115 protein-coding genes and 2 pseudogenes (2 of these 117 only partly in view) are annotated in these 111,311 nt (G+C 71.2%); 70 read left to right on the forward strand and 47 right to left on the reverse strand.

The window, feature by feature from the left end:
* Together BS75_RS02340 and BS75_RS02345 are read right to left on the reverse strand one after the other, a co-directional pair.
* On the reverse strand, positions 1-588 hold the 5' portion of the coding sequence (locus tag BS75_RS02340; protein WP_042438798.1) for a helix-turn-helix transcriptional regulator. Its footprint begins 69 nt before the window's first position; the window shows 588 of its 657 coding nt (coding positions 1-588); the start codon lies at positions 586-588; its stop codon lies beyond the left edge, outside the window.
* Positions 589-713: 125 nt separating this feature from the next.
* Positions 714-3,602: an AAA family ATPase gene (locus BS75_RS02345; protein ID WP_081982056.1), complete on the reverse strand. Its 2,889-nt coding sequence runs from the start codon at positions 3,600-3,602 to the stop codon at positions 714-716.
* A gap of 742 nt (positions 3,603-4,344) precedes the next feature.
* Here BS75_RS02345 and ddaH point away from each other — a divergent pair.
* Positions 4,345-5,169, forward strand: a complete 825-nt coding sequence (gene ddaH / locus BS75_RS02350) for a dimethylargininase (RefSeq protein ID WP_034086996.1) — start codon at positions 4,345-4,347, stop codon at positions 5,167-5,169.
* A 72-nt stretch (positions 5,170-5,241) separates the two neighbouring features.
* Here ddaH and BS75_RS02355 read toward each other — a convergent pair whose 3' ends face one another.
* Positions 5,242-7,527: an MMPL family transporter gene (locus BS75_RS02355; protein ID WP_063771520.1), complete on the reverse strand. Its 2,286-nt coding sequence runs from the start codon at positions 7,525-7,527 to the stop codon at positions 5,242-5,244.
* A gap of 152 nt (positions 7,528-7,679) precedes the next feature.
* Between BS75_RS02355 and BS75_RS02360 the strand changes: the two genes are divergently transcribed.
* The 5 genes from BS75_RS02360 to BS75_RS02380 all read left to right on the forward strand — a co-directional run bounded on the left by BS75_RS02360 (position 7,680) and on the right by BS75_RS02380 (position 11,273).
* Positions 7,680-8,330, forward strand: a complete 651-nt coding sequence (locus tag BS75_RS02360; RefSeq protein ID WP_052069113.1) for a TetR/AcrR family transcriptional regulator — start codon at positions 7,680-7,682, stop codon at positions 8,328-8,330.
* A 127-nt stretch (positions 8,331-8,457) separates the two neighbouring features.
* Positions 8,458-8,865 carry a YciI family protein gene (locus BS75_RS02365; RefSeq protein WP_034086997.1) on the forward strand — a complete coding sequence of 136 codons (408 nt, stop codon included), beginning with the start codon at positions 8,458-8,460 and terminating at the stop codon, positions 8,863-8,865.
* Between the two features lie 8 nt (positions 8,866-8,873).
* On the forward strand, positions 8,874-10,025 hold the full coding sequence (locus BS75_RS02370; protein WP_034086998.1) for an RNA polymerase sigma factor: 1,152 nt from the start codon (positions 8,874-8,876) through the stop codon (positions 10,023-10,025).
* Between the two features lie 49 nt (positions 10,026-10,074).
* A complete protein-coding gene (locus BS75_RS02375) occupies positions 10,075-10,782 on the forward strand; it encodes an SDR family oxidoreductase (RefSeq protein ID WP_034086999.1) in 708 nt (235 codons plus the stop codon).
* A 26-nt stretch (positions 10,783-10,808) separates the two neighbouring features.
* Positions 10,809-11,273 (forward strand): MarR family winged helix-turn-helix transcriptional regulator, encoded by a 465-nt coding sequence (locus BS75_RS02380; RefSeq protein WP_052069114.1) that lies wholly within the window; start codon positions 10,809-10,811, stop codon positions 11,271-11,273.
* 206 nt (positions 11,274-11,479) lie between these two features.
* Here BS75_RS02380 and BS75_RS02385 read toward each other — a convergent pair whose 3' ends face one another.
* On the reverse strand, positions 11,480-12,067 hold the full coding sequence (locus BS75_RS02385; RefSeq protein WP_034087000.1) for an SMI1/KNR4 family protein: 588 nt from the start codon (positions 12,065-12,067) through the stop codon (positions 11,480-11,482).
* A 197-nt stretch (positions 12,068-12,264) separates the two neighbouring features.
* On the opposite strand from BS75_RS02385, the pseudogene BS75_RS45885 reads away from it, so the two are divergent.
* Positions 12,265-12,964, forward strand: a pseudogene (locus tag BS75_RS45885) (alpha/beta fold hydrolase); the annotation flags it as partial.
* A gap of 139 nt (positions 12,965-13,103) precedes the next feature.
* Here BS75_RS45885 and BS75_RS02395 read toward each other — a convergent pair.
* Both BS75_RS02395 and BS75_RS02400 read right to left on the reverse strand, forming a co-directional pair.
* A complete protein-coding gene (locus BS75_RS02395; RefSeq protein WP_034087001.1) occupies positions 13,104-13,589 on the reverse strand; it encodes a hypothetical protein in 486 nt (161 codons plus the stop codon).
* A 3-nt stretch (positions 13,590-13,592) separates the two neighbouring features.
* Entirely contained in the window at positions 13,593-15,050 is a 1,458-nt protein-coding gene (locus BS75_RS02400; protein WP_034087002.1) for a helix-turn-helix domain-containing protein, read from the reverse strand.
* A gap of 382 nt (positions 15,051-15,432) precedes the next feature.
* Between BS75_RS02400 and BS75_RS02410 the strand changes: the two genes are divergently transcribed.
* Together BS75_RS02410 and BS75_RS02415 are read left to right on the forward strand one after the other, a co-directional pair.
* The gene (locus BS75_RS02410; protein ID WP_034087004.1) at positions 15,433-15,864 is read left to right on the forward strand and encodes a hypothetical protein; all 432 of its coding nucleotides are present in this window, start codon (positions 15,433-15,435) and stop codon (positions 15,862-15,864) included.
* On the forward strand, positions 15,861-16,070 hold the full coding sequence (locus BS75_RS02415; protein WP_034087005.1) for a hypothetical protein: 210 nt from the start codon (positions 15,861-15,863) through the stop codon (positions 16,068-16,070). Before BS75_RS02410 ends, BS75_RS02415 begins: the two co-directional genes overlap by 4 nt.
* 227 nt (positions 16,071-16,297) lie before the next feature.
* Here BS75_RS02415 and BS75_RS02420 read toward each other — a convergent pair whose 3' ends face one another.
* Both BS75_RS02420 and BS75_RS02425 read right to left on the reverse strand, forming a co-directional pair.
* Entirely contained in the window at positions 16,298-16,624 is a 327-nt protein-coding gene (locus BS75_RS02420) for a hypothetical protein (RefSeq protein ID WP_052069116.1), read from the reverse strand.
* Positions 16,625-16,845: 221 nt separating this feature from the next.
* The gene (locus BS75_RS02425) at positions 16,846-17,367 is read right to left on the reverse strand and encodes a MarR family winged helix-turn-helix transcriptional regulator (protein WP_042438796.1); all 522 of its coding nucleotides are present in this window, start codon (positions 17,365-17,367) and stop codon (positions 16,846-16,848) included.
* Positions 17,368-17,420: 53 nt separating this feature from the next.
* On the opposite strand from BS75_RS02425, the gene BS75_RS02430 reads away from it, so the two are divergent.
* Entirely contained in the window at positions 17,421-18,305 is an 885-nt protein-coding gene (locus tag BS75_RS02430) for an SDR family oxidoreductase (RefSeq protein ID WP_231607656.1), read from the forward strand.
* Here the strand turns inward: BS75_RS02430 and BS75_RS02435 are convergent.
* The gene (locus BS75_RS02435; protein WP_197091885.1) at positions 18,302-19,960 is read right to left on the reverse strand and encodes an IS1634 family transposase; all 1,659 of its coding nucleotides are present in this window, start codon (positions 19,958-19,960) and stop codon (positions 18,302-18,304) included. The two genes, BS75_RS02430 and BS75_RS02435, sit on opposite strands and share 4 nt — an antisense overlap.
* 190 nt (positions 19,961-20,150) lie before the next feature.
* Positions 20,151-21,779 carry an MFS transporter gene (locus tag BS75_RS02440; RefSeq protein WP_034087008.1) on the reverse strand — a complete coding sequence of 543 codons (1,629 nt, stop codon included), beginning with the start codon at positions 21,777-21,779 and terminating at the stop codon, positions 20,151-20,153.
* Between the two features lie 158 nt (positions 21,780-21,937).
* On the opposite strand from BS75_RS02440, the gene BS75_RS02445 reads away from it, so the two are divergent.
* Complete coding sequence (locus BS75_RS02445; RefSeq protein WP_042440658.1) at positions 21,938-22,378, forward strand: MarR family winged helix-turn-helix transcriptional regulator; 441 nt, start codon at positions 21,938-21,940, stop codon at positions 22,376-22,378.
* A gap of 55 nt (positions 22,379-22,433) precedes the next feature.
* Here the strand turns inward: BS75_RS02445 and BS75_RS02450 are convergent, their stop codons facing one another.
* Positions 22,434-23,078 carry a class I SAM-dependent DNA methyltransferase gene (locus BS75_RS02450; protein ID WP_034087010.1) on the reverse strand — a complete coding sequence of 215 codons (645 nt, stop codon included), beginning with the start codon at positions 23,076-23,078 and terminating at the stop codon, positions 22,434-22,436.
* A 208-nt stretch (positions 23,079-23,286) separates the two neighbouring features.
* Here BS75_RS02450 and BS75_RS02455 point away from each other — a divergent pair, with 208 nt between their 5' ends.
* A complete protein-coding gene (locus BS75_RS02455) occupies positions 23,287-24,099 on the forward strand; it encodes a hypothetical protein (RefSeq protein WP_034087011.1) in 813 nt (270 codons plus the stop codon).
* 54 nt (positions 24,100-24,153) lie between these two features.
* Here the strand turns inward: BS75_RS02455 and BS75_RS02460 are convergent, their stop codons facing one another.
* The 7 genes from BS75_RS02460 to BS75_RS02490 form a co-directional block, all read right to left on the reverse strand.
* Positions 24,154-25,095: a carbohydrate kinase family protein gene (locus BS75_RS02460; protein ID WP_034087012.1), complete on the reverse strand. Its 942-nt coding sequence runs from the start codon at positions 25,093-25,095 to the stop codon at positions 24,154-24,156.
* An 86-nt stretch (positions 25,096-25,181) separates the two neighbouring features.
* Positions 25,182-26,069, reverse strand: a complete 888-nt coding sequence (locus BS75_RS02465) for an SEL1-like repeat protein (protein ID WP_034087013.1) — start codon at positions 26,067-26,069, stop codon at positions 25,182-25,184.
* Positions 26,070-26,193: 124 nt separating this feature from the next.
* The gene (locus BS75_RS02470) at positions 26,194-26,835 is read right to left on the reverse strand and encodes a GNAT family N-acetyltransferase (RefSeq protein ID WP_034087014.1); all 642 of its coding nucleotides are present in this window, start codon (positions 26,833-26,835) and stop codon (positions 26,194-26,196) included.
* A gap of 74 nt (positions 26,836-26,909) precedes the next feature.
* On the reverse strand, positions 26,910-27,752 hold the full coding sequence (locus BS75_RS02475) for an SAM-dependent methyltransferase (protein ID WP_081982058.1): 843 nt from the start codon (positions 27,750-27,752) through the stop codon (positions 26,910-26,912).
* 120 nt (positions 27,753-27,872) lie between these two features.
* Positions 27,873-29,732: an elongation factor G gene (locus tag BS75_RS02480; RefSeq protein WP_034087015.1), complete on the reverse strand. Its 1,860-nt coding sequence runs from the start codon at positions 29,730-29,732 to the stop codon at positions 27,873-27,875.
* A gap of 200 nt (positions 29,733-29,932) precedes the next feature.
* On the reverse strand, positions 29,933-31,090 hold the full coding sequence (locus tag BS75_RS47690; protein ID WP_034087016.1) for a hypothetical protein: 1,158 nt from the start codon (positions 31,088-31,090) through the stop codon (positions 29,933-29,935).
* Between the two features lie 136 nt (positions 31,091-31,226).
* Positions 31,227-32,573: a hypothetical protein gene (locus BS75_RS02490; RefSeq protein WP_052069117.1), complete on the reverse strand. Its 1,347-nt coding sequence runs from the start codon at positions 32,571-32,573 to the stop codon at positions 31,227-31,229.
* Between the two features lie 369 nt (positions 32,574-32,942).
* Between BS75_RS02490 and BS75_RS02495 the strand changes: the two genes are divergently transcribed.
* The 7 genes from BS75_RS02495 to BS75_RS02525 are packed head-to-tail and all read left to right on the forward strand — an operon-like array spanning position 32,943 to position 40,447.
* Positions 32,943-33,953, forward strand: a complete 1,011-nt coding sequence (locus tag BS75_RS02495) for an acyltransferase domain-containing protein (protein WP_034087017.1) — start codon at positions 32,943-32,945, stop codon at positions 33,951-33,953.
* 18 nt (positions 33,954-33,971) lie between these two features.
* Positions 33,972-35,885, forward strand: coding sequence for an acyl-CoA dehydrogenase family protein (locus tag BS75_RS02500; RefSeq protein WP_042440653.1), 1,914 nt, complete (start codon positions 33,972-33,974; stop codon positions 35,883-35,885).
* Positions 35,882-37,000 (forward strand): 3-oxoacyl-ACP synthase III family protein, encoded by a 1,119-nt coding sequence (locus BS75_RS02505; RefSeq protein ID WP_042440655.1) that lies wholly within the window; start codon positions 35,882-35,884, stop codon positions 36,998-37,000. Before BS75_RS02500 ends, BS75_RS02505 begins: the two co-directional genes overlap by 4 nt.
* Positions 36,997-37,839: an SDR family NAD(P)-dependent oxidoreductase gene (locus BS75_RS02510; RefSeq protein ID WP_034087019.1), complete on the forward strand. Its 843-nt coding sequence runs from the start codon at positions 36,997-36,999 to the stop codon at positions 37,837-37,839. The genes BS75_RS02505 and BS75_RS02510 overlap by 4 nt, the downstream gene beginning before the upstream one ends.
* A gap of 12 nt (positions 37,840-37,851) precedes the next feature.
* A complete protein-coding gene (locus BS75_RS02515; protein WP_034087020.1) occupies positions 37,852-38,982 on the forward strand; it encodes a beta-ketoacyl-ACP synthase III in 1,131 nt (376 codons plus the stop codon).
* Positions 38,949-39,209 (forward strand): acyl carrier protein, encoded by a 261-nt coding sequence (locus tag BS75_RS02520; RefSeq protein ID WP_034087021.1) that lies wholly within the window; start codon positions 38,949-38,951, stop codon positions 39,207-39,209. The genes BS75_RS02515 and BS75_RS02520 overlap by 34 nt, the downstream gene beginning before the upstream one ends.
* Complete coding sequence (locus tag BS75_RS02525; RefSeq protein WP_034087022.1) at positions 39,209-40,447, forward strand: beta-ketoacyl-[acyl-carrier-protein] synthase family protein; 1,239 nt, start codon at positions 39,209-39,211, stop codon at positions 40,445-40,447. Before BS75_RS02520 ends, BS75_RS02525 begins: the two co-directional genes overlap by 1 nt.
* Before the next feature lies 1 nt (position 40,448).
* On the opposite strand, the gene BS75_RS02530 is transcribed toward BS75_RS02525, so the two are convergent.
* The gene (locus tag BS75_RS02530) at positions 40,449-40,883 is read right to left on the reverse strand and encodes a RidA family protein (RefSeq protein ID WP_034087023.1); all 435 of its coding nucleotides are present in this window, start codon (positions 40,881-40,883) and stop codon (positions 40,449-40,451) included.
* A 172-nt stretch (positions 40,884-41,055) separates the two neighbouring features.
* On the opposite strand from BS75_RS02530, the gene BS75_RS02535 reads away from it, so the two are divergent.
* The 5 genes from BS75_RS02535 to BS75_RS02555 are packed head-to-tail and all read left to right on the forward strand — an operon-like array spanning position 41,056 to position 47,410.
* Positions 41,056-41,541, forward strand: coding sequence for a cupin domain-containing protein (locus BS75_RS02535; protein ID WP_034087024.1), 486 nt, complete (start codon positions 41,056-41,058; stop codon positions 41,539-41,541).
* The gene (locus BS75_RS02540; protein ID WP_042440656.1) at positions 41,541-42,500 is read left to right on the forward strand and encodes an acyl-CoA thioesterase; all 960 of its coding nucleotides are present in this window, start codon (positions 41,541-41,543) and stop codon (positions 42,498-42,500) included. Before BS75_RS02535 ends, BS75_RS02540 begins: the two co-directional genes overlap by 1 nt.
* A complete protein-coding gene (locus BS75_RS02545) occupies positions 42,497-44,152 on the forward strand; it encodes an AMP-binding protein (protein ID WP_034087025.1) in 1,656 nt (551 codons plus the stop codon). The genes BS75_RS02540 and BS75_RS02545 overlap by 4 nt, the downstream gene beginning before the upstream one ends.
* Positions 44,149-46,524 (forward strand): bifunctional salicylyl-CoA 5-hydroxylase/oxidoreductase, encoded by a 2,376-nt coding sequence (locus BS75_RS02550; RefSeq protein WP_034087026.1) that lies wholly within the window; start codon positions 44,149-44,151, stop codon positions 46,522-46,524. Before BS75_RS02545 ends, BS75_RS02550 begins: the two co-directional genes overlap by 4 nt.
* A gap of 25 nt (positions 46,525-46,549) precedes the next feature.
* On the forward strand, positions 46,550-47,410 hold the full coding sequence (locus BS75_RS02555; protein ID WP_231607657.1) for a PaaX family transcriptional regulator: 861 nt from the start codon (positions 46,550-46,552) through the stop codon (positions 47,408-47,410).
* Positions 47,411-47,475: 65 nt separating this feature from the next.
* On the opposite strand, the gene BS75_RS02560 is transcribed toward BS75_RS02555, so the two are convergent.
* Positions 47,476-48,324: a LysR family transcriptional regulator gene (locus BS75_RS02560; RefSeq protein WP_034087027.1), complete on the reverse strand. Its 849-nt coding sequence runs from the start codon at positions 48,322-48,324 to the stop codon at positions 47,476-47,478.
* A gap of 103 nt (positions 48,325-48,427) precedes the next feature.
* On the opposite strand from BS75_RS02560, the gene BS75_RS02565 reads away from it, so the two are divergent.
* Together BS75_RS02565 and BS75_RS43875 are read left to right on the forward strand one after the other, a co-directional pair.
* Positions 48,428-49,153: an SDR family oxidoreductase gene (locus BS75_RS02565; RefSeq protein WP_034087028.1), complete on the forward strand. Its 726-nt coding sequence runs from the start codon at positions 48,428-48,430 to the stop codon at positions 49,151-49,153.
* A gap of 114 nt (positions 49,154-49,267) precedes the next feature.
* On the forward strand, positions 49,268-49,816 hold the full coding sequence (locus BS75_RS43875; RefSeq protein ID WP_052069118.1) for a methyltransferase family protein: 549 nt from the start codon (positions 49,268-49,270) through the stop codon (positions 49,814-49,816).
* A gap of 56 nt (positions 49,817-49,872) precedes the next feature.
* On the opposite strand, the gene BS75_RS02575 is transcribed toward BS75_RS43875, so the two are convergent.
* Positions 49,873-50,208, reverse strand: a complete 336-nt coding sequence (locus tag BS75_RS02575) for a winged helix-turn-helix domain-containing protein (protein WP_034087029.1) — start codon at positions 50,206-50,208, stop codon at positions 49,873-49,875.
* 147 nt (positions 50,209-50,355) lie between these two features.
* Positions 50,356-51,117: an SDR family NAD(P)-dependent oxidoreductase gene (locus BS75_RS02580; RefSeq protein WP_034087030.1), complete on the reverse strand. Its 762-nt coding sequence runs from the start codon at positions 51,115-51,117 to the stop codon at positions 50,356-50,358.
* 563 nt (positions 51,118-51,680) lie between these two features.
* Here BS75_RS02580 and BS75_RS49055 point away from each other — a divergent pair.
* From BS75_RS49055 to BS75_RS02590, 3 genes are all read left to right on the forward strand, one after another.
* Positions 51,681-51,851 (forward strand): DUF4175 domain-containing protein, encoded by a 171-nt coding sequence (locus BS75_RS49055; RefSeq protein WP_160312329.1) that lies wholly within the window; start codon positions 51,681-51,683, stop codon positions 51,849-51,851.
* Between the two features lie 202 nt (positions 51,852-52,053).
* Positions 52,054-52,323: a GlsB/YeaQ/YmgE family stress response membrane protein gene (locus tag BS75_RS02585; protein WP_034087031.1), complete on the forward strand. Its 270-nt coding sequence runs from the start codon at positions 52,054-52,056 to the stop codon at positions 52,321-52,323.
* A gap of 251 nt (positions 52,324-52,574) precedes the next feature.
* On the forward strand, positions 52,575-53,342 hold the full coding sequence (locus BS75_RS02590; RefSeq protein WP_034087032.1) for an alpha/beta fold hydrolase: 768 nt from the start codon (positions 52,575-52,577) through the stop codon (positions 53,340-53,342).
* A 41-nt stretch (positions 53,343-53,383) separates the two neighbouring features.
* On the opposite strand, the gene BS75_RS02595 is transcribed toward BS75_RS02590, so the two are convergent.
* A complete protein-coding gene (locus BS75_RS02595) occupies positions 53,384-54,538 on the reverse strand; it encodes an EstA family serine hydrolase (RefSeq protein ID WP_034087033.1) in 1,155 nt (384 codons plus the stop codon).
* 159 nt (positions 54,539-54,697) lie between these two features.
* Here BS75_RS02595 and BS75_RS02600 point away from each other — a divergent pair, with 159 nt between their 5' ends.
* Positions 54,698-55,279, forward strand: coding sequence for a TetR/AcrR family transcriptional regulator (locus BS75_RS02600; protein ID WP_034087034.1), 582 nt, complete (start codon positions 54,698-54,700; stop codon positions 55,277-55,279).
* Positions 55,280-55,355: 76 nt separating this feature from the next.
* Here the strand turns inward: BS75_RS02600 and BS75_RS02605 are convergent, their stop codons facing one another.
* From BS75_RS02605 to BS75_RS47695, 4 genes are all read right to left on the reverse strand, one after another.
* Complete coding sequence (locus BS75_RS02605; RefSeq protein ID WP_034087035.1) at positions 55,356-55,610, reverse strand: hypothetical protein; 255 nt, start codon at positions 55,608-55,610, stop codon at positions 55,356-55,358.
* 112 nt (positions 55,611-55,722) lie between these two features.
* Entirely contained in the window at positions 55,723-55,998 is a 276-nt protein-coding gene (locus BS75_RS02610) for a hypothetical protein (protein WP_034087036.1), read from the reverse strand.
* 120 nt (positions 55,999-56,118) lie between these two features.
* Positions 56,119-56,247 carry a hypothetical protein gene (locus BS75_RS51275; RefSeq protein WP_267970546.1) on the reverse strand — a complete coding sequence of 43 codons (129 nt, stop codon included), beginning with the start codon at positions 56,245-56,247 and terminating at the stop codon, positions 56,119-56,121.
* Between the two features lie 13 nt (positions 56,248-56,260).
* A complete protein-coding gene (locus BS75_RS47695; RefSeq protein ID WP_152646305.1) occupies positions 56,261-56,866 on the reverse strand; it encodes a hypothetical protein in 606 nt (201 codons plus the stop codon).
* Between the two features lie 435 nt (positions 56,867-57,301).
* Between BS75_RS47695 and BS75_RS02620 the strand changes: the two genes are divergently transcribed.
* The 6 genes from BS75_RS02620 (at position 57,302) to BS75_RS02645 (ending at position 62,466) form a co-directional block, all read left to right on the forward strand.
* A complete protein-coding gene (locus BS75_RS02620; RefSeq protein ID WP_197091886.1) occupies positions 57,302-57,718 on the forward strand; it encodes a hypothetical protein in 417 nt (138 codons plus the stop codon).
* Between the two features lie 96 nt (positions 57,719-57,814).
* Positions 57,815-59,296, forward strand: a complete 1,482-nt coding sequence (locus tag BS75_RS02625) for a DDE-type integrase/transposase/recombinase (protein WP_231607658.1) — start codon at positions 57,815-57,817, stop codon at positions 59,294-59,296.
* Complete coding sequence (locus tag BS75_RS49060; RefSeq protein ID WP_034087040.1) at positions 59,286-59,492, forward strand: hypothetical protein; 207 nt, start codon at positions 59,286-59,288, stop codon at positions 59,490-59,492. The genes BS75_RS02625 and BS75_RS49060 overlap by 11 nt, the downstream gene beginning before the upstream one ends.
* Positions 59,489-60,301 carry an ExeA family protein gene (locus BS75_RS02635; RefSeq protein ID WP_034087041.1) on the forward strand — a complete coding sequence of 271 codons (813 nt, stop codon included), beginning with the start codon at positions 59,489-59,491 and terminating at the stop codon, positions 60,299-60,301. The genes BS75_RS49060 and BS75_RS02635 overlap by 4 nt, the downstream gene beginning before the upstream one ends.
* Before the next feature lie 238 nt (positions 60,302-60,539).
* A complete protein-coding gene (locus BS75_RS02640) occupies positions 60,540-61,874 on the forward strand; it encodes a hypothetical protein (protein ID WP_034087042.1) in 1,335 nt (444 codons plus the stop codon).
* Between the two features lie 52 nt (positions 61,875-61,926).
* Positions 61,927-62,466: an NUDIX hydrolase gene (locus BS75_RS02645; RefSeq protein ID WP_174515097.1), complete on the forward strand. Its 540-nt coding sequence runs from the start codon at positions 61,927-61,929 to the stop codon at positions 62,464-62,466.
* A 184-nt stretch (positions 62,467-62,650) separates the two neighbouring features.
* On the opposite strand, the gene BS75_RS45895 is transcribed toward BS75_RS02645, so the two are convergent.
* Positions 62,651-62,851, reverse strand: a complete 201-nt coding sequence (locus BS75_RS45895; protein ID WP_152646284.1) for a transposase — start codon at positions 62,849-62,851, stop codon at positions 62,651-62,653.
* A gap of 17 nt (positions 62,852-62,868) precedes the next feature.
* Here BS75_RS45895 and BS75_RS02650 point away from each other — a divergent pair, with 17 nt between their 5' ends.
* The gene (locus BS75_RS02650) at positions 62,869-63,246 is read left to right on the forward strand and encodes a nuclear transport factor 2 family protein (protein ID WP_034087044.1); all 378 of its coding nucleotides are present in this window, start codon (positions 62,869-62,871) and stop codon (positions 63,244-63,246) included.
* Between the two features lie 412 nt (positions 63,247-63,658).
* Here BS75_RS02650 and BS75_RS02655 read toward each other — a convergent pair whose 3' ends face one another.
* Positions 63,659-63,820, reverse strand: coding sequence for a DUF5670 family protein (locus BS75_RS02655; protein ID WP_034092266.1), 162 nt, complete (start codon positions 63,818-63,820; stop codon positions 63,659-63,661).
* Positions 63,821-64,544: 724 nt separating this feature from the next.
* Between BS75_RS02655 and BS75_RS02665 the strand changes: the two genes are divergently transcribed.
* Positions 64,545-65,267 carry a GNAT family N-acetyltransferase gene (locus BS75_RS02665; protein WP_034087046.1) on the forward strand — a complete coding sequence of 241 codons (723 nt, stop codon included), beginning with the start codon at positions 64,545-64,547 and terminating at the stop codon, positions 65,265-65,267.
* Positions 65,268-65,299: 32 nt separating this feature from the next.
* Here the strand turns inward: BS75_RS02665 and BS75_RS02670 are convergent, their stop codons facing one another.
* The 3 genes from BS75_RS02670 to BS75_RS02685 form a co-directional block, all read right to left on the reverse strand.
* Complete coding sequence (locus BS75_RS02670; RefSeq protein ID WP_042440608.1) at positions 65,300-65,908, reverse strand: dienelactone hydrolase family protein; 609 nt, start codon at positions 65,906-65,908, stop codon at positions 65,300-65,302.
* Between the two features lie 485 nt (positions 65,909-66,393).
* Positions 66,394-66,723, reverse strand: a complete 330-nt coding sequence (locus tag BS75_RS02680; RefSeq protein ID WP_034087048.1) for a hypothetical protein — start codon at positions 66,721-66,723, stop codon at positions 66,394-66,396.
* Positions 66,724-66,903: 180 nt separating this feature from the next.
* The gene (locus BS75_RS02685; protein WP_034087049.1) at positions 66,904-67,110 is read right to left on the reverse strand and encodes an isochorismatase family protein; all 207 of its coding nucleotides are present in this window, start codon (positions 67,108-67,110) and stop codon (positions 66,904-66,906) included.
* Between the two features lie 644 nt (positions 67,111-67,754).
* Between BS75_RS02685 and BS75_RS02690 the strand changes: the two genes are divergently transcribed.
* The 6 genes from BS75_RS02690 to BS75_RS02715 all read left to right on the forward strand — a co-directional run bounded on the left by BS75_RS02690 (position 67,755) and on the right by BS75_RS02715 (position 74,089).
* On the forward strand, positions 67,755-69,959 hold the full coding sequence (locus BS75_RS02690) for a hypothetical protein (RefSeq protein ID WP_156164198.1): 2,205 nt from the start codon (positions 67,755-67,757) through the stop codon (positions 69,957-69,959).
* Between the two features lie 379 nt (positions 69,960-70,338).
* Entirely contained in the window at positions 70,339-70,893 is a 555-nt protein-coding gene (locus BS75_RS02695) for a transposase (protein WP_231607659.1), read from the forward strand.
* A gap of 252 nt (positions 70,894-71,145) precedes the next feature.
* Complete coding sequence (locus BS75_RS02700) at positions 71,146-71,364, forward strand: hypothetical protein (protein WP_034087051.1); 219 nt, start codon at positions 71,146-71,148, stop codon at positions 71,362-71,364.
* Positions 71,365-71,536: 172 nt separating this feature from the next.
* Positions 71,537-72,097: a hypothetical protein gene (locus BS75_RS02705; protein WP_034087052.1), complete on the forward strand. Its 561-nt coding sequence runs from the start codon at positions 71,537-71,539 to the stop codon at positions 72,095-72,097.
* A 107-nt stretch (positions 72,098-72,204) separates the two neighbouring features.
* Positions 72,205-72,447 carry a hypothetical protein gene (locus BS75_RS02710; RefSeq protein ID WP_034087053.1) on the forward strand — a complete coding sequence of 81 codons (243 nt, stop codon included), beginning with the start codon at positions 72,205-72,207 and terminating at the stop codon, positions 72,445-72,447.
* A gap of 103 nt (positions 72,448-72,550) precedes the next feature.
* Positions 72,551-74,089 carry a hypothetical protein gene (locus tag BS75_RS02715; protein ID WP_034087054.1) on the forward strand — a complete coding sequence of 513 codons (1,539 nt, stop codon included), beginning with the start codon at positions 72,551-72,553 and terminating at the stop codon, positions 74,087-74,089.
* Between the two features lie 606 nt (positions 74,090-74,695).
* On the opposite strand, the gene BS75_RS02720 is transcribed toward BS75_RS02715, so the two are convergent.
* The 6 genes from BS75_RS02720 to BS75_RS02745 form a co-directional block, all read right to left on the reverse strand.
* Positions 74,696-74,920 (reverse strand): hypothetical protein, encoded by a 225-nt coding sequence (locus BS75_RS02720; protein WP_034087055.1) that lies wholly within the window; start codon positions 74,918-74,920, stop codon positions 74,696-74,698.
* 575 nt (positions 74,921-75,495) lie between these two features.
* Positions 75,496-76,485 carry an ice-binding family protein gene (locus tag BS75_RS02725; RefSeq protein WP_052069119.1) on the reverse strand — a complete coding sequence of 330 codons (990 nt, stop codon included), beginning with the start codon at positions 76,483-76,485 and terminating at the stop codon, positions 75,496-75,498.
* Positions 76,486-76,796: 311 nt separating this feature from the next.
* Entirely contained in the window at positions 76,797-77,255 is a 459-nt protein-coding gene (locus BS75_RS49835; RefSeq protein WP_331281396.1) for a transposase family protein, read from the reverse strand.
* Positions 77,256-77,334: 79 nt separating this feature from the next.
* Positions 77,335-78,099, reverse strand: a complete 765-nt coding sequence (locus tag BS75_RS02735; RefSeq protein WP_034087057.1) for an alpha/beta hydrolase family protein — start codon at positions 78,097-78,099, stop codon at positions 77,335-77,337.
* Between the two features lie 331 nt (positions 78,100-78,430).
* Complete coding sequence (locus BS75_RS02740) at positions 78,431-79,132, reverse strand: VC0807 family protein (RefSeq protein ID WP_052069120.1); 702 nt, start codon at positions 79,130-79,132, stop codon at positions 78,431-78,433.
* Positions 79,129-79,683: a TetR/AcrR family transcriptional regulator gene (locus BS75_RS02745; RefSeq protein WP_052069121.1), complete on the reverse strand. Its 555-nt coding sequence runs from the start codon at positions 79,681-79,683 to the stop codon at positions 79,129-79,131. Before BS75_RS02745 ends, BS75_RS02740 begins: the two co-directional genes overlap by 4 nt.
* Before the next feature lie 267 nt (positions 79,684-79,950).
* Between BS75_RS02745 and BS75_RS02750 the strand changes: the two genes are divergently transcribed.
* From BS75_RS02750 to BS75_RS47700, 4 genes are all read left to right on the forward strand, one after another.
* A complete protein-coding gene (locus BS75_RS02750) occupies positions 79,951-80,283 on the forward strand; it encodes an MBL fold metallo-hydrolase (RefSeq protein WP_081983188.1) in 333 nt (110 codons plus the stop codon).
* A gap of 297 nt (positions 80,284-80,580) precedes the next feature.
* Positions 80,581-80,847, forward strand: a complete 267-nt coding sequence (locus BS75_RS02755) for a hypothetical protein (protein WP_034087059.1) — start codon at positions 80,581-80,583, stop codon at positions 80,845-80,847.
* A 122-nt stretch (positions 80,848-80,969) separates the two neighbouring features.
* Positions 80,970-81,185, forward strand: a complete 216-nt coding sequence (locus tag BS75_RS02760; protein WP_160312322.1) for a serine protease inhibitor — start codon at positions 80,970-80,972, stop codon at positions 81,183-81,185.
* Between the two features lie 214 nt (positions 81,186-81,399).
* Positions 81,400-81,624: a hypothetical protein gene (locus BS75_RS47700; protein WP_152646276.1), complete on the forward strand. Its 225-nt coding sequence runs from the start codon at positions 81,400-81,402 to the stop codon at positions 81,622-81,624.
* An 8-nt stretch (positions 81,625-81,632) separates the two neighbouring features.
* Here the strand turns inward: BS75_RS47700 and BS75_RS02765 are convergent, their stop codons facing one another.
* Positions 81,633-82,208 carry a hypothetical protein gene (locus BS75_RS02765; protein WP_034087061.1) on the reverse strand — a complete coding sequence of 192 codons (576 nt, stop codon included), beginning with the start codon at positions 82,206-82,208 and terminating at the stop codon, positions 81,633-81,635.
* 277 nt (positions 82,209-82,485) lie between these two features.
* Between BS75_RS02765 and BS75_RS51280 the strand changes: the two genes are divergently transcribed.
* The 6 genes from BS75_RS51280 (at position 82,486) to BS75_RS02795 (ending at position 87,463) form a co-directional block, all read left to right on the forward strand.
* Positions 82,486-83,109 carry a hypothetical protein gene (locus tag BS75_RS51280; RefSeq protein ID WP_052069123.1) on the forward strand — a complete coding sequence of 208 codons (624 nt, stop codon included), beginning with the start codon at positions 82,486-82,488 and terminating at the stop codon, positions 83,107-83,109.
* A gap of 212 nt (positions 83,110-83,321) precedes the next feature.
* Entirely contained in the window at positions 83,322-84,905 is a 1,584-nt protein-coding gene (locus tag BS75_RS43880) for an RDD family protein (protein WP_052069124.1), read from the forward strand.
* Between the two features lie 398 nt (positions 84,906-85,303).
* Positions 85,304-85,561 (forward strand): hypothetical protein, encoded by a 258-nt coding sequence (locus BS75_RS02780; protein ID WP_034087062.1) that lies wholly within the window; start codon positions 85,304-85,306, stop codon positions 85,559-85,561.
* A 254-nt stretch (positions 85,562-85,815) separates the two neighbouring features.
* Positions 85,816-86,016: a hypothetical protein gene (locus tag BS75_RS02785; RefSeq protein WP_034087063.1), complete on the forward strand. Its 201-nt coding sequence runs from the start codon at positions 85,816-85,818 to the stop codon at positions 86,014-86,016.
* Between the two features lie 157 nt (positions 86,017-86,173).
* Positions 86,174-86,398, forward strand: coding sequence for a hypothetical protein (locus tag BS75_RS47710; RefSeq protein ID WP_152646277.1), 225 nt, complete (start codon positions 86,174-86,176; stop codon positions 86,396-86,398).
* A gap of 267 nt (positions 86,399-86,665) precedes the next feature.
* Positions 86,666-87,463 (forward strand): sel1 repeat family protein, encoded by a 798-nt coding sequence (locus BS75_RS02795; protein ID WP_152646278.1) that lies wholly within the window; start codon positions 86,666-86,668, stop codon positions 87,461-87,463.
* A gap of 278 nt (positions 87,464-87,741) precedes the next feature.
* Here the strand turns inward: BS75_RS02795 and BS75_RS02800 are convergent, their stop codons facing one another.
* Complete coding sequence (locus tag BS75_RS02800) at positions 87,742-88,104, reverse strand: hypothetical protein (protein ID WP_034087066.1); 363 nt, start codon at positions 88,102-88,104, stop codon at positions 87,742-87,744.
* Positions 88,105-88,254: 150 nt separating this feature from the next.
* Here BS75_RS02800 and BS75_RS02805 point away from each other — a divergent pair, with 150 nt between their 5' ends.
* The 3 genes from BS75_RS02805 (at position 88,255) to BS75_RS47715 (ending at position 89,975) form a co-directional block, all read left to right on the forward strand.
* Positions 88,255-88,926 (forward strand): hypothetical protein, encoded by a 672-nt coding sequence (locus tag BS75_RS02805; protein ID WP_034087067.1) that lies wholly within the window; start codon positions 88,255-88,257, stop codon positions 88,924-88,926.
* Between the two features lie 426 nt (positions 88,927-89,352).
* Entirely contained in the window at positions 89,353-89,670 is a 318-nt protein-coding gene (locus BS75_RS02810; RefSeq protein ID WP_152646280.1) for a DUF6221 family protein, read from the forward strand.
* Positions 89,671-89,822: 152 nt separating this feature from the next.
* Positions 89,823-89,975 (forward strand): hypothetical protein, encoded by a 153-nt coding sequence (locus BS75_RS47715; RefSeq protein WP_156164199.1) that lies wholly within the window; start codon positions 89,823-89,825, stop codon positions 89,973-89,975.
* An 891-nt stretch (positions 89,976-90,866) separates the two neighbouring features.
* Here BS75_RS47715 and BS75_RS02820 read toward each other — a convergent pair.
* On the reverse strand, positions 90,867-93,149 hold the full coding sequence (locus BS75_RS02820) for a WD40 repeat domain-containing protein (RefSeq protein WP_052069125.1): 2,283 nt from the start codon (positions 93,147-93,149) through the stop codon (positions 90,867-90,869).
* A gap of 521 nt (positions 93,150-93,670) precedes the next feature.
* Positions 93,671-93,964 (reverse strand): DUF1330 domain-containing protein, encoded by a 294-nt coding sequence (locus BS75_RS02825; RefSeq protein WP_034087070.1) that lies wholly within the window; start codon positions 93,962-93,964, stop codon positions 93,671-93,673.
* A gap of 240 nt (positions 93,965-94,204) precedes the next feature.
* Between BS75_RS02825 and BS75_RS02830 the strand changes: the two genes are divergently transcribed.
* The 4 genes from BS75_RS02830 (at position 94,205) to BS75_RS51285 (ending at position 96,598) form a co-directional block, all read left to right on the forward strand.
* Entirely contained in the window at positions 94,205-94,663 is a 459-nt protein-coding gene (locus BS75_RS02830) for a MarR family winged helix-turn-helix transcriptional regulator (RefSeq protein WP_081982062.1), read from the forward strand.
* Positions 94,660-94,908 (forward strand): hypothetical protein, encoded by a 249-nt coding sequence (locus tag BS75_RS02835; RefSeq protein ID WP_052069126.1) that lies wholly within the window; start codon positions 94,660-94,662, stop codon positions 94,906-94,908. The genes BS75_RS02830 and BS75_RS02835 overlap by 4 nt, the downstream gene beginning before the upstream one ends.
* Positions 94,905-96,338, forward strand: a complete 1,434-nt coding sequence (locus BS75_RS02840; protein ID WP_034092277.1) for an MFS transporter — start codon at positions 94,905-94,907, stop codon at positions 96,336-96,338. Before BS75_RS02835 ends, BS75_RS02840 begins: the two co-directional genes overlap by 4 nt.
* Before the next feature lie 125 nt (positions 96,339-96,463).
* Positions 96,464-96,598 (forward strand): hypothetical protein, encoded by a 135-nt coding sequence (locus tag BS75_RS51285; RefSeq protein WP_269330708.1) that lies wholly within the window; start codon positions 96,464-96,466, stop codon positions 96,596-96,598.
* A gap of 57 nt (positions 96,599-96,655) precedes the next feature.
* On the opposite strand, the gene BS75_RS02845 is transcribed toward BS75_RS51285, so the two are convergent.
* Complete coding sequence (locus BS75_RS02845; RefSeq protein WP_152646281.1) at positions 96,656-96,991, reverse strand: hypothetical protein; 336 nt, start codon at positions 96,989-96,991, stop codon at positions 96,656-96,658.
* 138 nt (positions 96,992-97,129) lie between these two features.
* Entirely contained in the window at positions 97,130-97,471 is a 342-nt protein-coding gene (locus BS75_RS02855; protein WP_034087073.1) for a VOC family protein, read from the reverse strand.
* A gap of 895 nt (positions 97,472-98,366) precedes the next feature.
* Here BS75_RS02855 and BS75_RS02860 point away from each other — a divergent pair.
* Both BS75_RS02860 and BS75_RS02865 read left to right on the forward strand, forming a co-directional pair.
* Positions 98,367-98,666 carry a hypothetical protein gene (locus BS75_RS02860; protein WP_034087074.1) on the forward strand — a complete coding sequence of 100 codons (300 nt, stop codon included), beginning with the start codon at positions 98,367-98,369 and terminating at the stop codon, positions 98,664-98,666.
* Between the two features lie 386 nt (positions 98,667-99,052).
* Positions 99,053-99,595, forward strand: a pseudogene (locus BS75_RS02865) (alpha/beta hydrolase); the annotation flags it as partial.
* 536 nt (positions 99,596-100,131) lie between these two features.
* On the opposite strand, the gene BS75_RS02870 reads toward BS75_RS02865, so the two are convergent.
* A complete protein-coding gene (locus tag BS75_RS02870) occupies positions 100,132-100,938 on the reverse strand; it encodes a polysaccharide lyase family 7 protein (protein ID WP_034087075.1) in 807 nt (268 codons plus the stop codon).
* An 826-nt stretch (positions 100,939-101,764) separates the two neighbouring features.
* Here BS75_RS02870 and BS75_RS02875 point away from each other — a divergent pair.
* Positions 101,765-102,136, forward strand: coding sequence for a hypothetical protein (locus BS75_RS02875; protein WP_152646283.1), 372 nt, complete (start codon positions 101,765-101,767; stop codon positions 102,134-102,136).
* 414 nt (positions 102,137-102,550) lie between these two features.
* Here the strand turns inward: BS75_RS02875 and BS75_RS02880 are convergent, their stop codons facing one another.
* Positions 102,551-103,951: an IS1380 family transposase gene (locus BS75_RS02880; protein WP_034086771.1), complete on the reverse strand. Its 1,401-nt coding sequence runs from the start codon at positions 103,949-103,951 to the stop codon at positions 102,551-102,553.
* Positions 103,952-104,094: 143 nt separating this feature from the next.
* Here BS75_RS02880 and BS75_RS02885 point away from each other — a divergent pair, with 143 nt between their 5' ends.
* From BS75_RS02885 to BS75_RS51290, 5 genes are all read left to right on the forward strand, one after another.
* On the forward strand, positions 104,095-104,457 hold the full coding sequence (locus BS75_RS02885) for a hypothetical protein (RefSeq protein ID WP_082014055.1): 363 nt from the start codon (positions 104,095-104,097) through the stop codon (positions 104,455-104,457).
* Between the two features lie 427 nt (positions 104,458-104,884).
* Entirely contained in the window at positions 104,885-105,328 is a 444-nt protein-coding gene (locus tag BS75_RS02890; RefSeq protein WP_042439873.1) for a hypothetical protein, read from the forward strand.
* A gap of 204 nt (positions 105,329-105,532) precedes the next feature.
* Positions 105,533-106,474 (forward strand): LysR family transcriptional regulator, encoded by a 942-nt coding sequence (locus BS75_RS02895; RefSeq protein ID WP_034087076.1) that lies wholly within the window; start codon positions 105,533-105,535, stop codon positions 106,472-106,474.
* A 186-nt stretch (positions 106,475-106,660) separates the two neighbouring features.
* On the forward strand, positions 106,661-109,243 hold the full coding sequence (locus BS75_RS02900) for a collagenase (RefSeq protein WP_042439872.1): 2,583 nt from the start codon (positions 106,661-106,663) through the stop codon (positions 109,241-109,243).
* A 111-nt stretch (positions 109,244-109,354) separates the two neighbouring features.
* Entirely contained in the window at positions 109,355-109,480 is a 126-nt protein-coding gene (locus tag BS75_RS51290) for a hypothetical protein (protein ID WP_267970535.1), read from the forward strand.
* A 250-nt stretch (positions 109,481-109,730) separates the two neighbouring features.
* Here BS75_RS51290 and BS75_RS02905 read toward each other — a convergent pair whose 3' ends face one another.
* Positions 109,731-110,867, reverse strand: a complete 1,137-nt coding sequence (locus BS75_RS02905) for an acyl-CoA dehydrogenase family protein (protein ID WP_034087077.1) — start codon at positions 110,865-110,867, stop codon at positions 109,731-109,733.
* A 79-nt stretch (positions 110,868-110,946) separates the two neighbouring features.
* Between BS75_RS02905 and BS75_RS02910 the strand changes: the two genes are divergently transcribed.
* On the forward strand, positions 110,947-111,311 hold the 5' portion of the coding sequence (locus BS75_RS02910) for a TetR/AcrR family transcriptional regulator (RefSeq protein WP_197091887.1). It continues 238 nt past the right edge of the window; only the first 365 of its 603 coding nucleotides appear in the window; the start codon lies at positions 110,947-110,949; its stop codon lies off the right edge, out of view.

The raw sequence follows: 111,311 nt of genomic DNA on the forward strand, positions 1-111,311 counted from the left end.
GAGTCCGTGCATCACGTTCTTGACGGTGCGTTCGGAGTACGACAGTTTGCCGGCGATCTCGCCGGTGTCCAGTCCCTCGGCCACCAGCCGCAGCACGTCGACCTCGCGCGGCGCGAGCCCGGCGGAGGGGATGCCCCCGGGATGCGCGGCCGAGCTCCGCTGCAGGGTGCCCACCTGGGTGATCAGCCGCCCCAGCAGGTCGCCGGGCAGGTCGCCGTCGCCGCGCGAGGCGGCGAGCACGGCCTGGACCAGCCGGTGCCCGGTGGCCTCGTGCCGCCAGACGATGGCCCCGACCCCGCACTCGATCACGTCGAGCAGGTCGGCCTCGCGGATCGACCGGACGACCAGGACGGCGCGCGCGCCGTCGGTCCGCACCAGCCGGCGCAGCCGGGACATGGTCGGCTGGTCCAGTGCGTCGGCCAGCAGGACGGCGACCCGTCCGGGCCGCTCGCTGGCCTGTTCGACCAGCTCTATCGCGGGTTCCTGGCGCAGTTGGCTGGTGACCCCGGCGAGGGAGATCGGATCCGGCGCGTGCACCGCGACCGGGATCCGGCTCAGCGCGCCCGCCGGTTCGAAGGACGTGTGCAAGCGCTTCTCCTCCGTGCGTGCCCCGGCCGCCGCACGCGGCTCGGGAGAGGTCGCCGGACAGCCGGCTGCGGAAGCAGGACCTCCGCTCCATCGTGCTGTGCCCGGTGCGGCATCCGCAATCGTGGTCACCCACGAGATGCACCACGAGCCGCAGCGCGGGCGGAACCACGAGATCCGCTCCGGTCCAGCGCTGCGGGGAGGCCGGTGCGGCGGCGGATGCCCAGCTTCCGGTAGGCGTTGGTCAGGTGGGTCTCCACCGTGCGCAGGGCGAGTTGCAGCAGTTCGGCGATCTCGGCGTTGGTCCGTCCCTCGGCCGCGAGGGCGGCGATCCGGTACTCGCTGTCGGTGAGTTCGGCCGGGCCGGCGTGCCCGGCGCCGGTGCGCCGGGTTCCGCCCTCGCGCAGCGCCCGTTCGGCGCCGGCCAGCAGCCGGGCGGCGCCCGCCTGTTCGGCGACGGCGGCGGCCTCCTGCAGCAGCGGTCGCGCCTGGCCCCACTGCCCGGCGGCGGTCAGCTGCCGCCCGCGCGCGAGCAGCGCCCTCACCAGCTCGGTGCCGGCCGGGGCGCCCCGCAGCGTGTCGACCGCCTGCGCCGAGAGTTCCAGGCCGCGTTGACCACCGGTCACCGCGCCCAGCGTCCGCAGGGCACGGCCCAGCACCCGGGGGGTGTCCCAGACCGCGGCGAGCCGGTGCTCCTCCTCGGCGAGGGCGATCGCCGGCTGCGGCCGACCGAGCGCGAGGTAGCACTCGGCGGCGGCCGAGCGCCACGGCGTGACCACCGGGGACACCACGTCCCGGGCCGTCTGCAGCCGTCCGCACTCCAGCAGGTCGTCGAGGGCGCCCAGGTGGTCGGCCGAGGCCGCGCGCAGCACGCCGCGTGCGTAGAGGAACCGGTTCAACTCCCAGCTGTCGTGCGCGTCCGCGGTGCCGATCCGGCCGGCGAGGCGGCGGGCCTCGGGCAGCCGGTCGGTCTCGACCAGCGCCAGCAGTGCGTTGGCCTGGAGGTTGGTCGGACCGGAGCCGGCGCCGCGGTCGGCGGGCAGCTCCCACACCCCGGGCTCCGCCAGCAGCTCCGGGAAGCGGTCGCGGGCGAGGGCGGTGTCCGCGCGGGTGTTGAGCAGGGCCAGGTGCATCGGGTGCAGCCGCAGCAGGCTCTGCTCGGCCAGACCGCGCCGGACCAGCCGGTCGGCCTCGTCCAGCTCGTCCGCCCACTGGGCGACGGTGGCCGCCGTGCCCAGCAGGTAGGGCTTGACCAGCGGGTCCTCGGGCACGGTCAGCAGCGTCCGGATCCGCTCCATGGCCCGCCCGGCCGACACCAGTCCGGCGGTCGCCTCGAACCGGACCACCAGGGCCTGTTCGGCCGGACCGAGCGCCACCGGTGAGCGTTCCTGCTCGTCGCGCAGACCGGAGTAGACCTGCTGCCGGATCTCCCGGTCGTGGTCGGAGAGCAGCGCGGACGCGGTCTGCACCGCGCGGCTCAGTCCCGGGTCGTCCCGCACGCTGCCGCCGAGGCCGCGCAGTACCGCGAGCGCGGCCTGCGCCTCGCCCTGGGAGGCCAGCGCGGTGCTCATCGAGATGGCGGTCCGCACCCGGTCCTCCGGCTGCTCGTGCAGCCGGAGCGCCTCGGCGAGCCGGGAGATCCCGGCGGACTGCACGGTGGCGAACTCCAGCGAGCCGAGGTCGCCGAGGGTCGCGGCCCGGCGGCTGCGCGACATCGGTTCGTCCAGTGCGCGGCGCAGGTAGTCCACCGCGTCGGCGGTCCGGCCCGCGCCCACCGCAGTGGGCGCGGCGTCCAGCAGCACCTCCGCGGCCCACTCCGCGCCGACCGGCGGCGCCTGCAGCAGGTGTCCGGCCACCGCCTCGGCCCGGTCGCCGCGGCGGTACCGCAGCCGGGCCGCCGCCCGGTGGGTGGCCTGCCGGGCCGAGCGGGGCCAGCCGTCCAGCACCGCCCCGTGCAGCAGGCCGTGGGCGAAGCGCGGCTGTCCGCGCACCGGGTCCCGGCGCAGGATGCCCAGCCGCTCCATCGCGGTGACCCAGCCGGACACCCTGGCGGGGTCGGCCCCGGCCACCGCGGCGAGCAGTTCCCCGGCGTCGTGGCCGTCCTCCAGCTCGGCCAGCGTCCGGGCTACGGCCGCGGTCCTGGGCCCGGCACTGTCGAGCCACCAGGAGACCGCGGCCGCGTAGGCGCCCGGGTAGAGGTCGGCGTGGCTGTCCGGCAGCGCCGCCGCGGCCGCACCGGCCCGGGCCGGCGTCCGCAGGTCGTCCAGCAGGGCCCGGAGCAGCAGCGGGTTGCCCGCTCCGGCCCGCACGCAGCCGTCCACCCAGGCGTCGCCGACCCGGTCACCGCCCCAGGCGCGGACCAGTTCCTCGACGGTGGTCCGGCTCAGCGGGGCGAGGGTACGGGTCCGCACCAGCGAGGGCGACAGGGCGTGGGCGAGACCGGGCGCGGACGGCGCGATGTCGTACTGGCTGCGCTCGGTCGCCACCAGCAGCACCGGCAACTCGTCCAGCCTGCGCGCGATCCCGGTGAACCAGCGCCGTGAGGAGGGGTCGGCGAGGTGGACGTCGTCGACGGCCAGCAGCAGCGGCGAGTCGCCGGTGTACGAGCAGAGCAGCTGCCAGAGCCGACCAATGAACCGCCGCTGCCGGGCCGGGTCCGGCGGCTCGTCGGGTCCGGCGTCCGGGGCCGGGTCGGCCCCCAGCTCGGAGCAGGGGTCGAGGAGTTGGAGCACGGCGGCGTAGGCCGCGCCGGTGTTCTCGGCGGAGCAGCGGACCTTCAGCACCCGCATGCCCTGCCCGGTGCCCTCCTCGGCTGCCGCCTCCAGCAGGGAGGTGCGCCCGGTGCCGGTGGCACCCTTGAACAGCACCAGTCGGCCGGCCCCGCGCCGGGCGTGCCCGGCCTCGCGGGCCAACAGCGCCAGGGCGTCCTCGCGTTCCCGGAGCGGCCCGCAGCCCCGCTCGGACTCGTGCACCGGTCCCGGCGGCAGGCATCCCGCCGACTCCTCGACGTGGGTCATCCCGGCCGTACTCACCTTGTCCCGCTCGCCCCGTATCAAAGGTTCGTCCCACTATCTGACTAGCTAGTAGATAATGACATGCCGTGTCCCCGTCATGAACACCGGCCCCTTCCGGACGGGCGGAATGTGGCCCATCTCTCCCTTTTGACGACTAATCAGCCGTATCCGGTTCTGCTGCCGTCCTACCCATGACCAACCGCAGATATCCCCAGGTCAGCACCGGTGTGGCCATCGGAGATCCGTAGGCGAACCTCGGCGGCGGAGCGAAATGGCCCGGAATGCGGTTCGCCCGGTGTCCCGCCTCCCCCGCGCCCGCGCCCGGACTCGCACCGGCGGCGGATCCAGAACGGTGATCGGGCGCTGATCCCGCACGGAACCGGCGCACGGACCATCGGCTCACCGGGGAACGCGTGGTCGGCGGAGACGGCGGCCGAGGGAATGTCATCTCCGGGGGCTTCTACCGGAGATACTCCCGGCCGGAGATGATGGGTCGGTCCCGCGCGAGTGCTTCCACCGTCAACCACGGCGCGATCCCGATCGGCGCCCCTGCTGGGCGACTTCCCGGGCGAGGCGCTGGGCAGCAGGGATACGATCCGGATCATGTCCGGCGCCCCGCTCTGCGCCGGTCCCGTCCTGCCGGCCAGCCCGATCCGCCCACTGCGCGACCTCCCGCAGCACGAGTTCCCGCAGCGGGCTTGACAGCTCCCCTGCCGTGTCCCCTCGTTCAGTCGAATGGAGTGCCATGAACCGGTCGACGCAGGTCCGGGTCCCCCGCCCGCGCCACTACCTGATGTGCCGCCCCACCTACTTCGAGGTGAGCTACACGATCAACCCCTGGATGGACCCGACCAAGCCGGTGGACACCCGCCTCGCTGTCCTCCAGTGGGAGCGGCTGCGGTCGCTGCACCAGCAGTTGGGGCACCGGGTGGAGCTGATAGACCCGCTGCCCGGTCTGCCCGACATGGTGTACGCGGCCAACGGCGCCACCGTGGTGGACGGCCGGGTGCTCGGCGTCCGCTTCCGCAACGCCGAGCGGGCCGCCGAGGGCCCGGCCTACCTGGAGTGGTTCCGGGCCCGCGGCTACCTGGGCCACGACCCGGTCCATGTGAACGAGGGCGAGGGCGACTTCCTGCTCACCGACACCTGCCTGCTGGCCGGCCAGGGGTTCCGCAGCACCCCCGAGGGCCACGCCGAGGCCCAGGAGTTCCTCGGCCGCCCGGTGGTCGGCCTGGAACTGGTCGACCCGCGCTTCTACCACCTCGACACCGCACTCACGGTGCTCGACGGGGACGAGATCATGTACTACCCGGAGGCCTTCTCCCCGGCCGCCCGGGCCCTGCTGGCGGAGCTCTTCCCGGACGCGATCCGGGTGAGCGAGGCGGACGCCCAGGTCTTCGGCCTCAACGCGGTCAGCGACGGCCTGCACGTGGTGCTGCCCGAGGCCGCGACCGGGGTGATGGAGAAGCTGCGCCGACGCGGCTTCCAGCCGATCGGCGTCGACCTGTCCGAGCTGCTCAAGGGCGGTGGCAGCGCCAAGTGCTGCACCCTGGAGATCCGCGGCCGCTGAGGGTCGCCGGACGGCCGGTCGTTGCCGCGCCGGCGGCGTTCCGGGCCCGGAACGCCGCCGCGCGCCGACGCCTCAGGTCAGGGATCCCTCCGCGTCCCGCAGCTCCGCCCGCTGCTGCTCCGTCGGTTCCTGCTCCGTCGGTTCCTGCTCTGCCCGCTCCTGCTCCACCCGGCCGGCCGCGGCGCGGTGGTGCTGGAGCCGCTCGCCCTCGATGTCGAGGTCGGGCAGCACCCGGGCCAGCGGGCGGGGCAGCCACCAGGCCGCGTGGCGGGTGAGCGCGAGCACCGCCGGGACGAAGGTCATCCGGATCACGAAGGCGTCCAGCAGGACTCCGACGGCCAGCGCGAAGGCGATCTGCTTGAGCATCTGGCTGTCGGTGCCGAGGAAGGCCGCGAAGACCGAGATCATGATCAGGGCGGCGGCGGTCACCACCCGAGCACTGTGCCGGGCGCCGCTGTGCACGGCCGCGAGCGGCTGCTTGGTGCGGGCGTAGGCCTCGCGCATCCGGGAGACCAGGAACACCTCGTAGTCCATGGCCAGTCCGAACAGCACCGCCAGCAGGATGATCGGCAGGAAGCTGCTGACCGGCCCGGCCCGGTCCACCCCGATCAGGTTGCTGAAGTGGCCGAACTGGAAGACCCCGACCATGGCGCCGAGGGTCGCCGCGATGGAGAGCAGGAAGCCGGCCGCCGCCTTGAGCGGCACCACGATCGAGCGGAAGACCAGCAGGAGCAGCAGCAGCGACAGCCCGACCACGACCGCGGCGAAGGGGATCAGCGCCGCGTTGAGCTTGGCCGAGACGTCCACGTCGACGGCGGTGCTGCCGGTGACGCCGATGGTCGCGCCGGTCTGCTGTCGGATGGTCCCCTCCTCCGCGCGGACGGCGTCGACCAGGTTCCGGGTGGCCTGGTCGCTGGGCGCACTGGCGGGGACGACCTGGATCAGCGCGGAGTCGGTGGCGGGGTTCAGGCTCGGTCGGCCGACGGCCGAGACGTCCGGCAGCGTCCGGAGGGTGGCCGCGATCCGGTCGGCGGCGGCGGTCGGGTCGGCGGCGTGGCTGGTGTCGGCGAGGATCAGCAGCGGACCGTTGAAGCCGGGGCCGAACTCCTTGCTGACCTGGTCGTAGGCCAGTCGCTGGGAGGAGCCGGCCGGGGCGGTGCCGTTGTCGGGCAGCGCCAGCCGCAGGCTGTGCACCGGCCAGGCGAGCGCGCCCAGCGCGACCAGGCAGGCCAGCACGGTCAGCAGCGGACGCCGGGTGACCAGGCGGAACCACCGCTCACCCGTGTTGGCGGGCTCGGCGCCGGCGCGTGAGGCGACCAGTTCGCGGCGCCTCGCCCGGGTGCCGGGCGGGGGTGTCAGCCGGTGGCCGGCGAAGCCGAGCAGCGCGGGCAGCAGGGTGGTGGCGACCGCGACGGCGACCAGCACGGCCGCGGCGGCGCTCAGCCCCATCACGGTCAGGTAGGGGATGCCGATCACGGACAGCCCGGCCATGGCGATGACGACGGTGAGTCCGGCGAAGACCACCGCGCTGCCGGCGGTTCCCACGGCCAGCGCGGCGGACTCCTGCGGTTCGGTGCCGAGCGCGAGTTGGGAGCGGTGGCGGCTGACGATGAACAGCGCGTAGTCGATTCCGACCGCCAGCCCGATCATCAGGGCCAGGCTCTGCGCGGTCGAGGAGATGGAGACCACGCCGGTCAGCGCCAGCACGCCGGCTATCGCGGTGACCACCCCGGCGATGGCGCTGACCAGCGGCAGCCCGGCGCTCAGCAGCGAGCCGAAGGTGATCACCAGGATGACCAGCGCGATGCCGACCCCGATCAGGTCGGAGCTCCCGGACTTCGAGGAGGCGGAGCTGAAGGCCGCGCCGCCGACCTGGACGTCCAGACCCGACTGACCGGCACTGCCGACGGCGCTCTTCAGCGCGTCCAGCGAGCCCGACTGCAGTTGGCTCGCGGTGACCTCGTACTGGACCTGGGCGACGGCGGTGCTGCCGTCCGGCGAGACCGTGTGCGCGACCTCCGGGGAGACCACCTTGGCGACCTGAGGCGCGGAGCCGGCCGCGGCCAGGGCGGTGCGGATCGCCTGCTGGTCGGCGGGGTCGGTCAGCTTCTGCCCGGCCGGCGCGGTGAACACGATCTGGGCGCTGGTGCCGGAGGAGGTCGGGAAGTCGCTGTGCATCCGGTCCAGCGCCTGCTGGGACTCGGAGCCGGGGATGGTGAAGGTGTTGTCCAGCTTGCCGGTGCCGCCGAAGGCGACCATGCAGGCCACGGTGGCGGAGATGAGCACGAGCCAGAGCGCCAGGACACGTCGTCGGTGGCGGAAGGCGAGGCTTCCGAGTCGGTACAGCAGGGTGGGCATGGTGGCTCCGTGGGCTGGGATTCGCGGTCCGGGGTCCGCATGGCGCCGCCCTGGAAACTGGCAGCTCTGCCACATTAACAAAGATGGCAGGACTGCCAAATACCGGGTCCGGCCGGCCCGGCCGGGGACGATCGGTCTGGGATGATTGCGGCGTGGAGACCGCACACGCCCGGGAGCCGGGACGCCGAGAGCAGAACAAGCAGCGCACCCACCGTGCGCTGATCGAGGCGGCGGCGCGGCTGTTCCGGGAACGGGACTTCGAGTCGGTGACGGTGCGGGACATCGCCGAGGCCGCCGGCGTCGGGGAGCGGACCTTCTTCCGCTACTTCCCCTCCAAGGAGAGCCTGATCCTGCAGCAGGTTCGGGACCTGATCCCGCTGCTGGCCGAGGCGATCGGGGCCCGACCGGCCGAGGAACCGCCGCTGACCGCGCTGCGCAACAGCGTCCTCGACCTGGCCGGGCGCGAGGGCGCCGCCCCCGGCATCCTGCTGGTCGGCCCGCAGCCGCTGCAGCGCGACGCGGCCCGGCGGGGCGACCGCTTCCTGCTCGTCGACATGGAGGAGGCGGTGGAGTCCGCCTTCCTGGCCCGGCTGCTGCCGCCGGGCGCCGATCCCGCGAGCGCGGACCCCGGCACGGAACTGCGCGCGGCGGTGCTCTCCCGCGCCGGGGTCGCGGTCCTGCGCGCGGTCCGGCTCACCCATCTGCGCCGACCCGAGCTCCAGCAGCCCACGACCGACCTGAAGGGCCTGGTCCGGGCCGCCTTCGACGCACTGGGGCCCGAGGGCGGCGCGCCCGGGGGGTGACCCGGCGGGGCGATTCGCCCAGCCGGGTCGAGATTCCCCCGCCGCCGATGTCGAGATCCCGTGGCCGGCTCCGTCCCTGCCGTGACTGCGGCCACAATGGGTCGCACCAGCACCGAGGAGAACCGCCATGGCCAAGTACCTGCTGCTCAAGCACTACCGGGGCGCCCCGAGCCCGGTCAACGACGTGCCCATGGACCGGTGGACCCCGGAGGAGGTCTCGGCCCACATGCAGTACATGCACGACTTCGCGGCCCGGCTGGTGACGACCGGCGAGCTCGTCGACAGCCAGGCGCTCTCCCCGGGCGGGACCTTCGTCCGGTACGACGGCGAGGGCCGCCCGCCGGTCACCGACGGCCCGTTCGCCGAGACCAAGGACCTGATCGCCGGCTGGATGGTGATCGACGTCGACAGCTACCCGCGCGCCCTCGAACTGGCCGGGGAGCTCTCCGCCGCCCCCGGGGCGGGCGGACGGCCGATCCACGAGTGGCTGGAGCTGCGCCCGTTCATGGGCGTCTCGCCCACCGTCACGGAGTGACCTCCGAGTTGGACGAGGCGCTGCTCCGGGGCCTCGCTCCGGGCGTCCTCGGGATCCTCGTCCGCCGCGGAGCCGACTTCGCAGCGGCCGAGGACGCCGTCCAGGACGCGCTGGTCGAGGCGGTCCGCGTCTGGCCGACGGACGGCCGGCCGCGCGACCCGAAGGGCTGGCTGGTCACCGTGGCCTGGCGCCGGTTCCTCGACGCGACCCGCGCGGACACCGCCCGCCGCCGACGCGAGGACCGCGTCGACGAGGAGCCGGCGCCCGGCCCGGCCCCCGGTCTTGACGACACCCTCCAGCTCTACTTCCTCTGCGCCCACCCCTCGCTGACGCCGTCGTCGGCGGTCGCGCTGACCCTGCGCGCCGTCGGCGGGCTGACCACCCGGCAGATCGCCCGGGCCTACCTGGTGCCCGAGGCGACCATGGCGCAGCGCATCAGCCGGGCCAAGCGCACCGTCTCGGGAGCCCGGCTCGACCGGCCCGGCGATGTCGCCACCGTGCTGCGCGTCCTCTACCTGGTCTTCAACGAGGGCTACTCCGGCGACGTCGACCTCGCCGCCGAGGCGATCCGGCTCACCCGGCAGCTGGCGGCGGCGATCGACCACCCCGAGGTGGCCGGGCTGCTCGCACTGATGCTGCTGCACCACGCCCGGCGCGCCGCCCGGACCACGCCCGACGGCAGCCTGGTGCCGCTCGCCGAGCAGGACCGCGGCCGGTGGGACACCCGCGCCATCGCCGAGGGCGTCGAGATCCTGCAGGCGGCCCTCGCCCGGGACCGGCTCGGCTCGTTCCAGGCCCAGGCCGCCATCGCGGCGCTGCACGCCGACGCGCCCACCGCCGAGGAGACCGACTGGGTACAGATCGTCGAGTGGTACGACGAGCTCGTCCGGCTGACCGACAGCCCGATCGTCCGGCTCAACCGCGCGGTGGCCGTCGGCGAGGCCGACGGACCGCGAGCCGGGCTGGCCGCGCTGGCGGCACTGGACGCCGCCCTGCCCCGCCACACCGCGGTGGCCGCGTACCTGCACGAGCGCGAGGGCGACCGGGCGACCGCGGCCCGGCTCTACGCCGAGGCGGCCCGGCAGGCCCCCACCCTGGCCGAGCGCGAGCACCTGACCCGTCAGGCGGCCCGCCTCAACCAAGGCCTCGACGCCCGGTGACACCGCTGACCGCTTGACGCAGATACTTGTACCCCACACAATCATTGTTATGACTACAACTAATCAGGCGGGCAAGCAGGTCCTGCTCATCGGCGCCTCCCGCGGCCTCGGGCTGGCACTGGCGGAGGAGTGGCTGCGGAACGGCTGGCACGTGGTCGCCACCGTGCGCGGGACAGCCCGGACGCGGCTCCACGATCTCGCCGACGCCCACGGCGCGAGCCTCGAAATCGAAACCGTCGACATCACGGAACCCGAGCAGGTCGAGGCGCTCCACCGGCGGCTGGCCTCGCGCAGCTTCGATCTCCTCTTCGTCAACGCCGGCGTCACCAACGAGCCCGAGGGAACCGTCGCCGAGACCTCGACCGAGGAGTTCGTCCGGGTCATGGTCACCAACGCGCTCAGCCCGCTGCGGGTCGTCGAGACGCTGGCCGACCTGGTCACCCCGACCGGCACGATCGGCGTGATGTCCTCGGGCCAGGGCAGCGTGGCCAACAACGAGACCGGCGGCCACGAGGTCTACCGGGGCAGCAAGGCGGCACTGAACACCTTCATGCGCAGCTACGCGGCCCGCCGCAGCGAGGACACCCGGACGCTGGTCCTCCTCGCCCCCGGCTGGGTGCGCACCGACCTCGGCGGCCCCGACGCCCGACTGACCATCGAGGAGAGCATCCCGAACGCCGTCAGGACGATCGACTCGCTCCAGGGCAAGCCCGGACTCCACTACGTCGACTACCTCGGCCGAACCGTCGCCTGGTAGGTCCCCCACCCCGGAGCACAGCACCGATGTCCAGCAACTCGAACCAGGACCAGGGTCCCCCCGACCCCGCCCAGCGCGCCTGGGCCCTGATGTACAGCTTCGTCGGCACCCACAACCGCCACGGCGATCTCGCCGAAGCCCTCGGCTTCCGTCTCGGCGCAGGACGCGGCAAGGCCCTGTTCCAGCTCCGCGACCATCCACTGACTCTCCGTCAACTGGCGGATGCGATAGGCGCCGACGCGCCCTACACCACCACCATCGTGGACAAGCTCGAAGCCCATGGCCTGGTGGAACGCCTGCCGCACCCCGACGACCGCCGCCGTAAACTGGTCACCCTCACCCCCGCCGGGCACCAGGCCATCGCCACCGCCGACGCCATCCTCCTCCGCCCGCCGAGCGCACTCGACTCACTACCACCCCAGGAGCTGGACCACCTCACCCGCCTCCTCACCCACCTCCTCGCCGCAGACCAGCACGGCGATCCCCCATGAGCTCCTGATCTCCGCCGCCGTCGCGGTTCGCACGCGCCAGGAGCCGTCAGCTCCGGGTGGGTCCGGCTGCGATTCGGCGAGTCTGTCGATGCCGAATCCCTGGACCTGGCACTGCGTCAGCTGGCCACCTGGGACAACGCCCTCGCCGACCTTCCCGGTGACGGGGGGTCACCTTTGTCGGCGTCCCTCTTGCAGTCGCGGGGGCGTTAGATCACTGGTACCAGGCGGTGTCGCTGCGGATGAGATCGAAGCGGTGGTGATGTCAGTTCCAAGGCGCGGTTGTCCTTGCCGGCGTTCATATGGTCGAGCCAGCGTTCGTACCAGGCGAGGAAGTCCGGGGCCGAGGAGACGTTCGGTCCCCAGTGGCCTTCGGCGTTGCCGATGAGGACACGCCCCGTGAGGGGGCCGGTGACCGCGATGAGGCACATGTCGGTGCAGCCCATGGTGATGATGTGCAGGAAGAGATCGCCTTCCGCTGCTCCTCTCCGTGCCCGGACGAATCCGCGTGGGCTTCCGGGGTAACCTCTGGATTCCATCGTGTAGAGAGAGCCGTCCTCAAGCGGGATCAGGCCGTAGAACGGGGCCGCACCCGAGCCCGCGACGTGGAGGAGGAACTGCCGCAGGGCGTCGGGAAGGTCAATGCTCTGTTCGGCCTCGAACGCGCTGATCTTCTTCTCTGTCAGAGGCGGACCGGGCCGGAGGCGGTGGTGCTCCTCGCCGAAGGAGTGGCTTCGGTGCGGGTTGAAGGGGCTTTGGGCCAGCTTGCGCCGCAGGCGGGCGATACGTGGGTCCACGGAACTTCTCTTCTCGTTGCCGTGGAATCTACCGGGTCGAGCCGGGTCAGGGGCGAGGAGGGCCCGTTTGCGCAGCAGCGGGCGTCCGGCGCGGCGAACATCTGGCGTTCGAGCATCTGGAGGCGGTCGATGTGGCCTTCGACGACGCCGGAGCTGCAGTCCAGGGTCAGCCCGGCGAGGACCGCACTGTGGTCCTGGGGCAAACCGTCCTGAACGTCCACGGCGGACAGGGCGCGGGCACACCGCAGCGGCCGGCCAGGGCCTTTGACCCCGAGCGCTACCGACTCGTCCGCTTCGACCAGCGCAACTGCGGCCGCAGTACCCCGCACGCGAGTGACCCGGCGGCGGACATGAGCCGCAACACCGCGCAGCACCTGATCGACGACATGGAGCAGCTGCGCGAGCACCTCCCCAGCCCGAGGCCTGGGACCGGTTCCGCGACGGCGTCCCGGAGGACGAACGGGACAGCGACCTGCTCGCCGCCTACGCGCGGCTGATGGAGAACCCCGACCGCGCGGTCCGGGCGAAGGCCGCCGCCGACTGGCTGGCCTGGGAGGACGCGGTGATCTCCAACGAGCCCAACGGCGTGCCCGGCATGTACAGCGCCCGGGAGGTCGACGCGCAGATCGCGTTCGTCCGGATCTGCGCCCACTACTTCAGCCACGGCGCCTGGCTGGAGGATGACCAACTGCTTCGCGACGCCCACCGCTTGGCCGGCATCCCGGCGGTACTCGGCCACGGGCGACACGACCTGGGCAGCCCGGTACAGACGGCATGGGAGCTGGCGAAGGCGTGGCCGGACGCGCAGCTCCACATCATCGAGGACAGCGGCACGCCGGGAGCGAGGCCCTGCGGCAGACGATGCTCGACGCCGTCGAGCACTTCAAGCACCGCTGACCGTCAGAACGCACGCAACACCCAGGACACGTACGCCCGTTCCAGGCGCGGGCCCAACGAATGCGACCGTGGGAGGAGGGGCAGACGCATGACACCTCCCTGGCCGGTGTTCTCGGTCCGCCGGACAGGAGGGCGGCCTTCAGCCTCGCGAGCAGCCGTCCGGCCACACGCGCCGCACGGTCACGCCGGCCGCCCGCGCATGCTCGATCATGTCGCCCGTACCACCCTTGCCCGTCGGGGGCTGCCCGTCCCAGACCGCCACCAGCACCTCCGCGCGCTCCAGCAGCAACTCGTTCGCCGCTTCGTACGCCTCGCGTCCGGCGGTCCGGAAGGGCATCACGATCACTTCCGCCGCCTCAGCCACCAGGCGGTCGAACAGTGCGGCGTCCTTCGGCTTCACCTTCGCTTCCCGGTAGTCCGCTGACGGGACGACCACGACAAGGTCGCCGCCGACCTCGAAGGCGGCCTCCGCAAACAGCGAGTCGGCACCCCGGGCGATGCACGACAGCGCAGTCAACGGCCCCTGCGCAGCAGCCTCGCTGAGGACGCGTCGCAACTCGTCCCGAACCAGCGGAACGGACTCCTCGGACAGATCCATATGCCCGGTCACAGCAAGGACGGTCACGAATCACCCCTCTGATCGCTCGGCCAGCAGCGTACGGATGCTATCGCGGGCCTGCCGAACCCTCCCAGATGCCGACCGGCCAACGGTATAGGGGTAGAGCTCGGCAAGCTGCGTGCGGACACGGCCCGACTGCGTGGCGGCAGCAGCTTCCACAGCCCGCTCGGTCTGCTCGCAGGCGGCCGTCAGGTCCCCGGCGAGGAACCGTGTCTCGGCAAGCCCGATGTGATCCAGGGCATGGGAGCGGGCTGCGTGGGGCGGCCTGCGGGCAATCGCCGCCCGAATGTGCTCGGCCGCCTCATCCGCGTGGGCGCGGGGGTCCTGTCGTGCGAGCTCCAGGAGCCGGCCGCCGGTCACCCCGGACAGCTCGGAGTCGTCGAAGTACAAGATCCAGTAGGGTTCTTCGTCGGGTTCCCGGGCGGCAGCGAGATCGGCTTGGGCCTGCTGAGTGGCGCGGCGGAATGCCGCGGTGCGGCCGGTAGCTGCGAGCGCCCACGCTTCGCGGGTGTGGAGCATCGCCCGAACCCTGGGACCCGCGAGGTCCCGTGTGCCTTCCTGAGCAAGGCGCACGAGTTCCAAAGCATCAGCAGGTCGGCCCTGGTAGAGCATCTGCCTTGCCATACCCGCGAGCACGTTCGCGCCGAAAACAGGATCGTCGCCGGCATGCGCGGCGCGAAGTGCGAGCCGGTAGTAGTCCTGGGCCCTTCGCTGGAGACCGCCGTCCCATGCCATGGTGGCGGCGGTTCCAGCGAGTTGCGCCATGACCCGGTAGAGGCGCCGTTCGATTGGGCCGAACTGGTGTTCTTCGAGGGCGCTCGCGACCTCGTTGAGCTGGCCGAGTACGGCCTTGGACCTGAGGCCGCCGCCGTACCGGTGGTCCCAGTGCCGGAACGCCACCGCTGTCTCTTCGAGCTGCTGAACGTCCTGTACGCCGAGGCGTCCGGGTCGTCGGGCGTCGGCGCCCCGGGTGGCCGGCTGGAGCCATCCTTCGAGGGGGTCCAGGAGGGCCGCGCCAGACAGGGCGGCGGCCGTGATCAGCAGTGCTGCGGCACGGCGGTCCATGATGAGGTCGCTTCGGGTCAGGCGGACCGCGAGGTGAACCGTATGGTCGGGCGACCATGCTGCGTCGGTGTCGGGGGGCGTGGGGATGCCCGGCAGGGGATCGCTCTGCAGTGACGGGCCTGCCGATTCCCAAGAGCGTGGTGCGAGTCCGAGGTAGCCGCCTGGGATACGGAGGCCGTCAGCGATACGCGCAAGGACGTCGTAGCTGAGGACTTGATGCCTGCCGCTGACGATCATTGACACCTTGCCGGGGCTGAGCTGGCAGGCCGCAGCGATGCGGTTCTGGCTGATGCCATGGCGTTTGAGCAGGCCGAAGGCGGTAGCGAAGTCGTGCTCGGCCAACGCCGCCCGCATGTCCGTGCGGGACAGGACGTCCGTCGGGATGAGGGACTGCTGGTTCATTGGCTTCGCTTTCAGCTGGATCACCCAGAGCAACCAGAGTATTACCGTCGCGGTAACCCCCGCCGGTACTCGTGCGACATCGCACCGCTGACGACGCTGTTCGTACCGCAACCTTGCGGCCAGTCGTCGATCGAGAGGCACGAGTCATGCTGATGGAGCGCCAGCCGGAGCGGGCCCTCATCGACGCCGTCCCCATCCTCGCCGGAAACGACGGGCCTCGCATACAAGCCGACTACGACCAGCTCCACGCCCTTTCCTGCATCCGCTGCGGACGAGTCGACTGTGAGCTGCTGCCAGCCGGTCACGTCCGCACGGAGGTACGGCCAGGCGAGCACCTGGTCTGGCCCGTCGTCACCTGCCCCGAGCACCAAGGCGGTACGCCATGACCGCGCTGACGGTCGCCCCCGAGGTCAACTGGCTGCTCAACCCGCAGTCCTACCGGGCGCCCGACTCGAACGTGCTCCTCCTCGCCGCCGGCTACGACTGGGACGCCGTCCGGACGCCGGAGCAGCTCGGTCTCGCGACCGCCGGACGTCTCCTCGCCGACGCCCACGACCGCCCGCTCCTCGGACCCGTCCTGCACTCGCGCCGCTCCGAATGCCTGTACTGGATCGTCCGGACCGGCTCGACCGCGCACTACCGCAGCAACTGCCAACTCCTCGGCAAAGGCAATTGGATTGCCGTGCCTGGGATCCACGCCCTCCATCCCGACACCGTCCGCTGGCTCCACCTGCCCGAGGCCGGCGTACTCACCCCGGCCGCATGGCTCGCCGCCGCACTCCATGACACCCGACTCCCGGGAGGGACGAGATGAACCGCGAGCACGCCGAGGACACCGCCGCCATGGACGCTGCGCCCTGGACGCACGGGGACTGCGGCAGCTGCCGGAAGGCCCGCGCGGTGACGCCGACCGTGGGCGGTGACCCGATGTGCCGCGAATGCCTCGCCTACGCGCTGCTCCTCGACCGGGGCTGCCGAGAGCCGCTGAAGACCCTCACCGCCGTCGGTGCGCCACGGTGACCGGGTACAGCGCGGGCAACGGGTTCGCCGCACCGCGTTGATCCGCGTCACCGCCGGGGTGGCCGGACCGTGCGGCACCGGGTGCGTGCGGGCGCTCGAAAACCGGTGCTGCTCCAGGATCCGGCCGTTCAGCGCCGCAACCGCATCGCCCTCGACTGGGACTCCGCCGGAGAGGCCGTGCAACCGGCCCCCGATGAGCAGCACGGCAGCCACGGGGCGCAGGCCGGTCAACCCCCGTCTTCGGCGAACGGAGGCGAGGGCAGCCGCCATTCGGAGTCGGCCCTGCCGACGATCCTGCGGAGTTCACGCGCACCTTGAGCTGACAGCGCCTGCATCACCGTGCCGAGGAGGGAACGGGCTTCCAGGGGGTTACCGCAGCAGTCCCAGTGGTCGCTGCCCCAGTCGTGGTCGCGCCACAACTGACGCTCCGGGCGGTGGACATAGTCCTTCCACAGCCGGATCGCGTCAGCGACGTCCCCCGGACGCAGGTAGTTCCGGGTGCGCTCAAGGCGGGTGATCTCGGACAGCGTCCGCAGAGAGACACCGTCGATCACCGGCCGCGCAGTTCGTGCCCGGGGGCCAGCACTGGCAGCCCGGATGTGTCCCGGCCGGCTACGCGGCATGGACCTTTCTGTTCGTCGTCATGCGGTCATGCTGCCATGTTCGCGCATGCGCATCGACCGAATTCACTCGTCCGGAACGGGCAGTCCGCCGGACTTGGACGCGGCCTGGTCGAGGCCGCGCACGCTCCGGACGGATCCGATTCCGCCGCCGGCTACCTGTCGCGTGACTTCGCCCGCGCCGGCGCGGCGTCCCTGCGCACCTCGTTGACGGCGTCCACATACTTCAGCAGTAGCTGGGCGAAGGCGAGTCGGTCGTCCACGTTCCAGTCGCGGGTGATGTAGACGTACGCATCCCGCTGCTGGCGGCGGAAGTTGGCCAGCATGGCCTCACCCTCGGGGGTGAGCCGCAGAACCGTCCGGCGGCCGTCGGTCTGGGACGCCTGCCGGGTGAGGTAGCCGGCCTGGATGCAGTCCGAGACCATCCGGCTGGCCACCGAGGGGTCCACCGACAGGTTCTCGGTAATGGCCCCGATGTTGACCTCCCGGGGCGGCTCCTCCGCAGCCCCCGCCTCCACCACGGTCAGTACCGGGGTCCTGGAGAGGTCCTTGGCGGAGACCGGCTTCTCCACGTCGAGCAGCACACTGCGCCGCAGTCGGGTGAACGCCGGACCGACGGAACCCAGGAGCGCCTCCGCCTCCTCGTCCGTGAACTGCCTCTTCGGCTTCGCCGTCATGCCCGCAGCATAGACGATTGACAATAGACAGACACATGTGGAAGAACAAACATATGCATGCAAGCACACATATAAATGAGAGCGAGAACGCCATGACCTTCCTGGTGACCGGAGTACGCGGCCAGGTCGGCCGAGGCGTCGTCAACCGCCTGCACGCCGCAGGGCACTCGGTCCGCGCCGCCAGCAGCAACCCGGTCGAGGCCACCGCCGTACTCCCGGCCGGCGTGCGGCCGGTGCCCTTCGACCTCACCCGGCCGGAGGCGCACGCCGAGGCTCTCCAGGACGTCACCGCGCTGTTCCTCTACTCCTCCGAGACCGGGATCGACGAGCTGATCCGCGCCGCCGAGGAGGCAGGCGTCCAGCACGTGGTGCTGCTCTCCTCGTCCTCCGTCCTGCTGCCGGACGCGGAGCAGGACGGCATGGCCGGCCCCCACGTGCGGGTCGAGCGCGCACTGGCCCAGTCGAAGCTGACCACCACGGTGCTCCGCCCCGGCGCCTTCAGCAGCAACTCCCTGTCCTGGAGCTTCGCCATCCGGGGCGGGATGCCGATGCAACTCCCCTACCCGGATGCGCACCTCACCGTCGTCCACCCCGAGGACCTGGCCGAGATCGCCACCGCCGCCCTCACCACCGAGGCCCTGACCGGCCGGACCCTCACCCTCAGCGGCCCCGAGTCGCTGACCTTCCGTCGGCAGATCGACTGCATCGGCGCCCTGCTCGGCCGCACCATCCCGGTCCTCCAGCTCACCCGCGCCGAGGCCGAGCAGACGCTGGGCCGCCATATGCCCGCCCCCATCCTCTCCTCCCTGCTCAAGCAGTGGGCCGCCGCCGACGGCGTCCCGGCCCCGATCGCCGACACCACCGAGACCCTCCTCGGCACCCCGGCCCGCACCTTCGCCCAGTGGGCCGAGGAGAACCTCCAGGCCTTCGCCGGCTAGCTGTGTCCTTCGCACATAGGGAAACGTGTGTCGAGCCAGCGGGGGTGGGTTGGGTCGACTTCGAGTATGTCTAGGAGTCGGGCCTGGATGCCTTCGCTGACTAGGACGACTGGTGGGCTGGTGGCGGTGCCGCTGCGCATACGCAGGTCGGACAGTGCGGTCAGGATCAGTTCGCCGGTCGGCCGCAGGGCCTGGTTGCTGCCGGGCTGGAGGCCGTGCATGGTGCGCTGGTCGCCCAGGGCCTGGCGGACCTGGCGCTCGATCAGGGAGAAGACCAGCAGGGCCAGGCAGATCACGGTGATCAGGGCGGCGATGCGGCGGTTGTTCTGCAGGAACATCGGCGCGATCGCGAAGGGGCCCTTGACGTGGCTGTAGCGGCGTTCGACGGTGCCCTGGCCCTTGTAGTGCAGGAGCACCTGGGCTGCGGTGGCCTGGTCGGCGGGCAGGTTGGTCAGCAGCGTGTACCAGCCGTCGACGGCCGCTTCGGCGTCGACGGCGTCCTGGTCGAATGACCAGGTCAGGGTGGGTTTCCCGTCCGGGCTGGTGCTGACATCAGTGTGCAGGTAGGCGGTGACGCGGCGCTTCTTGGCGATCACCGCGACCGTGTCGGCGACCTTCCTGGCGTCGGGGTAGTGGCGGGTGCCCAGGTTGCGCTGGATCTTCTCCAGGTCCTCGCGGGCCCGGGCCAGCTTCTTGGTGCGGGCCTTGAGCTGTCCGGTCGCGTTGGAGCTGGAGTGGACCAGGATCCGGCGCATCGTCAGCGCGGGGTCCTTCCTGCGCCGGCCCTTCCAGGTGAACCGGTCCTCCATGACTCGGTAGAGGGCGCGCTGGTCAGCTGGCTTGTCGGCGTCGCGTTCGGCGGTGTACTCCACGGGTTCGGCCGACTGCAGGTCCAGAGCGGCGTAGACGGCGCTGTCGACGCTGGCGGCGGCAGCCGGAGCCAGGAAGTGGACGCCTTCGGCCGTCATCGCGGACACGTTGTCGTAGGTCAGCAGTTTGCTGTCGCCTACCAGCAGCAGGTCCGGGCGCTTCGCGATCTGCCGCAGGGCGGTCATCGCGTCCACGACCTGGGAGACCTCGGCGGCTCCGCCGCTGAAGGCGCGGTGGGTGACGGGGATGCCGCCGTCGCCGGTGACCGCCAGTCCGGCCTGGATCTGCTTCAGGTCGGTGCGCCGGTCCTTGGGGTGCCCGAACTTGACCACTGGGTAGTCACTGTCGGGGTTCTCGTAGGCGCCGTAGAGGGAGACGCTGGTCATGTCCCAGTGGCAGCGTGAGGCGTCGATGCCGAACTCGGTGATCGCCTTGGCCCCGATGGAGCCGACGAGTTCGTCCAGGTGCGGGGCGACGGCGTCCAGCGCGCGGGCGATGCGGTCGTCGTTGAGGAAGTCGGCGTGGATGCCGAAGACGTCCTCCACGGCCCATTGCTCGGCCCAGCGGGCCACCTTGAACAGGGGCGTCGGCGAGGACAGCCGGTTGGCGATCAACGCCTCGACGACCTGTCCGTGGGTGAGGTGGGCGACATCGCGCACCGGGCACAGTCCGTCGATGATGCCGGCGATGTCCAGCCGGCGCAGGAAATGCGCACAGGCCGGCAGCGCCCCCAGCCGCTTCTCCACCACTGCGGTGATCAGAAGCTCGGCTCGGGGACGCTGCACACGGGAACGGTCGCGACCGACGAAGACAGGCACGCCACCATCAACGCGCACATCCCGGCGACGACACCGCCGAGGACTAGGAATCGCCACAAAGAGTCATGTGCGAAGGACAGGGCTAGCGGGTCGCGTTCGGGGCGACGACGAGCGCACGTTCGGGCGGCTGACGACACCATGGTCAGGTTCGAACTGGTCAGGGGTGCGCGAGCTCCCTCTCGGTGCGGGGCGGACGGTTGTCGCCGGCGGACTCGACCGGGGTGGCGGGAATGAGGAAGGAGGCCAGGAGGCCCAGGGCGACGAAGGCCGCCGCGATGAAGCCGCCGAGGACCACGCCGTCGGTCATCGCGGAGCGTGCCGCCTCGGCCACGGCCACGGTCTGCGGATGGGCGGCCAGAGGGCCGATGGCGGCGCCGGCGCTGTCCGTGACGGCGCTCGTGAATCTGCCGGACTGCGCCGCGGACAGGCCGGCGTCGGTCAGTCGGCCGTGCAGCCTGGTGCTGAGCGTGGTGAAGAACGCCGTCGTCAGGACGGCGATGCCCAGTGCGGAGCCCAACTGCCGCAGAGCGCTCTGGATACCGGAGGCCTGGCCGGAGCTGGCTTCGGGGATGTCGTTCAGGACGACGTTGGTGACCTGGGCGGTGGCGAAGCCGACGCCAATTCCGTACAGGAAAAGCACGAGCGAGACGGACCACCAGGAGCTGCCGGGCGAGGCGACCAGGCCGATCCCGGCCAGTCCGACGACCTCCAGGGCCAGGCCGAGGCGCAGCATGTTCAGTGGGGAGACCTTGGCGGCCATGCCGAAGCTGGCGCCGCTGGCCACGAAGCTCCCGATGGCCACGGGCACGAGGGCCAGCCCGGCCTGGAGGGCGCTGTAGCCGAGGGTGAACTGCAGCCACAGCGGAAGCACCGCGACGATGCCGAACTCCCCGAGGCCGATGATCAGGGTGGCGATATTGCCGCCCCGGAACGAGGGGATGGAGAACAGGCCCACGTCCATCAGGATCCGGGAGGTGTCGCCGCTGCGGTGGAGGGCCAGCTGCCGACGTACGAACGCGGCCATGGCGAGGGCCGACAGCAGCAGCGCCACCAGGACCGGCGAGGGCCCGCCGGCCCAGGTGAAGCCGGGCAGCTTCAGCGGCCGGACGGTCGCGATCCAGCCGTACTCACGGCCCTCGACCAGTCCGAAGGCGAGCAGGCCGAGGCTGAGGACGGAGAGCAGCCCGCCGGGCAGGTCCACCCGCCCGCGGGTGCGGGGCGACGGCGCGATGTGGAGCAGCACGCCGGCCACGACCAGGGCCGACAGGGGCACGTTGATGCCGAAGGCCCAGCGCCAGGAAACGTGTTCGGCGAGCCAGCCGCCGAGCACGGGTCCGAGCGCCGCAGCCGCGCCGATGGTCGAACCCCAGACGGCGAACGCCTGGCCCCTGGCCTTGCCGGTGAAGGTGGCCTTCAGTAGGGACAGCGAGGTCGGCAGGAGCATGGCGGCACTGGCGCCCTGCAGGAAGCGGGCCAGGACGAGCAGGCCGCTGTCGGGTGCCAGCCCGGCGAGGATGCTGGTCGCCCCGAAGAGGACGGCCCCGGCGGTGAAGATCCGGCGGGCGCCGAAGATGTCCGCGATCCGGCCGGTGAGCAGCAGCAACGCCGCGAAGACGATGGCATAGGACTCCTGGACCCATTGCGCCTGGGCCGAAGTGGCGTGCAGGTCCTCGACGATCGAGGGGACGATCACATTGACGATCGTGGTGTCCACCACGATCAGCGCCACCCCCAGTGCGATGGCGATCAGGCCAAGCCAACGGCGACGGGGTGATGGATCACGCATCTCAATACCTCCATGGTGAAGTAGTTCCATGATGAAGGTAAATTGATAGCGGTAGGTTGTCAAAGGCGAGCCCGAAGCGGCTCACGGGATCAGCACGGGAGACGGCCTTGGCGGAGCAGGCGCACATCGCAGACGTCGCGGCGCAGCGCGAGCGGCTGATGGAGGGCTTCACCGCCTTCGGCGGACGCTACACCGAGTTCAGTCGCCGCTTCGCCGCCTGGCTGGGCCTGTACTCCACGGACGCGGCTGCGCTGCTGGAGATCACCGCCGCCGAGGAGCGCGGCACACCGCTGTCGCCTGCCCGCCTCAGCAAGCGCATCCAGCTTTCCTCCGGTGCCACCACCGCGCTGCTCAACCGTCTCGAAGCCGCCGGACACATCGTGCGCACCCGGGAGCACGAGGACCGACGCGTCGTCACCCTGCGCAGCAGCACTGATATCCAGGCGCGCGCCGACACCTTCTTCCGCTCGCTCGCCGGACGCCTGGACGCGCTGATGGCCGAGTACCCGCCAGAGCTCCTCCAGCAGGTCGAGACCCTGGTGACCCGGATGTGCTCGGCCATGGACGACCAGCTCGCCGAACCGGACCCGGACGCCTAGACATTCGTCCGCGCCTCGTGCCAGTCCGGCGCAGAGGCAACTGCCGGTGCCGGGACTACGCGGGACGGCGGGCGAAGAGGACCGCCCCCGGGGTGCTTCCCTCCGGGTCGAGCAGCATCTCGGTCTCCACCGTGAACCCGGCCTCGCGCAGCCGGCCGCTCACCTGGGCGGGCCGGCGCCGGTGGACGTGGACCTTCATCGGGTGGCCCCCGTACCCCTGTGTCTTCAGGGTGGACCCGTCGCCCACATGAAAGCCGATCAGCAGCGGTGCGCCGGGGCGCAGCACCCGCCGGAGGCCGGAGAGAACCGTCGGGACCTCGTCGTCCGGGATATGGATCAACGACCAGAAGGCCAGCGCCCCGGCGATCGACTCGTCGGCGAGATCGAGCGCCGTCATCGAGCCGACCTCGAACCGGAGCCCGGGGTGGTCGCCGCGCGCCACCTCGACCATCCCGGGCGAGAGGTCGATGCCGAAGGCGTCGACGCCCAGGTCGGCGAGATGGGCGGTGACATGGCCCGGCCCGCAGCCCACGTCCGCCACCGGCCCGCCGCCGGCGTCCCGGACCGCGTCGGCGAACAGGGCCAGGGCCGCCCGGAGGTACGGCGTGCCGACCAGCGCTTCGCGCATCGTGTCGGCATAGCTGGCTGCGACCGTGTCGTAGGAGGTGCGGGTGTCTGCCAACCAGCCGTCCGGGTCCATGGTCCGACAGAGTAGTCCGGCACGGGAGTTCGGCTGCGCGGAGCACCCGTGAAAGGATCTTCAGAGCGCCGACAGCTCCTGGTCACCGGCTGTCATCCGGCCGTCCTTCCGGAGCCGACACGGTGGCCGACGCACAGGCGAGCGGCGCCGACCGCCGCCGACGGCACCCACCACCCGGCGCTGCTGCCGGACCGACACCGAGGACCCCGTGAACAGACGACGTACACCTTCCCGCCGCACCCGCGTGTGGCTGGCCGCCGCGCTGAGCGTCACCGTGGCCGGCGGGGCCGCGCTGCTGGCCGACGCCCAGGCCGCAGCGCCCGGCCCGGTGGGCCCCGGACCCGTCGTCACCTCGCCCGCCACGACGGGCCCCGGACCCGTCGTCACCTCACCCGCCGCCGGCGGGCAGTTGCTGTGGTCCGCCGCGCCGGGCGGCTCCACGGCGGCGTTCACCTCCATCCAGTGCACGTCCAACACCTTCACCAGCACGGCCGACACGGACATGGGCGAGGTCTGGCAGGTGGTCCAGCCGGCCGGGCTGGAGCGCTGCGAGGGACAGGGCCCCACGGTCACGCTGAACAGCAGCTACTACCTCGGCTGGTCGTCGAAGTTCGACATCACCGACGGGATGAGCCGCTACCTCTTCCAGCTCAAGTGCGACCCGAGCACCGGGACGGCCAACCACCCGGTCGTCCTGGAGGACGTCAACGGCAACGTCCAGCTGGAGGAGTGGACGCACCAGCACACCTCGGTCGTGCTCTGGAGCACCCCGGCGGTCAACGACAAGTGGAGCAGCTACGCCCTCGGCATCACCGAGGGCGTGACCGACGGCACCATCCGGTTCTGGTACGACGGCGTGGAGCAGAAGCTCTCCAACGGCTCCGACACCTACACCGGGACCACCTACGACGGCACCGTGGACTACCTGAAGTGGGGCCTCTACCACCCCTCCTCGGGCAGCGCCACCCAGTGGCTCAGCGACATCAGGATGGGCACCACGCTGGCCTCCGTCACTCAGTGACGCGCCGTCGGCGGGGCCGGGGCGGTCCCGGCGGGGCCTGGCTCCCGCCGGGGCTCACCGGAACGCTGCCGGCAGCCCGGCCCCGCTGCGCCGAATGCGGTCCACGGCTGCGGCGAGCCCTCCGCTCGTGATCAGCTCCTCGTGCGTTCCCTGGCTCCCGCAGGCGAACGCGCCGGCGACCGAGCCCGCGAGGACGCACTCCGCGAGCGGATCCCCGTTGAACCGGCCGAAGAGGAAGGCGGTGACGAAGGCGTCTCCCGCGCCGTTGCTGTCCACGACCGGACGCTCGGGTTCGACGGCGGGGAAGTGCCGGACGGTGCCGGGGTCCTGCCGGGTGGCGACATGGCACCCGGCGGCGCCGTCGGTGGCCACCGCGACCCGGGCCCGGCCCAGTTCGATGATCCGGCGCAGCGTCTCCGGCGCCCCGTCGCCGACCGTGGCCGCGCTCATGAAGACGAAGTCGGCGCCGAAGGCGTACGGGTGGGCGCCGGGATCGATGCCGTCCCAGGCGTGCAGGTCGGTGGAGACCGTCACCCCGGCCGCGGCCAGGTCCTCGAAGACGTCCTGGTTGAAGTGGCTTCGGGAGACGTGGACATGGCGCGCTCCGGCCACGTGCGGACGGTAGAACTCGGCCGGCAGCCGCAGCTCGTCCGGATGCCGGCCGTCGTAGAAGGAGAAGCGCCGCCCCTGCTGGTCCACGAGGTTGACGCTGCGGGGCGTACCGGCGGGGGCGGGCAGGGTGTGGAAGTCCAGGCCGACCTCCGCGTACCGGGCCCGGATCAGCCGGCCCGCCGGGTCGTCACCCAGGTAGTCGATGAACCGGGTGGACAGGCCCAGCGCATGGAAGCCGAGGGCGACGCCGTTGCCGCTGTGCGCGACGTAGTCGCGGATCGGCGGCACGGGCGCGTAGTCGCCCGGAGGGACCTGGAGCTCCTCGACCTGGACGATGGTGTCCACGCCGGAACCGCCGATGACGAGGACCTCGTAGCTCGACAAGACTGCTTCTCCCGACTCCGATGACGTTCCGTCAGAACCCAGGCCCCGTGTCGCTACCGCCTCCGACGTCGTTCCGGAGCGACCGGTCAGAGCCCCGTGGCATTCTGCAGGAGTCCCAGGTTCCGCTCGGCGTCGGGGTCGCCGAGCTCGATGGCCCGCAGGTACCAGGTACGGGCTGTCGACGGACGTCCTTCCTGCTTCATGATCACACCGAGGTTGTTCATCGCTCCCCGCTCGCCCGCACGAGCCGCGCGCCTGAGCCACCGCTTGGTCTGCCGGGGCGACCGCTGGAGCAGGCTGAGGTTGAACATGGCACCGGCGTGGCCGTGCCGCGCGGCCTTCTTGAACCACTGCACCGCGCCGGCCTCGTCCCCGCGCTCCAGCAGCAGACCGGCCAGCGCGAACTCCCCCTCGGCGCTGCCGCTCCGAGCGGCCCGGCGGGCCCACACCTCGGCCTGGTCGCGATCGCCCAGCTCGTCGTGGCACTCCCTGAGCCGGCACATCGCATCCACGTCACCGTCGGCGGCCGACTGCTCGTAGCGGCGGACCGCTTCCCTCACGGCCTCGTCCGCCTCCTCGGCCCGCCGAGCGGCCCGCAGCGTCAGCGCCAACTCGGTCAGCGCCTCGGGGTCGCCCTCCTGCGCGAGCCGTTGCCATCCGGTGACGGCCTGCTGCAGCAGGGCGACTGCCTCCTCGCGCCCCCAACGGTCGTAGAGCCACGACAGGTTGTACTGGGCCCCGGGATACCCGGCGTCCACGGCCTGCCGGAGCATGGCCTCCCCCTCGCTCGGCCGACCGCATTCGATCAGGCTGTACCCGACCGAGCTCTGCGCCTTCGGGTACCCGCTCGCCGCGGCGGCCCGGAGCAGCGGGACGCCCTCGGCGTGCCTGCCCAGGTGGTACAGCCTGAGCCCCTCCTCGAACACGGCCTCCGGGTCGCCGCTGTCGGCCTGCGCCTTCGCCTCGCGTCGCACGCGCGTCTCCTCCCCGCACGATTGCCTTGGGAAGACGATAGTCGGCGGCGCCCCAGGTTGATCCCGTTCCGGAAATCGGCGCCGCCCAGCGGATCGCCGCGACCGTCGAGGGTCGGGTGCGCCGCTACAGCCCGAACAGCGGCAGGCAGGGCGGAAGGCCGGTGATCGAGACGGGTACCTGCTGGTGCGTCCGCCACCGGTCGCGGGACAGCCGCAACCGGCGCACCGTCACCTGCCGACCGCGGACCGTCCGGCGGTCGACGCCGTCCGACTCGTACCCGTGTTTCTGCGAGACGGCGAGCGACGAGGCGTTGTCCTCGAAGGCGCCGGAGGTCGCCTCGGCCGCGTCGAGCCCGGCGAAGGCCAGCTGCAGCACCGCGGCGCGCATCTCCGTGCCGATCCCCCGCCCCTGGTGTCGCGCACCGAGCCAGGAACCGGTGCTGACCTGCCGCAGGACCGCGAAGTCCTTGGCGGCCACCGTCTGCAGGCCGACCACCCGGCCGTCCTCGAACACGGTGAGGTTCAGCGCCCAGTTGTCGGCGGACCAGCTCCCGAGGCGCAGCCAGTGGTGCTGGATCACCGAGCGCGCCCGCTCGGCCGGGGGCAGGTCCGTCCACGGCACGATGAACGGCATCCGGTCCGGCTCGTGGATGCCCTCGGCGGCCAGCTCGGCCAGGTCGGCCAACTCGTCGTCGGAGGACAGCCGGAGCTCCAGGCGGGGAGTGTTCAGACGCAGCCCCAGCAGGGGCCAGTGATCGGTCAGCATGCGCCATTCTCACGCACTCCCGCGATCACGGTCATCCGGTTTTCCCGCCGCCGACGCAGGGTCGGGGTCCCGGTTCACCGCTTCCGGGCGACTCCGGACCAGTAGTAGGCGGCGGCCGGATCCGCGGGCGGTTCGCCGTCGGGGCGCCAGCCCATGACCGGCACGACACCCGGCTCGACGAGTTCCCAGTCGCCGAAGAAGCGCGCCACCTCCTCCCGGGTGCGGGGCACCAGGGTCATCTGCCCCTTGGCCGCGGCCTCGACCACGGACGCCATCGCGACGGGGTCGAAGTCCGCTCCGGGATGGGTGACGGCCACGTAGCTGCCGGGCGCCAGGGCGTCCATCAGCACCCGCGCCCGGCCCCACGGGTCGTCGGCATCGGCGATCAGCATGAGGATGGCCACCAGCGTCAGGCCCACCGGCTGTTCGAGGTCCAGCGTGCTCGACAGGAGCGGATCGGCGAGGATCTTCTCCGGCTCCATCAGGTCGGCGTGGATGTAGGCGGTGCGGCCGGTGCCGGTACTGTCCATCAGCGCCCGGGCATGGGCCAGGACGATCGGGTCGTTGTCGACGTACACCACCCGGCTCTCCGCAGCCGTCGCCTGGGCGACCTCGTGGATGTTCCCCTCGGTGGGGATGCCGGTACCGATGTCGAGGAACTGCCGGATGCCCGCCTCGCCGGCCAGGTAGCGCACCGCCCGGCCGAGGAACCTCCGGTTCTCCCGCGCCATGACCTTGATCCCGGGTATCGCCTGCTCGAACGCCTCACCCAGGGCCCGGTCCGGCGGGAAGTTGGTCTTCCCGCCGAGCCAGAAGTCGTACATCCGGGCCGAGTGCGGGATGTCGATCCGCAGGTCCACCGGCTCGACCGGCGGCTCCTCCGTCCTCTGCTTCATCCAGTCGGCAGCATTCGACATCACTTGCGCTCCTTGTCCACCCGTCCGCCCCAATGGTTCGTCAGGGAGCGATCCTAGTAGGCAGCCCGGCCCGGCCGGGGCGGCGATCCGGGAATGCGCCGCCCCTGTTCCGGTGTCGGCTCAGCACGGACGGTAGGAGTCGAACTCGCTGAGGAAGAGGCCCTCGCCATGGGTCAGGCCGCGTAGTTCCTGTTCGCACGCGGCGATGCTGTCGGCCGGGATGGTGCCGGTGAGCCGCCAGATCGACGGGCCGGCCTGCGGCTCGTCGGGCACCGCGCGCAGGGCGACCAGCCGCGGCAGGACCCGGGGGCCGCTGTCCGCCGGGACCTCCAGCTCGAAGCGGTCGACCGGCTCGCAGACCTCGGTGCCGGCCTCGCGGAGCGCCCGGTCCAGGGCCAGCGCCGCGACGCTGCGGAAGTGACCGGCCGTCGACAGCGGCGGGAAGAACGCCGTGCGGGTGACCGTCACCCGGCAGTCGGTGACCTCCCAGCCCTGTGGTCCGGCCAGTAGCCGGCTGCGCACCGACTCCTCGATCGCCGTGTGGAACGACAGCGGCAGGGCCCCCAGCTCCACCTCCAGGCCGTAGCCGACGCCCGAGCCCGGCGCGGTCGGCTCGATCCGCAGGCCGACGGTGGCCCAGTCGAAGACCCGCTCCTCCGGCCGACGCTCCTGGACGCCGGAACCCGGCCGCCGCACCCGCTCGATGCAGAGGGTCCGCGAGCTGCTGAACCCCACCTCGATCCCGAACTCCTCGGCCAGGGTCGTCTGGACGACCTCCTTCTGCACCTCGCCGTAGAGCCGGACCGAGATCGCGTGCGTCGCCGGGTCCCGCCGGACGCCGATGTACGGGTCGGCGGCCGCCAGCTGCTCCAGGGCGGTGTACAGCGCGCCGGTGCGGGCCGGGTCCCGCGGCGTCACCACGGATTCGAGGCTCGGCGGCGCGAAGTGCCCGTCCTGGGCCAGCCCGTCCGGGCTGCCGAGCCGGTCACCGATGCGGACGTCCCTGAGCCCGGTGATCCGGGCGATCCGGCCGGCCGCGCCGCCCTCGACCGCCCGCACCCGACCGGCCAGCTCCCGCACCGCACCGGCTTCGGTGGGGCGGAAGTACACCACTTGTTGATACGGCGTCAGGGTCCCGCCGTCGAGCCGCGCGTAGGCGATCCGCTCGCCCGCCCGGCCGCGCTCGATCTTGAAGACCGTCCCGTTCAGCGGACCGTCCGTGGGCAGGCTGCGTGCGGGCAGCAGTTCCCTGATGCCCTCGGTCAGCGCCGCGACCCCGGTACCGGTGGCCGCCGAGCCGAAGAAGACCGGGTACGCCCGCGCCGCAGCCACCTGACGGGCCAGTTCGGCCCGGTGGTCGGCGTCGTCCAGCTTCACGGTGTCGTCGAGGTACCGGGCGAGAAAGCCGTCGTCGGCGTCGGCCAGGAACTCGCCGAGCTCTTCCGGCGGACGCCCGACGGCCCGAGCGCCGGCCGTGCCGATGGCGTCCACCGAGGCCACGGCCACGGCGCGGGCCGTCAGCTTCTCCCGGATCTCGGCCATCAGCGCGTCCTCGCGGGCGCCGACCCGGTCGATCTTGTTGGCGAAGATCAGCGTGGGCAGGCGCAGCTTGGCGATGGTGCGCATCAGCACCCGGGTCTGCGCCTGCACGCCCTCCACCGCCGACACGACCAGGACGACGCCGTCGAGCGCGCGCAGCGCCCGCTCCACCTCGGCGATGAAGTCGGCGTGGCCGGGGGTGTCGACGAGGGTGATCCGCGGTCCTTCCGCGCCCGGGGCGGGCGCGCTGAGGGCCACCACCGCGGACTGGATGGTGATGCCGCGACGGCGTTCCTGGTCGAGGGAGTCGGTGCGGGTGTCGCCGCCGTCGACGCTGCCGAGGCGCTCGATGACGCCCGCGTCGAAGAGCAGACGCTCCGTCAGGCTGGTCTTACCGGCGTCGACGTGCGCCAGGATGCCGATGTTCAGGGTGGTGGGCACAGTGCGGAGTCCTCGGGGATGCGGGTGACAGGTCGGGTCCGAAAGGAACGTCGATCTGTCGGCGCATCGGGGTCTCCACACTTCGGTCTGAGCAGGGCCTTCGAGACGATACGCCGGGCCGGGACCCGGCGAAACCGATTATTTCCCGGGCCGCCGCGCGCCGCCCCCGGCCACCCCCGACCATCTCCCGGCGGCGGCCGTCAGGCGGGCTCCATCGCTGCGCGCGGGTCGCGGGCCGCCAGGCCGGACTCGGTTCGCACCCGGTGCCGCACCACGCTCAGCGGGCCGAGCCCGCCCAGCACCCCGATCAGGTCCGCGACCGTGACCTCGACCGCGCTGTCGGCATCGGCGTCGGTGCCGCCGTCGGCCAGGGTGATCGTGCCGGCCTCCGCCAGGTCCAGCGGCCGGAGGTCGGCCAGCGTCGAGAGCTGACGCCGCTCGGCCCGGCCCAGCGCGAGCGGGTCGAGGTCCAGTGGATCCCCCAGCAGCAGGACCAGGTCGCTCGCCTCCGCCGCCAGCCGGAGGCTGTTCCTCCGGTCCGACGCCGCGTAGCACCACTCGTCCGGGTGCTGGCCGCGCAGCAGTGGGAAGCGGCCCCTCAGTTCCCGCAGCAGCGGCGCGACTTCCTCGATCGGCGCACACGGACGGACCACGAAGGAGAGCCGTTCCGCCTCGGGCCGCAACTCCTCGCCCGCGTCCTCCAGCGTGCGCACCGGCACGCAGCGCCCGGCGTCGACCCCGCCCGGGGTCCGGAGCGCCGCATCCCGCCCACGCCTGGTGCCCAGCATCAGGACCGTGTCACCGCGCCCCTGGTACGCCCTGACGGCGCCCCAGGTGCTGCTCTCCCTGGGACAGGCCGGCTCCACGCACCCGGCGGCCGGGGACCGACCGTCCACGGCCGGTTCGCGTCGGGTAGCGGGCACCGGCCGGGCCGCCGCGCCCTGGGGCCGGTCGGTGGGGGCGGGCCGGCTCGGGAACGGCAGGATGACCCGCCGGGTGCGCAGCACCGCCGACCAGGTCCTGACCGCCGCCGTGGCCACCTCGGCGTCGTCCCGGCCGGCCGCGACGGCCAGGCCCACCGCCTGTCCCGCCGGGTCGAGGTAGCTGGTCGCGGCGACCACGGTCGGGGCGTGCCCGGTCGCGGCGTGCCCGGCCGCAGTGTTCCCGGTCGCGGAGAGGCGGTCGAAGCTGCCGGAGCGCGCCGGCACGCCCCGCCCCCGAAGCCACGCGACCAGCAGTGGCGCAGCCGGACAGTCGACCGGGCCCCGGACCGGGTGGGTGTAGCGCTCGGCGACCACGATCTCGCCGTTCAGCGGGCTGGAACTGCTGAGCTCCTCCGTGAGCCGCGACCTGTTCATCGGCCGCCCTTCTCCTTGATCGACCAGTTGCTACGACCCTGGCACACGCCGACATCGAGGCAGTTCATCGACATGAACGAATTCGAACACCCCTGCTTCTGTCTCCTGCCCCCGCCGCCGGGAACGGCTGCAGCGGTCAGCCCGTCCGGCGCCGGTCGACCCGCTGCAGCAGCCGGTCGGCGAGGGGTCGGCCCCGGTGCCTCCGCACCACTCGGACGAGCTCCTCGGTCTCGCGCTCCACCCGGCGCGAGAGCACCCGGCCGGAGCTGTCGAGGAACTCCTCCCAGGTCGCCATCGCCGCCTCGGCGTGACCCAGCCGGTACTGGAGGCGGGCCAGCCTGGCCTGGACCAGCGCCCGGGACCGCGGCTCGGTCGGTGGCCGGCGCCGGAGGGAGCCGCGCAGCGCGGCGACGGCCGTGGGCCAGTCCTCGGCGTGGACGGCGGTCACGCCGCGCTGGTGGTCCAGCGAGGCCAGGTGGTAGGCGCCCACGGCGGAGCACTCGTCCGGCGCGGCGGCGAGCGCCTGCTCGGCACGGTGCAGCGCGTCCGCAGCGGCCGAGTGGTTCCCGCCGGCCGCCTCGGCGACGGCCAACTGGCCCAACAGCGAGGCCCGGAGGGTCGGCGCGGCCTGGCCGGACGAGCGCTCGACCGCGGCCCGGGCCAGGTCGCGCGCCCGGCCGGGCCGGTGCAGCGCATGGGCCTGGACGCTCAGTCCGCGCAGCGCCAGGCTCTGGCCCACCGGGTCGTCCGCGGCCTCGGCCAGTTCGAGGCTGGTCAGGTAGTACCGCTGGGCCAGCCCCTGGAGGTCGTCGTCGAAGTGCATGAAGCCGCACAGATAGGTGAGTTGTGCCGCGGTGAGCAGCACCCGGCGGCGCAGCCACGGGGGCCCGGGGGCCCGGAGCATCGGGGCCGTGGTCTCGGCGAGGTAGACCGCCAGCGCCGTTCGGGCCTGGCCGCCGCCGTGCACATGGTCGGCCGCGGAGAAGACCTGCACCATGGCCCCGCTCGCCTCCACCCTCGGGGGCGAGAGTCGCTCCCCGGCCCTCAGCGGGGTCGGCTCCGTGCCGGACCCGGCCCCGGGGGCCCGGCGACGGTCGCCCAGGACCGCCGTCCAGACCGAGAGGTCGCAGGGCAGGGCGAGCTCCGGGTCCCCGCCGTACCGGGCGAGGGACACCAGCCTTCCCTCCGGCCCCTCCTGACGGTCCGTCGGCGAGAGGAGCGGTGAGACGGTCCGGTCGTCGAGGCCGGCCTCGGCCAGCGAGACCGTTCGGCCGAGCCCCCGGGAGAGCGCCTCCACCAGCAGCGCCGGGGCCGGGGGGCGCGGCTGGGTCCCGGCCAGCCACTGGGAGACGGACCAGCGCTGGTAGTTGAGCGAGAGACCGCACTCGGTGCCGACCTGGTTGACCGCGCGCGCCAACCGGTCGCCGGTCCAGCCGGTCTCCGCGAGAAGTCGACGCAGGAAGTGGTTCGGATGTCTGTCCACTGCGACAATTCCCCACCTGAACAGTCGATATGTAGCTCACACGCTACCTGCGGAAATTCCGCGCCGGTGTAAATTCCACCGACAATCACCCGTCCGGGTAACAGGCGGCGGGGCGGCGCGGGCGGCAACGCCTCGAGCAGCCGTTCGACGGCGAAGCAGGTGTGACCCCGGGGCCGCGAGCGGTGTTTCAACACCCGTGGAATTTCAACAACCTCCCTCCCCGGAAGGGCTTTTCCCGGCGGTGTCGGTGAGCGCCTACTGGAGGGGCCCCGGAGAACCGGCGAGTCCCACCCCGGCACGGCTCCGCTCCGGGCGCCGCGCGCCGCGTCCCGGCGTCCCACCCCTGGAACGGCCAGCGAAGGAATCGGTATGCGCGCATTCAGTCCGGCGATCGACGGCGCCAGGCCCGTCCCTGCCGCCGGAGTCATCCACCTGTTCCCGGGGCAGGGCGACTTTCCGGTCAGCCCGCTGGCCCGGGCCACCCGACCGGGCGGGGCGCTGCGCGAGGCGGCCTTCCAGGTGTTCGAGCAGGTCGACCAGGTCGCGGTGGAGCGCGGCTGCCCGCCGCTGGCGCCCTGGCTGCTCTCCTCCCGGGCCCCCGGTGGGCGCGATCTGGCCAGAGCCCGGCTCGGCACCGTCCAACTCGCCCTCTTCGGCGCCTGCCTGACCGTCCACCAAGGGCTCTGCGCGGCCATGGGCGAGCCGGACGCGGTGGTCGGGGTCAGCTTCGGGGAGATCGCCGCGCTGACCGCCGCCGGGGTCTTCAGCGTCGCCGACGGGGCCAGGATCGCGCACGACCTCGCCCGGGTCCTGGCCGAATGTCCCGGCGGCCTGACGGTACTGGGGTGTTCGGAGCAGACCGCGCTGACGCTGGTCGAGCACGCCGGCGCCCGGGAGCTGGCCGTGGCATGCGTGAACGACGACCACGAGACCGTGCTGAGCGGGCCGTCGGCGGAGCTGACCGCACTGGAGGAGGAGGCCGGGCACAAGGGGGTGACCGCCACCCGACTGAAGCTGCCCTTCTCCTCGCACCACCCGGCACTCCAGCAGCAGGCCCGGATCTTCGCCGCCGCCGTGCGCGGCTACCCGGCTGCCACCGCCGACCGGACGGTCTACTCGGCGGTGGCCGGGCGGGCCTACACGGCCTCCGACGACCTGGCCGCCCGGCTGGCCGACTGCCTCGTCCGCCCGGCGCTGCTGCCGCAGGTGCTGCCGCAGGCGGCGGGCCGCCGTCCGGTGGCCCTCTACGAGGCGGGCACCGGCAGCGCGCTGTCGCGCAGCGCCCAGCGGGTGCTGGCCGACCGCCCGGTGACCGTCCACGCCCCGCTGGCCGATGCCGCATTCGAGTGGCGGTCGGTGCAGCGGCCCGAACCGACCTGACCAGCCCCGGAGGCTGCCATGCCAGAGCAAGAAGCCACGATCCTCACTCCCGGCGCGCGGCAGGAGCTCGCCCGCCTCGTCCACGGTCCCTGCACCCCGGCCTACCTCGACACCCTGCGCCGACTCCTGGCGCAGGGCCCGGACCCCGGCGCCGACACCTCCGAGCACCGCAGCGGCAACCGCAGTGGCCGCAGCATCCGGACGCTGCTCCGGCTGGTCCGGGGACTGCCCCCGGCCCGCCAACTGTTCCAGGACCCCGCCCAGCTGGCCGCGCTGCACGCCTGGGCCGTGGTCGCGGACCCGGGACTGTGCATGGCCGCCCTGGTCCACTTCCAGCTCTGCCTCGCCTCCATGGTGGAACTCGCCCCCGACCAAAGTGAGTTGAAGGACAGCTTCGAGGCGTTCGAGAGCGGCACGACCGCCGGCAGCTACATGGTCACCGAGGTCGGCCGGTCCAACAGCCATCTGGCCACCCGAACCCGGGCCGAATTCGACGCCACCACCCGTGAGTTCGTCCTGGACACGCCGGACCCCGAGGCGGCGAAGCTCGGCGGGATCCAGATACCCGGGCTGTCCCGCACCGCCGTCGTGCTGGCCCGGCTCTTCGTCGGCTCCGCCGACTGCGGGGTGTTCGCGTTCGTGGTCGACATCAGCGACGCGGACGGACTGCTGCCGGGCGTCGAGATGTCCAGCCTGGTCGAGGTCAGCAGCATCCCGCTGGACTACGCGCAGGTCCGCTTCCACCAGCTGCGGCTGCCCTACCGGCGCTGGCTGCGCGACAGCGCGGACATCAGCGACCAGGGGGTGTTCCACGACCCGCTCGGGTCGACCGACCGCCGGCTCCAGCGCACCCTGTGCACCGGCCAAGCGCTGTGGGGGGTGCTGCCGTCCGTCGCCGCGGCCGCCGGCCGTCAGGCCGCGGTGCTGGCCCTCAACTACTCGCGGCAGCGCCGTACTCAGGGACGGTTGGCGCCCGGGAGGCCGCTGCTGGAGTACCGGGCCCAGCAGCACGCGCTGCTGGGCGCACTGGCCGACGCCTTCGCGCTGACCTGCGCGGCGGAGCAGGCCCGCAGCCTGTGGGCCGAGGCGTCGGCGGCGGGCGCGGTTCCCGCACAACAGCAACAGCAACAGCAACAGCAACAGCAACAGCAGGGCGACGGTGCCATGACCTTCTCCCCGTGGGCCGCCGTCAGCAGCCCACTGGCCGCCTACAAGGCGCTGGCGGTCTCCGAGGCCGCGCGCATCACCGGCGAGTGCCGGCTCCGCTGCGGCTTCTCCGGGCACCTGGACATGAACCGGCTCACCGCCTACCACGGCTTCTTCCACGCCTTCAGCACGGCCGGCGGCGACAACCAGCTCATCCTGTACGACCTGGGCCGCACCCTGGCACTGGAGAGCGGCCCAGCCGCCGGGCTGCCGCCCTGGCCGGAGCAGACGGACCCGGCCTGGTGGCCGACCGTCATCCGCGCCCACGAGCAGTCCCTCGCCCGGCTGTTGCACCGCGAGCAGGCCGAGCGCACCCGCCCGGAGCGCTCGGACTTCGAGGTCTGGAACCCGCTGCTGGAACGCGCCGCCGAGCTGGGCCGGGCCCACGCCGAACGGCTCGTGGCCGACGACGTCACCCGCGCCCTGGCCCGGGTGCGGGACCCACGGCTGCGGGGCGTGCTCGCCCTGCTGGCCGCCCTCCACGGCACGGCGGCGGCCGACCGCTGGACCGGCTCGCTGCTCTCCGCCGGGACCCTGCAGCCCGCCGAGGTCCGTTGCCTGTCCCAGCGGACGGACCGGCTCTGCGACCGGCTGCTGCCCTGGCTGCCGCTGCTGGAGGACGCCTTCGGCTACCCCGCCGAGGTCTCCGGCGCCCCGCTCGCGGCCGCCGACTACAACCGGGCCTGGGCCTCCACCCTGACCTGGCAGCAGGGGGGCGCGGCATGAGCGCGCTCCCTCCGCCGCAGGGCGGAAGGCCGGAGCCCGCAGCGCGGCGGATCGGGGTCCTGGGCATGGGAACCCACCTGCCGCACCGGACCCGTTCCAACGACGAGGTCGCCCGCGCCGTCGGCGTCAGCGCCCAGTGGATCAGCGAGCGGACCGGCGTCCGCACCCGCCACCTCGCCGCCCCCGAGCAGGCCGCCTCCGACCTGGCCGCCGGTGCGGTGCGCGCGGCGGCCTCGGCGGCGGGCATCGACTGCGGGTCGATCGACCTGCTGATCTGCGCCACCTCCACCCCCGACGAGTTGGGTCCCGCCACCGCCTGCCGGGTCCAGGACCTGGTCGGCGCCGACCGCGCGGTGGCCCTGGACGTGAGCGCGGCCTGCTCCGGCTGGCTGTTCGCGACCAAGGTCGCCCACGACTGGCTGCGGGCGGACGGCAGCGCCCGCTGTGCGGCCGTGGTCGGGGTGGAGGCCTACTCCAAGTTCGTGGACCCGGCCGACCGGGGCACCGCCGTCCTGTTCGCCGACGGCGCCGCCGCCGCCATCCTCGGGCCGGTGGCCGCACCGCACGGCTTCGGCGACTTCGCGCTCGGCTCGGACGGCACCCTGGCCGGCCTGGTCCTGATCCCGGCCGGCGGCAGCCGGATCCCGGCCAGCGCGGACACCCTGGCCGGCCGCGGCCATCGCATCCACATGGACGGACGGGCCGTCAGCCACTTCATCACCGACGTCTTCCCCCGGCTGGTCCACGAGGCGCTGGCCCGCAACGGGCTGAAGGTGAGCGACATCGACGCCCTGATCGCGCACCAGCCCAACCCGGTGCTGCTGCGCCGCCTGGGCCGCGAACTCGGCTTCAGCGACGACCGGGTGACCGTCATCGGCGACGCGGTGGGCAATATCGGGGCCGCGAGTGCGCCCTTCGCGCTGGCCACCGCCGCAGCCGAGCGGCGGCTGCCGACCGGCGGCCTCGCCCTGATCGTCGTCTTCGGCGCGGGCATGACCTGGGGCACCGCCCTCCTGGGGTGGAGCGGCGCCCCGGCCCGGCTCACCGTCTCCGCCCCGGCCGCAGCCGGTCCCTCCCCGTCCTCCCCCGACCTCCTCGAAGGGTTGCCCGCATGAACTCCCTGGACTCCTTCCGACTCGACGGTGCCCGCGCGCTGGTCACCGGTGCCTCACGGGGCATCGGCAAGGCGGTCGCCCAGACCCTGGCCGACGCCGGCGCGGACGTCGCGGTGGCGGCCCGCACCGCTCCCGCCCTCGCGGACACCGTCCGCGCGCTGGAGGACCGCGGCCGCAAGGCCGTCGCCCTCACCGGCGACTTCGCGGAGGCCGGGGCCGCCGCCGAGGTCGTCGAGCAGGCCGCGGCGGCCCTGGGCGGCCTGGACATCGTGGTCCACAACGCCGGCGTCATACCCCAACTCCAGGACGGCACCCCGCTGCTGGTCCCGCTGCAGCAGCTCCCCCAGCCCGACTGGGACAGCGTCCTGGCCGTCAACCTCAACGCCACCGCCGCCGTCTGCCGGGCCGCCCATCCGCACCTGGCCAGGTCCGACCGGGCCAGCCTGGTGCTGATGTCCTCGGTGGCCGGTCTGATCGGCACCCCGCTGCTGGAGGCCTACGCCGCCTCCAAGGCCGCCCAGATCTCGCTGGCCCGCAGCCTCGGCGTCGGCTGGGCCCGCCAGGGCATCCGCGTCAACGCCCTGTGCCCGGGCTGGACCCGGACCGACATGACCAGCTTCGCCACCGAGAACGAACCGCTGTCGGACTGGCTGATCAGCCATGTTCCGGCGGGCCGCTGGGCCGACGCCCGGGACGTGGCGCTGGCCGCGCTCTTCCTGGCCTCCCCCGCGTCGTCCTACGTCACCGGCCAGGCGCTGGCGATCGACGGCGGCCTGAGCGTGGCCGACGGCGGGCTGGCCGGCATCCCCAAGCCCCCCTCTCCCCTCGCCGCCGGCTGAGCCCGGGCCCTGATGCGCTTCGACCAGGCCACCGCCGTCGTCACCGGCATCGGCGGCTGCCTTCCCGACCGTGTCCTCAGCAATCAGGACGTGATCGCCGCCGGGGCCCTGGGGACCAGCGACGACTGGATCCGCACCCGTACCGGCATCGCCCGCCGCCGCCATGTCGACCCGTGCACCAGCACCGGCGACCTGGCCGTGGCGGCCGGCCGGGCGGCGCTCGAATCCGCCCGCGCCTCCGGCGACGCCGCCGAGTACCGCGATCCCGACCTGCTGGTACTGGCCACCAGCACCCCCGACCACCCGTGTCCGGCCACCGCCCCCGACGTCGCCCACCGGATGGGCCTGGGAACCGTACCCGCCTTCGACCTCGCCGCCGTCTGCTCGGGCTTCCTCTACGCCCTCACCACCGCCACCGCCCTGCTCCGCAGCGGAGCCTGCCGCGCCCCGCTGGTCATCGCCGCCGAAACCTACTCCACCATCCTCGACCCGCAGGACCGGGAGACCGCGCCGATCTTCGGCGACGGCGCCGCCGCGGTCCTGCTCCGGCTCGGCCCGCCGGACCACCCGGGGGCGGTCCTGGCCGCCGACCTGGGCGCCGACGGCAGCGGCCACCAGCTGATCACCATCCCCGCCGGCGGATCCCGGCTCCCGGCCCACCGGCCGGGGGCCGACCCCACCGACACCTACTTCCGGATGCAGGGCCGCGAGGTCTACGCCCACGCGGTCCGCCGGATGACCCAGAGCGCCCGCCGAGCCCTGGAGCAGGCCCGGTGGACGCCCACCGCCGTGGACGCCTTCATCGGCCACCAGGCCAACCAGCGCATCCTCGACTCCGTCGCCGAGCGCCTCGGCCTTCCCGCCACCCGCTGCTTCGGCAACATCCACGAACTCGGCAACACCGCCGCCGCCTCGATCCCGCTGGTGATGGCCGACGCCGCCGTCCAGAGCGCGCTGGCCCCCGGCGCGCGCACCCTGCTCACCGCCTTCGGCGGCGGCCTCACCTGGGCCTCGGTCGCCCTGACCTGGCCGGCCGCACCCGTCCGGTGGCGACCGCCGCAACCCCCTCCGCCCCACCAGAGCGCAACCCGACCCCCAGGGAGCCCCGCATGGACCAGGACCCCGTCTTCCAGCAGCTCGTGACCATCCTCACCGAGAAGTTCGAGGTCCCCGCCGAACGGGTCAGGCCCCGGGCCACCCTGGGCGAACTGGACCTCGACTCGCTGGCGGTGGTCGAGTTGTACGTCACCCTCCAGGAGCACTGGGACATCCCGCTGGACGACAGCGCGGCCACCGGCGAGCTGACCCTCGACCAGGTCACCGGCGCGGTGTCCGAGCTGCTGCGCAGCCGCGACCACGGGGCGGCGTAGTGGCCGAGCCGATCGCGGTCACCGGCCTCGGGCTGGTGACCCCGGCCGGGATCGGCGCCGAGGCCACCTGGCAGGGCGTCAGCGCCGGCCGCTCCCCCGCCCGGAACGACCCCGAGCTCGACGGCCTGCCGGTCGCCCTCGCCTGCCGGGTGCCGGACTTCGACGCCCGTACCCACACCTCCGTGGAGCGGCCCTGGCGCTACGACCGCGCCACCCAGTTCCTGCTCACCGCCGCCCACGAGGCGGTCCGCGACGCCCGTCTCGACCCCGCCGACTGGGACGGCCCCCGGGTCGCGCTGGTCGTCGGCACCGCCGCCGGCGGCATCGGGGTGCTGGAGGCCCAGCACCGCCGGCTGCTGGCGAACGGAGCCGGTGCGCTCTCCCCGCTGACCCTGACCGCCTTCCTGCCGAACATGGCCGCCGGGCACCTGGCCATCGACCTCGGTGTGCGGGGCCCTGCCCTGCAGACCTCCACCGCCTGCGCGTCCGGGGCCACCGCCATCGGCACGGCCGCCCTGCTGCTGGACGCCGGACTGTGCGACCTCGCCCTGGCCGGTGGCGCCGACGCCATGGCCACCCCGCTCTGCGCCGCCGCCTTCGCCAAGATGGGCGCCCTCTCCCGGCGCAGCCACGACCCCGGGCACGCCTCGCGCCCCTTCGACCGGGACCGGGACGGGTTCGTGCTGGGCGAGGGCGCCGCGGTGCTGGTCCTCGAACGCGCCGCCCACGCCCGGGCGCGCGGCGTCCGGCCGCTGGCCCTCCTCGCGGGCCACGCCGGCAGCACCGACGCCCACCACGCCACCGCCCCCGACCCCGACGGCACGGCGCTGCGCCGGGCCGTCGACGCCGCGCTGGCCGCCGCCGGCGCGAGCCGGGCGGACGTCGACCACGTCAACGCCCACGGCACCGGCACCCCGCTCAACGACCGGCTCGAAGCCGGGGTGATCCGGAGCCTGTTCGCCCGGAACTCCCCCTCGGTCACCTCGGCCAAGGGGGTCCTGGGCCACACCATGGGCGCCGCCGGGGCCGTCGAGGCCGCCCTGACCGTGCTCACCCTCGTCCGGCAGAGCGCGCCGCCCACCGCCAACTTCCAGCGGTACGACGAGGGCACCGACGGCATCGACCTGGTCACCGGAGCCCCGCGCAGCCAGCGGGTCCGGCTGGCGCTGAGCCTCTCGCTCGGCTTCGGCGGACACAACGCCGTCCTGGCCCTGACCCGGGCGGACGGCGGGGCCTGACTCAGCCCCGCGCCGGGCGGACCAGGCGCTCGTCGGGGATGACGGCCACGCCGAGGATCTCGATCAGGGCCTCGGGCTGCCACAGGGCCGTGGTGCCGATCCCGGCCATCGCGGGGTAGACCGGCCCGGCCAGCTCGCGCCAGACCTCGCCGATCTCCTTGCCGTGCGCCTGGTAGCCGGGGATGTCGGTCAGGTGGATGGTGATGCTCACCAGGTCCTGCGGGATCCCGCCGGCCTCCGCGAGGGTGGCCAGGACATTGCCGAACGCCTGCCGGAACTGCTCGACGATGCCGCCCGGGACGATCCTCATCTCCCGGTCGAGGGCCGTCTGGCCGCCCAGGTGGAGGGTGTTGCCGCTCAGCGTGCCGTGGGAGTAGCCCCGGGGTTCGGGCAGGGATCCGGGGTTGATCGGGGTCGGGGTCAGGTCGGTCGCCATGGGAGCTCCTGCGGGACTGGATGCCGGGGATTGCCACGCTAACATCCATTGACAGATCTCTGACGATCGAATCAATAATGAAATATGAGCGCCGTCGGCCGGCGTGCGGACCCACCGTCGGCCGCCCCTCCGTCCAGCAGCAACCGGCAGCAGACCGCAGCAAGGAGCCGTCATGGAGCCCGACTTCAGCAGGTACGTCCTGGAGGGCGACAACTCGATGTACGCCGGGCCGAGCGGCCTGGTGGTGCCGGTGGTCACCCGCGCCGGTGACGAGCCCGGCAACACCGGCCAGTCCGACGGCGCGGTCCGGATCTCCGGGGTGGGTCCGCAGCACACCCCGGCCCGGCGGATCTGGTTCGGCAAGGTCAGCAACGACGCGGGCTACCGCTCGGTGCCGCACCACCACGGCGAGGCCGAGACCGGCGGCTACGTGCTCTCCGGCCGGGCCCGGATCTACTTCGGCGAGCGGTTCGCCGACTACCTCGACCTGCGCGAGGGCGACTGGGTCTTCGTCCCGCCGTTCATGCCCCACGTCGAGTGCAACCTCGACCGCAACCACCCGTTGACCTGGATGACCACGCGAACCCCGGAGAACATCGTGGTCAACCTCCCCCAGGTCGCCGACGCCGACCTCCGGGACTGGACGGAGCGGATCTGATGCCCGAGCCCACCTCTGCGGTCTTCACCGCCGCCGTCACGCTGACCCCCGCGCCGGCCGAGCACTTCGACCTCGCCTTCACCGCGGTCACCCAGCCCTGCCCCTGGCCCAAGGCGTACGGGGGCGACCTGGTCGCCCAGGCCGCGGCGGCCGCCATGCGGTCGGTCGACGACGGCAAGGCCCTCCACTCCATGCACTCCTACTTCATGCGCCCGGCCGACATCGGCGCCGAGGTGCGCTACGAGGTGGAGCGGCTGCGGGACGGCCGCGGCTACGCGACCCGGCAGGTGCGCGCCTTCCAGAACGGCAAGCCGGTCTACGTCTGCCTGGCCAACTTCGCCGCCGGCGAGCCGGGCGCGAGCCACACGGCCGCGCTCCCCGACTGGCTGGGCCCGGCCGAGCTGCCGGGCCCCGAGCAGTTGCCCGGCTCCGCCGCCTACCTCGCCGGCCGCAGCGGCGGGACGATGACGGACGCCTCCCGGGACTACTGGTCCGGCGGACGCGGCTTCGACATGCGCCATGTGCCGGGTCCGGTCTACCTGACCGTCGAGGGCAAGCCGGTGGCCCACCAGGCGGTCTGGGTCCGGCCGTTCGACGCGCTCCGGCCGGTCGAGGGGCTCGGCGACGCCCAGCGCGACCTGGCCGCGCTGGCCTACGTCTGCGACTACACCATCCTGGAGCCGCTGCTCCGCGTGCTCGGCCTGCCGTGGGCGCAGGAGGGCCTGGTCACCGCCAGTCTCGACCACGCGATGTGGTTCCACCGGACGCCGGGGCCGGGCGTGGCCGACGGCTGGCTGCTCTACGCCCAGGAGGCCGTCGCCGCCGACTCCGGTCGCGGCGTGGCGACCGGACGCTTCTTCACCCCCGACCACACCCACCTGGCCACGGTCGTCCAGGAGGGCATGATCCGCGCCGCCGAGGCCGCCGACAGCGCCGACGCCACCGGGGCGAGACAGTGACGGCGCTGTCGCCCACCGGGCACACCGACACCTTCGCCCGCGACCACCTGCCGCCCGCCGAGCAGTGGCCGGTGCTGGAGTTCACCACCGAGCAGCTGCGGTACCCGGAGCGGCTCAACGCCGCCACCGAGCTGATCGACGTGGCCACGGAGCGCTACGGCCCGGACCGGCCCGCGCTGCGGACCCCCGACGGCGAGGTCTGGAGCTACGGCGAGCTACGGTTGCGGGCCGACCAGGTCGCCCAGGTGCTCACCGAGGACCTGGGGCTGGTGCCCGGCAACCGGGTGCTGCTGCGCTCCCCGAACAACCCCTGGTCGGTGGCGGCCTGGCTGGGCGTGGTCAAGGCCGGCGGCGTGGTGGTGACCACCATGGCGGCGCTGCGGGCCCGCGAGCTGGCGCCGATCGTGGCCAAGACCCGGCCGGTCGTCGCCCTGGTCGACCACCGCTTCCTGGACGACGTCATCGCCCTCACCGGCTCCGTCGCACCGGGGTTGACGGTCGTGGCCCACGGCGGCGACTCGGCCGAAGACCTCAGCCGCCGGGCCGCGGCCAAGTCGGGGCGGTTCACCGCGGCCGACACCGCCGCGGACGACGTCGCGCTGTTCGGGCCGACCTCGGGCAGCACCGGCGTCCCGAAGATCACCACCCACTTCCACCGGGACCTGCTGGCGATCGACGACACCTTCGGGCGGAACCTGCTCGGGCTGCGCCCGGACGACCTGGTCGCCTGCACCGCGCCGGCCGCCTTCACCTTCGGCCTCGGCATGCTGGTGGTCTTCCCGCTCCGGGCGGGGGCCTGCGCCTTCCTCACCGAGGCGGCCACCCCGGCCCAGCTGGCCGACCTGGTGGCCGAGCACGGCGTGACCGTGCTGGCGACCGCCCCGACGGCGTACCGGCAGATCCTCAAGTCCGGTGCGGTGCGGCAGTTGGCCGGGCTGCGGGTGGCGGTCAGCGCCGGCGAGCACATCCCGCACGAGGTGTGGCAGGAGCTGCGCGACCGGCTCGGTCTCCGGGTCATCGACGGGATCGGCGCCACCGAGCTGCTGCACATCTTCATCTCGGCCGCCGGCGACGACATCCGTCCCGGGGCGACCGGCCGGCCGGTGCCGGGCTACCGCGCCGCCGTCCTGGACCTGGACGGGCGGGAGGTCGGGCCCGGGGTCGAGGGCTGGCTCGGGGTGATCGGCCCGGTCGGCTGCCGCTACCTCGACGACGACCGGCAGGCGAACTACGTCAGGAACGGCTGGAACGTCACCAGTGACATCTTCGTCCGGGACGAGGACGGCTACTTCTGGTACCGCTCGCGCAGCGACAGCATGATCGTGTCCTCCGGCTACAACATCGCCGGCGCGGAGGTCGAGGCCGCGATCGACACCCATCCGGACGTCCTCGAATCGGCGGTCGTGGCCGCACCCGACGCCGAACGCGGCTCGGTGGTCTGCGCGTTCGTGGTGCTGCGCGAGGGCGTGGCCGGGGACGCGGCGAAGGCCAAGGAGATCCAGGACCACGTGAAACAGCACATCGCGCCGTACAAGTACCCGCGCGAGGTGCGCTTCACCGGCCCGCTTCCGCGCAATGTCAGCGGCAAGCTGCAGCACTTCAAGCTCCGCCGGCTGGTGGAACCGCAGACACAGGTGGAGGAGCAGGCATGAGGATCGCGATCGCCGGGGGCGGACCCGGCGGCCTGTACTTCGCGGCGCTGATGGCGCAGCTCGATCCGGCGCACGAGGTCACCGTCTGGGAGCGCAACGCGCCGGACGACACCTTCGGCTTCGGCGTCGTCTTCTCCGACGAGACCCTGGGCGGCATCGACAACGCCGACGAGGTCGTCCACGCCCGGATGGAGAGCGGCTTCGCCCGCTGGACCGACATCGACATCGGGTTCGGCGGCCACGCCTTCAGCGTCGGCGGCCAGGGCTTCGCGGCGATGAGCCGCAAGGAGCTGCTGCGGATCCTCCAGGAGCGGGCCGCGGAGCTGGGCGTCACCGTCCACTACCGGTCCGCGGCGCCCGACCTCGACGGGCTGCGGGCGTCGTACGACCTGGTGGTGGCCGCCGACGGGCTCAACTCGGCGATCCGGACCAAGGGCGCCGAGGTCTTCCGGCCCTCGCTGGACCGGCGCCGGAACAAGTACATCTGGCTGGGCACGGACCTGGTCTTCGAGGCGTTCCAGTTCTTCGTCAGGCAGACGGAGTGGGGCACCATGCAGATCCACGGCTACCCCTTCTCCGACACCGGCTCGACCTTCATCGTGGAGATGCACGAGGACGTCTGGCGCCGGGCCGGTTTCGACCGCCCCGGCGCGGAGGACCTGCCGCCGGGCGCGTCCGACGAGTACGCCGTGGCCCGGATCGAGGAGATCTTCGCCGAGGAGCTGCGGGGCCACCGGGTCCTGACCAACAACTCGAAGTGGATCAACTTCACCACGGTCCGCAACGAGCGCTGGTACGACGGCAATGTGGTGCTGCTGGGCGACGCCGCCCACACCGCCCACTTCTCCATCGGCTCGGGCACCAAGCTGGCCATGGAGGACGCCCTCGCGCTCGCCGCCTGCCTGCACGAACAGCCGGACGTGGCCGCGGCGTTGGAGTCCTACCAGGCCGAGCGCAAGCCGGTGGTGGAGTCGACCCAGCGGGCGGCGCAGGCGTCGCTGGAGTGGTTCGAGAACATCGGCATGTACGCCGGCCAGGACCCGGCGCAGTTCGCCTTCAACCTGCTCACCCGCTCGCGCCGGATCACCTTCGAGAGCCTCGGGCAGCGCGATCCCGGGTTCGCCGCGCTGATGCAGGCCGAGTTCGCGCGGCAGCAGGGCTCGACGGAGGACGCTCCGGCGATGTTCCAGCCGGTCCGGATCGGCGGTCTTGAGCTGCGGAACCGGATCATCGTCTCCCCGATGGACATGTACTCCTCGGTGGACGGCGTCCCCGGCGACTTCCACCTGGTCCACCTGGGCTCCAAGGCGCTGGGCGGGGCCGGTCTGGTGATGAGCGAGATGGTCTGCGTCTCGCCCGAGGGCCGGATCACCCCGGGCTGCCCCGGGCTGTGGACCGAGGAGCAGGGCGAGGCCTGGCGCCGGGTCACCGACTTCGTGCACCGGCACAGTTCCGCCCGGATCGGGCTGCAGCTCGGCCACTCCGGCCGCAAGGGCTCGACCAGGGTCATGTGGGAGGGCATGGACCAGCCGCTCGACGAGGGCAACTGGGAGGTGATCGGCCCCTCGGCGATCCCCTACGGCAGCGGCTGCCACGTCCCCAGGGAAGCGACCCGCGCGGACCTGGACCGGGTGGTCGCGGACTTCGCCGCCGCCGCCGGGCGGGCGGTGCGCGCCGGGTTCGACCTGGTCGAGGTGCACGCCGCCCACGGCTACCTGCTCTCGTCCTTCCTCTCCCCGGTCGCCAACCGGCGCACCGACGAGTACGGGGGGCCGCTGGACAACCGGCTGCGGTTCCCGCTGGAGGTCTTCGACGCGGTGCGGCGCACCGTTCCGGCGGAGATCCCGGTGACCGTCCGGATCTCGGCGACCGACTGGGTGCCGAACGGCAACACCGGGGAGGACGCGGTGGAGATCGCCCGGGCGTTCGTCGAGCACGGCGCCGCCGCGATCGACGTCTCCTCGGGCCAGGTCGCCCAGGACGAGCAGCCGGCCTTCGGCCGCTCGTACCAGACCCCGTTCGCCGACCGGATCCGTCACCTGGTGGCCGGGCCTGCCGGGGTGCCGGTGATCGCGGTCGGCGCCATCTCCTCCTACGACGATGTGAACTCGATCCTGCTCGCCGGGCGGGCGGACCTCTGCGCCCTGGGCCGCACCCACCTCTACAACCCGCAGTGGACGCTCCAGGCCGCCGCCGAGCAGGAGTACCGCGGCTCCGGCGCGCAGTGGCCGGCGCCCTGGGAGGCCGGTCGCCGCAGGCCGCCGTCCGCCCGCACCGACAAGGTCCCGCCGCGGCTGTCGCTGCTGCGCGCGGGCGCCGCCGACGACGTGCACCTGCGGTGGACGCCGGGCAGGGGCCCGGCGTCCGGATGACCACCGGTTCGGCATACTGGCACCGATGAACGACATGATGGTCGAACGGCCCGCGGCGACCGCGCCCCGTTCCCGGACCGTGCTGGTGACCTTCCTCGGTTCGGTCGTCCGCACCATGGGCGACTGGATGCCGATCGCGGGCACGGTCGCCCTGCTCACCCAGTCCGGCCTGGACACCTCCAGCGTCCGGACGGCGGTGTTCCGGCTGAAGAAGCGCGGCTGGCTGGAGTCGGAGACCCGCGCGGGCCGGCGCGGCTACGCCCTGACGCCGACCGCGCTGGACGCGCTCGCGGTCGGCGACGAGGTCATCTGGCACGCGCGGCAGCCGGCCGACCTCGCCGACGGCTGGTGCGTGGTGAACTTCTCGGTGCCGGAGTCCGCCCGGGCCGTGCGCCATCAGCTGACCGGTCACCTGGCCTCGCTCGGCTTCGGCAACATCGGCTCGGCGGTCTGGATCGCCCCGGCCCGGATGCTCCCGGCGGCCCAGCGCGCCATCGCCGAACTGGACCTCACCCCGCAGTGCGCCGTCTTCGTCGGCGACTATGCGGCGGGCCAGGAGCTCACCGCCATGGTCCGCAACGGCTGGGACCTGGACGAGATCGACCGGCGCTACCGGGAGTTCATCGAGGACCACCGGCACCGGGCGGACCGCTTGACCGGCTCCGCCGGAATGGGCGGCGAGGAGGCCTTCGACGCCTACCTCTCGGTGGTCAACCGCTGGCGCAAGCTGCCGTTCCGCGATCCGGGACTGCCGAGCGAGGTGCTGCCCGCGGACTGGAGCGGCCCCGCCGCCGTCCAGCTGTTCGAACGGATGGTCGCCGTCCTGGAGGGCCCGGCGCTGGCCCATGCCGCACCCTACTGGCCGGCCCGGCCCGACCCGGTCTGACCCCCGCGACCGGTCCGGCCCCCGCGCCCCCGCCTCCTCACTCCCGCCTCCTCACAGCCGCCCCCTCACAGCCGGGTGGCGGTCCGGACCAGGCCGGCGACGGCTGCCGAGCGGCTGTGCGAGGGCCACGCGATCACCGTGGTGACCGGCGGCGCGTCCAGCACCGGCACCGCGACCAGGTCACCGTGCAACTGGGCCCGGCTGGACTCCGGCAGGACCGCCGAGGCGCGGCCGAGCGCGATCAGCTGCAGCAGCTGCGTGTGGTCCCGGACCTGCAGACCGGGACCGTCCGGATAGGCGCCGTCGCGTCCCGGCCAGCGCGGCATCGGCAGGCCCGGCAGCGCGGTGACCTCGGCCATCCGCACCTGGGCCCGGCCGGTGAGGGGGTGCCCGGCCGGCAGCACCACCACCTGACCCTCGGTGCAGAGCACCTCGGTGTCGAATCCGGCCGTCGCGTCGAAGGGCCGGTGCAGCAGGGCCACGTCCGCCCGCCCGTCGCGCAACAGCCGTACCTGCTCACCGATCCCGCACAGCAGCACCTCGACGACGCCCGCACCGGGTTCGGCGGCATAGGCGTCCAGCAACTTGGTCAGCAGTTCGCTGGACGCGCCCGCCTTGGTGGCGAGCACCACGTCGGCCTGCCCGGCCTCGGCCAGGACGGCCCGGCGCGTACGGCGCTCGGCGGCCTCGACCGCCTCCAGCGCCGCCCGGCCCTCCCGCAGCAGCACCGCTCCGGCGCCGGTCAGGGCGACGCCACGGCTGCCGCGTTCCAGCAGTGTCGCGCCGAGGCGCCGTTCGAGCTGGCGGATCGCCCGCGACAGCGGCGGCTGCGCGATGCCGAGCCGCTGCGCCGCCCGGCCGAAGTGCAGTTCCTCGGCGACGGCGATGAAATACCTCAACTCCCGGGTCTCCACGCGTCCACGCTACCCGTCCCCAGCGGGAGCGATACCCGTCCGGTATCGCTGTCCACCCCATCGGTCCTGGACGCCGCGCCGTCGGCAGGAGCAGGCTCGACCCATGACCGAAAAGACAATCGCGCTGGTGACCGGCGCGAACAAGGGCATCGGATACGAGATCGCGGTCGGCCTGGCCGCCCTCGGCTGGCAGGTGGGAGTGGGCGCCCGGGACGAGCAGCGCCGCGAGGCCGCCGTGGCCAAGCTGCGCGCGGCCGGGGCCGACGTGTTCGGCGTTCCGCTGGACGTGACCGACGACGCGAGCGTGGCCGCCGCCGCCGCGCTGATCGAGGAGCGGGCCGGGCGCCTCGACGTCCTCGTCAACAACGCCGGGATCACCGGCGGCGCACCGCAGACCCCCACCACGGTCGACCCCGCGACGGTGCTGGCCGCCGTGGAGACCAACGTGATCGGGGTCATCCGGGTCACCAACGCGATGCTGCCGCTGCTGCGCCGCTCGGCGTCACCGCGGATCGTGAACATGTCCAGCAGCGTCGGCTCACTCACCCTGCAGACCACGCCCGGCGCCGAGATCGGTCCGATCTCCGCCGCCTACTCACCGTCGAAGTCCTTCCTCAACGCCGTCACCGTCCAGTACGCCAAGGAGCTGCAGGACACCGGCATCCTCATCAACGCGGCCTGCCCCGGATACACCGCGACCGACCTCAACGCCTTCCACGGGGTCCGCACCCCGGAACAGGGCGCGGCGATCGCCGTCCGGCTGGCGACCCTGCCCGACGACGGCCCGACCGGCGGCTTCTTCGACGACGCGGGCGAGGTGCCCTGGTGAGCAGCTCACCGACCGGTGCTCCCGCCCCGCCGGTGGTCCAGGTTGGCAGGGACGAGGTCGTGCTCCGTAGGCCCTCGGGGGCGACCGGTCGTCGAGTAGGGAGGAATCCCGGCGATGGACGTGACGGCGCTTGTCATCCTCTTCGGTTGGGTGGCCTTCTCGATCGGCTGGCTGATCGCGGCCTTCGGCGCGAAGCCGGGAAGGATGCGCTGGGGCCGGTTCGCCGGGCTGCGGGTGGTGCTCGTCCTCGTCCTCGTGGTGCTCGTCCGGACCAGGGCGTTCAAGGGCCACGCGGTGACCGACGACCCCTGGCGGCAGGGCGTCGGACTGGCCGTGTTCGTGCTGGGGCTGGCGCTCGCCGTGTGGGCCAGGGCGTACCTCGGCCGGAACTGGGGCATGCCGATGACCAGGAAGGCCGACCCGGAGCTGGTGACCACCGGCCCCTACCGGAGCATCCGCCACCCCATCTACTCCGGGATCATCCTCGCGATGGCCGGCACCGCCGTCGCGGTGAGCCTGACCTACCTGGTGGTTCTCGTGGTGTTCGCCGGGTACTTCGTCTACAGCGCCGTCACCGAGGAGCGCGACATGGCCGCGCGCTTCCCGGACACGTATCCGGCCTACAAGCGCTCGACGAAGATGCTCATCCCCTTCGTCCTCTGAGCCGGACCCCGAGCGGCTCCGGCTCACGAGTGACTGCGGATCCCGACCGGGTGCCCTCACGCGGCGACCGCCAGCCGGTAGCCGCGCCTGGGCACCGTGCGAACCAGCCCCGCGTAGCCGCCCAGCGCACCGCGCAGCCGGGCGACGGCCGCCTCCACCGCATGCTCGTCCGCACCCGTGCCGACCCAGACCCGGCCCAGCAGCTCGGCGCGGCTGAGCACCCGGCCGGGGCGCTCGGCCAGCGCCCGCAGCAGCGCGGCCTGGGTGGGCGACAGCCGGATGCACTCCCCGGCGACCAGTACCGCGCTGCCCTGGAGCACCAACCGGTGCCCCTCGAAGTCGAGTTCGCGGTTGCCCTGGGGCAGCCTCTCGGGGTCGGGTGCCGTCGCCATGCCGTGAAGGCTCCGGCAGCGAGGTTTCCGGGCTGTTGCGTGCAGGTCACGCCTCGGTTAGCGCGGCATACACGCCGGCTGCAGCCGAAGGGCATCCCGCCGCCGCCGGAGCCGGGGCGGCCCGGCCGCCCCGCTCCGCCGCCGCCCCTACCGGGCGGTCATCCGCAGCGCGCCGTCCATCCGGACCGTCTCGCCGTTGAGGTAGTCGTGCTCGGTGATCATGGTGACCAGCCGGGCGAACTCCTCGGGCCGGGCCAGCCGCTGCGGGAACGTCACGCTCGCGCCGAGCGCGTCCCGGACCTCGTCGCTGAAGCCGGCCATCATCGGGGTGTCCACGATGCCGGGGGCGATGGTGACCACCCGGATGCCGTACTGGGCGAGGTCGCGGGCGGCCGTGATGGTCATCCCGGCGACACCGGCCTTGGACGCGGCGTAGGCGATCTGGCCGATCTGCGCCTCGAACGCGGCGATCGACGCGGTGTTGACGACGAGCCCGCGCTGGCCGTTCTCGTCCGGCTCGTGCCGGGCGATGGACTCGGCCGCCAGCCGCAGCACATTGAAGGTGCCGAGCAGGTTGACCTTCAGCACCTGGTGGAAGAGGTCGAGGTCGTGCGGACCCTTGCGGCCCAGGATCCGGGCCGACGGGGCGATCCCGGCGCAGTTCACCGCCAGCCGCAGCACAGCGCCGTCCGCGTCGATCCGCTCCAGTGCCGCGCGGACCGGCGCCTCCTCGGTGACGTCGGCGGGCAGCAGGGTGACCCCGTCCGGCTGGGGCCCCGCCTCGGAGACGGCCCGCTCCAGGTCCAGGCCGTAGACCAGCGCACCGCGCTCGGCGAGGGCGGCTGCCGTGGCCGCGCCCAGGCCCGAGGCGGCACCGGTGACCAGTGCGGCGGATCCGGCTATGTCCATGGAACTCTCCTCAACGGATGAACGACGGTTGCAGTCGACAGGGCTGTCAGCGGGCGGGCCGGCGGCGGCTCGGCACTCTCGCCGAGCCTGGTGCGTTGGCCTGCGGACCCCGGAAGCCGGCTCACGAATCTTCCGACCTTCCGGACATCCAGCAGCTCGGGACAACTATGCCGCATGCCGATCGAAGGCGACCGAGCGACCCGATACGCCTACACGTAGATCATCCGGGACAGCTCGGGGACAATACAAGAACCCGGCTCGCCGTGCAGGGTGCCTGCCAGTGTGCGCAGCCGGCCCAGCGAGAACGGCGCGGCGCACCACGTCAGCGCCAACCCGGAACGGCCGCCGCTCCCCCGGCACCGACCGCCGGCCTGGCACATTCTCACTTATTCGCACTTGCATTCGACCATGGACACCATCGCCCCTCCCCCGGATCACCCCCCGGCGCGCACCCGAAGCCACGATCCCGCGTGGGCCGACAACGCAGGTGGCGCGGCGTCCCAAGATGCAGGTCACCTGTGGGTGAGGCAGGGTCATAGAACGACCCGTCCGAGGAGGCTGCCGTGGTCTGGTTCCTACTGCTCATCCTGATCGCCGTGGTCTTCGGCTTCCTCGGCGCGCTGATCAAGGGCTTGCTCTGGCTGCTCGTCATCGGCTGCGTCGTGTTCGTGGTGGCGCTGCTGTTCGCCGGCTGGCGCCTGCGCTCGGCCTCGGCCAACCGGGCCCGCCGCTAGGGCTACCGCTCCTCGGCCTCCGCCGGACCGCCGTGACGGGGCGGAGCCGCATCTTCGCGCAGAACCACGACGCCGAGCTTTTTCGTGCACGGCCGATGTCCAAGGATCTGGGGCACAGGTCACACCCATGTCTTCCGTCGCCGGGGGTAGTCGCCCATTGAGCCCGGGCTACTGCGGGCCGCCCCAACGACAGGAGTACCCCATGGGCATCATCGCCTGGATCCTCATCGGCCTCATCGCCGGCGCCATCGCGAAGGCCATCATGCCCGGCAGAGACCCCGGCGGCGTCATCATCACAATGATCATCGGCATCTGCGGCGCGCTCCTCGGCGGCTGGCTCGGCAAGGTCGTCCTCCACGTCCACTCCATCAACGGCTTCTTCCACGCCTCCACGTGGATCGCCGCCATCGTCGGCTCCGTCATCCTCCTCGCCCTGTACCGGCTGATCTCCCCCGGCCGGACACGCGGCTAGAAGCCCGCGCAGGCCCCGCCACCGGAACCGGCGGGGCCTTCGCGACGGGCGGGGCTGCTCGGGCAAAGGGGATTGGACGGGACGATGCCCGGGCTTGTACCTTGCACTTGATCGCGACGCTGCCCGAGGAGGTGAGACCCATGAACGCTGTATCGATGTGGGTGCTCCCCCTTGCCGTCACGGTCGGGCGACTGACGTAGGTGTCGCCGGGAGCGCCTCCACAACAAGGCCCTCCTGAAAGGCAACACCTCATGCATTCTCTGCAGTTCACCTCCGAGTCGTCGTCGAACGGCATGGTCGGGCGCGACTTCATTGTGGGCGGGGTCCCCGGTGTCCTCTGGTCGCCGGCCTCCGGCGCGGCCGACCGCGCACCCCTGGTCCTGCTGGGCCACGGCGGCGGCGCCCACAAGAAGCATCCGGCGATGACGGGCCGGGCCCAGCGCCTGGTGACCGGCTGCGGCTACCGCGTCGCCGTCATCGACGCCCCCGGCCACGGCGACCGGCCGCGTAGCGCGCAGGACGAGCGGGACATCGCCGAGCTGCGCCAGGCGCAGGCGGAGGGCGAGCCGCAAGGGCCGATCATCGTCGGTTACAACGCCCGCCTGGCGGAGCTCGCCGTGCCCGAGTGGCAGGCGACCCTGGACGCCCTCCAGGAACTTCCGGAGATCGGCGCCGAGGGGCCCGTGGGCTACGTCGGCATCGGTCTGGGCACCGCGATCGGCGTACCGCTGGTGGCGGCCGAGCCCAGGATCACGGCCGCGGTCTTCGGCCCGCACTGGCCCGATGCCCTGGCCGCGCATGCCAGGCAGATCACCGTCCCGATCGAGTTCGACATCCAGTGGGACGACGAGCACATCCCGCGCGAGGCCGGTCTCGCGCTGTTCGACGCCTTCGCCTCGAAGGAGAAGACGTTGCACGCCAACGCGGGCAAGCACCTTGAACTGCCCAGGTTCGAGGTCGACAGCGCGGTCCGGTTCCTGGTCCGGCACCTTGGCCTGACGGTCACCTCACCGGCTTGAGAATGAGCGGCGGCGTCCGGTCTGTGCACCGGGCGCCGTCGTCAGCGTGCGGCGACGGCACCGTACAGGGCGCTGATCAGCCGGTCGTTCTCCGGGCCTGCGGCGGCGGGGAAGGGGGTGCGCCGGCGGGTGTAGCCGTAGGCGATGCCGTTGCGCGGGTCGGCGAAGGCCTGCTGGCCGCCCGCGCCGCTGTGACCGAACGAGCCCTGGCCGAGCTGCGGGTAGTACTCGGAGGTGGCGTGGAATCCAACGGTGAACGCCTTCTGCTGGCCGAGTACCGCATCGTGCCCGATGGACTGGATCTGCCCGACCGCCGCGAGCGTCTCCGGCTTGAGCAGCGGGACCGAGCCGTCGACCGACCCGATCGCGACCGCGTACATCCGGGCCAGACCGCGCGCCGAGGCCACCCCGCCGAAGGAGGCCGTCCCCGAGGTACGGACCACCTGGAAGTTCGGCAGCTCCCACACCCCCGGGTTCTGCGGGTGATGCCGGTTGAAGGCGATGCCGGACAGGCTGTTCGCGGCGCCCGCGGACGCCGCCAGCAGGGCCAGCCGCTCGGGAGTCGCCACCATCGGCCGGGCGCCGAGGAATCGCGATTCCTGGTCCTGCGGCAGTCCGAGGTGGAAGTCGACCCCGTACGCGTCGCGCACGCGCTCGGCGAACAACTCCTGGACGCTGCGCCCGGTGGCACGGCGCACCACCTCACCGCTGAGCGCGCCCATGACCAGCGCGTGGTAGCCGAATGCGGTACCGGGCCGCCAGTAGGGGCGCTGGGCACCGAGCCGCTCGGCGACGATCCGGTCGTCGGCGAGCTCCTCGATCGTGAACCCCGTGTCCGCGCCGACCAGGCCGGCCCGGTGCGCCAGCAACTCGCGCAGCCTCAGCTCTCCCTTGCCCTCCACCGCGAACTGCGGCCAGTAGTGGCCGACCCTCTGCTCCAGGTCCAGCACGCCCTCCTGGACGAGTGACGCTACGACCAGGTGTACCGCGCCCTTGGACGCGGAGTACGCGCCGAACAGCGAATCCGCGGTGGTCTCCGGGCCCGTCCACAGGTCGACGACCCGCTCCCCGTGCTGGTAGGCCACGAGCTGCGCGGCGTGGTCGGCGCCCTCCCCGGTCGCGACCGCGGCGAACTCCTCACGGACCGACTCGAAGCCGTCGGCCACCGCACCCCGCACCCCGATTTCCTCCGTCATCGCTTCCTCCCAGCTCCGTCACGACATGGGTCCCGGCCGACGCCCAGGAGCGCAGCCGACTTAGCTACCAATGGTTACTTATTTCGTCGCGCCGGTCCAGCCCTGCTGGAAACCCGTATCCCGGGCACCCGTCGGCAGTGGTCTCGTATAGTCCTGACCATGGCCGACGCCCCGACAGCCCGAGCCCGCCGGGGACGCCCCGCACAGATCAACCGCGAGCTGATCGTCGACGCCGCCATCTCGACCGGGAACCTCGACACCCTGACCATGCGGGAGCTGGCCGCCCGCCTGGGGGTCACCCACGCCGCGCTCTACCGCTGGGTCAAGAATCGCGACCAACTGTTCGACCTCATCAACGAGGTCATGGTCGAACGCGTCCTTCCCGCCGAGGGGCCACTGGACCATGACTGGCGGCCGTGGCTCGCGCACCTCGCCTGGGGCATCCACGACCGCTTCCTGGCGCTACCCGGTTACGCCACCCGTATCTCGCGACCGCACCGGCACACCACCCAGACCTTCGGCCGGCTCCGCAGCAGCGTCATCGCCGCCTTCACGGAGGCCGGAGTCTCCCCCCACCTGGCCGAACAGAGCTGGTACATCTTCATCACGTCCATCGTCAGCTGGCTCGCCGTCCAGGAGCACCCCCTCGACCTCGGCGACAGCACCCCCCGCTTCGAGCTGTTCCTCGGTACGCTTCTCCGCGGCCTGCCCGCCCAAGAACCGGGCGCCGAACGCCGCTAGGCCCCCCGCACGCCCTGGGCGGCGACGACGGCGCGAAGCGCCGCCGCCGACCAACTGCGGCCAACAGCAGCCCCGATCAGAACTCCTCGGCGTGGACGAAGGCGTCGAACTGCGCCGGTGCTCCCACGTCCTCACTGCCGGCGTGCTTGCCGTGCCCGGGTTCGCACTGGCCGACGTCGTGCAGCGCCTCGGGTGGCACGCCGACGGCGGTCGCCTCGGCGATGGCGGCGTCGAGTACCCGCCGGGTTCGAGCGTGCTCGGCGGTGGCTTCCCGGACATGGCGCAGGGCCGTGGCCTGGTCGTGCATGTGGGCGTCGCTGTGGAGGTTCATGCGGTGCGCCTGCCCGGGGTGTGCGCGCAGTATTCATCCCTCACCCGAACGTGCGTGATCGCCGTCGGGCCGCTCGGGCCGGACGGGCCGGACGGCTGCGGAATGCGCCTGGTCAGGCGTCGTCGCCGGGCTTCGGCAGCCCGTGGCGCCGGTGGTAGGCGACCGCGTCCACGTCCGGCAGCAGCCACGCGGCTTGACGCAGGAACAGCCAGTACGGGGCCGGCACGGGAGTGTCGAGGCCGAGTTCGACGAGCATGTCGAGCGCGAGGTCGTGCTGTCCGATGCCGATCGCGCCGGTCACGAACGGCACAGTCGCACCTCCGACGGCGGCGTCACCGGGGAGGAGCTCGACGGCGGAGGTCAGGAGTTCGGCGGGGGTCTCGGTCACGGCTCAGTCCTCGGTCGACGGGGAGTGCTCGGGGGTGCCGGTCGTATCCTACGAGTGACGGTCGACCCGCTCGATGCCGCGTAGGGAGCGTGCCGGTACCCGTGGCCGGCGTGCGGCCCGTCATCTGATCCACCCCGGCGCGAAGTCGAGGTCGCGCCCGGCGGCAATGATCTCGGGCGCCTGGTCGTAGATTGCATCCAGCCGTGCGACTCCCGGCGGGGTGAGCTGCCCATAGCCGGCAGCGGTCATCAATCGTACGTACTCAACCCAGGTATCCACGCTGACCGTTTCGGGCCGGTGCTCCGCGAACGGCACTAAGGCCTGCTGGCCGAGCACTGTCGAGTCGCCAAGGTGCATCATCGGGTCCCTCCAGTCGGTCGGGTGTCATGGAGTGCGGCGGCGAGCCAGACAGCCGGGTCAGGACGCCGGCTGCGGGCAGGTGCAGCCAGCGGACGAGGTCGGGATGCAGGGCGTGCACGCCGGGTGCGACGATCCAGTGGGTTCGGCCGAGTCTCTGACAGCCGTCGGGGTAGTCGGCGGTGGAGCCGGGACGAATCAGCCAGTGCAGATGTCCCGAGCGACGTGAGTAGAGGACCGGGCCGAGAAACTCCCGGTCGTGGGTGTCGGCGAGGAGCCGTTCGGCTGTTGCCAGCCCGAGGCCTTCCGGCGTGCGGACCGCGTCCCACCCGTAGCCGGACGCGAGGAGCGTCGTCGAGGAGCCGAGCGGCTGCCATGCATGCTGGTTCAGGATCCATTCCGAGTCGGGGGTGTCAGCCCGAACCGTCATGGCGTAGTCGATGCAAGCCTGTTCGTCGAGCTGCGCATAGGTGGGTGTGTGCTGCTCCGGTAGCGGCGTCTCGGTCTTCATTGAGCCTCCGGAAGTCTCTCGATAGATCAAGAGTCGGCGCCCATGGTTGTTGAGCGACGTTCGTTGTGGTGATGGGTGAGCGGGTTCGCGTCAGGGTCGTGGTGATGTGGGAGAGGGCAGCCCGGGGGGGTTGCCCTTCGTCGTGTGCGGCGACAGCGTGCTCATGGTTGAACATGGGCGCGGCCCTCCCGGTGATCTCTTGGCCGAGTAGTCCGGGAGGGCCGCATCGCGCTCGGAGGCGCTGTGGTCACGGTAGAGGTATCGCCGGTTCGGGTCGAGATGCGGTTGTCGGCGGGCCGGATCGCGTGTCCGGGGTGCGGTGCGGGGCTGCGTCCGTGGGGTTGGTCCGGGCGGCGGTCGGTGCGGGATCTGCGGGGGCTGCGGCTGGAGTTGAGGCCGCGTCGGTCGCGCTGCCCGCAGTGCGGGGCTACGCATGTGTTGCTGCCGGTCACGGTGCTGCTTCGGCGTGCTGACGCGGCGGTGGTGATCGGGGCGGCGCTGGTGGCGCGGGCGGCTGGGAGCGGGCATCGGGTGATCGCGGCCGGGCTGGGGCTTCCCGATCAGACGGTGCGGGGCTGGTTGCGCCGGTTCGCCGGCCGGGCCGGGGTGGTGCGTGAGGTGTTCACAGTGCTGTTGGTGCAGGTCGCGCCTTCGGATCCGGTGCTGCCCGATCCGAGGGGCGCGCTGTTCGCGGACGGGGTCGCGGCGGTGCTTGCTGCGGCGGGCGCGGTCACCGCCAGGTGGCCGGAGATGGTCGCCTTGTCGCCGTGGCAGGTGGCGTCGGCGTTGTCGGGCGGGCGGCTGCTGGCACCGGGCTGGCCAAGATCGTCGATCAACGCGAGTCGCCCCTGATGCGGGGCCGGTGGGGCGGGCGAGGGTGGTGGGCCGGGACTGGCGGCCGCCTTCGGTCGCCGGCCCGGCTTGGTGCTCAAGGGGAGGTCGGTGCCGGTGGCATCGCAGTACGAGGAAGAGATGCGCAAGCGCGCGGAGCGGGCCCGCCTGGTGGGTCTGTTCCGTTACGGGGTGGTCCAGGACGCGCTGGACCCGGCGCTGTCGGCCAAGCAGCGCGGAGTGCTGGTGCGCGAGATCGCCGCGTTGACCCATGTCGGCCTGGACGGGGAGCCGGTGCAGGTGGCGCGGGGCACCTTGGACCGGTGGATCCGCTCCTGGCGGGTGGGCGGCTTCGAGGCGCTGGTCCCGAACGCGATGCGGGTCGCGGCCAGGACGCCGGCCGAGGTGCTGGAGTTGGCGGCGGGCTTGAAGCGGGAGAACCCCGGGCGCACGGCGGTGCAGGTCGCGCGGGTGCTGCGGGCGCACTCGGGGTGGGCGCCCTCGGAGCGCACCTTGCAGCGGCACTTCGTGCGCCTGGGCCTGGACCAGCTCGGCCAGGACCGGCCGAAGGAGGTCTTCGGCCGGTTCGAGGCCTCGCGCCCGAACGAGCTGTGGGTCGGTGACGCATTGCACGGACCGCTGGTCGCCGGGCGCAAGACGATCCTGTTCGCGTTCCTGGACGACCACTCCCGGGCGGTGATGGCGGCCCGGTTCGGCTTCGTTGAGGACACCGTGCGCCTGGCGGTCGCGCTTCGTCCCGCGTTGGCGTCCCGGGGTGTCCCCGAAGGGGTCTATCTGGACAACGGGTCGCCGTTCGTGGACTCCTGGCTGATGCGGGCCTGCGCTGTCCTGGGGGTCAAGCTGGTCCACTCGCGACCCGGTCGACCGGAGGGCCGGGGCAAGATCGAACGCTATTTCCGCACGGTTCGGGGCCAGTTCCTGATCGAGACCGCAGACCTGGCCGACCGGCCCGCCGACCAGGCCGCAGCGGCATTGGCGGAGATGAACCGGAAGTTCACGGCCTGGGTGGAGACCGAGTACCACCCGCGCAAGCACTCCGAGACCGGTCAAGGACCACTCGCCCGCTGGCAGGAGGGCTGGGAGAAGGGCCAGGGCCCGCGGCTGCCGCATCCGGACCTGCTGCGGGAGGCGTTCTTGTGGTCCGAGTGGCGCAACGTGTCCAAGACTGCGACCGTGCGCCTGCAGTCCAACTCCTACCAGGTCGAACCCGCTCTGGCGGGACGCAAGGTCGAGCTGGTCTTCGACCCCTTCGACCTGGAGAACATCGAGGTCCGCCACGGGAGCCGCAGCTTCGGCGCCGCGACGCCCTTCGAGATCCGCCGCCACTCCCACCCCAAGGCCCGCCCCGAACTCCCACCCGAACAGCCCGCCGCCGCGACCGGGGTCAACTACCTCGCCCTGCTGGACGCCGCCCACCAGGAACAACTCGCCGGACGCATCAACTACAAGGCCCTCCTCCACGAAGACAGCGACAGCGACAGCGACAGCGACAGCGACAGCGACAGCGACAGCGACAGCGACAGCGACAGCGACAGCGACAGCGACAGCGACAGCGAAGGGGATCACCGTGCCGGTTGACCTGCAAGCACTGGACCGGGCCTGGGAGCTGTCGACTCGGGCGCTGGACCTGGCCGACCGTGTCTGCCAGCGCGCGAAGCTCCGTGACACCGAGTTGGCCGACCAGGCCGTGTTCACCGCCGCGCGTCTGGCCTTCGCCCTGTTCGACCGGGCCGACGCCCTGCAGCGGGCCGCGAACGCGCAGGTGACGCGGTGATCGAGCGCCTGCAGCAGTACTTCGGCTTCACCAAGATGCCGTTCGGCAAGAGCCTGGCCCCTGGGGCTCTGCACCGTCACGGCGCGCATGCTGAGGCGGTGGCCCGGATCAGCTGGGCGGTCGCGGAGCGCGCGATCGGGGTGGTCACCGGGGAGGTCGGCGCGGGCAAGACCGTCGCTGTCCGCGCCGCCCTGGCAGCTCTGGACCCGGTCCGCCATCAGGTCATCTACCTGGGCAACCCCGCCGTGGGCTCGCGCGGGATCCACCGCGCGATCGTCTCCGCGCTGGGCGGCAGCCCGCACCCGCATACTGCCGCGCTGATCCCGCAGGCCGCCGACGCGCTGGCCACCGAACGCGCCGAGCGCGGCCGCGTCCCCGTCCTGGTGCTCGACGAGGCCCACCTGCTGAGCCACGACCAGTTGGAGTCGGTGCGGATGCTCACCAACCAGGACATGGACTCCGCGTCGCCGTTCGCCTGCCTGCTGATCGGCCAGCCCACCCTGCGCAGGAGAATCAAGATGGGCACCATGGCCGCGCTGGACCAGCGGATCGCGCTGCGGTTCGCGATGCCCCCGATGACCGGCGAGGAGACCGGCAGCTACCTCAAACACCACCTCGCCCTGGCCGGCCGGTCCGACCCGCTGTTCTCCGATGACGCCGTCCAACTGATCCACACCACCGGGCGCGGACTGCCCCGCGCGGTCAACAATCTTGCCGTCCAGGCCCTGCTCGACGTCTTCGTCCAGAACAAGACCATCGTCGACGAGGCGTCAGCACGCGCCGCTGTCGCCGAAGTCACGACAGAGTGAGCATCACCGCGGCGACATGAACACAAGGGCCGGTCCGACTCCGTCGGACCGGCCCTTCCCGTCGCTGCCCAGCACCAAAACCAATGACGCCGTCATCACCACAACGAACGTCGCTCAACACCCATGGTCGACAGCGGCAGGGTGCGCAGGGGGCAGGGTGCGGTATTCGATTCACACCCCGTGTGAATCGAGATCCGTTAGCGTCAACTCACGGAACGTCACCTGACGGGAATCAGCCATGGAGCCGAACAGCCTGCTGGACGCGCTACTCGACGAAGCAGGCATGTCCCACGCCGGGCTTGCCGCCCGTGTCAACACCGCCGGATGGGCACGCGGAAGGACACTGAGCTACGACCACACCGCCGTCGGTCGCTGGCTCAAGGGCCAACGCCCCCGCCAGATCGTCCCCGACCTGATCTGCGACATCCTGAGCGAACGTCTGCAACGGCTCCTCAGCCACGATGACATCGGCATGGGCAAGCCCGGCGCAACCCCGCCCCCCACCGCCCTGGCCGGATTCGTCGAGCGTGCCACCGCCCTGTGGCGCTCGGACCAGCAGCAGCGTGCCGATGTCCAAGCCGCCCCGGCCCTGGTCGGTACGGCTGCCGTGATGCCCGTGTGGGAATGGGAGAACCCGCCCGACGACCTCGATGTATCCCGCACCGGAACCCCACGCGTCGGGCTGAGCGACGTCGAGATGCTGCGCGCCGCACGTACCCGCTACGAGAGCATGTACCGGGCATCCGGTGGTGTCGCCACTCGGGGACGCATCGTCGGGTTCCTCACCAGCCACACCGCCCCGCTCCTGCGCGGTTCCTACACCGACCATGTCGGCCGCGACCTGTGCCGAGCTTCCGGGGGCCTGGTCGCAGTCTCCGGGATCTGCGCCTACGACTCCGACGCCCAAGGGTTGGCCCAGCGCTACTTCCACCATGCTCTGCGCCTCGCCAAGGCCTCAGGTGACCGGGCGTTCGGCGGCTACGTGATTGCGCTGCTCGTCAACCAGTCCGTCTTCCTGAAGGACTACCGGCAGGCCGTCGCGTTCGCCGAAGCAGGTCTGCGTACCGCAGGCGGTCACATCAGTCCTGGCCTGGCCACCGACCTCAACGCCATGCAGGCGAAAGCGTTCGCCCGTCTCGGCGACATCCGTGCCGCCCACCGGGCCATGAGTCGCGCCGAGGCCGCAGCGGCAATGATCCGCCCCGACGAGGAACCGCCGGAGACGGGCTACGTTCAGCCCGGGCTCGTCGAAGCCCAGCTCGCCGAGGCGTTGATCAGCCTCCAGGACTGGAGTCCGGCCCACACCTTCGCGGAGGAGGCGGTTCGCAGTCAGGCCCATGCCCGGGGTCGCGTCCACCGCCTCGCCACCCTGACGACAGTGGACCTCGGTCGCGGCGAGCCCGAGTTGGCCGCCGCGAACGCCCTGACCGCCCTGGATATCGCCTCGGGGATGGAGTCGCAGCGGCTGCGGGACCGGTTCGTGGCCCTGCGCGCCAAGCTCGCCGGCCACGGCTCCTCGGCCACACGGGAGGCTGTGGAGCAGATCGACGCGTCACTGTCCGTACCGCTGTAGCGCTGCGATAGCGTCGGCAGGTATTGACGGACGGAAGAGCAGGGGCGCGGGCGTGTCGGATTCGGTGTGGAAGAACCTCGGCGAGCACACGGTGTACGAGAACCCGTGGCTGCGTATCAACCTCGCCGACGTCGAACTCCCCAACGGCCGCCACCTCGACCACTACCTGATGCGGCTGCGGCCCGTCGCCCTCGCCACCTGCGTCAACGAGGACGACGAGGTGCTGCTGCTGTGGCGGCACCGCTTCATCACTGACACCTGGGGCTGGGAACTCGCCGCCGGAGTCGTCGAAGCCGGGGAATCGCTGGAGGCGGCCGCCGCACGGGAGATGCTGGAGGAGACGGGCTGGCGTCCGGGCCCGTTGAAGCATCTGCTGACGGTGGAGCCGTCGAACGGGCTCACGGATGCGCTGCACCATGTGTACTGGTCGGAGAGCGCGGAGTATGTGGGGCATCCGGAGGACGACTTCGAATCCGAGCGGCGCGAATGGGTGCCGCTGGCTCGGGTGCCCGAGATGGTCGCGAAGGGCGACGTACGCTCCGCGAACGCCGTTGCCGCGCTTCTGCTGCTGCACCACATGCGGGTGGCATAGAGCCGCGCCCTGCCCGTGTCTCGTGGCACACCGAGGAGACGGGCAGAGGAGTCACTGCGGCTGGCGGCAGGCGATGCGGCCGTTGACGCGGGTGGAGTGCCGACCGAGGCCGACTTCACGCTCGCTGGTCGGATTGACGCCATCGCCTCAGCTTGACACTGTCGGTGATCTTGGTTGGTCAAGGTCAGGTGCCGAGGGTGCGCCAGGACTTGGATCGGGGAATCGACTGCTGGTCCAGGAAGGTCTGGAAGGCGGTGGGCGGTCTCGATGATGAGGGTTTCTCGGTCTCTGGTTGGCTGCTGAGTCGTTCGATGTTCACGGCGATGGCTGTGAGGACGTGTTGCAGGTGGGCTTTCGGCTGTCCTCGGTAGCGGCAGCGGCGCAGACTGCTATTACTGGTGTATGCAGGAAGACACCGCGCGGTCCGCGATCGACACGTTCATCTCCGCGTTCAACGCCTCGGACGACAGCGATGTGACTGCGCTGCTCTCCCAGGCCCTGACCTCGGACGTGGTCTTCTGGGGACCGTTGGGCCGCACTGAGGGGATCGAGGCGGTCGAGCGGTTCGTGCTGGACATCCGCCGCCACCCCGCGGGGACCGGCACGATGACGCGCTGTTCGGCGGTGGACATGCCGGACGAGTGGGCCCGGTACCAGTGGGCCTTCACGACGCCGGATGGAGGCCCCCGCCTGGCGGGAACGGACGTCGTCCATCTGCGGCGGAGCCTCATCGACCAGGTCATCGTCTTCGCGGGGGAGATCGAGCCGTCCGCCGCCTGAGCCGTTCTCCTCTGGCGCCGTCCTTCTCCTGAACCGGCACATCCAACCGCCACGACGACCAACCCGGCGAACCTATGCGGTCACAGCACTAGTCGTTCCAGGTCAGCACGTTGCTACGGACTAGCTTCGCTGTCAAAGGACACGCGCGGAGCACGGACCGTTCTTGGCCGTGGCGGGTTCCGGGCCGGACACAACCGGGTACCGGAGGCAGGGGTCGGCGGGGCGCCCGGAGGATACGTGCGGGTCACACGCTGGCTGCCCGGCGCCGACCCCTCCCCTCTCCCCTACCCCGGAATACCGCCGAGGCGCACGCGGCATACGACACAGGCTGTGCGGCCGGGACGACACACGCCTGGGGGCGCACCGGTCGGTGCGCCCCCAGGCGTGTGCTTCGGCTACGGCGTGTGCCGGGTCACCATCGGTACCAGCGACCGCCTCCGCCGCTGCTACGGGCGAAGAACCCGATGACCCACAGGACCAGCACAACCACCGCGACCCACCACAGAATATGAATCGCGAACCCCGCGCCGCCCAGGATCAGAGCGAGCAGAAGAACAAGCAGAACAGCACCCATTGTCATCATCCTCCTTCACCAGGCTGCTGCCCCCAGCCCTCCGGACTATGCATCGCAATCGCCCCGACGCAGGCCACAGGCCCCCGCACGCCCAGGCCGAGGACCGGGACAGCCCGCTGACGGCAGCTGTGGGTGACGACTTCAAACCCGGTGATCGTCAAGGCCGCTCCCCCGCAGGACATCCCCGCTGTCCTCCACCGGCGGCACTCCGGCAGGCCCCTCACCGGATCGGTGACCATCCCACAGAAACCCACAGGCACTGCGGCCGGCGCGCCAGGGATACTGCCCGTGCGCATCAGCCCCGCCGTCGCGGCCACCGTCCTCCTCTGGCCCTCGCCAGCTGCCCGGACAACCGTCACCGGCCCCTCCAGCGACGCCGCCAGCAAGGCCCCCCCAGCCCCAGGGCGGCGGTCAGCGCTCCGCTGGCACAAGGCCCGGGCCCGCAGGCGCACTACAGCGTCCGGGCCGGGTGCTGCCGCGCGCGGCGGCGCGGGCTGGTCGGGGCGGCGGGCCAGGAACAGCAGATCCTGGACCGACGGTAGTCCCAGTGCCCATGAGCCGTCATCAGGAAACGAGCGTGCACCCGGTGTGACGGCCGTCGGTTCCTCGGTACCTCGTTCCCACGTTCGAAGACCCGCTTTGCAGGGGTTTGTGTTCCTTGGTAGTGATCTCATTGGTTTAATTCCGCAGGCCCGCGGGGTGTCCGGACTGGCAGGATCGGGTCATGTCGGTAGATCCCTTGCTGGTCAGAGCCCGTGGGCTGTGGGAGCGCCTGGCCTCGGTGCCAGTCTCGTTCGCCCCGAACGGGGGTGTGCGCGTGGTCGTCTCGGCCGAGTCGGGACTGTGTCCGGCCGGATGGGTTGGCGTTGTGACGCTGGGAGGATCGGCGATCGTGACCGCGCCCAGCGAGGACACGGCCGCGATGGTTCACGATGCCTTGACTGGATTGCCGGTGGAGGCTGTAGCCGATGCCGATGCGGTCCGCGAGGTGCTGTCGGTGGCCCGGGTACTCGGGCCGGCTGCGTTGGCGTATGTGTCCGCGGACGGGTTCCGCCCGGTAGACCCCGGTCTGCTGACGGTGGAACGACTGCCGGGAGAGCACCAGGACCTGCGTGGCCTGGAGAAGCTCGCGGGCGAGGAGGACACCGGGGAAGCCGGCTTGGAGGAGATTACCTCGCCCGCGTTCGTAGTTCGCCAGGGCGGCCACGTGGTCGCCGCTGCCGGATACCGGGTCTGGCCGGGCCGGACCGCCCATATCAGTGTGCTGACCGCCCCCGCGTGGCGAGGGCGGGGACTGGCCCGGACGGCGGGCTCGGCGACGGCGGCGCACGCGCTCGCAGCCGATCTGCTGCCCCAGTGGCGGGCCCGGGTGCCTGCCTCCCGACGGGTCGCACTCGCGCTGGGTTTCCGGGAGCTGGGCGCCCAGCTCAGCATCGAACTCGCGTAGGCCTTGTGCTCGCAGGGCGGCCGGGCACGCCGTCATCCGACCCGTTGCGGCCGGCTCTCGGGGGCGAGCTGTGGATCGTGTCGGCGGAGGAAATCCACGACCCGTGCCCAGGTCAGCTCGGCTGCGGCTGCGTTGTGGTCCGGTGAGGCGGGGTCCGTGTAGAAGTGGCCGGCGCTGGGGTAGCGGAAGACCTCCAGGACGGATGCGGATCCCTTGGCTGTCATCTCCATGGCGGCGACGCGTTCCGGAGGAGCGAAGGGGTCCGGGTCGGCGGCGTGCAGCTGGATGCCGAGACCAGGGCGGGAGTTGACCGGCACCTCGGCCGTGGCGTGCAGGAGCAGGATCCCGGCGGCACCGGTCCGTTCGGGCCACAGACCGCTGACCACGCCAGTGCCCATGGAGACACCGACCAGCACCGTGTCCTCCGGCATGCCTTCCAGTGCCAGCCGAGCGCGCTGCATCACGGTGTCCCAGCCCACCTGTTCCACCAGCCCGAACCCTTCATCAAGGGTGGTCGCCACCAGACCACCGAAGAGGTCAGGGGCGACGACTTCGTGCCCGGCCCGGCGAAGCCTCTCGGCGGCAAGGAGCTCGACGGGGCGGAGGCCGAGCACAGAGTGGAAGAGTGCGATGTGTGCCATGACGCTCATCGTGCCCGAGGGTACTACCGGTCGTCGTCTGTGCCTGGACAAGGCAGTTGGAACCACGAGCCTGCTGTGACCTGCCGGTTTGTGTCCCGTCTCAAATGATCTGGTCCAGGGCCAGGGCTGTGACCTGCAACGACCGGGTCATTTGAGACGCCCGGCCACCGGAGATCTCGGATCGTGCGGTTGCCCGAGCCGAACCCCAGTACCGACTGGAGCGCGCTGCCCGGAGTGCACCTGCGCTGCCCCGACGACGAGAGCCTGATCGAGTGGGGCGACCCCGAACAGGAGTGCTTGTGCGGACGGCTCAGCCGGGACAGCGAGGGCCAGCTGCTGCCGCTGACGCCGTGCGATTTCATCGCCGTCCAGGAAACGCCCCCCGAAGACCGCCCTCCGGGCCAGGTCCCACAGGACGAGCTCGTCCGCGGCGGACAGGCAGTACTCCCACGTCGACGTCGGCGACGCGCCGGCTGCAGCGGCGGTCACACGTCGGCCCGGCCCAGGAGCTGCCACAACTCGCTCACGGCCCGGGCCAGCGCGGCCCGGTCCTCGGCGTCCGGCGGACCCGAGTCGGCGACCGGGGGATTGAAGCCGCCGGCGTCGTTCAGGGTGCCGGCGAACAGCGTGACGACCGGTGCCGCGAAGCTGGCCGTGATGCCCAGCCAGCGGCGGTCGGCGTCGTGGACCAGGTGCTTCTGCTCGCTCGGCGCGCCGCCCAGGACGCGGACCTGGCCGCCCCTTGCGAGGTCCTCGATGATGCGGTCAGCGATCTGGTCCGGTCCCCATGTCCGTGCCCTCCCTGGTGTGATCATCCCTGTGACGGGGCCACCGCAGCCGGTACGCCCGGGCAGGCGCGATGATGTCAGCGGAGTCGAGCCAGTCCCAGGGCCGCCCGCCGCGGCCTCCCGGTCGTGTTCGGACCTCCGCACCTCGACCGCGAGCCTACGGCCGACCGGTTCCCTCCGCCGACGCCGGAGCTGAGCAGACAGCGTTCACGGCGCCCCGGCCCCGGCCGGCGAACCGGGACCTCCCGCATGCAGCAGGGCCAGGACCTCCGCGGCTGTCCCCACGTCGCCGAAGCAGCGGTGGACCACGGTCAGGGTGGTGTTGTGCGCCTCGTCCGAGTAGGTCGCGGCGGCGTCGGCGACCAGAACCGCCCGGTAGCCCGGCGCCGCCGCGTCCCGCACGGTGGACCACACAGACGCCGGAGGCTTTGCCCGCCACGACGACCGTGTTGAAGGTCTGCCGGGTCCACCTGTGGGGGGAGCGGCAGGTCCGGGTCGTTCGTTGACTTTGAGTCATAAACGGATAGTTTTTGCAAATATGGCCCTTGATGAGGTGTCAGTGGATCTTTCAAATGCTATGACACCGGCGCGTCCGCGGGGCCGAATGGCGCAGGCCACGCCGGGCCAGGGGTGCCCCTCTCTTTGCGTTCGAGGCCGGATCGCCCCTTGGAGCAGTGATTGCGGCCGCGCCGCCGCCACCGGGCGGCCGACCCGCCAAGGCGCGAGGGTTCTCGGCAACCGGAGCATCACCGGTGCCCGGTGCATATCGGCGCCCGCTGCCATTGTGTCCGGCCGTTAGCCACACCCCCGAGGGCGCGTTCCCCGCTCCGGTTGCACCGGCCGCCGGACCGCTCGCGTGTCCTGCACAAGCGTCTCGTCCCGCTGTCCCCGGAGGTCTGCTCATGCACAGATTCCCACGTGTCCCCATCCGCTCCCGCCGACGTTCGGCCCGTCCGCGCAGGCGGGCTCTGCACCTGGTGCTCGTCGCCGCACTTGCCACGGCCGGACTGCTGCCGGCCGCCGTCACGCCCGCGGCACAGGCACGGGAGGCCCGGAAAGTGGCGCAGCCCCCGGCCACGGCCGGGGCGCCGGTCGTGACCATCGCCCAGGACGGCACCACGACGGTGTTCGCCCGCACTCCCGCCGACGGCCTGCTGCGGCGCGAGCGCAGCCACGCCACCGCCCAATGGGGCGCGTGGATCGACACTGGCGGACAGACCACCGGAAACGCCGTCGTCGGGCACCGGCTGGACGGCGGGTTGGAGGTCTTCGCCACCCGTGCCTCCGGTCACGTCTGGTTCCAGGCGCAGGAGGCGTCGGGCTGGGGCGCCTGGAGCGACATGGGGACTCCGCCCGGCACGACGGCGGCCGGGACGCCGGTCGTGGTGACCGACAACAACGCCGCCGCCTCCACCCGTGCCAGCGGCCAGGTCCAGGGAAACTCGGACGGCCGCCTGGAGCTGTTCGTGCGCGGTGCGGACGACGCCCTGTGGCATCGCGCCCAGAAGGCTCCCAACGACGGGGGCTGGAGCGCGTGGGAGAAGCTGGGCGGCGGGCCGTGGGCCGGTGACCCCGCCGCCGTCGTCACTGGTGCCGGTCGCATCGCACTGGCGGCCCGCACCAGCGACGGTCACCTGAACGCGACCAGCCAGAAGCAGCCCAGCACCCAGGAGGCCTCGCTGCCAACCGGCAACTGGGCACCCTGGACCGATCTGGGCGCCGACTTCATCAGCAACCCCCAACTGGTGGCCAACGCCTACAGGACCAGCACCGGGCAGACCAGTACGCGCGGCAACGGCACCCTGCTGCAGGCCTTCGCCAACCGCAGCGACCACCACCCGTGGACCGTCGCCCAGTCCCAGTCCGGCACCGCAGCCACTCCCGACGGCACCTGGGACACCGGCCACCCCTACGACCTCGGCCTGGCCCTCACCTCACCGCCTGTGGTCGCCGCGGCCAGCGACGGACGCCTGTCGGTCTTCGGCTTCAACAGCGACCACACCGTCGTCCACCGCTCCCAGACCCACACCCTCATCCCGGGCACCGATGCCACCGGCATCTGGGACGGGGGCTGGCCCCCGCACCCCGGGGTGTCGGCCACGGCCCTTACCGTCACCCGCACCGCCGCAGGCGCCTTCACGGTCATCGTTGTCGATCAAGCCTCCGCCACGATGTACGCGATCGACCAGCTCGCCGCCGGCACCCCCGACTCGCCGGCGGGCACCTGGCTCGACTGGAGCGCACCGGCCCCGATCTCAACCGACCACTGCGCGGGCGCCGGGGCACCGGACTGCCTCAGGATCCATCTCCCCGACCTGAACCAAGACCTCGACACCATCCCTGGCACCACGTTCGAGCCCGTCAACCGCGAGACCCCCGACCCGCAATCAACAAGCCAGAAGTGGGCCCTCGAACCCGTTCCCGGCGCGACCAACGGCACCTTCACCATCCTCAACCACCTCACCCTCGGGTGTATCGCCAACGATGACTCGGAGGTGGGCGTATACCCCTGCGGCGCGTCCGCGGTGACGAAGTGGTACCTCGAACCTGCGACCACCGACAGCACCGGGAAGCCCACGGGCTACCGCATCCACAAGGCCGGCGCGGCACTCTGCCTCACAGCGACCCTGGACTCCGAGTTGAGCGCTCCCTGGGTCATCCAGGCATCCCCCTGCGGCGACGGCAACCCGAACCACAAGCAGGTCTGGAACCTCGGTGGAGACGGCGCCACCGCCCCCGGCATCCTCAACCTCGCGCTCGAACACGCCGCCGCCGCCTGCGCCGGCGACAAGACGTCCAACTGCGTCTTCCAGGACACCAGCACCCCGGTCCCCTACAACGCACCCGCCTGCGTGTACGGCGACGTCCTCTACAACAACAGCCCCTCCAGCACCGCCACGCTGGGCGCCGAGTGGAAGCACCTGACCGGCTCCGACTGGTCGGTCGGCGGTGAGGTGTCCGTCGGCCCCTTCACGTCCCTCGGCCTCGGCGCCACTTTCTCGACCGATCACACCTGGGTCGACGACGACGAGACCTCGCGGACGACGGACATCGAGGTACCGCCCGGACAGTTCGGCTGGATCGAGGAATCCCCCCTGGTCATGCAGACCATCGGCTACTGGAAGTTCACCATCGGCGGATACACCTACACCGTCCCAGGCCACAACCTCTCCAACGCCCGGGACAACACGGGCGGCCAGAACACCCTCGTCATCACCAACACCTCTCCCGAACCTCCCACCAACGCCCCCTGCAACCAGTAACACCGACCAAGAGCCCCAATGCGGACACAGACACCGAGCGGCGGACCGGTACGGGGTGCTGACCGGCTGCCCGGTGGCGGGGCCGCCGCCTGGCGGAGGACCGCCGGTGTCGTCCACGGGGCAAGTCGGGACGAGTACGGAGCATTCCCGGCCAACGTGGCTCCGGAAGCCGTTGCGTCCTACACCTACAGGAAAGCGCGGACTACGTTGGCACTGTAGTCGTTAGGGACTGCTCTGAGTTCAGATCATTAGTTCCGGAAATCGTCCTTGGGGCATGACCACGGCAGTCGGCGGCCCGGCACCCTGCGTGCCGGGCCGCCGCAGTTCACCGGACGCCCCTCCCAAGGGGCTGCTGTGACGCCACCCACGCCTACAACCGATGTGGTCCGAGGGTTTCGACCGCGACGACTTCCACATCGACTTCGACCGCCGACAAGTGACCTGCCCCCAGGGCCAGGTCAGCGCAGGCTGGCACGGCCCCTACCCGACCTCCTCACCCACCGCGGCACCCCTGATCGTGGCGCGATTCACCAAGAGCCAGTGCCAGCCGTGCCCGGACCGGCCCCGGTGCACCAGCTCCAGCGACGCCCGCAACGTGGGCTTTCCCCCACAGGAACTCCGTGATCTGCAAGTCCGCGTCCGCGCCGAGCAGCAGTCACCCGAATGGAAGGCCCGCTACGCGGTCCGCTCCGGAGTGGAGGGCACCATCAACGGGTTCGCCCACGGCCACGGCATGCGCCGCTGCCGCTACCGAGGACAGCCGAAAGCCCACCTGCAACACGTCCTCACAGCCATCGCCGTGAACATCGAACGACTCAGCAGCCAACCAGAGACCGAGAAACCCTCATCATCGAGACCGCCCACCGCCTTCCAGGCCTTCCTGGACCAGCAGTCGATTCCCCGATCCAAGTCCTGGCGCACCCTCGGCACCTGACCTTGACCAACCAAGACCACCGACAGAGTCAAGCTCAGGACACTCTGCGGTCGGGGACGTTGGGCCTACCAGCTGACCGACCGCATCTTGCCTCGAAGTCACTCTTCAACAGGAGTCGCCCCGGCTTCAGCTGGCCGCCCCGCAGCGGAAGTGCACACGGAGTGACTGGTAGCGGCCGTCGGGTCCGGGCATGCAAGTTGACGGCACGTGAGGTGGTCATGTCGTGTCCGTTCGACCTGAGAGAATGGACCAATGGCCTCTCCCAGTTCGACCCAGCACCCGCAGCGCGCCGTCGACCGCGCCAACGCGGCAATCCGGGCGTACCTGCGGGGCCTGCCCGGACGTTCGCCGGGAACCGTCGAGCAGCGGGCCGAGTACCACAAGCTCGTCGACGCCTACCTCGCGGCCGTCGCGGTGCGCGACGGACGGCCGCGCGAGGCCGAGGACGAACCCGAGCCCGTCGCGGCGTAGCGCCGCCGGAAGTGTCCGTCGAGAAGCGCGACCACTCCGACAAGCCCTGCCCCAACCGCCGTTCGGCCGAGCGGCCCCAGCCGCCCACATGATCCGCTAGCGTGTTCGGATGGTTCTCTCCGTCGGCCGATTTGAGAATGACGCGCCTCCCACTCGGCAGAGGTCGCGGCTGGTGCCGATCGCCGTCTTCACGGCTTGCGGTGCCCTGCTCGTCGCGGCCACGGTGGCGATCGCCTGCGGCTGGCCGGGCTGGGCCACCGGCTGCGCAGACTCGCGTGAGGTGTGCTCCCCCTACGAGTCCTTCTCCGGCGACCACACGTTCCCCCAGCTGCTGCACCGGTTCGGGGTGGAAGCGCCCTGCGGGACGAGAGGGCTGAAGTACGCCTACGCCGACAGTTGGAACGACGACAGGGAGACCTTCGACCTGCGCACGTCCATCTCGCAGGCCTGCCTGAGCGGCTTTCTCGCCGGCGTCGCCCCAGGGTCCACCCTGGCCGCCGCGCCGCTCCTCGGCATGCACGACAACGACTTCCCGGTCGACCTGGAAGGCGGCTTCCCCAATGGGGTCATCGGGCCACTGGATCCATCCCACCAGTACCGCGTCATCACCGCGACCAGACCCGACGGATACGGCCAGGTCACTCTCCTCGTGGATACGACCGGCCACGTCCCGTTGCTGGAGGCCGATTTCACCTACGACGCGCCCACCGGCTGGCCAGAGCAGTCGAACTGACCAACCGTCCTGAAGACGCTCCTCGGGAGTGGCTCTGCCCGCGATTGCGCCGATGACCTTGTGTCACGTCGGAGTGCACCTCGCGCCTGGCCGGAGCACAGGCGCAGGTGGCGTGCCTTCCGCAGACCCGGCAGGACTCGAACCTGCGCGCCCCGACAAGCAGCCGGGAGCTGTTCACCGACCCCGGCAACAACGCTGTCGTCCGCACCGACGTAGCGGAGATCATGCAAGTCTGCGACCAAGGTGACATCAACGAAGCCCGCGAGTGCACCGCGCTTCCCCTCGCCGATCTCGACGGCCTGCTGGCGGAAACCCACGGGCAGTCCGGAGTGCGGCGGCGGCTGAGGTGAGCAGCAGCCACACCCTGCCTGGCACGCCAGGAGCCTCAAGGGGTGTCGGTCGTGTGTGCTAGCTTTACTCGTTTTGCTCACATCAATCGAACGGGGGGTCGCCTTGCGACGCATCACAACACTCGCGGCTGCGGCTGCGGTACTCACGCCGCTCCTGCTGGGGAACACCGGCAGCGCGTCCGCCACGAGCGGCAACGGCACGCTGACCGTCACCACGCTGGGGCGGAGCGGCAAGCCGGTCAGCTCCACCCTCAGTGTGTACAACACCAGCACACAGGCCTTCGCCCAGCTGAGCAGCGGCCAGGCGCACTCCCTGGCCAAGGGCACCTACCAGGTGTTCGTCGACATCTGGAACGGCGCGGACGGCACCGACACCATCGGCGCCAGGACGCTGACGGTCTCGGGCGCGACCAGGGCGACCATCGACGCCCGGCAGGGCCGCGCCGTGAAGGCGTCGCTGAGCCCCGCCCCTGGCGCCGGCTACCTCCAGTCCGTCGCGGTCTCCGCATGCTCGGCGGACTCCCCGTACGGTGCGTCCGCCGTGAACAGCGCGGGCAGGGTCTTCGTCATCCCCTCCGCCGACTCCTCGTTCGAGCTGGCCTACTCCTCGACGTGGCGCAACGGGCCGGGCGCGGCGGCGACGGCTTTCGTCGCCATCGGCGACCACCCGAAGGGCCTGCCCAGCGGGGTGTCCGCCACCGTCCGGCAGTCCTCGCTGGCCACTCTCAGGGTGTCCGCCCGCAGCGGCCCGGAGACCGGCGACTCGCAGCTCCAGTTGACGGACAGCAGCGGCACCCCCTGCATGTGGAGTCTCGGGAACGTGGCGTTCGACGCCACGCTGCCGTACTCGATCACCGCCCACGTGTCCCCCGGCTCGTGGTCCGTCTCCGAGCAGGCGCAGGACTACCTCTACAGCAGCGCCCTCAACTACGGCGCCGGCAGGTCCTACGGTCTGACGGTCAACAACGCGGCGTGGGGGCCCGGCGGGGACCTGCCCTACGTCTGGGCCGGGCAGCACCGGCTCTACCTGAACACCGACCAGATGTTCACCGACTCCGCGCTGCCCTACGGCCTCGGGTTCTCTGCGGCCTACAAGCTGACCAAGGGCGGCCGAACGCTGCTGTCGAAGAGTCTGGGAGGCAACAGCCAGGCCACCCTCAACCCGATCCTCACCAGTGGCGGCTGGTACGACCTCACCGTCTCGGCGAGGCGCTCGCCCGACCGGGCGCTGCCCGCGACCGCGCTGTCCACGGCCTCCTCGGTCGCCTTCCACTTCTACACCGACCTGACGGCCTACCGGCAGATCCGGGCCTACCTGACCCGCTTCTCCCCTGCCGGGCTCAATGCCAGTGACCAGGCCGCGCCCGGTGCGCACACCACGGTCGCGCTGGACCTGCAGCGGCCCGCGTCCAACGACGACTTGGTGCACCAGCTCTCCGACTCGGTGAAGAAGGTGCAGGCCTGGTACTCCACCGACGGCGGCCGGAGCTGGCACGCGGTCCCGGTCAGGCTCTCCGGCGGCGCCTGGAGCACCTCCGTGCCCGACCCGGCCGCCGGCCTGGTGTCGTTGCGGTCCGAGGTCACCGACAGCCACGGCGATACCACCACGACCACGGTGGTCAACGCGTACGCGGTGGGCTGACGGCACGACTGCGGCCGGGGCCTGTCCGACAAGATCCGCCGGACAGGCCCCAATCGCTCGGGCCCACCCCCGGTCCGGGAGCAGCGATCGGGCGATGAGTTCAGAGGCGTCGCCGTCGTCCGGCGGCCGGGTCGATCACTCGGCCCTCTCCCCGACCCGCAGTTCACGCAGGTGGAGGCGTCCCTCCATCGGAGCCGGGCTCATACAAGGGAGTTCACCCGGAGCACGCGGGGATGGAGGCGTCCATGCGGTGTCGGGTCCTCACCCAGGCGTCCAGCACCGCCGTCTGATCGGCGGCTCGGGCAGCCTGCCTCGAATCGGGCGAGAAAGCCTCTACTGCGGCGCCACTTCGCCGGTCGCGGTGAATCCGGTCGACGGTCCAGGGTCCAGGGTCCAGGTCGAAGAGCAGGCAGATCGGGCAGGACTCCGAAGCCGGCGGCCGGCAGGCCGGCGGAACCGTTCAAGGGTGGTGACGGACCAGGTCGAGCCGCGCGGAGCCGTATCCGTCGAGCACAGCCGACTCGCTCGCCGCGTGGTCGGGTTTCGGCCTAACAGGGCCTGGCGCTCGTCCGGAGCCGGGCGTCCGTCAGGGAAGTGCGGGCACGGTCACAGCTTGTTCGGTTGGATGTCGAAGGCGAGGACCACGCCGTCGGCAGCCTGCGGGTACATCTCCATCATCTGGCCGTAGATCTCGCCGAACGCGTCGAACCGGGTTTCCCTCTTGCTCGGTGTGTAGGTGCCCTGCGCGTGAACGACACCGAACGTGTCGTCGGTACGCGGGTACTGGATCGCGATCGAGTAGAAATGCGTGCCCTGCTCGGGGGTGCTCACCGTGACTCTCCTTCGATGCGGCTGCTTGGCTGTATTCAAGCAGCTGCTCCGGCAGGGCTGATGCAAAGTCCCAGTGATCAAGAAGGGCCGCTGGTCAGAGTGCCGTGCCTCGACACCGACCTGTGAGCGGATCTCTCCTCGACGCGATCCGGCTCTCGGCGGCCAGCGGGCAGCCGCCTACTCGTTGGCCGACCGGCCGCGCTGATCAACTGCCGACTACCGCCGTGATAGCGATCTGCTTATCGCATCTCCATGTCGAGGTGGAACGTGCCGCCCGGGTTGGCGCTCGAGCAGAGTAGGACGGTCAGCCCGCGCCGTGGAACCGACTTGAAGGCGAAGCGTGTCCGGCCCGGCTGCCCACCGCGATGGGCAGCCGTCGACAACACGGCTGCCCATCGCCCTGACGGCAATGCACGGACAGCTCCAGCAAGGTCCAGACCGGGCTACGCAGGGAGCCGCCACGAACTGGGGATGCCAGCTTGCCTCGCGCCAGGCACTGCCATCGCTACCTGGTGTCTGCTACGTCTTTCGTACAGGCGCTCCTGTTGGCTGTCGAGCCGGGTTGCGAGCCACCGTCAGTCACACGGGGGCGGCGGGCAGGGGTTGGGCGGGCACGGAATGCCGCCGCCAGTACCGCCGGTGCCGCCTCCGCCAGTACCGCCGCCACCACCGCCGGTGCCGCCGCCACCGCCGCCAGTACCACCGCCGCCGGTGCCGCCACCACCGCCACCAGTACCACCGCCACCGGTGCCGCCACCACCACCGCCAGTACCGCCGCCGCCACCACCGCCGGTGCCGCCACCACCACCGCCAGTACCGCCGCCACCACCACCGCCAGTACCACCGCCGCCACCACCACCGCCACCGCCGGCGGTGGCGCAGGTTTGGCGGGTGATGGTGTCGGAGTCGAGGGTGACTGATCCGTTTCGGGCCAGGGCGCGGCCGTCGATGGTCGTGTTGGTGGTGACCGTGATGGAGGTCAGGGCGAGGATGTTGCCTACGAAGGTGGAGGCGGTTCCCAGGGTGGCGGAGCTGCCGACCTGCCAGTAGACGTTGCAGGGCTGGGCGCCGTTGACCAGCAGGACCCGGCTGGCGGACGCTGTGGTCAGCGTCGAGCCGATCTGGAAGATGAAGACGGCGTTGGGGTCGCCCTGGGCGTCGAGGGTGAGCGTGCCGGTGAGTCCGATGGACGTGGGTGCCTTGTAGACGCCCGGCGTCAGCGTCCGGCCGCCCAGGTCACCGGAGATGCTGGAGTCGGGTGCCTGGCCGGCGGCGTTGTTGTACGCGGTGGCCAGATCGCTCTGCGCCTGCAGTGAGTTCGCGTCGGCGGAGTGGATGGTTCCCTTGACGGTGCCGGGAGGGAATCCGGACACCGCGGTGCCCGGGTTCACGCCGAGGTCTCCGTTGATCGTGCTCGGGCCGGTGTTCGTGACGCTCTGTCCGGCCAGGACCGCGTAGCTGCTCGCCGTCCCGAGCGGGACCGCTACGCCGATGGCGCTGGCGCTTGTGGGGAGCATCGCCAGGCCGGCGGCGGAGAGAGCCACCACCAGAGATGTGGCTGCCATGCGGGCGAATACCCGCCGGGATGGGGTGGATTCCTGCAGTCTTGTCATTGAGGCGCCTAACTCCTTGCGAGGGTCGGGTCAATCGGCCGTCAATGCGCGGAAAACGTGAAAGCGCACCTGCGAGCACGCTTGTTGGGTCATCCGAACGGCGACCGTGAAACGAGACACTAGCCCTCAGCCAGGCTGTGATCTGCGGCGGATCCCTGCGCCATACGGGTGACTTGTCTGAAGAATCGATTTTTCTCGCTGCTTTAGAAATATTCAGATTGACGATGTAGGTTGTGGTCGAATTGATGCCGTCGGTCCGCAATTTAGAGGATCAGAGGGGAACGTACGAAGTGGATATGGTGGGTGCGCCGGTCAGGCGATGCCCAGGAGGTCGAGTGGGCGGGTGAAGGGTTCGTAGGAGGCGTGGCGGAGGCCGGCGGCGATGTTGCTGTGTCCGGCGTCGCGGAGTGTGTTGATGCCAAAGACTGAGCACTTGCAGGATCGGCACCGGTCAGGTCGGCCAGGCCGCCCGGGCAGACGCGGCCGATGATCCGTCGGATCGTGGCGGTGCTCGGCGGGACGCGCACGTCCAGCGCGCCGACGGTTCGGGCGCCCAGCCGGGCCGGCGTGTGCTGCGGGGCGCTGGTGGACCACTGCCCGATCGCCGCGTACGACCGGGCGCCGGCCACCACCGCCGAGGCCGCGACCAGCAGCACCGCCACGAACGGGTGTCGCACACCGCGCCGGCGCCGGGGATCAGGCAGCAACCGCAGCCGCTCCACCAGCGGATGACGAGCTCAACCCCACCCTCTCGCGGTATCCGGCCGGTCGGCCGCCCGACCGGACACCGCACCGCTCATGTCAGGCCGGCGAGATGACCGCGCTGCCGAGGTGCCGGGCGAAGAACCGGACCGCACTGTCGGCCTCGAACCGGGGCAGTTCCTTGTGCGCGCCCGAGTTCACGTGCAGGGACTTCTCCTTCGAGGCGAAGGCGTCGAACAGCGCGAGACCTTCCTCGCGGGAGATGTGCTCATCGTCCCACTGCAGGTCGAACTCGATCGGGACGGTGATCTGCCTCGCCTTCTCGGCCAGCACATCGGGCCAGTGCTGGCCGAAGACGGCGGCCGTGATCCTGGGCTCGGCTGCCACGAAGGGCACGCCGATCGCGGTACCCATGTTGATGCCCCAGAAGCCGACCGGGCCGCCGAACCCGATCTCCGGGAGCTCTTGGAGTGCGTCCAGGAGCGCCTGGTACTCGGGCACGGCCAGCTTCGCCAGGTGGTCGTTGTAACGGACGACGATCGGGCCTTCCGGCTCGCCGGCCGCCCGCGCCGCGAACAGCGCGGCGATCTCCTGCTCGTCGTGCTCCGTGCGCGGCCGGTCACCGTGACCGGGCGCGTCGAGGACGGCGACGTGGAAGCCGCAGCCGTGCACCAGGTGTTGGGCCCGGCCCGACATCGCGGGGTGCTTCTTGTGGTTGCCGCCGCCGTGACCCATCAGGATCAGCGGCGCACGGTCCGCGCCGGATTCGGGGGACCATAGGACACCGGGGACCCCGTTGACGGTGAAATCGCGCGCGACGATGCCGTTGACGGTCGATTCGGCGGTGAAGTGCAGAGTATTCATGGCGTGTTGCCTTTCGGGGGTGCCTGGTTTCGAGGCGCTCCCGGCGACATTTACGCAGATCGCCCGACCGTGGCGACAAGGGGGAGCACCCATACGAGTACTGCTTTCATGGGTCTCACCTCCTGGCGCTGGATCACGGCCAACGGAAAGCTACCAGAGCGGCCACCGGTCCGACCACAGCTTTCTCCTGACGCCCGATCAGGGCTACCGATCAGGACCTGGACCATGGGCGTGCCCGGATTCGTGAGCAATTGACCCGACCGGGCTGCGGGGCCCCGCCGGCCCGGTAGCAGGCCCACTGAATCCCAACGTCCGTCCCATGTACCCGGATTCACCGAGCGCTCGGCGCCGGTTCGCCGGTGTTCGCATCGTGCTGCAGGATGTCCCACAGTCCGGCCCTGGCCTGGTAGATATTGGTGATCACCAGCATCAGCAGCGTGAAGACGCCGTATTGGATGCCGTTCCAGAGCGGGACCAGGTCGACCGGCAGCGCGTAGGCGATGACCACCCGCAGCCCGGCGTCCAGGATCAGGCCCACCCCCCAGAAGACGGTGGTCACCTGCCAGATCCGACGGAACCCCGGCTTCCGGTCCCACAGGTCGTCCCAGGTCTCCTCCCCCGACGAGAACCGCCGCTCCAGCAGCGGACGGGAGAAGTCGAAGGCCAGCGGCCGCCGGCCCCACAGCGAGGCCAGGAAGGCCCCGCCCGCCGCGCCGGTCAGCCACCCGTCCTTGAGCAGCAGGAACCGGGGGCTGTCGGTGACGAGTGAGGCGGCGATGCTCAACACGAAGACCACCGCCACGAAGACGCCCAGCGCGTCGACCTTGCGCTGCTTGATGAACTTGACCACCGCGCCGAGCAGCGGCGGCACCGTTCCGACGGTCAGGGCGACGACGTTGCCGATGCCTGCCGCACGCAGGCCGTAATACAGGGCGATCGGACCCACGAGGTCGGTCGCCAGCATGACCACCATGTGCAGGGCGAGGTTGCCCGGGGGCTTGTCGCCGCCTTCGTTGCTCCGGCCACTGCTCATCCGATCTCCCCTCGTTCCCGACGGGTCGCCAGTTCGAACATGGTCACCAGTTCCTGTGCATAGCTGCGCAGGTCCAGGTCGGGATGGGACTCCAGCAGAAACGGCAGCCCCTCGACGGCGCGGCGAATGGTCACCGCCATCACGAGGGGATCGAAGTCACGGAACTCACCGACTGACTGACCTTCCGTCAGGATTCGCTCGATGACCGAGGTGACGAGCTCGTCGGCGGACGAGTCGTAGTGCAGCCCACCGCTCAGAAAGATCGACAGCAGGGCCTTCATCTGGGTGCGGTGGCCCCCGACGAACTCGACCGTGGCCAGGATGTACGCGCGGAGTGCCTCCGCCGCACTGCTCTGGTCCTTCATCCGCTCGGACACGAAGCCGCCGATCCCGGACGTCACCTCCCGGACCACCTCTTCGATCAACTCGTCCTTGCCGGCGAAGTGGTACGAGATCAGCCGCGTGCTGCTCAGGCCGGCCCGCTCGGTGATCCGCGCGAACGACGCCCGACCGAAGCCGACCTCGGCGATCGTCTCGATCGCGGCCCGCACGATCTGCGCCCGGCGCGCGGTCGTGGTGAATGATCTGCCGTCGCCGCCCCTGCCGCTTACCTGCACGAGTAAAAAGTACGTCGCCCAGGTAACACTGTCGAGACGCCGGGGGCGGCACCCACGGCTTCCGGTCAGCCCGGAGGAGTGAGCAGCGTGGTGCGGAGCATCGCGGCGAGCCACTGTTCGTAGGAGTCAGGACTCCAGTCGCGGGCAGTGGTCAGCTGCTCGTACGGCGCCTTCCGCACCCCCGCCGTCCGGTCCGCCCAGATGCTTCCGGCCGGCGGCGGCACCCTCGACGTACCCGGCCGCCCGCAGGTCGTCGCCACGCCCGGCCACACCCCCGGCAGCGTGGCCTTCCACCTCCCCGCACAGGGGGTCCTGTTCACCGGCGACGCACTGGTCACCCAGGAAGGCATCGTCGGACGCACCGGCCCGACCATCGTCTCGGCCGCCTTCACCCACAGCACCGAGCAGGCGCTGGCCTCGCTCTCGGCCCTCGCGCCCCTCGACGCGGGCCTGCTGCTCCCCGGCCACGGCGAGCCGTTCACCGGAGCGCCGGACGACGCCGTCCGCGTGGCCCGGCTGGCAGGAACCTGCTGACGGAGCGGCCGGTTGGCTTCCCCGAACCTCGGCCGAGCAGCCGCACCACGGCAGCGGAACCGCGTCGAGATCCGCCACTGCGCCCAACCCCCGTCACGTGGGTGGGGAACCGTCCTGACCGGCCTTTCGCCGGAGGCCGCCGCACCCGCAGCCGTTCCACATGACACAGTCCCCGAACGCCTCATGCCCAGCGGCCAGGTAGAGCATCGGGCCGCAGGACGCCGATCTCGTCGAGCCGAACGGCGTGGCACTCGCCCGCGAAGGCATGCCGCCCCGTTTCGCGGTAAGGCGAGGGTCATGACGCCCCTCATCTGGCAGCAGATCCATGAAGTCCACCTCCACGAGGCGCTGGTCCCCGACCCCAATGGCACCAGCAACCTCGACGTGATCACCGTCGGCCGGCTCGCGGTCGCCGACGGGGTCCTGTACATCGACCCACGCAGCACCGTGCCCGACCCGGAGACCGAGCCGTACGCCATCACCGGGGTCCCCCTCGGCAGGGTGCGATCGTTCAGCATCGTCATGCAGGGCATCCACGCCGGCGAAGCAGTGCGGGAGGCCTGACAGCGGGAGGCCCGACATCGGCGGGACTCCTGCAAGATCGGGTCGCCCGACCGTCAAGACCGGTCGGCGAGGCTTGAGTTCGACTGTGGGCAATGCCCTTGGCCGCCCGTACAGTGCGGGACATGGCGGATTCCGAGTACGGCAGGACCGAATGGCCGGAGCTCGTCGGCGTCGACGTCGACGAGGCAGTCCAGAGCCTCCGCGAGGCAGCGCCGGCCCTGAACGTCTGGCCGGTCGCGAGCGGGTCGGGCGTCACGGCGGACTGTCGGACGGACCGGGTACGGCTGTGGTTCGAGGAGGCGACGCGGACCGTGTCGCGGGTGCCACGTATCGGCTGACCGTGGTGAACACGACAGCGCAGGTCGGCTGCTCGGCGGGTGCCGCCGGGTCGGGACCGGGCGGCGCAGGCCGGGTCGGGGCCGGGCGGCGCAGGGTGGAGGGGGAAAGCCCCACGCCCTCCCGGTTTTCCGGACTCTCGGATTCCCGCACTGTCGGCCCGGATTCCGGGCAGTAGCCCCACGGAAGAAATATTCAGCCCAGCCGGAGGCGCACATGGACAAGCCCGCGTGGCGGCCGACCGCCGACAATCCCTACGGTCCCGTCCGCCCACCGAGACGCAGACGAATGCGGGGCTGCCTCGGGATCGGCTGCGCGGCCATCCTCGTCGTACTGGCCATCGCCGTGGCCCTCGCGGTGATCGGCGGCACCAGGACGACAGTGAAGACCGGTGGCGAGGGAGTCTTCGTCACCGCCGTCAGGACATCCGTCGGGACATGAACCAGTCCTCAGCCGAATGACCCCACCGCGAGCAGGGCGACGGCTGCGAAGAGTCCACCGATCCCCCATTTCCAGCCCCAGTCGGACCGCCAGGTCCTGCCCGGCCACATCCGCGCGACAGCGCGGAAACCCTCGACGATCAGCAGGGCGACGCTCGCCAGCGCGAGGATCCCGGCAATGTCCCTGCCGGCAGGTCCGGCGCCGGTCCTCACGTAGCCGCCGCTGGAGGTCCGCCGGTAGGACGCCGGCTCGCCGACGTGCACGCCGTCGTTGTAGACCGTCACGGACGGGTCCGAGAAGGTGCCCGACGCTGCCACGAACGTGCCCCGGCAGGTCGTGAGGCCGCTGCGGCCGCTGAACTTCGTGACACACGTCTGCGCGGTGAACGATCCGGCCATGCCGGACCGGCCCGTCGTGTAGGGCAGCTGCTGCAGCGGAATGCGCACCACCCACGCCACGGTGCCGAGCAGAGCCACAGCCGCCACGGCCGCCATCCCCACGAGCACACGTCGAGCGCGCTGCTGCGTCGCAGTGCCCGCAACCGGCACGTCGGGGGCCGTGGCGGTGGGAATGGGGGTTTGCATGGGTGGTTCTCCTGTGGAGCACGGGGACGTCGAGGCGAGCTGTCGCAGCAAAATACCTGGTCGCCTCGGGTGCACCCTACGCGGGACCCCGTCGATGGGCAGGGCACCGGCAGGACGCGCACCCACTCCCCCGGCGCGTCTTTTTCAGGAGCAGCGAGATTTTTCACCATCTCTTTTCGGACACAAACTATCTAAATTGTTTGTGATCAGCAATATCGGGAATTCATCAACTGTCGGTACGAGAACATCTCGGACCGCAAAAACCGAAGGACACCCCATGCGCTCCACGCGCAGCACGCTCTCCCGCACCCTCCTCGTCGCCACGATCGCCGTGGCCGGCCTCACCGCAGCGCCCACCCTGGCCTCCGCGACCAGCCCCACCGGCACCGCCAACATCCGACCCGCAGTCATCCACCCCGCCCTCGGTTCGCCCGGCGGCAACGGCGCCAACGGTGTCAGCAGCAGCGGGGGCATCGGTGGCCTGGGCGGCACTGGTGGCGCCGCCGGTGCGAACGGCAACGGCGGAAACGGCGGCAGCGGCGGCAACGGCACCGGCACTGGCAGCACCGGTGGCGGCGGTGGTGCCGGCGGCGCGGGCGGCGCGAACGGCAATGGCGGGACCGGGGGCTCCGGCGGGGCCGCCACCCAGGGCGGCACCGGCGGCATCGGTGGCGTGGGCGGGGTGGGCAACGCCGGTAGCGGCATCGCCGGCGGCGTTGGCGGTAACGGGGGCGCCTCCACGGCCGGCGGCACCTACAAGGGCGGCACGGGCGGTGCCGGTGGCGCGGCCAGCCCGGTGTGCCCCGGCAAGCCCGGCGGCAACGGCACCGCCGCCACCCTCACCGCGAACGGCACCACCGGCGCGACCGGCGCAGCCGGGCACAGCACCCTCCCCTGCTGAGCCTGCTCACCAGCCGCCGGTGGGAACCGATCCCTCTCGGTTCCCACCGGCGGGACCGCCGCACCTTCGCGAGGATCATTCACGCAATCGCGGCCGGATTCGAAGGTGCACCACCGGGACGGGGTCAATTCTGATGTGTCCCTGACGTCCCGGACGATGGGTCCTACACTGTCGATACCTTGGGGATTCGTCGGAAGCGGGGGGCTTCTGCCATGTACGGGGTTTCGAAGTGGCGCCGTGGGCTGGCGTGGCTGATCGACTTCAGCCTGGCGATCGGCCTGGCGGTGCTGCTGGGCCATCTGACCTTCCAGCGCATTGTCGCCCAGTTGCACGGATCGGTTCTCTCGGGAGCCGACGGGCTGGGGGCCTGGCAGGTGCTCAGCTCGCACGGTCGCGCGCTGAGCGGCGGCCTGCCGGGCATGGTGATGCAGATCTGGCACGGCTGCCAGCACGACGTCGAAGAGGCGTTCATCGCCCTGACCCTGGGCGTCTTCCTGTACCAACTACTGACGGTGAGGCTGCTCGGCCGCACCCTGGGCAAGGCGCTGCTCGGCCTGCGGGTGTCGGACGGTGGCGAGGAAGGGCTCAGGCTCGGCTGGCGTCCGGCCGCGGTGCGTGCCGCAGCCGCGTCCGTGGCGGACGTCGGCTGCTACGCGGTCGCCTGCTGTCTGTTGGTGGCAGGGGACTTGACGTTGGCGGTAGTGCTCTGGCTGGGGGCCGTGGCGGCGCTCCTGGCCAACGCGATCTCCGCGCTGCAACCCTCGGGGCGCTCGATCTCGGACCGTCTGTCCGGGTCGGCGGTGCGCAGCGTCCGCCTGCCCGAGTCTGCGGTCCAGGCCGTCCAGGCGGTGGCGTCGGGTACCCGCGAAGTGGTGGCCAACGCTCCGCAGGCGATCGTCGAGGCGGAGGCGACCCGCCGGGCGCTGGAGTTCGGCCGGTCCACCGCCGACAGCGGGCGCAAGGCATGGGAGAGCGTGCGCCAGGGAGCCCAGGACGGCACGCTGACCCCGGCGTTGCAGGAGAGGCTGCGGCAGGCGCGGGAGTCGGAACTGAGCCGGGTGGCTGCCGAGCGGGGGCGGGTGGCTGCCGAGCGGGGGCGGGTGGCCGCGGAACGGGGGCGTGCGACGCTGGGCCGCGCCCGCTCGCGCTGGGCACAGCGCGGCACCCCCCGTCCCCCGGTCCCGCAGGTCTTCCCCACTCAGCAGACATTCCCCGTCCCCTCGGGCTATCCCGTCTCCCCGGGCTATCCCACGCCGCCGGGCCATCCCGTCCCGCCGGGCTATCCCACGCCGCCGGCGTATCCGGCCCCGCAAGGGTTCCCTGGCCCGCAGCAGGGGTTCGGGCCGGTTCCGGTCACGGTTCCGGTCACGGACGGGTACGCCGCGCCTGCGGTGACGGGCGGCGTCGTGCCGCCGCCGCCCGTCCCGGAGGGTTCCGCGCCCGAGGGCTTCGGGCCGCCTCCGCAGATGGGTCCATGGCCGAGTCGGCCGAAGTGTCAGGCCGATGCCGCCTGCCCCGCAACTCGCTGCTGCTGCGCCCGGCGCCGACGGGGCCCGGACCCGTGTCGAGGGTCAGAGAAGCTCGCGGCCCTACCGGTTTCCCGTCGGGCCACGAGTCCGACTGCTCGTCAGCAGCAACCGCCACCGATTGAGTTGACGTGGCTGACGGCAGGCTGGACGGGTACAGCCCCGGCTGTCGCCTGTGTGACGCCGACCAGGGTCAGTGTCAGGCCGCAGACGATGCCGGCGGTGATGGCAGCAATGCGCTTCATGGTGCCTCCTATGTGGCAACGGTGACATCTCCACCAAATCACGGCCCCACCAAGCGATCACCGGGTTTCGCCGAAGCAACGATCACCCCTCCGCTTCGGATGCGAACCACGACCCCGCCCCCGGCCGCGTAGGCGTGCCCGGAGCCGCACCCGTAGCTGCCGTTGACGTTGGCGAGTGCGTTGGCGTTGGCGTTGGCGTTGGCACGGTGCGATGTGTAGCCCCGGCCGACTCGAAGTGGGCTCGGGTGTAGTCGATGGCCCCGCAGACCATGAACTGCTGCTCGACCTGACCGGTTGCAACACCGCCTGCTCAGCGGACGTGGGGGCAGGGCGGGGGCATGGCGGGCAGGAAGTGGCAGCTCTTTCGTCCGCTCCCGCTCGGAGCTACCGTCGAGTAGATAGAGGTTCCACCGAGGGGGATTCATGATCCACAAGCTCTTCGCCGCCGCCACGCTCACCGCGGCCGTCACACTCACCGCAGTGGCGACTGCGCCGCTGCTGGAGACCGGCTGGCCGTCCCAGGCGCACCAGCTCAGCGCCGAACCCGACTACAGCGGCGGGATTGCCCGACAGGGATCTGCTGCCGCTCTCGACTTCAGCGACATCCCACAGTCTGCACGTCCCGCCGGCTGGGTGGACACACCGTTCGCCGCTGAAGCCCCTGGAACTTTCCCCACCTGAGTTCGCGACCCCGACGCCGACCGACCCGTCGACGACACCGGGGCCACACGCGCCCGACGCAGGTGAGCGGCGGTCGTCCCCGTACGTCGGGACGGCCGCCGCTTTCGCGCGTTCTCCGGGATCGACTGCCTGTCGGCCTGGGTGCGCACTTCCGAAGCTACGGCGCGGCACTGACAGTCCGGCCCCGGCCTGTTTCGGCGCCGCCCTTCGGGTTAGGCGGTTGGGGTCCGTACTGTCGCCGCTTGGGAGTATCCGTGCTGCAAGCCGTCCTGATCCTGCTGGTCGCCATCGGTGCTGCCGCTGCCACTGCGCTGTGGGCGTGGATCGATCACGTGCGCACGCATCCGCAGGCCGTCCGGCCGCTCCTTGCTGTCGAGCGGGCTGTGGACTGGTGGGAGCGGCTGATGATCCGCGCCGCGCGGAGTGTTCCGGCGCTGCGGCACCCGACCGACTGAGCAGTACGGGGCCGCTCCGGACGACCCCGCACGAGGCAGCCCCGGCCGCAGCGAAGCCACGGCGCCCGCCGGCCTTGCAACAGGGCGGAGCCGCAAGGGAGATGCGGCGCTGACGTGCTCTTGGACGCGGCCGTCGGCTGATCTATCCTCGCTGCTTATGGAGGACAACGGCTTACCGGCGCCGGCGGACACGGTCGGCATGCTCGCGCTGGCCAACTCGCTGGAGGACGCGGGCGACTGGGCCGGCGCCGCGGCCTGGATCGAGCACGCCGCGGAGGGGGGGCGACCCCTGCGGGATGTTCCGCTGGGGCGCGCTGCTTCGGGGGCGGGGGCGGACAGTGGAGTCCATCGACTGGTTGTTCCGCTCGGCAAAGGCCGGTGAGGTCCGGGCGGGGTTCCTGCTGGACGACTTCATGACTGAGGAGGAGTCCGAGTTCCGGGCCGCTCCTCGGGCGAGGAAGATGGCCCGCATGGCCCGTCGGGCAGTCGGGCAGTCGGGCAGTCGGGCAGTCGGGCAGTCGGGCAGTCGGGCAGTCGGGCAGTCGGGGGCGGCGTACTGGGGCGTGCCCTGTACCACGAGGCGGAGCGAGAGCGCTCGGGCACCGTGATATGGAGCAAGTGGGCAGCCCGCCGCGGCCACACTCGCGCCATGTCGCAGATCGGGACCGAGGAGTGGCTTCGACGTGCGGCGGAAGCCGGCCTCCACCATTCGGCGGAAAGGCTCGGGCATCTCCTGCGCATGGAGGGCCGGTTCCGCGAGGCGGAGGAGTTGCTTCGCCCTGCCACCGAGGCGGCCCTGGTGGACGCGTTCAGCGACTACGGCCTGGTGCTGGAGCGGATCGGTCGAGTCACCGAGGCGGAGGTCTGGCTGCGGCGGGGCGCGGCGAGCGGAGAGTATCGCGCGATCCACGCCCTCGGTGCGTACCTCGAACGCAACGGACACGACACGGAGGCAGCCGAGTGGCTGGCTCGGGCCGAATCCCAGGGCAAGCCCCTGAACATCTCGCGGTCCCCGGAGAAGCTGTCGCGCAAGTCCTGGCGGGCTGCGGCCGACCTTCACCTCGGGATACGGATACTGACCGGGCAGATGTACCAGAACCCTGCGGTGCAGCTCTACCACGCCTTCGAGAACGGCATCGTCCTGGTCGGGAAGCGCGGGAAGTTCCGATCGGCCCACCGCTGGGAGGAGTTCAGCGAGGTGACCATCCGCAGCGAGCGGAGCGTCTTCCCCGAGCCGGAATGGAGCCAGGTGGTGACCCAGGACTTCCACGTCGTGGGACTGGTCCTGGAGGGCGGGCAGACGCTGAAGCTCGAAAGCCGGGACTCCGTCGTGCTCACCGACTACTCGGCCTACACCAAGGACGGTCGCCGCGAGACCGAGGCCCCCGCGATGGTGCAGCTGCATCAACTCATCACGGAGAAGAGAGCACAGCGCAGCGCCGAGTAGCCCGGGCCGGTTGAGGGGCTCGCGCCGCGGATGAACGCGAGCGGGCCCCTCCGCCCAGCAGGGCCGCCGGGGTGTTGTGCGTCGATGACGGTGCCCATGGTGGTGCCCCGTTGTCGCCTGAAATTGTCGCCTGAAGAGTCAGACCCCGGATGGTCGGACCCCGACCCGTTCCGGCCCGGCTTCTCGCCCCGTCCCTGGTCCGGCACTGGGACGCACAACCAGTCCGTCCCGCCGAATCCGACTCCGGGGCGGACGGTCGGGCTCGCCGCCCGCCCGCATCAGGTGTCGGAGTAGCTGAGGTCGCCGATGGTCCAGCTGCTGATGTCTTCGATGGCGATGCGGTACATGCCGCCGGTGTGGGGCAGCCCGAAGTCGCCCTGCAGGATTTTCGCCCGGTGGAGGTGGAGGTGCGTCGGCCGCGCGGGCGCGCCGTCGGCGGGCGGGGCGAAGAGGGCGGCGAACGGCTTCAGGTGGTCCGAGGCCTGGAGGACCTCCGCCACCCGCTCCCACCACAGGGACACCGGCGCCAGCCTGCCGGTGATCACCGCGCCGGGGACCACCACGGTCAATGACATCTGGTTGCTGTTCTCGGACTCGACCATCGCGGCGATGTCGACGAGCAGCCCGTCAGGGTTCGACATGACATCCAGATTAGGCCATGGCGGTCGGTCTCCGGGAGCCCGCCCCGAGGCGATGACGGCGGGCGCCTCTGCACGTCGCTGACCACTCGTCCGGGCGACGACCCACAGAACCCGCACAGCCGTCGTCCCGGATGCGCCAGGATGGCGACCATGCGCCTCTGCCTTGTCGCCGCCGCGACCGCCCTGCTCCTCGCCGTCGCCGGCTGCACCACCGCCAAGACCGGCACGTCCGGCGACGCCGCCACCAGGAGCCCGTCAGCCACCGGGGCAGCCGAAGGTCCGCTGGCGTACGGCCCGGGCCCGCAGTCCCGCTACACCGTCCAGCCACAGCCTGCTGCCGGGTCCTGCCGCTACGGCTCGCACGACGGCCAGCCGCTCCCCGATCCGCACTGCACCCCGGGTGCGCTCTCCTCCGCCGTCACCCAGGCCACCCTGGGAACGACGATCTGCCGCAAGGGCGGCTACACCGGAGACATCCGCCCACCCGCAGCGATCACCGGCAAGGAGAAGAAGGCCAACGCCGAGGCCTACGACTACACCGGATCCCTCGCTGACGCCGAGTACGACCACCTCGTCAGCCTCGAACTCGGCGGCGACCCCAACGACCCGCGGAACCTCTGGGTCGAGCCGCCGAGCCCGGGCCACAAGCCCGGATCCGGCGTCGACAACCCCAAGGACAAGGTCGAGTCGACGCTCCACACCGCCGTCTGCACCGGGCGCATCACCCTCGCCGCCGCACAGCAGGCCATCGCCAGTGACTGGGCCACAGCCGACCAGGACCTCGGGCTCACCACCAGCACGAGTACGGACGGAAGCGACTGAGCTCGGCGCCGACCGAACTCGACTGGGAGCACCCACCCGTAGTCCCTCAGCCCCAGGTGTGGCAAGGGCGAGGGCGACGGGCGGCCGAATCAACGCCCTGAGCTGCCAGCACGTCGGCTGAACACCCCGTCTGCGGGTAGCCGCCCCACATGACCTGCGACCGTCCCAGCCGCCCCGCACGCCGACACGCTCCGTTCTGGCGGATCCACCACGCCGTGGACCAGGTGAGCGCGCTCCTGGGGCGGCTGATCGTATTCGGGTGCGTCCTCGGGATCCCACTCGTCACAGGGAGACGGTGAGACAGTGAGACAGTGAGACGCATCATGGTGGGCACGGCAGCGAAGAAGGTCGAGCACGCCGCCGACAGGGACAGCGTCCTGACACACTGGATCAAGAGCGCCATGAGGGCGTGTGGAGGCTGACGACATGAGCGACGCCCTGGTGGCCTGGCTCCGCGCCCAACTCGACGCCGACGAGGCTGCCGCAGCGCAGTCCGACCCCGCATCGTGGCTGCCCGTCGGCATCTCCCCCAGCAGCCGGATCGCCGCCGCCTACGACCCGCGCCGCGTGATCGGTATGCACCGCGCCGCCCTGGACGCCTGGCAGGATCCAGATGCGAACGACGTGCGGGACCAGGCCGCCTACGACGCCGCCTGCGAGGCCGACTGGACGGTGCGGGTCATCGCCGCCACCGCCTACTCCGGGCGGACCGGCTGGCGGGACGAGTGGGCACCAGAGGCGTGAAGGTCGCGTGAACCCGATCCCGCCCGCGCCCCACCCGGCACACACCGGCCCCGCTGCCTCACCCGCAGCGCCCCCGGCCGCGGTTGAGACTCCCCTCGACCGGGCCCGCGTATGCGCGGGCTGAAATCGCGCAAGCCGGGTAGGCGCCGACCATGGGCCATTTCCTCGCCGTACTCGCCATCATCGCCTGCATAACGGGCATCGTCCTGCTCGACAAGCACGACCAGGACCGGCGCGGCTCCACGGCCGCGATCCTGCTCGTCGCACCGATCGCGATCCTCGGGTTCTACCTATTCGAGACCTGAACGTCTGAGCAGGCGAAGGCAACCCGGGCGCACCATCGGCCGTGCTCATGAGCGCCATGGTGACTGACCGTCACTCTGTTCGAAGGAGGAACGCCGGAAACGGGTCCGCAGTCCGGCTGATCCTGATGTACGGTGGGCGGCGTCCAGGTGAGAGGGCAACGGATGCTTCACCTTGCGGTGGACGAAGCCCGGTTGCCAATACTCGTCGCCGGCCTCGTCTCAGCGGTGGGTGAACAGCAGCGCGCGTACGTTTCCGTGGCCGACCTCGATCTCTGGATACACAACTTCACCTGCACCTCCCGGTGCGAAGGCACGCGGCTACTTCTTGGAGTCGCCCTCGGGTGGCGGTGAAAAGACCATCGCCGCATGCCGCCACTGATCTCGGGAGGATGTGCATCGGGGTGCCCGGTGCGACGGCAGTGCGGATACTTCCACCAGGTACGACCCGTCAGGACGGGAATCCTGACCCGGCCCATGGCCGCGTCCCGGGGTAGCGGGGCGACTCCGCCGGCCACTTCGATCTCGGGCACCCCGACTGCAGGTCTTTCCCGGCCCACGCCCAGGCATGCGGACCCCTCTTCGGGGCAGGCGCCTGACACGACCTCAGGGCCGCTGCCTCTGCCTCCCGCGCCGCACCAACGACGCGGGAGGCAGACTGGCCCATCGACGCACCGTCCGCGCACGTCCGCACTCCCGCTACGGCTGGGCGGCCGACGTGGCACCGTTCGTCCCTTCCGGGTGGCGACGGTACCGGAGCGCCTCCTGAAGGTGTACGCGCACGGCACCCAGGAGTAGCGCGCTTCCGGCAGGCCCACCACAGGATCCCAACAGGCCTGCCAGAATCGTGCCGACGGCGCGGGCCGTCCTCGCGCGGGCACGGTCCGGTCCGGATCAGACTCTGCCCAGCACGGCGGTCTCCCAGCCGTAGCCCACCACGATGCGGTCGTCCGGGGCTGCGATCAGCGTGTGAACCACACCCGGGAACCGCAGCTCCGGGCCGATCTGCCGACCGGTCTGCACGTCCCACATCCGCACCCCTCCGAAGTGGTCGCCACCGATGGCGACGCGGCGGCCGTCAAGGACGGTGGCCACCACCAGATTGGGCGCACCCCCGCGTCCGCCGCGGTTCTCCACTGCCGGGCCGCGTTTGTGCCAACCGGGCAGCTCCCACACCTGCACCGTGTTGTCGATGTTGGTGATGACCGCGACCGGGCACCCGAGCAGTGGCGCCACCCCTGCCTCCACGACTGCAGATCTGTCGGGGCCGATCAGCGGTTTGCCGACCGGCTGCCGCGTGGCCAGGTCCCAGACCCGCACCTTCCCGCCGCTGTCACCGGCGAAGGCGACCAGGCGCCCGTCGAGCTCCGTCACCGCCAGCGTCCTCACCCAGCCGCTGTGGCCGGTCATCGGCGCACCGAGCTGCCAGCCGGTGGCCAGTTCCCACACCCGCACCGTTTTGTCCATGCCGCCGGTGACAGCGATGGGACGACCGTCGAGCGTGGCCGCTACCAGCGCCGTCACCGGGCCCTCGTGTCCGGTCGGGGCCTCGCCGATCTCCTCCCCCCGGGTCAGGTCCCAGACCCGCACCTTGCCGCCGGCACCGGCGGCGACGACGATCGGGCTCCCGTCGAGCTCCGCCGTGACCAGCTTCCTCACTTCGCCCATGTTGCCCCGAAGTGCCCCGCCGATCTGCTCGCCGGTAGCCAGGTTCCACACCCTGATCTCCGAGTCGGCACTGGTGACAGCCACCGGACGACCGTCGGCCATCGCCGTCGCCACGTTCGAGACGGACAGCGTGCCGCCGCCCACCGGCTTGCCGACCCGCTGCCCGGTGGCCAGGTCCCACACCGACGCCGACCAGTCCACGCCGTTGGTGAGGACAACGGGACGTCCGTCGAGTACCGCCGTCTGCGTACGCCAGTCACCGCGACCGGTCACCGGCCCACCGACCGAACCCTCGGCGGTCAGGTCCCACACTCGTACTGTCTTGTCCTTGCCACCGCTGACGACGACCGGGCGGCCGTCGATCATCGTCGCAGCCACCGTCATCACCCGGCCGTCGTGGCCGACCAGCGACTCGCCGATGGGCTGACTCGTGGTCAGGTCCCACAGTCGCACCGCCCCGTCGTCGGCTCCGGCGACGACGATCGCGCGGCCGTGGAGCACCCCCGTGGCCAGGACGGTCGCGGGGGCGGTGAGGCCGGTCATGGTCTCGCCGAGCTGCTGCCGCGTGGTCAGGTCCCACGCCCGGACCGTCCGATCGGTGCCTCCGACGACCGCGATCGGGCGGCCGTCGAGCATCCCTGTCGCCAGCACGGTCACCCCCGTCACCAGCGCGGCCTCCTGGTCGATGGCACCGGTGAGGCAGATGTGCCGCATGGTGGCCACGTCCATCACCAGCGCAGTCCCCTGGTCACTGCGGGAGGACGGGCTTCGACGCCGCATTCGCCCGTCGAGCGCCGTCAGAGTCACGGGCGTCACCGAGTCGTCGCGATGTGCCGTCAGGTCGATCTTCCGCGTGCGGAGGTTCCACTTCACCTCACCTCTGACCGTCCGGCGCGAGACGACCTGCCGCCGGGTGGCCAGGTCCCACACGCACACCGTCGGATCGTCGCCGTTGTCGTCGCCGTGGACGATGACGACCTCTCGACCCGCGAGCAGCCCCGCAGTCAGCGACGCCATCTTTCCCCTGCCGCCGGTCATGGGTGCGCCGACCTGTTGCCTCGTGGTCAGGTCCCACAACCGCAACGTCGCTTCCTCGCCCCAACTGACCGCATGGGGACGGCCGTCGAGCACCACCGTCGCCACATCCCACACCTTGCCGGTGTGACCGTTCATGGGCTCACCCACCTGCCGCCCCGCCGCCAGGTCCCACAGCCGCACCATCCGGTCCGAGCCGCCGGTGACGGCATGGGGACGACCGCCGACCGCCGCTATTGCCATCCCGAACACCGCGCCGGCGGAATCGGTCAGGTTGCGCAGCAACCGGTGGTCGACCCGGTTTCCGGTCGACCACTGCACACCCCACTGCTCGGCGGGCTCGTCCTCCAGCGCTACGGCGGTGATCCGCGCCGACAGCTCCCGATCCCCCCACCGGGCCGCGTCCACCGCCAACAACTGCCGGCGCACCCCCGCTACGGCGTCACGATGCAGGTGCAGCGAGCTCCGGTACACCGCTCCCGCCAACCGCGCGGCAGGGCCGGACGCACCGTCCAGCACCGCCAGAACCCGGTCCGGCTCCCCGCAGACCAGGAAGTCCGGATCAACCCCCCACTCCCCCGCACCATCCGAACCGGCCTGGACTCAGTCACTTGTCGCACCGTCAGACATGACCGGCACCCTACTGACCCTTTCAGCGCGGCGCAGCGGTACAGCGACTCGAAGCGGACACGCACTCGCCGACGAACACCGCACTCGTCGACGGACGCGGGGTCAACACCGGCCTGGCCTTCGGAGTCGTCCGCAGAGGGCGTCAAATCCCGTTGTTGGTCCACGATCTGCGGGAGGACCCGGGGAAGGCGGCCTTCGCGGCGTCTCCGGCCTCTCCGGACTTGGCGCAGCTCGGGGGCTTACTACGGCCGTGGGCTACGGGTACTCATCCTGGTCGCGTGCCTGCCCGGCGTGTGGTGCCTGCAACTCCGTCGGGGTGCTTGTCGGAGCTGGACGCCGGGCAGGTCGCCGACCGGGTCCCCCTGTCAGTCGAGGCCTTCGATGATGCGGAAGTCGCGCTCGACGCCGTCGGAGAGGGCGACCAGCGCCTCCTGGTAGGCCTCACTCTCGCGTGCCGCGACGGCCTGTTCGAAGCTGTCGAACTCGATCAGGATGGTGCGCTCGGCGATTCCGGCTTCGTGTGCGACGACCCGACCGTCACGGGCGAGGAGCCGCCCGCCTCCGGCCCGGACGGCCGGACCGGCGAGCTTGTTGTAGGCAGCCAGCTTCTCAGGGTCTGAAATGGCGCGGTAGACGCTGACCCAGTAGCCCTTGGCCACGGAACCTCCAGTGTTCGGATGAGCACATTTGACTTCGAATCAACAGTTCAGATCGATCGTAACCAACGAGGGGTCACCGGCGTGATTCACAGCACACGCCGGTCAGCCGGTTCAGGCCCGGCGGTCGCCGCTGTTCGGCGGGCGCTCGTCGGCCGGCCTCCCTCGCCGAGTGCCGGACCCGGGTCGAGTTCAGGCCGGAAGATGCATAAAGGATTCATATAAATAGTCTATGCTTCTGGCATGAGCCGTCAAGACGTCACTCGTGGCGCTTCCACTGCAGTCGGGTCAGCCCTCTACGGACTGGCCACCAGGGCCGTGAGGCGTCTTCCACGCGACCAGAGCCTCACCTCCGCCGCCACCCTGGCCACCCTGGACAGGACCGGCCCACGACGCATCACCGATCTGGCCGTGATCGAGGGCGTCACCCAGCCCGCGATGACCGTCCTGGTTCGGGTGTTGGAGGAATCCGGGCTGGTCGAGCGGAGGAGCGACGCGTCCGACAAGCGGGTCACGCTGGTTTGTCTGACCGAGGCCGGCGCGTCCTATGTTCAGACACGGCGCCAGGCGGGCGTCCAGGCGTTTGCGCGGTTGATCGACGAACTCACCGACGACGAGATCGAGGCCCTGGTGGCAGCCCTTCCGGCGCTGCAACACCTCTCGGAGCTCGAACACCAGGATCGAGAAGGGGCAAAGCAGTGACAGGGTGCCCACTCGGCGAGGTCACCGTGGACTTCGACGCAGACCTCGTTCGGATGCGGGAGATGGCCGCCGAGACCACCGGGCTCGCCCCGGTGACGATCAAGCCGTTACCGGCCTTCGGGACGCTACTCGTCAACGGCGCCGCGCTTCATGCCGCCGCGCTGGACAAGCCGTGGGCGCAAGGAGCCAGGGCTCGCATCCGTCCCGGCCCGTGCGCCCGCACCACGACCGGGGCCGGCCGATGACCACGACCCCGGAGCGCACCGAGGCGCCGCTGCTCGTCCCCTCCCTGATGTTCATCGCCCTGGTCGTGGCGGCAGTCGCCAGCCTCGGGACGCCGCTCATCACCAGCGTGGCGACCACGTTCCACGTCTCGCTCGACAGCGCGCAGTGGACGCTGACCATCGCTCTGCTGAGCGGCGCGATCGCCACGCCCGTCCTCGGCCGGCTCGGAGCCGGCCCGCACCGACGAGCCACGATTCTCGCCACGCTGGCGCTCGTCGTCGCCGGCAGTGCACTCACCGTGCTGCCGCTGCCGTTCGCGTGGCTGCTCGTCGGGAGGGCCGCCCAAGGCGTCGGGCTCGGTCTGACGGCGCTGATGATGGGCGTGGCCCGCGACCATCTCTCCGAGGAGCGCAGCGCGGCCACCATCGCCTTGATCTCGGTGGTCTCCATCATCGGGGTCGGCGTCGGCTACCCGCTCGCCGGGCTGCTCACCGAGTTCGGCGGGGTGCGCGCCGCCTACGGCCTCGGCCTGTTCGTCACCGCCATTGCCTTCCTGGCCGCCTGGCGCTCCATACCCGTGGCTCCCGAGGGCCGTTCCGCCCACGTGGACCTGGCCGGCGCGCTCCTCCTGGCGGGCGGACTCTTCCTCGTCATGTTCCTTGCCGGCGAGACGAGCCTGTGGAGCCGTCACCTCGCCGTCGCCGTTGTCCTCGTCTTCGTCGCCGTGCTCCTGCTCTGCGCCTGGACCACCTCCGAGCTGCGCGGCAAGGCACCCCTGGTCGGCGTCCGGGCGGTACGGCACCCGGCGGTCGCCGGAGCGAATATCGCCATGTTCGTCGGCGGGATCGGCATGTACCTCCTCCTCACGCTCATCACCCGGTACGCGCAGACGCCGCACAGCGCCGGCTACGGCTTCGGGCTGAGCACCTTCGTCGCCGGGTTGGTCCTGGTTCCGTTCTCCGTGCTGGGGTTCGTCGCCGGCAGGCTCACGCCCCGGATGCGCGAACGGATCGACGCCCCCTTCCTCCTGGCCGGCAGTGCCGTCGTCGTCGGTGCCGGGTTCGTCCTCTTTGCGGTGGCCCGGTCGAACCTGGCCGAACTGTTCGTAGTAATGGGCGTGCTGGGCTTCGGTGTCGGCAGTTTCTCGGCCGCCATGCCCGGCGTCATCCTGGCCGTCACCCCCAGGAGCGAGACGTCGAGCGCCATGAGCTTCAACTACGTCGTCCGTAGCGTCGGGTACTCCCTGGGCAGCGCCATAGGTGGCCTGGTCCTGGCCGCCGGCACCAACACCGGCCATCTCTTCCCGAACGACGGCGCCTACACCACGGCAGCGCTGGTCGGCGTCGCCGCGATGGCGATCACGACGATGACCGGCCTCGCTCTCGCCCGCCAACGTTCGCCCGAGACCAACCCGGCCGGCGCACCGAGCCAGGAGCGGTCAACTCGATGACCGGGAGGTGAGGCAGGCCGGGAGTTGACGCCCGGACAGCGGCGGGGAGGGCGCGTCCTGCAAGGCCGTCCCGACGACAACCCCTACCCGACCACCCGTGACACCCACCCGCCCCACCGCGCCCGATGGTCCTGAGCAGCCACCAGAACTGGTGGACGCCGGCCTCCACCAGCCACAACCTGACCGGTGACCGGCCGGCCACGACCAACCCCCGCACCCGGCCAGCTGAAACGCCCCAGCTCGGCAGCACCGAACACTGACCGTGATCACCAGGTGCGGGCACTCCTCGCGTTGGAGGAGTTCGTTCCGCGATGGGGCTACTGCGTGAGAGCGGGGCTGGTGCCGGGCCGCATGGGCTCCATGGTGGTGCTGGCTTCGTTGGGACCGTCGGAGAGGTCCAGGATGTCGTTGCCGGCACCCTCCCACGCGACTTCGTAACCGACACCGGGTATGGCCGTTATGGCCGGGCTGGAGCCGGGTGCCACGGGCTCTTCGTTGGTCGCCGCGCCACTGGGGGTGTAGGTCTCCAGCAATCCGTTGCCGGACTGGAAGGCGACTTCGTAGCCGCCGCTCGGCATATCGGCGATGCTCGGGCTGGTGCCGGTCGCTACGCTCTGGCCCGTGTTGATCGCGCCCGTGGAGGAGTTCCACACCCAGAGTGTGCCGGTGTGGCGCGCGCCGATAGTCGCGTTCGAATTGGATGCAGCGGCCCTGGCGGGCCCTCCCCTGAGGGTGCAGACGCGCGGATCACGAAGCCATGCGCCTGCAGAGGCATCGGAAGCGGACGTCCTTCAGCTGCTGACGTACTCGTAGACGCCACCGTCCGGATGGCGCAGCACGGCACGGTGTCCGTTCGGGGTGGGTCGAGGAGGCGCAATCAGGGCGGCGCCAGCCGCCACAGCCCCCGCTACGGCCTGGCCCAGGTCCGGCACCGACAGCGTCGCAGCCACTCCCGCGAACCGTCCTGCTGTCTCATCCGACCCGCTGAACAGCAGGAAAGGGCCGACAGAGGCCAACTCCAGGCCAGCAAACCGAAACCTGTTGGCCGCTTCCCCAGTGAGCTGCTCGTAGAAGGACACGGCCGCTTCGAGGTCATCCACGCGCCGACGCAATGTCACCGAAGTGATCGACATATGCACATCCTCTCACCCGCTCCAGGGAGGCCGACACCCCGCTCACCCGGTGAACGTAGTCGGTTACAGCACTGGCGAGGGCTCTTTCGCGTCGCGCCACTTCGCTGTCGAGACCGCCTGCCACGGTGCTCTCGGGTTTCTCCCCGGTTCCGCAGGGCTGCCCGACTCGTCCACGGGTCGCGGGTTGCTCGCGCTCTGCGAGGACTTCGGCAAGGAGCTCGTCACAACGATGCAGTGGCTCCGCACGACGGGTCACCAGCGATCGCGCTTCCGGGCCCGTGGCCGAGCGCATGTACTGACCTGGGCGCTTATCGAGCCGTGGTCAACGAGCTTCCCTGGCAAATGGCCTTTCTGACGCCTGGTCATCCAATTCCGCCTGCGCGTCTGCGCTTTCGGCGGCGGACTACCAGCGCTGCAACAGTGAGGTAGAGCGCGACAAGGACAGCCGCACCGGCCACCATCAACCAGCTCGACAGCGTCATCGGGCCGCCGCCTCCGTCGATGCCTGGGGTGACAGGCGGAACGGGGGCCGACGAGTCAGCGGTGAGAACGCCCCGCATGAGACCGAACATGGCGCTGCCCCCTTGTTCGACGGGACTGCTCGGCCCCGGGTCGTGAAGGTGCCTCGGACGCGCTCGCAGCCCCTCCCAAGGCCCGTCCGGGCCAGGCGGCGCCGCATTTTCAGTGTGACAGCGCGGGTGGCCGCACGGTAGACGCCCGTGACCCTGCCACTGCAGGGGCTGCACCGTCAGAGCAGCGGTCCCGGAGAGGCCGGACCAGGCCGCCGACCGGAGGTCACAGATCGGCCTCAGCCTCGCCCGGACGCCCCCTGGCGCCGCGTACCCGCGCAATGATCTTGCCCTGAGCGAACATCGACCGAGCCACCGGAGGGCCCATGAGGACGCGCTGGGAGTACCTCCTCGTCAGGTACCAGGTCGCACTGGTCGACGTGGACGGTGGTCGCCAGGACTGGCGCGAGGACTTTCTGCTGACTTGGCCCGGGAACGTGCCACCGGAGACGCGATCCGCGAGCGACGTGCACTGGTCGGCGCTGCTGGCCGAGGTCGGGGCGGACGGCTGGGAACTGGTCGGCGACTCCATCCAGGAGACGGCGATCTTCCCCAGCCGGAGGGGCATGCTCGACATCAATGCACCGATCAAGATCGTGTTCACGTTCAAGCGCCCGGTCGAGTAGTCCGGCCTGCGGACACACCCGGGACAGGCGTGGGCTTCCATCTGTTGGTGGTGGCGCGCGCCGGCCCTCGCGGGGTCCGGGGGTCTCGCTGGCGTAGGAGGGGGGCGCAGCGGGCTCCAACAACCCGAGCGAGCGCACCAGTTCCGGGTTCGAGTCGGCCAGGTGCAGCGCGGTGCTCGCGCCACCGGCGTGGCCCGCCACGTGGGCGCGCCCGGTCCCGGCGGCTTGCAGGATTTCGGCGAGGCTCGTTGCCGCCATCAACGAGTGGCCGTCAGCGTCGCTCTTCCGTCCACTTGGTACCGATACGGTCGAGCAACTGGCGGGTCGGGCAGGACGGGTCCAGCAGATCACCGCGCTCACCCGGCAGCCGACTGGGTTCGCCGGGCCTCTTCGCCCTGCGCCACCCCGGTCTCGTCCGACGCCTGGTCCTCATGGAGTCCCTGCTGGGCGGGCTGCCCGGCGCCGAGGGCTTCCTTGCCGGCGGGCCGCCCTGGTGGTTCGGCTTCCACACCGCCGCGCCCGGCCTCGCCGAGACCGTGCTGGAAGGCCACGAGGCCGCCTACATCGACTGGTTCCTGCACGCCGGCACGCTCGGCGACGGACTGCCCCCTGCCATCCGGGACGCCTTTGTCCGCACGTACACAGGCAGCCACGCATTGAGCCGCGCATTCTCGTACTACCGGGCTCTGCCCGAAAGCGCACTGCAGATCTCGCAGGCCGTCACCACTGCCCGCCTGACGGTGCCAACAATGGCGCTGGGCGCACACCCTGTCGGGGCCGCGCTGGAACGCCAACTCCGCCCCGTCACCGACGACCTCACCGGACACGTCATCAAGGACTGTGGCCACATCATTCCTCTGCACCGACCGCACACCCTGCTCATGCTGTTGAATCCGTTCCTGGCCAGTGAGGACGCGATTGCAGCGTGACCTGGGCAGCGTGCGCCCGTGCCCACCTGCGCGCCGACCGAGTCAGCCCGAAGATCCCGACCGGGCCGGCTTCACCGTCGCGCTGGAGGTCGCCCGCGACTGCCACTTGAGCGCCGTCCGTGGCCGACACCGCGCAGATCCCTCGACATGACCGCGCTGTACGGCTACGACCAACTGCTGTCGGTCTGACCACGCCCGCCGGGCGACGGCGCGCGGGTCCGCAGACATCGCCCTGCACGCGATGTCCACGGTCCGGCAATGCAGGGCGGGGCTCCTTCCCGATCGGTACCTGCACGTCTGCGAGCGCGAGTACCGCCATGTGACCAGCAGCGACGGACAAATGAGCCCTCCCGGGTCAACGGCCCGCGAGCCAACGCCTTCACCGCTGCGGTCGTCGGCGTCCTGGTCACCCTGTCCGCCGTCCTCGCCGCCCCGGTCCTGTTCCCGAACATCGCCGACCGCGTCTGCCTGGGAGGACACGGTCTGGATCCCGGACGGGAACGAGCGCCTTGGCAGCTGATCGCAGCGGGGAACGGTCAGCTGTGTGAGACGGTCAGTGCGTAGAAGGCGACCCGAGCGCCCTTGGTCGTGCTGTCGGAGGACGACTGGTTGTAGGAGCCGGCCTTGAAGTAGACCTTGTACGGGTTGAAGGACGAGGGGATGGTGTAGTGGGTGGTGGTTCCGTTGATCGTCAGGTTGAGGGTGTGGGCTCCCGACTCCCCGATCATGTAGGTCCACCTCGTGCCGACCGCCACATGGCCCACGGTGTGCGGGGTCTGGCCCCCCGAGGGCGAGTTCTCGATGCCGACCGTGATGTCACCGTCGGCGTAGTAGTAGAGCTCCAGCAGGGGCTTGGTCGAGGACCCGCCCGTGCCGAGGTGGATCTGACCGACCGTGACATGGTCGGTCACCGACACCACGCGCAACGTCGCATTCAGCTTGTTCGTGCCGCCGAGTGACCAGTCCGCCGCGCTGCCGTTGGCGTTCATCTCACGCAGCTCGGAGCGCGCATGGTCGGAGTTCGTTGTGGTCACACCCTTCTCCGGCGCCCAGAACGTCATCGCACCATCGGACTTGTCGGTGTAGAAGTACGAGTCCTGGAACCCGTTCGCACCCTGCAGCTTCGAGGAGGAGATGGTGATCGGGGAGCCCGGGGAGCCCACTGGCTCCTGCAGCTCCCAGACGGACAAGTTGAAGTTGCCGCCCGGCGCGACCGAGGTCTTGAGGTTGCTGGTGACGGCCCCGGCGGCGGAGGCCTGCGCGCCGGCGGTGCCGAGCAGGCCGATCGTGCCCGCGAGGGCTGTGCCCGTGGCTGCCGCGAGGAGCTTGGTACGACGCTTCATTGGGGGTCCTCGAACTGTGGGGGTGACTGTGCGGGAATACCGGGTGGTGACGGGATCTCTCCGTGCCGGGCGGGCAAGCGGCGGCGCCGGACCGCCCTCGGGGTGGAGCCGTTGCCATTTGAGCACGTGACACGGTGTGGCGCGGCGGTCGGCGCGCGGGGCAGCTCGGTTTTGCGGCCTTCGAGCCGACGTCGATCGCGTACTTGCTCCCCGGCCTGCTCAGCGCGTCGTGGACGGTGACTTCGACTCGGCCGGAAGACAGCGAGCTCCAGGGCGTCGGGCCCTGTGCCGGGCTCGACACCCGGGGCGGCCCGCAGCTCTTCGCGGGCACGATCGGCCCACTGCCGGGCACCCAGCTGGCCCGACAAGCCCGCTACCCCCGCCGGCTCCCATGCTCCCCGTTCCGTGAACCGGACACTCCCCGGCCCAAGATCACAGCCGCCGCACGTGGCGAGGGGGCGATCCGAATCACCCCGGGTTTGATGGAGACATCGAAGACCCGGAAGGATCCGATCGTGGCTGCTCCCCGTGAGTACCCCGACGAACAGCGTGAACATGCGACGCGTCTGGCGGTCGAGGCCCGCAAGGACCCGGTCGGCCAGGTGGGCGCGATCAAGCGCATCGCCGACCAGCTCGACGTTCACCCCGAGGCCCTGCGGGGGTGGGTCCCCAAGGCTGCAGAGATGCGTGAAGTTCCTGGGCCCGGACGCCGGCAGGCTGGACGGCGCTCCCGGCTGCCATTTCCACGGCCTCGTGCGCCGGCCGGCATGCCCCTGCCGCCAGGGGGCAGACCGTAGGTCTCGGGTGTCTGGCGGAGGGAGTGGTCGTGGGGAAGATGCTCGGCCGGGAGCCGGTGCTGTGGTTGGCGCTGGTGGAGATCGCGATCAAGTCGCTGTGCGCGATGGCGCTTCACCTGTCGCCGGATCAGCAGTCGGTGGTGAACGCCGTGGTCGTGGCTGCGGCTGGCGTGCTGGTGGCGGTGTCGACGCATGATGGTGTGTCGGGCGCGATCCTGGGCCTGGTCCAGGCAGTCATCGCCTTGGGTGTCGGGTTCGGGCTGCACTGGTCGGCTGATCAGCAGGCGATGGTGATGTCGCTGGCTTCGGCGGTCGTGTCTGCGTTCGTGCGGACTCAGGTGACGGCGCCGGTGTCGTCCACGTCGATGCCGCAGCCGGCAGTCGCGGCCAAGCTGGGGTAGACGCGGAAGAGGGGACTCCCAGGGGCGCTACGCGCTCCGCCCTCTTCGCACCCTGGCGCTATTCGGCCATTGCTTGGATTATGGGCTGTCAGTGCTCGCTCGGACGCGACCCGGCGTGCCCGGCTCGGACAGTTTCCCCCATGGGTGCGAATACACTTCGAACACCCAAAACGGGGATGTACTGATCGCGCCGAACAGTGGGGGGTACAGCTCAGCCCGAATCCACCGGCTGATCATTTCGGGGTTGCTCTCCTGCCCGTGGACAGTCGGCCGCTGAGGGCACGGGTTTGAGGGTGTGCGGCAGCCGCCGTGCGCGGGTCGCGGCCTGTCCAAGGGGTTGTGCGGTGTGGTGGCCGGTTGGTGGCGGTGTCGCCGGTGGCCGTCAGGCCGTCGCGGTGCGGGATCGGGTGGCGGTCAGGCCACCGGGCGCGGTGGTGGCGAGTGGACGGCCTCGAACAGGCCGGTGAAGGCATCGCGCCAGGGCCAGTGCTCGGGCAGGTGAACTGTCAGCTTCGTGCGGGCGGTGCGCGCGAGCCGGGCTGGGACATTCACCAGGTGGGCGCGCAGGGTGGCGGTGGTGGCCTTGGCGTGGAAGAGCGAGGTCAGCGCGCCGGCTGCCCGCAGCAGGTTGTGCGACATCGCCCACAGGGTCAGCCATGCGGCGTTGGCCTGGAAGTTCCCGGACGGCAGGTGGGCCAGCGGCCCGGACTTCCCGTCCGCGATGGCCTGTTCCACCACGGCGTGCTGCCGGTGGTGCAGTTCGGCCTGCAGTAGCGCGAAGGGGCTGTCGGTGAAGACGGGGTGGTAACGCCAAGCGGTGAACAACTCGCCCTGGCCCTGGGCGGCTTCGGCGTTCAGGCGGCGGACTCGGCGCACGATCAGCCGGGCGGTGACCTGCTCGGACTTCCTTCGGCCGGTGAAGGCGGTGTAGGGGATCTCGGCGACCTCGGCGTCGGAGACCATCTCGCCGGTGTCCGGGTCGACGAAGGCGTCGGGGTAGCGGATCACCGTCCACGCGTCTTGGGGGATGCGGCCGATCGCCCTGGCGATGGAGGAGTTCATGCCGGTGGTCAGGGAGAACCGGGCACCGGCCCGGCGGCAGGCCGCGACCACGTCGGCGGTGTAGAACTTGCTGTCCGCGCGCATCAGGCGTATCCCGTTCGCGCCTGCCTCCTTCGCGATGGCCAGGGCCTCGCCCACGAAGCTTTCGGCTCCGCGAACGTCGGCGGCCTTGCCGCGGCGCAGGCGGACCGCGCCGATTACGGGCCGGGCGATCGGGGTGGAGAAGGTGGCCAGGACTGGGTGCAGGGTGCGCTGGCCCTTGAGGCGGCCGACCTCGGCGCCCTGCTTGGCGTGGCCGTACACGCGGCGGTGGGTCGGGTCGATGTCGATGAACAGCAGCGTGCCGGCGCCGGGCAGCAGCGGGGTGCTGCGGGCCAGTGCGGCCAGGAAGTCGCGGTGCACGCGGTGGAGTTGACGGTTGTGGCCGTGGGTGAAGGAGCGCAGGAAAGTACCCAATGTGGAGGGCGCGCGGACCGAGGTGAAGGCGCGGTCCATCGCGCCGTGCCGCAGCCGCGCCGAGTCGTCGATGCTGTCCGCGCCCGCGCACATCGCGGCGAGCAGCGACATCACCTTGGCTGCCGGGTTGGCGCCGCCGCTGTTGTCGGCGCCCTCGATGCGGAGCACGGACGCGGCCAGCTGCCGCAGGCCGGCCCGCTCGGCCAGCCGGACCAGCGACAGCAGCCCGGCGTCGGCGATCAGGTTCGGCTCATCGAAGACGGCGGAAACCGCTGTGGCGGCATGGCAGGATTGCATCTCGCGGATGTTCTCTCGATCTGGCGACTTGGTTCTGTAGGAAGTCCCATCGTCCCAGGTCAGAGAGCATCCGCGTCGTTATGTCCAGGCCCCGGACAGGTCATTCATCGGTGGATTCGGGCTCAGGCTCCACAGCAGGCGGCGTGACCGTGGTAGCGGCAATTTGTGCGGGAAATTACGAGCTCGCGGTGCAGTCCGACGGAAATCTGGTGATTTACACCGCGGCCGGCAATGCAGCCTGGGCCAGCAAGTCCTACACCGGTCCGATCAACGGGGTCGGGTCGGTCCTCGTGATGCAGTCCGATGGCAACCTTGTCCTGTATCAGACGGTGGGTGACAACTTCGGTCGTGCCCTGTGGGCGACTGCCACCTACCCGGCCTATCAAGACTCCGACTTCGCCTGCTTCCAGACCGACGGCAACTTGGTCGTCTACGCCGGCCAAGAGACGCCTTACTCCGCCCCGAACCCGTGCTTCGGGCCGGCGCTGTGGGCGAGCGGCACCTGACCTGCCGCAATTGCGGTGGCTCGCCATCCCCGTCCTGCTGCCCCATGGCGACAGGACGGGGCTGCTCTGCGTTCCAGGCTGCTCGGCTCAGCGACTTCGCCGTCACCCGGGCACCTCGGTCGCGACCTTGACCTTGACCTTGACCTTGACGTGCGACTTCCTTGCCGTCCTCGTCCGTCGCGGCACATGGCTCGGCGCTGGGCGCGAGTGAGCATGAGGGTCTTCCAGGGTTGAGGTGTCGGCGGTGGGCTCTCCGTCGTGGATTCGCACCACAATCTCGCGGCCTGGGCCGATCCGCTCCCATTTGAACCAACAGGTACTGCCGAGACGTGTATCGAGTCGTGATCGCACGCGCCTTCGCCGTGCGGGATCCCGGCCGACGCCCAGCAGGGCTTGTGCTGGTAACCACACGAACGGGAGCACAGACATGCGCAGGATCAAGGCAGCCATGAGCGGGGCCGCAGTTCTCGTCACTGCGATAGCGGGCATCGGCGTTGCTGTGGCACCGGCCCAGGCAAGCAGCACCTACTGCCAGCTCCAGGGGGGAACCTACCTCTGCGCGGACGGCGTCACGACCACGACTCTCGGGAACGGGACGAAGGAGGAGTTCATCGTCGGGACCGACAACGCAGTGTGGACCAACTGGGACGACACCAACGGCAACTGGAACGGATGGGTGTCCATGGGTGGCGTGGTCGAGAGCCACATCTCCATCTACACCTTCGGGGACAACGACCCCGACCACTTCGCCATCGTAGCGACCGGCACTGACAACAACATCGCCTGGGACCGTCAGAGGTCCGACAGCGGCTCGTGGACGCCCTGGGCGTCGGCCTGCTTCATGATCCCGGATTTGAACGGCTGCGCCTAGCAGGACCAGGGGCTGGAGCGGGGCTCCAGCCCCGTTACTGCGACTCCCGGCTTCCAGGTCGACGGTCTCCCCGTGTTCGCCGCCCGACCCACCGATCCGAGACCACCACTGTCACCCGCTGAACCGGCATCCCGGCATCCCGACCCGTCCCGGCTATCATGCAATGCGCCGTTCGGGCAGCGCGGGAATGCGAGAGGTGCACGGATGGACCTGGAGCTTCGACATCTGCGGGTTCTCTGCGCCATCGCCGACACCGGGAGCGTCAGCCAGGGAGCGGCCCTGCTGGGCTACTCGCAGCCGACGATGAGCACTCAACTTCGGCGGATCGAGCAGCACTTCGGCGAGCCACTGTTCGAGCGCCACACCCGTGGAGTCGAGCCGACGCGGTACGGCGTCGGGGTTCTCGTGCAGGCACGAGACGTGCTGGCCCGCGTCGACGCGATCGGGCGGCGTCCCGCCGAGGAGGCCGCCGACCCGTGCCGGATCCTGCGCCTGGCCTCGACCAACTCTCCGGTGCTGCCCGGGATGGTCGCCCGGCTCCGGACCCGGATGCCGGATCTTGCGCTCAAGGTGAGCAGCGTCTACGCGACCTCGGACATCGTGGAACTGCTGGAGCAGGGCGAGTTGGACGTCGCGATAGCCGCTGACTATCCCGGGCTGGAGCTCCGGCACCCGGCCGGCGTGGTGCACCGCTGCATCGTCACCGAGCCGTCGTTCGTCGCGCTGCCGTTGAACCACCGGCTCCGGCACCGCCCCGAGGTCACGCTCGCCGACCTGGCGGACGACGCCTGGTTCATGACCCCCGATGACGGTGCCGGCTGGCCGGGGGTCTTCTACACGGCCTGCCAGGAGGCAGGCTTCACGCCTGCGGCGGTCCATGAATTCCTGGGCGACCGACTGCTGTTGCAGAGCATGATCGCGGACGGCCTCGGGGTCTCGGTCGTGCAGGCGACCCTCCGGCCGATCCACGGGGTGCTGGTGAAGGCACTGGTCGGCACTCCGCTCTGGTGCCGCTACCTGCTCGTCTGGCGGCGCGAGAGCCTGACCGGGGAGCTCGCGGAGACGCTGTTCAGTTCGGCGACCGCGTCCTACCGCGACCTCATCTCCCACGCCCCGCACTTCGCCGCCTGGGCGACGCAGACCTGAGGACCCTCGGGAGGCGCCAAGCCGCACGGGGGGAACGGGATCTGATGCTATGGCAGCCAAATCCAATATGCTATGTCACACCTCATTGCTCTTGTCATGGCGCGGTGAGACGGTGCCTCTCACGCCTCAGCACCACTCCGAGGCGCATCCGTCCATGAAGGAGTAGGGATGCGTCAGCGCTCCCCCATGCCCAGAACCAGGTCCGGGTCCCTGCCCAGGTTCCTGTCCGCCGTTGCCGCAGGCGCCGCACTCGCGGCCCTGGTCGCCACGCCCGCCATCGCGGCCCCCTCACCCCAGGCCCGCGCCGCCACCACCGTGGACGGCGTGCACACCTCCGCCCCGACCCCCCTGCGCTCGCTGCCACCCACCGGCGCCGGATTCGGCGCCGGCACCCAGGCCGCGCTGCAGGCGCACCCGCTCCCCGCCGCCCAACTCTCCCCGCACAGCCCACCCGCGCCGACCACCCCCGCACGGAACTACGGCGTCCACCCCGACTCCCCCGCACACCGGTCAAGCGGACACGCCATCAGCCCGGCCGCTGCCTCCTGCACCCCGGCCGACTTCGGCAGCCGCAGCGGCTCCGCCCTCGTCTCCTTCGTCGAGGCGTCCACCACCGACTGCGTCAACACCCTCTTCAGCCTGGACAACGCCGACGCCAACAGCGTCTTCCGCGAAGCCCAGATGGTCACCGTCGCCAACGCCTTCACCAGCATGTCCGCCGGCTACACCGGCGACGACTCCACCGGCATCTGGCAGTTGGTGCTGTTCCTGCGCGCCGGCTACTACATCCAGTACAACGACCCCACCGACGTCGGCAGTTACGACGCCACCCTGACCACCGCCGTCGAGAGCGGCATCGACGCCTTCACCGGGAGCCCGCACTTCACCGACGTCACCGACGCCAACGGCGAGATCGCAGGCGACGTGGTCATCCTCACCGACAGCGCCAACCTGCAGGCCCGCTACCTCAACCTCTACCAGCAGATCCTGAACGGCTACCAGAGCTCCTACGACTCCTCCTACTACATGGTGAACTTCGTCAACGACGTCTTCACCCCGCTCTTCCGCGGCCACCAGAACGACGACTTCGTCAACGCGGTCACCGCCGACCCGAGCATCATCACCACCCTGGACGACTTCGCGCTGAACCACGTCGCCCTGCTGGGCACCGACAACTCGTTCCTGGACTCCAACGCCGGAACGGAGTTGGCCCGCTTCGTGGAGCACCCCGCCCTGCAGGCCATGGTGCGCCCGCTGATGCTGGGCCTGCTGCAGGCCTCCTCCATCACCGGCCCGACCGCCCCGCTGTGGGTGGGCGTGGCCAACCTGGCGGACAGCGACGACCAGGCCGACTGCTCCTACTACGGCGTCTGCGACCTGGTCACCCAACTCACCAAGGCCGCCCTGCCGGTCAGCTACACCTGCGACGCCACCCACTCCATCCTCGCCGAGGCGCTCACCCCGGCCGACCTCAGCGCGGTCTGCGCCAGCCTGCAGGGCCAGGACCCGTACTTCCACAGCCTGGTGAAGGACAACGGCCCGATACCCGGCCAGTACGAGTCCAGCGACCAGATGGTCGTGTTCGCCAGCTCAGCCGACTACGAGACCTACGCCGGAGCGATCTACGGCGTGGACACCGACAACGGCGGCATCACCCTCACCGGTGACCCGACCGACCCCAGTAACCAGCCGATGTCGCTGACGTACCAGGAGCCCACGGACAACGGCTTCACCGCTCGGATCTGGAACCTCAACCACGAGTACACCCACGCCCTCGACGGCCGCTACGACATGCTGGGCGACTTCACCGCGGAGACCACCGTCCCCGACGTCTGGTGGATCGAGGGACTGGCAGAGTACGTCTCCTACAGCTATCGCAACGTCACCGACACCGAGGCGGTCACCGAGGCGGCGAACCACACCTACGCCCTGAGCACCATCTTCCAGAACACCTACGACAACAGCGACGAGACCCGCACCTACCCCTGGGGCTACCTCGCCGTGCGCTACATGTTCGAGAAGCACCCGTCGGTGATCGCGGCCATGCTCGCCGACTTCCGGGTCGGCAACTACACCGGCGGCTACGCGGTCTACAACTCGATCGGCACCGCCTACGACGCCGACTTCAACACCTGGCTCGACGCCTGCGCCGCCGGCGCCTGCAACGCCACCGGCACGCCGACCGGGACGCCGACGGCCGCCTTCAGCGCGACCGTCTCCGGTCTGACGGTCCAACTCACCGACCAGTCCACCGAATCCGGCAGCGGCAGCATCACCGCCCGGGCCTGGAACTTCGGCGACGGCACCACCTCCACCGCGGCCGACCCCAGCAAGACCTACACCTCCCCCGGCACCTACACCGTCAGCCTGACCGTCACCGACAGTAATGGTCAGACCTCCAGCACCAGCCAGTCCGTCACCGTGACCGGCAGCAGCACCACACCGTGCACCGACCCCGACACCCAGGTGATGGGCCAGAACTGCTCCCGCACCGGCCAGTCCGAGACCGTCGGCAATCTCGACTACCTGTACCTCTACCTCCCGGCCGGCACCTCGACCCTGCGCATCACCACGACCGGCGGCACCGGCAACGCCTACCTCTACTACGACCCGACCGTCTGGGCCACCAGCACCACCCACACGGCTGCCTCCACCAAGAGCGGCAACGTGCAGAGCATCACGGTCACCAACACCACGGCCGGCTACCGCTACATCAGCCTGTATGCCCACACCGCCTTCAGCGGAGTGACAGTGACCACGCAGTACTGACACTCCCGGCAGGGCGCGGAATCCCGGCCACGGTCCAGGTCACCACCCCAGACCCGGACCGTGGCCGGAGCCGTGTCACACCCGCAGGGCGGACCTCGCCACGATCTGCAGGTGTTGCCCGTGAAGCTGCCCGGCCTGACCGCGATGAGCCCCGACGCCCCGAAGCTCCTCAGTGACCTGGACGCGATCCGGGCGGACTGGGAGACGGCGACCGGGCGGATCGCCGCCCAGTTGTGAGATCCGACCGGCCGATCCGTGACCTGCCTGGCGCGCTCATCGGGAACAGCGTGAAGCCGATCCCGAGATGCCCTCGGTCAGCCTCGTCCGTGGGGCAGGATGGGGTGCCCTGGGTCCGCTCTTCCTCAAGGTTGCCGATGCTGTCGTTGGCCACGAACGTCGACAGCAGCAAAAAGGGCCGTGGGTGACGCCCCTCGTGACCGGCTCAGACGCACGGGTCGTACACGGTGTGACCTGCAGGGCAGTTCCCCTACTTGAGGCCGCGTGAGATGACCAGGCGCTGTATCTGGTTGGTGCCCTCGAAGATCTGCATGATCTTCGCCTCGCGCATGTAGCGCTCCACCGGGAAGTCGGTGGTGTAGCCGTAGCCGCCGAGTACCTGGACGGCGTCGGTGGTGACCTTCATCGCGGCGTCCGTGGCCACCAGCTTGGCGATGCTGGCCTGCTGGCCGAAGGGCCGGCCCGCGTCCCGGCGGCGGGCCGCGTCGAGGTAGGTCGCGCGGGCGGAGCCCACCGCCGCGGCCATGTCGGCGAGCAGGAAGCCCAGGCCCTGGTGGTCGACGAGCTTGCGGCCGAAGGTCGTCCGCTCGTTGGCGTACTCGACGGCCGCGTCGAGAGCGGCCTGGGCGAGCCCGGTGGCGCAGGCGGCGATCCCGAGCCGGCCGCTGTCCAGGGCGCTGAAGGCGATCTGGAGTCCCTGGCCCTCCTCGCCGATCAGCCGGTCGGCGTCGAGCACCGCGCCGTCCCAGGCGGCGGAGGTGGTGGGCACGGCCCGCAGCCCCATCTTCCGCTCGGGCTTGCCGAAGGACAGGCCTTCGGTGGCGCCGGGAGCGTAGAAGCAGGAGACGCCGCGGCTGCCGGGCCCGGTCCGGGCGAAGAGGCTGTAGAAGTCGGCCTTGCCGCCGTGGGTGATCCACGCCTTGTTCCCGGTGATCCGGTAACCGGCGTCCACCCGCTCCGCCTTGCAGGACAGCGCGGCCGCGTCGGAGCCGGCCTGCGGTTCGGACAGGCTGTACCCGCCGACCATCCGGCCGGCCAGCATGTCCGGCAGCCAGCGCGACTGCTGCTCCTCCGTGCCGAAGGCGTACAGCGGGTAGCAGGCCATGGTGTGGACGCTGGTGGCCACGGCGACGGCTGCCCAGCGGGCCGCGATCTCCTCCAGCACCTGCAGGTAGACCTCGTACGGCTGGCCCCCGCCGCCGAACTCCTCCGGGTACGCCAGCCCCAGCAGGTCGGCCTTGCCGAGGATGGCGAACAGGCCCTCGGGGTACGACTCGGCCTCCTCGTGCTGCTCGACCCGGGAGCCGAGCTCCCGGTCGGCGAGGTCGCGGGTCAGCGCTATCAGGTCCTCTGCCTCCTGGGTGGGCAGCAGGCGGTCGACGGCCATGACGGCTCCAAACGGTACTAAGTCAGGTACTCCAGTACCGCATAGGGTAGCGCAGAGAGGCAAGGGCAATAATGGGCGAGTGATCGCTACCCCAGCTCCCGACAGCCCGAAGATGACGGGGCGTGGCGCAGCCCGCCGGTCCGAACTGTTCGAGGAGCTGGTGGCCCTCCTGGTGGACGACGGCTTCGCCCAGCTGACCATGGACGATCTCGCCGCGCGGCTGCACTGCTCCAAGCGCACCCTGTACGGGCTCGCCGGCAGCAAGGAGCAGCTCGTCCGGGCAGCCGTGGTGCACTTCTTCCGGCGCGCGACCACCCGGGTCGAGGCCGCGCTGACGGCCGAGACCGAGCCGACCGCGCGGCTGGCCGCCTATCTCCGGGCGGTCGCCGCGGAGCTCGCACCGGTGTCACCGCAGTTCTTCGACGACGTGGCCGCCTTCGAACC

Source organism: Streptacidiphilus albus JL83, from assembly GCF_000744705.1.
Classification (GTDB): Bacteria; Actinomycetota; Actinomycetes; order Streptomycetales; family Streptomycetaceae; genus Streptacidiphilus; species Streptacidiphilus albus.

Excerpts from the sequence above, each read along its gene's own strand:
- BS75_RS02345 (WP_081982056.1), bottom strand. The coding sequence starts at position 3,602 with ATGACCCACGTCGAGGAGTCGGCGGGATGCCTGCCGCCGGGACCGGTG.
- ddaH (WP_034086996.1), top strand. The coding sequence starts at position 4,345 with ATGAACCGGTCGACGCAGGTCCGGGTCCCCCGCCCGCGCCACTACCTG.
- BS75_RS02355 (WP_063771520.1), bottom strand. The coding sequence starts at position 7,527 with ATGCCCACCCTGCTGTACCGACTCGGAAGCCTCGCCTTCCGCCACCGA.
- BS75_RS02365 (WP_034086997.1), top strand. The coding sequence starts at position 8,458 with ATGGCCAAGTACCTGCTGCTCAAGCACTACCGGGGCGCCCCGAGCCCG.
- BS75_RS02375 (WP_034086999.1), top strand. The coding sequence starts at position 10,075 with ATGACTACAACTAATCAGGCGGGCAAGCAGGTCCTGCTCATCGGCGCC.
- BS75_RS02380 (WP_052069114.1), top strand. The coding sequence starts at position 10,809 with ATGTCCAGCAACTCGAACCAGGACCAGGGTCCCCCCGACCCCGCCCAG.
- BS75_RS02400 (WP_034087002.1), bottom strand. The coding sequence starts at position 15,050 with ATGAACCAGCAGTCCCTCATCCCGACGGACGTCCTGTCCCGCACGGAC.
- BS75_RS02410 (WP_034087004.1), top strand. The coding sequence starts at position 15,433 with ATGACCGCGCTGACGGTCGCCCCCGAGGTCAACTGGCTGCTCAACCCG.
- BS75_RS02415 (WP_034087005.1), top strand. The coding sequence starts at position 15,861 with ATGAACCGCGAGCACGCCGAGGACACCGCCGCCATGGACGCTGCGCCC.
- BS75_RS02425 (WP_042438796.1), bottom strand. The coding sequence starts at position 17,367 with ATGACGGCGAAGCCGAAGAGGCAGTTCACGGACGAGGAGGCGGAGGCG.
- BS75_RS02430 (WP_231607656.1), top strand. The coding sequence starts at position 17,421 with ATGCATGCAAGCACACATATAAATGAGAGCGAGAACGCCATGACCTTC.
- BS75_RS02440 (WP_034087008.1), bottom strand. The coding sequence starts at position 21,779 with ATGCGTGATCCATCACCCCGTCGCCGTTGGCTTGGCCTGATCGCCATC.
- BS75_RS02445 (WP_042440658.1), top strand. The coding sequence starts at position 21,938 with ATGGAGGGCTTCACCGCCTTCGGCGGACGCTACACCGAGTTCAGTCGC.
- BS75_RS02450 (WP_034087010.1), bottom strand. The coding sequence starts at position 23,078 with ATGGACCCGGACGGCTGGTTGGCAGACACCCGCACCTCCTACGACACG.
- BS75_RS02470 (WP_034087014.1), bottom strand. The coding sequence starts at position 26,835 with ATGCTGACCGATCACTGGCCCCTGCTGGGGCTGCGTCTGAACACTCCC.
- BS75_RS02475 (WP_081982058.1), bottom strand. The coding sequence starts at position 27,752 with ATGTCGAATGCTGCCGACTGGATGAAGCAGAGGACGGAGGAGCCGCCG.
- BS75_RS47690 (WP_034087016.1), bottom strand. The coding sequence starts at position 31,090 with ATGAACAGGTCGCGGCTCACGGAGGAGCTCAGCAGTTCCAGCCCGCTG.
- BS75_RS02495 (WP_034087017.1), top strand. The coding sequence starts at position 32,943 with ATGCGCGCATTCAGTCCGGCGATCGACGGCGCCAGGCCCGTCCCTGCC.
- BS75_RS02500 (WP_042440653.1), top strand. The coding sequence starts at position 33,972 with ATGCCAGAGCAAGAAGCCACGATCCTCACTCCCGGCGCGCGGCAGGAG.
- BS75_RS02505 (WP_042440655.1), top strand. The coding sequence starts at position 35,882 with ATGAGCGCGCTCCCTCCGCCGCAGGGCGGAAGGCCGGAGCCCGCAGCG.
- BS75_RS02510 (WP_034087019.1), top strand. The coding sequence starts at position 36,997 with ATGAACTCCCTGGACTCCTTCCGACTCGACGGTGCCCGCGCGCTGGTC.
- BS75_RS02515 (WP_034087020.1), top strand. The coding sequence starts at position 37,852 with ATGCGCTTCGACCAGGCCACCGCCGTCGTCACCGGCATCGGCGGCTGC.
- BS75_RS02520 (WP_034087021.1), top strand. The coding sequence starts at position 38,949 with ATGGACCAGGACCCCGTCTTCCAGCAGCTCGTGACCATCCTCACCGAG.
- BS75_RS02530 (WP_034087023.1), bottom strand. The coding sequence starts at position 40,883 with ATGGCGACCGACCTGACCCCGACCCCGATCAACCCCGGATCCCTGCCC.
- BS75_RS02535 (WP_034087024.1), top strand. The coding sequence starts at position 41,056 with ATGGAGCCCGACTTCAGCAGGTACGTCCTGGAGGGCGACAACTCGATG.
- BS75_RS02540 (WP_042440656.1), top strand. The coding sequence starts at position 41,541 with ATGCCCGAGCCCACCTCTGCGGTCTTCACCGCCGCCGTCACGCTGACC.
- BS75_RS02550 (WP_034087026.1), top strand. The coding sequence starts at position 44,149 with ATGAGGATCGCGATCGCCGGGGGCGGACCCGGCGGCCTGTACTTCGCG.
- BS75_RS02555 (WP_231607657.1), top strand. The coding sequence starts at position 46,550 with ATGAACGACATGATGGTCGAACGGCCCGCGGCGACCGCGCCCCGTTCC.
- BS75_RS02565 (WP_034087028.1), top strand. The coding sequence starts at position 48,428 with ATGACCGAAAAGACAATCGCGCTGGTGACCGGCGCGAACAAGGGCATC.
- BS75_RS43875 (WP_052069118.1), top strand. The coding sequence starts at position 49,268 with ATGGACGTGACGGCGCTTGTCATCCTCTTCGGTTGGGTGGCCTTCTCG.
- BS75_RS02575 (WP_034087029.1), bottom strand. The coding sequence starts at position 50,208 with ATGGCGACGGCACCCGACCCCGAGAGGCTGCCCCAGGGCAACCGCGAA.
- BS75_RS02580 (WP_034087030.1), bottom strand. The coding sequence starts at position 51,117 with ATGGACATAGCCGGATCCGCCGCACTGGTCACCGGTGCCGCCTCGGGC.
- BS75_RS02585 (WP_034087031.1), top strand. The coding sequence starts at position 52,054 with ATGGGCATCATCGCCTGGATCCTCATCGGCCTCATCGCCGGCGCCATC.
- BS75_RS02590 (WP_034087032.1), top strand. The coding sequence starts at position 52,575 with ATGCATTCTCTGCAGTTCACCTCCGAGTCGTCGTCGAACGGCATGGTC.
- BS75_RS02595 (WP_034087033.1), bottom strand. The coding sequence starts at position 54,538 with ATGACGGAGGAAATCGGGGTGCGGGGTGCGGTGGCCGACGGCTTCGAG.
- BS75_RS02600 (WP_034087034.1), top strand. The coding sequence starts at position 54,698 with ATGGCCGACGCCCCGACAGCCCGAGCCCGCCGGGGACGCCCCGCACAG.
- BS75_RS02605 (WP_034087035.1), bottom strand. The coding sequence starts at position 55,610 with ATGAACCTCCACAGCGACGCCCACATGCACGACCAGGCCACGGCCCTG.
- BS75_RS51275 (WP_267970546.1), bottom strand. The coding sequence starts at position 56,247 with ATGACCGCTGCCGGCTATGGGCAGCTCACCCCGCCGGGAGTCGCACGG.
- BS75_RS47695 (WP_152646305.1), bottom strand. The coding sequence starts at position 56,866 with ATGAAGACCGAGACGCCGCTACCGGAGCAGCACACACCCACCTATGCG.
- BS75_RS02640 (WP_034087042.1), top strand. The coding sequence starts at position 60,540 with ATGGAGCCGAACAGCCTGCTGGACGCGCTACTCGACGAAGCAGGCATG.
- BS75_RS02650 (WP_034087044.1), top strand. The coding sequence starts at position 62,869 with ATGCAGGAAGACACCGCGCGGTCCGCGATCGACACGTTCATCTCCGCG.
- BS75_RS02655 (WP_034092266.1), bottom strand. The coding sequence starts at position 63,820 with ATGGGTGCTGTTCTGCTTGTTCTTCTGCTCGCTCTGATCCTGGGCGGC.
- BS75_RS02665 (WP_034087046.1), top strand. The coding sequence starts at position 64,545 with ATGTCGGTAGATCCCTTGCTGGTCAGAGCCCGTGGGCTGTGGGAGCGC.
- BS75_RS02670 (WP_042440608.1), bottom strand. The coding sequence starts at position 65,908 with ATGGCACACATCGCACTCTTCCACTCTGTGCTCGGCCTCCGCCCCGTC.
- BS75_RS02680 (WP_034087048.1), bottom strand. The coding sequence starts at position 66,723 with ATGATCACACCAGGGAGGGCACGGACATGGGGACCGGACCAGATCGCT.
- BS75_RS02695 (WP_231607659.1), top strand. The coding sequence starts at position 70,339 with ATGTGGTCCGAGGGTTTCGACCGCGACGACTTCCACATCGACTTCGAC.
- BS75_RS02700 (WP_034087051.1), top strand. The coding sequence starts at position 71,146 with ATGGCCTCTCCCAGTTCGACCCAGCACCCGCAGCGCGCCGTCGACCGC.
- BS75_RS02725 (WP_052069119.1), bottom strand. The coding sequence starts at position 76,485 with ATGGCAGCCACATCTCTGGTGGTGGCTCTCTCCGCCGCCGGCCTGGCG.
- BS75_RS02735 (WP_034087057.1), bottom strand. The coding sequence starts at position 78,099 with ATGAATACTCTGCACTTCACCGCCGAATCGACCGTCAACGGCATCGTC.
- BS75_RS02740 (WP_052069120.1), bottom strand. The coding sequence starts at position 79,132 with ATGAGCAGTGGCCGGAGCAACGAAGGCGGCGACAAGCCCCCGGGCAAC.
- BS75_RS02750 (WP_081983188.1), top strand. The coding sequence starts at position 79,951 with ATGCTTCCGGCCGGCGGCGGCACCCTCGACGTACCCGGCCGCCCGCAG.
- BS75_RS02755 (WP_034087059.1), top strand. The coding sequence starts at position 80,581 with ATGACGCCCCTCATCTGGCAGCAGATCCATGAAGTCCACCTCCACGAG.
- BS75_RS02760 (WP_160312322.1), top strand. The coding sequence starts at position 80,970 with ATGGCGGATTCCGAGTACGGCAGGACCGAATGGCCGGAGCTCGTCGGC.
- BS75_RS47700 (WP_152646276.1), top strand. The coding sequence starts at position 81,400 with ATGGACAAGCCCGCGTGGCGGCCGACCGCCGACAATCCCTACGGTCCC.
- BS75_RS02765 (WP_034087061.1), bottom strand. The coding sequence starts at position 82,208 with ATGCAAACCCCCATTCCCACCGCCACGGCCCCCGACGTGCCGGTTGCG.
- BS75_RS51280 (WP_052069123.1), top strand. The coding sequence starts at position 82,486 with ATGCGCTCCACGCGCAGCACGCTCTCCCGCACCCTCCTCGTCGCCACG.
- BS75_RS43880 (WP_052069124.1), top strand. The coding sequence starts at position 83,322 with ATGTACGGGGTTTCGAAGTGGCGCCGTGGGCTGGCGTGGCTGATCGAC.
- BS75_RS02780 (WP_034087062.1), top strand. The coding sequence starts at position 85,304 with ATGATCCACAAGCTCTTCGCCGCCGCCACGCTCACCGCGGCCGTCACA.
- BS75_RS47710 (WP_152646277.1), top strand. The coding sequence starts at position 86,174 with ATGGAGGACAACGGCTTACCGGCGCCGGCGGACACGGTCGGCATGCTC.
- BS75_RS02795 (WP_152646278.1), top strand. The coding sequence starts at position 86,666 with ATGTCGCAGATCGGGACCGAGGAGTGGCTTCGACGTGCGGCGGAAGCC.
- BS75_RS02800 (WP_034087066.1), bottom strand. The coding sequence starts at position 88,104 with ATGTCGAACCCTGACGGGCTGCTCGTCGACATCGCCGCGATGGTCGAG.
- BS75_RS02805 (WP_034087067.1), top strand. The coding sequence starts at position 88,255 with ATGCGCCTCTGCCTTGTCGCCGCCGCGACCGCCCTGCTCCTCGCCGTC.
- BS75_RS02810 (WP_152646280.1), top strand. The coding sequence starts at position 89,353 with ATGAGCGACGCCCTGGTGGCCTGGCTCCGCGCCCAACTCGACGCCGAC.
- BS75_RS47715 (WP_156164199.1), top strand. The coding sequence starts at position 89,823 with ATGGGCCATTTCCTCGCCGTACTCGCCATCATCGCCTGCATAACGGGC.
- BS75_RS02830 (WP_081982062.1), top strand. The coding sequence starts at position 94,205 with ATGAGCCGTCAAGACGTCACTCGTGGCGCTTCCACTGCAGTCGGGTCA.
- BS75_RS02840 (WP_034092277.1), top strand. The coding sequence starts at position 94,905 with ATGACCACGACCCCGGAGCGCACCGAGGCGCCGCTGCTCGTCCCCTCC.
- BS75_RS51285 (WP_269330708.1), top strand. The coding sequence starts at position 96,464 with ATGGTCCTGAGCAGCCACCAGAACTGGTGGACGCCGGCCTCCACCAGC.
- BS75_RS02855 (WP_034087073.1), bottom strand. The coding sequence starts at position 97,471 with ATGTCGATCACTTCGGTGACATTGCGTCGGCGCGTGGATGACCTCGAA.
- BS75_RS02860 (WP_034087074.1), top strand. The coding sequence starts at position 98,367 with ATGAGGACGCGCTGGGAGTACCTCCTCGTCAGGTACCAGGTCGCACTG.
- BS75_RS02870 (WP_034087075.1), bottom strand. The coding sequence starts at position 100,938 with ATGAAGCGTCGTACCAAGCTCCTCGCGGCAGCCACGGGCACAGCCCTC.
- BS75_RS02880 (WP_034086771.1), bottom strand. The coding sequence starts at position 103,951 with ATGCAATCCTGCCATGCCGCCACAGCGGTTTCCGCCGTCTTCGATGAG.
- BS75_RS02890 (WP_042439873.1), top strand. The coding sequence starts at position 104,885 with ATGCGCAGGATCAAGGCAGCCATGAGCGGGGCCGCAGTTCTCGTCACT.
- BS75_RS02895 (WP_034087076.1), top strand. The coding sequence starts at position 105,533 with ATGGACCTGGAGCTTCGACATCTGCGGGTTCTCTGCGCCATCGCCGAC.
- BS75_RS02900 (WP_042439872.1), top strand. The coding sequence starts at position 106,661 with ATGCCCAGAACCAGGTCCGGGTCCCTGCCCAGGTTCCTGTCCGCCGTT.
- BS75_RS02905 (WP_034087077.1), bottom strand. The coding sequence starts at position 110,867 with ATGGCCGTCGACCGCCTGCTGCCCACCCAGGAGGCAGAGGACCTGATA.